General features: G+C 71.4%; 84 protein-coding genes and 3 pseudogenes (1 of these 87 running past the window's edge). 57 read left to right on the top strand and 30 right to left on the bottom strand.

Features of this window, described 5'->3' with window-relative positions; genetic code table 11:
- From QC282_RS13400 to QC282_RS13385, 4 genes are all read left to right on the top strand, one after another.
- A protein-coding gene (locus tag QC282_RS13400; RefSeq protein WP_279549532.1) for a sensor histidine kinase KdpD crosses the window boundary here: on the top strand, positions 1-2,261 show its 3' portion. The gene continues 292 nt to the left of window position 1, outside the view; the window shows 2,261 of its 2,553 coding nt (coding positions 293-2,553); its start codon lies beyond the left edge, outside the window; the stop codon is at positions 2,259-2,261.
- A complete protein-coding gene (locus QC282_RS13395; protein ID WP_279549531.1) occupies positions 2,258-2,938 on the top strand; it encodes a response regulator in 681 nt (226 codons plus the stop codon). Before QC282_RS13400 ends, QC282_RS13395 begins: the two co-directional genes overlap by 4 nt.
- Positions 2,939-3,011: 73 nt before the next feature.
- Positions 3,012-3,410: an OB-fold nucleic acid binding domain-containing protein gene (locus QC282_RS13390; protein WP_279549530.1), complete on the top strand. Its 399-nt coding sequence runs from the start codon at positions 3,012-3,014 to the stop codon at positions 3,408-3,410.
- A gap of 3 nt (positions 3,411-3,413) precedes the next feature.
- A complete protein-coding gene (locus tag QC282_RS13385; RefSeq protein WP_279549529.1) occupies positions 3,414-4,169 on the top strand; it encodes a DUF3159 domain-containing protein in 756 nt (251 codons plus the stop codon).
- A 68-nt stretch (positions 4,170-4,237) separates the two neighbouring features.
- Here the strand turns inward: QC282_RS13385 and QC282_RS13380 are convergent, their stop codons facing one another.
- Together QC282_RS13380 and QC282_RS13375 are read right to left on the bottom strand one after the other, a co-directional pair.
- Positions 4,238-4,915: a TrkA family potassium uptake protein gene (locus QC282_RS13380; protein ID WP_279549528.1), complete on the bottom strand. Its 678-nt coding sequence runs from the start codon at positions 4,913-4,915 to the stop codon at positions 4,238-4,240.
- Positions 4,915-5,586, bottom strand: coding sequence for a TrkA family potassium uptake protein (locus tag QC282_RS13375; RefSeq protein ID WP_279549527.1), 672 nt, complete (start codon positions 5,584-5,586; stop codon positions 4,915-4,917). Before QC282_RS13375 ends, QC282_RS13380 begins: the two co-directional genes overlap by 1 nt.
- 400 nt (positions 5,587-5,986) lie before the next feature.
- Here QC282_RS13375 and QC282_RS13370 point away from each other — a divergent pair, with 400 nt between their 5' ends.
- The 3 genes from QC282_RS13370 (at position 5,987) to QC282_RS13360 (ending at position 9,853) form a co-directional block, all read left to right on the top strand.
- A complete protein-coding gene (locus QC282_RS13370) occupies positions 5,987-8,035 on the top strand; it encodes an APC family permease (protein WP_279549526.1) in 2,049 nt (682 codons plus the stop codon).
- Positions 8,036-8,123: 88 nt separating this feature from the next.
- Complete coding sequence (locus QC282_RS13365; RefSeq protein ID WP_279549525.1) at positions 8,124-9,452, top strand: class I SAM-dependent RNA methyltransferase; 1,329 nt, start codon at positions 8,124-8,126, stop codon at positions 9,450-9,452.
- 68 nt (positions 9,453-9,520) lie between these two features.
- Entirely contained in the window at positions 9,521-9,853 is a 333-nt protein-coding gene (locus QC282_RS13360) for a type II toxin-antitoxin system death-on-curing family toxin (RefSeq protein WP_279549524.1), read from the top strand.
- 321 nt (positions 9,854-10,174) lie between these two features.
- Here the strand turns inward: QC282_RS13360 and QC282_RS13355 are convergent, their stop codons facing one another.
- On the bottom strand, positions 10,175-13,792 hold the full coding sequence (locus tag QC282_RS13355) for a LamG-like jellyroll fold domain-containing protein (protein WP_279549523.1): 3,618 nt from the start codon (positions 13,790-13,792) through the stop codon (positions 10,175-10,177).
- 492 nt (positions 13,793-14,284) lie between these two features.
- On the opposite strand from QC282_RS13355, the gene QC282_RS13350 reads away from it, so the two are divergent.
- The 7 genes from QC282_RS13350 to QC282_RS13320 all read left to right on the top strand — a co-directional run bounded on the left by QC282_RS13350 (position 14,285) and on the right by QC282_RS13320 (position 23,497).
- Positions 14,285-15,328 carry a LacI family DNA-binding transcriptional regulator gene (locus QC282_RS13350; RefSeq protein WP_279549522.1) on the top strand — a complete coding sequence of 348 codons (1,044 nt, stop codon included), beginning with the start codon at positions 14,285-14,287 and terminating at the stop codon, positions 15,326-15,328.
- Positions 15,329-15,493: 165 nt separating this feature from the next.
- A complete protein-coding gene (locus tag QC282_RS13345; RefSeq protein ID WP_279549521.1) occupies positions 15,494-16,735 on the top strand; it encodes an extracellular solute-binding protein in 1,242 nt (413 codons plus the stop codon).
- A 28-nt stretch (positions 16,736-16,763) separates the two neighbouring features.
- Positions 16,764-17,726, top strand: coding sequence for a sugar ABC transporter permease (locus QC282_RS13340; protein ID WP_279549520.1), 963 nt, complete (start codon positions 16,764-16,766; stop codon positions 17,724-17,726).
- A gap of 101 nt (positions 17,727-17,827) precedes the next feature.
- A complete protein-coding gene (locus QC282_RS13335) occupies positions 17,828-18,589 on the top strand; it encodes a carbohydrate ABC transporter permease (RefSeq protein ID WP_279549576.1) in 762 nt (253 codons plus the stop codon).
- Positions 18,590-18,666: 77 nt separating this feature from the next.
- Complete coding sequence (locus tag QC282_RS13330; protein ID WP_279549519.1) at positions 18,667-20,439, top strand: amylo-alpha-1,6-glucosidase; 1,773 nt, start codon at positions 18,667-18,669, stop codon at positions 20,437-20,439.
- Between the two features lie 468 nt (positions 20,440-20,907).
- Positions 20,908-22,089 (top strand): PQQ-binding-like beta-propeller repeat protein, encoded by a 1,182-nt coding sequence (locus tag QC282_RS13325; protein ID WP_279549575.1) that lies wholly within the window; start codon positions 20,908-20,910, stop codon positions 22,087-22,089.
- A gap of 379 nt (positions 22,090-22,468) precedes the next feature.
- Entirely contained in the window at positions 22,469-23,497 is a 1,029-nt protein-coding gene (locus tag QC282_RS13320) for a glycoside hydrolase family 43 protein (protein WP_279549574.1), read from the top strand.
- Positions 23,498-23,506: 9 nt separating this feature from the next.
- On the opposite strand, the gene QC282_RS13315 is transcribed toward QC282_RS13320, so the two are convergent.
- Both QC282_RS13315 and QC282_RS13310 read right to left on the bottom strand, forming a co-directional pair.
- Positions 23,507-23,698 carry a DUF397 domain-containing protein gene (locus QC282_RS13315; protein WP_279549518.1) on the bottom strand — a complete coding sequence of 64 codons (192 nt, stop codon included), beginning with the start codon at positions 23,696-23,698 and terminating at the stop codon, positions 23,507-23,509.
- Positions 23,695-24,557, bottom strand: a pseudogene (locus QC282_RS13310) (Scr1 family TA system antitoxin-like transcriptional regulator). Before QC282_RS13310 ends, QC282_RS13315 begins: the two are co-directional and overlap by 4 nt.
- Before the next feature lie 136 nt (positions 24,558-24,693).
- Here QC282_RS13310 and QC282_RS13305 point away from each other — a divergent pair.
- The 9 genes from QC282_RS13305 to QC282_RS13265 all read left to right on the top strand — a co-directional run bounded on the left by QC282_RS13305 (position 24,694) and on the right by QC282_RS13265 (position 32,499).
- Entirely contained in the window at positions 24,694-25,230 is a 537-nt protein-coding gene (locus tag QC282_RS13305) for an ATP-binding protein (RefSeq protein ID WP_279549517.1), read from the top strand.
- Between the two features lie 25 nt (positions 25,231-25,255).
- Positions 25,256-25,645 (top strand): nuclear transport factor 2 family protein, encoded by a 390-nt coding sequence (locus QC282_RS13300; protein ID WP_279549516.1) that lies wholly within the window; start codon positions 25,256-25,258, stop codon positions 25,643-25,645.
- A 273-nt stretch (positions 25,646-25,918) separates the two neighbouring features.
- Positions 25,919-27,256: a hemolysin family protein gene (locus tag QC282_RS13295; protein WP_279549515.1), complete on the top strand. Its 1,338-nt coding sequence runs from the start codon at positions 25,919-25,921 to the stop codon at positions 27,254-27,256.
- Positions 27,253-28,278 (top strand): hemolysin family protein, encoded by a 1,026-nt coding sequence (locus QC282_RS13290; protein WP_279549514.1) that lies wholly within the window; start codon positions 27,253-27,255, stop codon positions 28,276-28,278. Before QC282_RS13295 ends, QC282_RS13290 begins: the two co-directional genes overlap by 4 nt.
- Positions 28,279-28,419: 141 nt before the next feature.
- Positions 28,420-28,809 (top strand): cell division protein SepF, encoded by a 390-nt coding sequence (locus QC282_RS13285; protein WP_279549513.1) that lies wholly within the window; start codon positions 28,420-28,422, stop codon positions 28,807-28,809.
- Positions 28,810-28,888: 79 nt separating this feature from the next.
- The gene (locus QC282_RS13280) at positions 28,889-30,253 is read left to right on the top strand and encodes an ATP-binding protein (RefSeq protein ID WP_279549512.1); all 1,365 of its coding nucleotides are present in this window, start codon (positions 28,889-28,891) and stop codon (positions 30,251-30,253) included.
- The gene (locus QC282_RS13275; protein WP_279549511.1) at positions 30,250-30,585 is read left to right on the top strand and encodes a nucleotide pyrophosphohydrolase; all 336 of its coding nucleotides are present in this window, start codon (positions 30,250-30,252) and stop codon (positions 30,583-30,585) included. Before QC282_RS13280 ends, QC282_RS13275 begins: the two co-directional genes overlap by 4 nt.
- Positions 30,586-30,947: 362 nt before the next feature.
- The gene (locus tag QC282_RS13270) at positions 30,948-31,472 is read left to right on the top strand and encodes a DUF6099 family protein (RefSeq protein ID WP_279549510.1); all 525 of its coding nucleotides are present in this window, start codon (positions 30,948-30,950) and stop codon (positions 31,470-31,472) included.
- Positions 31,473-31,578: 106 nt separating this feature from the next.
- Complete coding sequence (locus QC282_RS13265) at positions 31,579-32,499, top strand: LLM class F420-dependent oxidoreductase (RefSeq protein ID WP_279549509.1); 921 nt, start codon at positions 31,579-31,581, stop codon at positions 32,497-32,499.
- A 132-nt stretch (positions 32,500-32,631) separates the two neighbouring features.
- Here QC282_RS13265 and QC282_RS13260 read toward each other — a convergent pair whose 3' ends face one another.
- On the bottom strand, positions 32,632-34,011 hold the full coding sequence (locus QC282_RS13260; protein ID WP_279549508.1) for an endo-1,4-beta-xylanase: 1,380 nt from the start codon (positions 34,009-34,011) through the stop codon (positions 32,632-32,634).
- Between the two features lie 340 nt (positions 34,012-34,351).
- Positions 34,352-35,374 carry a LacI family DNA-binding transcriptional regulator gene (locus tag QC282_RS13255; protein WP_279549507.1) on the bottom strand — a complete coding sequence of 341 codons (1,023 nt, stop codon included), beginning with the start codon at positions 35,372-35,374 and terminating at the stop codon, positions 34,352-34,354.
- 138 nt (positions 35,375-35,512) lie between these two features.
- Between QC282_RS13255 and QC282_RS13250 the strand changes: the two genes are divergently transcribed.
- The 6 genes and pseudogenes from QC282_RS13250 to QC282_RS13225 all read left to right on the top strand — a co-directional run bounded on the left by QC282_RS13250 (position 35,513) and on the right by QC282_RS13225 (position 43,832).
- Complete coding sequence (locus QC282_RS13250) at positions 35,513-36,814, top strand: ABC transporter substrate-binding protein (protein WP_279549506.1); 1,302 nt, start codon at positions 35,513-35,515, stop codon at positions 36,812-36,814.
- A gap of 7 nt (positions 36,815-36,821) precedes the next feature.
- Complete coding sequence (locus QC282_RS13245; protein WP_279549505.1) at positions 36,822-37,778, top strand: sugar ABC transporter permease; 957 nt, start codon at positions 36,822-36,824, stop codon at positions 37,776-37,778.
- Positions 37,775-38,593, top strand: a complete 819-nt coding sequence (locus QC282_RS13240; protein ID WP_279549504.1) for a carbohydrate ABC transporter permease — start codon at positions 37,775-37,777, stop codon at positions 38,591-38,593. Before QC282_RS13245 ends, QC282_RS13240 begins: the two co-directional genes overlap by 4 nt.
- Before the next feature lie 95 nt (positions 38,594-38,688).
- A pseudogene (locus QC282_RS13235) lies at positions 38,689-39,663 on the top strand (glycoside hydrolase family 3 protein); the annotation flags it as partial.
- Between the two features lie 30 nt (positions 39,664-39,693).
- Positions 39,694-41,277 carry a 3' terminal RNA ribose 2'-O-methyltransferase Hen1 gene (locus tag QC282_RS13230; RefSeq protein WP_279549573.1) on the top strand — a complete coding sequence of 528 codons (1,584 nt, stop codon included), beginning with the start codon at positions 39,694-39,696 and terminating at the stop codon, positions 41,275-41,277.
- Positions 41,274-43,832, top strand: a complete 2,559-nt coding sequence (locus QC282_RS13225; RefSeq protein ID WP_279549503.1) for a polynucleotide kinase-phosphatase — start codon at positions 41,274-41,276, stop codon at positions 43,830-43,832. Before QC282_RS13230 ends, QC282_RS13225 begins: the two co-directional genes overlap by 4 nt.
- A gap of 361 nt (positions 43,833-44,193) precedes the next feature.
- Here QC282_RS13225 and QC282_RS13220 read toward each other — a convergent pair whose 3' ends face one another.
- Together QC282_RS13220 and QC282_RS13215 are read right to left on the bottom strand one after the other, a co-directional pair.
- A complete protein-coding gene (locus tag QC282_RS13220) occupies positions 44,194-45,090 on the bottom strand; it encodes a hypothetical protein (RefSeq protein ID WP_279549502.1) in 897 nt (298 codons plus the stop codon).
- Complete coding sequence (locus QC282_RS13215) at positions 45,087-46,157, bottom strand: SPFH domain-containing protein (protein ID WP_279549501.1); 1,071 nt, start codon at positions 46,155-46,157, stop codon at positions 45,087-45,089. Before QC282_RS13215 ends, QC282_RS13220 begins: the two co-directional genes overlap by 4 nt.
- A gap of 155 nt (positions 46,158-46,312) precedes the next feature.
- Between QC282_RS13215 and QC282_RS13210 the strand changes: the two genes are divergently transcribed.
- The 3 genes from QC282_RS13210 (at position 46,313) to QC282_RS13200 (ending at position 50,238) form a co-directional block, all read left to right on the top strand.
- Positions 46,313-47,554, top strand: coding sequence for an arginine deiminase (locus QC282_RS13210; RefSeq protein ID WP_279549500.1), 1,242 nt, complete (start codon positions 46,313-46,315; stop codon positions 47,552-47,554).
- Between the two features lie 103 nt (positions 47,555-47,657).
- Positions 47,658-48,665 (top strand): ornithine carbamoyltransferase, encoded by a 1,008-nt coding sequence (gene argF / locus QC282_RS13205; RefSeq protein ID WP_279549499.1) that lies wholly within the window; start codon positions 47,658-47,660, stop codon positions 48,663-48,665.
- Positions 48,666-48,885: 220 nt separating this feature from the next.
- Complete coding sequence (locus QC282_RS13200; protein WP_279549498.1) at positions 48,886-50,238, top strand: amino acid permease; 1,353 nt, start codon at positions 48,886-48,888, stop codon at positions 50,236-50,238.
- Here the strand turns inward: QC282_RS13200 and QC282_RS13195 are convergent.
- Positions 50,195-50,647, bottom strand: a complete 453-nt coding sequence (locus QC282_RS13195) for an ATP-binding protein (RefSeq protein ID WP_279549497.1) — start codon at positions 50,645-50,647, stop codon at positions 50,195-50,197. The genes QC282_RS13200 and QC282_RS13195 overlap by 44 nt on opposite strands.
- Positions 50,648-50,956: 309 nt before the next feature.
- Here QC282_RS13195 and QC282_RS13190 point away from each other — a divergent pair, with 309 nt between their 5' ends.
- Positions 50,957-51,784, top strand: a complete 828-nt coding sequence (locus QC282_RS13190) for an enoyl-CoA hydratase family protein (protein WP_279549496.1) — start codon at positions 50,957-50,959, stop codon at positions 51,782-51,784.
- Positions 51,785-51,786: 2 nt separating this feature from the next.
- Positions 51,787-54,225, top strand: a complete 2,439-nt coding sequence (locus QC282_RS13185; RefSeq protein ID WP_279549495.1) for a bifunctional salicylyl-CoA 5-hydroxylase/oxidoreductase — start codon at positions 51,787-51,789, stop codon at positions 54,223-54,225.
- 40 nt (positions 54,226-54,265) lie between these two features.
- Here QC282_RS13185 and QC282_RS13180 read toward each other — a convergent pair whose 3' ends face one another.
- Together QC282_RS13180 and QC282_RS13175 are read right to left on the bottom strand one after the other, a co-directional pair.
- Positions 54,266-55,090 (bottom strand): PaaX family transcriptional regulator C-terminal domain-containing protein, encoded by an 825-nt coding sequence (locus QC282_RS13180; RefSeq protein ID WP_279549494.1) that lies wholly within the window; start codon positions 55,088-55,090, stop codon positions 54,266-54,268.
- Positions 55,091-55,105: 15 nt separating this feature from the next.
- Positions 55,106-56,740: an AMP-binding protein gene (locus QC282_RS13175; RefSeq protein WP_279549493.1), complete on the bottom strand. Its 1,635-nt coding sequence runs from the start codon at positions 56,738-56,740 to the stop codon at positions 55,106-55,108.
- A 136-nt stretch (positions 56,741-56,876) separates the two neighbouring features.
- Here QC282_RS13175 and QC282_RS13170 point away from each other — a divergent pair, with 136 nt between their 5' ends.
- The 6 genes from QC282_RS13170 (at position 56,877) to QC282_RS13145 (ending at position 61,346) form a co-directional block, all read left to right on the top strand.
- Entirely contained in the window at positions 56,877-58,226 is a 1,350-nt protein-coding gene (locus QC282_RS13170; protein WP_279549492.1) for an acyl-CoA dehydrogenase family protein, read from the top strand.
- Complete coding sequence (locus QC282_RS13165) at positions 58,223-58,621, top strand: RidA family protein (RefSeq protein ID WP_279549491.1); 399 nt, start codon at positions 58,223-58,225, stop codon at positions 58,619-58,621. Before QC282_RS13170 ends, QC282_RS13165 begins: the two co-directional genes overlap by 4 nt.
- Before the next feature lie 82 nt (positions 58,622-58,703).
- The gene (locus QC282_RS13160) at positions 58,704-59,528 is read left to right on the top strand and encodes an alpha/beta hydrolase (RefSeq protein WP_279549490.1); all 825 of its coding nucleotides are present in this window, start codon (positions 58,704-58,706) and stop codon (positions 59,526-59,528) included.
- Between the two features lie 93 nt (positions 59,529-59,621).
- Complete coding sequence (locus tag QC282_RS13155; protein WP_279549489.1) at positions 59,622-60,065, top strand: DUF6299 family protein; 444 nt, start codon at positions 59,622-59,624, stop codon at positions 60,063-60,065.
- Between the two features lie 118 nt (positions 60,066-60,183).
- Positions 60,184-60,768 carry a sugar O-acetyltransferase gene (locus QC282_RS13150; protein ID WP_279549488.1) on the top strand — a complete coding sequence of 195 codons (585 nt, stop codon included), beginning with the start codon at positions 60,184-60,186 and terminating at the stop codon, positions 60,766-60,768.
- A gap of 11 nt (positions 60,769-60,779) precedes the next feature.
- Positions 60,780-61,346, top strand: a complete 567-nt coding sequence (locus tag QC282_RS13145) for a TetR/AcrR family transcriptional regulator (protein WP_279549487.1) — start codon at positions 60,780-60,782, stop codon at positions 61,344-61,346.
- A 106-nt stretch (positions 61,347-61,452) separates the two neighbouring features.
- On the opposite strand, the gene QC282_RS13140 is transcribed toward QC282_RS13145, so the two are convergent.
- The 5 genes from QC282_RS13140 to QC282_RS13120 form a co-directional block, all read right to left on the bottom strand.
- A complete protein-coding gene (locus QC282_RS13140; RefSeq protein ID WP_279549486.1) occupies positions 61,453-62,721 on the bottom strand; it encodes an extracellular solute-binding protein in 1,269 nt (422 codons plus the stop codon).
- Positions 62,718-63,740: a hypothetical protein gene (locus QC282_RS13135; protein ID WP_279549485.1), complete on the bottom strand. Its 1,023-nt coding sequence runs from the start codon at positions 63,738-63,740 to the stop codon at positions 62,718-62,720. The genes QC282_RS13140 and QC282_RS13135 overlap by 4 nt, the downstream gene beginning before the upstream one ends.
- On the bottom strand, positions 63,737-65,125 hold the full coding sequence (locus QC282_RS13130) for a hypothetical protein (protein WP_279549484.1): 1,389 nt from the start codon (positions 65,123-65,125) through the stop codon (positions 63,737-63,739). The genes QC282_RS13135 and QC282_RS13130 overlap by 4 nt, the downstream gene beginning before the upstream one ends.
- Before the next feature lie 90 nt (positions 65,126-65,215).
- Entirely contained in the window at positions 65,216-67,525 is a 2,310-nt protein-coding gene (locus QC282_RS13125) for a tetratricopeptide repeat protein (RefSeq protein WP_279549483.1), read from the bottom strand.
- 46 nt (positions 67,526-67,571) lie between these two features.
- Positions 67,572-68,894 carry a serine protease gene (locus tag QC282_RS13120; protein ID WP_279549482.1) on the bottom strand — a complete coding sequence of 441 codons (1,323 nt, stop codon included), beginning with the start codon at positions 68,892-68,894 and terminating at the stop codon, positions 67,572-67,574.
- A 100-nt stretch (positions 68,895-68,994) separates the two neighbouring features.
- On the opposite strand from QC282_RS13120, the gene QC282_RS13115 reads away from it, so the two are divergent.
- Positions 68,995-69,336, top strand: a complete 342-nt coding sequence (locus QC282_RS13115) for a trypco2 family protein (protein ID WP_279549481.1) — start codon at positions 68,995-68,997, stop codon at positions 69,334-69,336.
- A gap of 53 nt (positions 69,337-69,389) precedes the next feature.
- Here the strand turns inward: QC282_RS13115 and QC282_RS13110 are convergent, their stop codons facing one another.
- The 10 genes from QC282_RS13110 to QC282_RS13065 all read right to left on the bottom strand — a co-directional run bounded on the left by QC282_RS13110 (position 69,390) and on the right by QC282_RS13065 (position 85,337).
- On the bottom strand, positions 69,390-70,061 hold the full coding sequence (locus QC282_RS13110) for an MOSC domain-containing protein (RefSeq protein ID WP_279549480.1): 672 nt from the start codon (positions 70,059-70,061) through the stop codon (positions 69,390-69,392).
- Positions 70,062-70,078: 17 nt separating this feature from the next.
- Positions 70,079-70,783: a guanitoxin biosynthesis heme-dependent pre-guanitoxin N-hydroxylase GntA gene (gene gntA / locus QC282_RS13105; protein WP_279549479.1), complete on the bottom strand. Its 705-nt coding sequence runs from the start codon at positions 70,781-70,783 to the stop codon at positions 70,079-70,081.
- A gap of 125 nt (positions 70,784-70,908) precedes the next feature.
- A complete protein-coding gene (locus tag QC282_RS13100; RefSeq protein WP_279549478.1) occupies positions 70,909-72,783 on the bottom strand; it encodes a non-ribosomal peptide synthetase in 1,875 nt (624 codons plus the stop codon).
- On the bottom strand, positions 72,780-74,039 hold the full coding sequence (locus tag QC282_RS13095; protein WP_279549477.1) for an MFS transporter: 1,260 nt from the start codon (positions 74,037-74,039) through the stop codon (positions 72,780-72,782). Before QC282_RS13095 ends, QC282_RS13100 begins: the two co-directional genes overlap by 4 nt.
- Complete coding sequence (locus tag QC282_RS13090; RefSeq protein ID WP_279549476.1) at positions 74,036-74,911, bottom strand: alpha/beta hydrolase; 876 nt, start codon at positions 74,909-74,911, stop codon at positions 74,036-74,038. Before QC282_RS13090 ends, QC282_RS13095 begins: the two co-directional genes overlap by 4 nt.
- On the bottom strand, positions 74,908-75,216 hold the full coding sequence (locus QC282_RS13085; RefSeq protein WP_279549475.1) for a RidA family protein: 309 nt from the start codon (positions 75,214-75,216) through the stop codon (positions 74,908-74,910). The genes QC282_RS13090 and QC282_RS13085 overlap by 4 nt, the downstream gene beginning before the upstream one ends.
- 125 nt (positions 75,217-75,341) lie before the next feature.
- Positions 75,342-81,527 (bottom strand): non-ribosomal peptide synthetase, encoded by a 6,186-nt coding sequence (locus QC282_RS13080; protein WP_279549474.1) that lies wholly within the window; start codon positions 81,525-81,527, stop codon positions 75,342-75,344.
- Positions 81,528-81,820: 293 nt separating this feature from the next.
- Positions 81,821-83,125 carry an ATP-grasp domain-containing protein gene (locus QC282_RS13075; RefSeq protein ID WP_279549572.1) on the bottom strand — a complete coding sequence of 435 codons (1,305 nt, stop codon included), beginning with the start codon at positions 83,123-83,125 and terminating at the stop codon, positions 81,821-81,823.
- Positions 83,126-83,545: 420 nt separating this feature from the next.
- Positions 83,546-85,075, bottom strand: coding sequence for a UDP-N-acetylglucosamine 1-carboxyvinyltransferase (locus QC282_RS13070; protein WP_279549473.1), 1,530 nt, complete (start codon positions 85,073-85,075; stop codon positions 83,546-83,548).
- Positions 85,076-85,139: 64 nt separating this feature from the next.
- Positions 85,140-85,337 carry a DUF4236 domain-containing protein gene (locus QC282_RS13065; RefSeq protein WP_279549472.1) on the bottom strand — a complete coding sequence of 66 codons (198 nt, stop codon included), beginning with the start codon at positions 85,335-85,337 and terminating at the stop codon, positions 85,140-85,142.
- Positions 85,338-85,613: 276 nt separating this feature from the next.
- Here QC282_RS13065 and acnA point away from each other — a divergent pair, with 276 nt between their 5' ends.
- The gene (acnA, locus tag QC282_RS13060; RefSeq protein WP_279549471.1) at positions 85,614-88,343 is read left to right on the top strand and encodes an aconitate hydratase AcnA; all 2,730 of its coding nucleotides are present in this window, start codon (positions 85,614-85,616) and stop codon (positions 88,341-88,343) included.
- 211 nt (positions 88,344-88,554) lie between these two features.
- Here the strand turns inward: acnA and QC282_RS13055 are convergent, their stop codons facing one another.
- Positions 88,555-89,565: an acetylxylan esterase gene (locus QC282_RS13055; protein WP_279549470.1), complete on the bottom strand. Its 1,011-nt coding sequence runs from the start codon at positions 89,563-89,565 to the stop codon at positions 88,555-88,557.
- A gap of 264 nt (positions 89,566-89,829) precedes the next feature.
- Here QC282_RS13055 and QC282_RS13050 point away from each other — a divergent pair, with 264 nt between their 5' ends.
- Genes QC282_RS13050 through QC282_RS13030 form a run of 5 tightly spaced genes read left to right on the top strand, consistent with a single transcriptional unit; the run spans position 89,830 to position 95,663 of the window.
- Complete coding sequence (locus QC282_RS13050) at positions 89,830-90,831, top strand: sugar ABC transporter permease (protein WP_279549469.1); 1,002 nt, start codon at positions 89,830-89,832, stop codon at positions 90,829-90,831.
- Entirely contained in the window at positions 90,828-91,736 is a 909-nt protein-coding gene (locus QC282_RS13045; RefSeq protein ID WP_279549468.1) for a carbohydrate ABC transporter permease, read from the top strand. The genes QC282_RS13050 and QC282_RS13045 overlap by 4 nt, the downstream gene beginning before the upstream one ends.
- 59 nt (positions 91,737-91,795) lie before the next feature.
- Positions 91,796-93,451: an extracellular solute-binding protein gene (locus tag QC282_RS13040; protein ID WP_279549467.1), complete on the top strand. Its 1,656-nt coding sequence runs from the start codon at positions 91,796-91,798 to the stop codon at positions 93,449-93,451.
- The gene (locus QC282_RS13035; RefSeq protein WP_279549466.1) at positions 93,448-94,965 is read left to right on the top strand and encodes a xylan 1,4-beta-xylosidase; all 1,518 of its coding nucleotides are present in this window, start codon (positions 93,448-93,450) and stop codon (positions 94,963-94,965) included. Before QC282_RS13040 ends, QC282_RS13035 begins: the two co-directional genes overlap by 4 nt.
- Positions 94,962-95,663 (top strand): hypothetical protein, encoded by a 702-nt coding sequence (locus tag QC282_RS13030; protein ID WP_279549465.1) that lies wholly within the window; start codon positions 94,962-94,964, stop codon positions 95,661-95,663. The genes QC282_RS13035 and QC282_RS13030 overlap by 4 nt, the downstream gene beginning before the upstream one ends.
- Before the next feature lie 48 nt (positions 95,664-95,711).
- Here the strand turns inward: QC282_RS13030 and QC282_RS13025 are convergent, their stop codons facing one another.
- Entirely contained in the window at positions 95,712-97,706 is a 1,995-nt protein-coding gene (locus QC282_RS13025; protein WP_279549464.1) for an alpha-glucuronidase, read from the bottom strand.
- 137 nt (positions 97,707-97,843) lie between these two features.
- Positions 97,844-101,641 (bottom strand): GH92 family glycosyl hydrolase, encoded by a 3,798-nt coding sequence (locus tag QC282_RS13020; protein ID WP_279549463.1) that lies wholly within the window; start codon positions 101,639-101,641, stop codon positions 97,844-97,846.
- Positions 101,642-102,140: 499 nt separating this feature from the next.
- Here QC282_RS13020 and ngcE point away from each other — a divergent pair, with 499 nt between their 5' ends.
- The 10 genes and pseudogenes from ngcE to QC282_RS12970 all read left to right on the top strand — a co-directional run.
- Positions 102,141-103,610, top strand: coding sequence for an N-acetylglucosamine/diacetylchitobiose ABC transporter substrate-binding protein (gene ngcE / locus QC282_RS13015; RefSeq protein ID WP_279549462.1), 1,470 nt, complete (start codon positions 102,141-102,143; stop codon positions 103,608-103,610).
- A gap of 88 nt (positions 103,611-103,698) precedes the next feature.
- Entirely contained in the window at positions 103,699-104,625 is a 927-nt protein-coding gene (locus QC282_RS13010) for a sugar ABC transporter permease (RefSeq protein ID WP_279549461.1), read from the top strand.
- A 4-nt stretch (positions 104,626-104,629) separates the two neighbouring features.
- Positions 104,630-105,553: a carbohydrate ABC transporter permease gene (locus QC282_RS13005; protein WP_279549460.1), complete on the top strand. Its 924-nt coding sequence runs from the start codon at positions 104,630-104,632 to the stop codon at positions 105,551-105,553.
- Between the two features lie 226 nt (positions 105,554-105,779).
- Positions 105,780-106,979 (top strand): ROK family transcriptional regulator, encoded by a 1,200-nt coding sequence (locus QC282_RS13000; RefSeq protein ID WP_279549459.1) that lies wholly within the window; start codon positions 105,780-105,782, stop codon positions 106,977-106,979.
- A 134-nt stretch (positions 106,980-107,113) separates the two neighbouring features.
- The gene (locus QC282_RS12995) at positions 107,114-108,211 is read left to right on the top strand and encodes a sugar ABC transporter substrate-binding protein (RefSeq protein ID WP_279549571.1); all 1,098 of its coding nucleotides are present in this window, start codon (positions 107,114-107,116) and stop codon (positions 108,209-108,211) included.
- A 201-nt stretch (positions 108,212-108,412) separates the two neighbouring features.
- Positions 108,413-109,204, top strand: a complete 792-nt coding sequence (locus tag QC282_RS12990; RefSeq protein ID WP_279549458.1) for an ATP-binding cassette domain-containing protein — start codon at positions 108,413-108,415, stop codon at positions 109,202-109,204.
- On the top strand, positions 109,201-110,496 hold the full coding sequence (locus QC282_RS12985; protein ID WP_279549457.1) for a sugar ABC transporter permease: 1,296 nt from the start codon (positions 109,201-109,203) through the stop codon (positions 110,494-110,496). Before QC282_RS12990 ends, QC282_RS12985 begins: the two co-directional genes overlap by 4 nt.
- A 191-nt stretch (positions 110,497-110,687) precedes the next feature.
- Complete coding sequence (gene dxs, locus QC282_RS12980; RefSeq protein ID WP_279549456.1) at positions 110,688-112,607, top strand: 1-deoxy-D-xylulose-5-phosphate synthase; 1,920 nt, start codon at positions 110,688-110,690, stop codon at positions 112,605-112,607.
- A 146-nt stretch (positions 112,608-112,753) separates the two neighbouring features.
- A complete protein-coding gene (locus QC282_RS12975; protein WP_279549455.1) occupies positions 112,754-114,277 on the top strand; it encodes an amino acid permease in 1,524 nt (507 codons plus the stop codon).
- Between the two features lie 115 nt (positions 114,278-114,392).
- A pseudogene (locus tag QC282_RS12970) lies at positions 114,393-115,343 on the top strand (ArnT family glycosyltransferase); the annotation flags it as partial.

The following is a 115,343-nucleotide window of genomic DNA, read 5'->3' as shown; positions in this document are numbered from 1 at the left end:
CCGGCTCCCGCAACCCCAAGCGGTGGCAGGACGTCACGGAACTGCTCGCGGCCGGCATCGACGTGGTGTCCACGGTCAACATCCAGCACCTGGAGTCCCTCGGCGACGTCGTGGAGTCGATCACCGGCGTACGGCAGCACGAGACGGTGCCCGACGAGGTGGTGCGGCGCGCGGACCAGATCGAACTGGTCGACATGTCGCCCCAGGCGCTGCGCCGCCGCATGGCGCACGGCAACATCTACCGCCCGGACCGCATCGACGCGGCCCTGTCCAACTACTTCCGGCCCGGCAACCTCACCGCGCTGCGCGAGCTGGCGCTGCTGTGGGTCGCGGACCGCGTGGACGAGTACCTCCGGCAGTACCGCGGCGAACACAACATCCGCTCCACCTGGCCGGCCCGCGAACGCATCGTCGTCGGCCTGACCGGCGGTCCCGAGGGCCGCACCCTGATCCGGCGCGGGGCCCGGCTGGCCGAGAAGGGCGCCGGCGGCGAGGTCATGGCCGTCTACATCGCCCGCAGCGACGGGCTGACCTCCGCGTCACCGAAGGAACTCGCCGTCCAGCGCACCCTCGTGGAGGACCTGGGCGGCACCTTCCACCACGTCGTCGGCGACGACATACCGGCGGCGCTGCTCGACTTCGCCCGCGGGGTGAACGCCACCCAGATCGTGCTCGGCTCCTCGCGCCGCAAGACCTGGCAGTACGTCTTCGGGCCCGGCGTCGGCGCGACCGTCGCCCGCGAGTCCGGCCCCGACCTGGACGTGCACATCGTCACGCACGGCGAGATCGCCAAGGGCCGCGGACTGCCGGGAGCCCGCGGCGCGCGGCTCGGCCGGGCCCGCATCGTGTGGGGCTGGCTGGTCGGGCTGCTCGGCCCGGTCGTCCTCGCGGCGTGGCTCAGCAGCGTCCACCTCGGGCTCGCCAACGACATGCTGCTGTACCTGGCGCTGACCGTGGCGGCCGCGCTGCTCGGCGGTCTGCTGCCCGCGCTGGTGTCGGCGGCCTTCGGCTCCCTGCTGCTGAACTGGTTCTTCACCCCGCCGCTGCACCGCATCGTGATCGCCGACCCGGCGAACGTGGTCGCCATCGTGACCTTCGTGGGCGTCGGCGTGTCGGTGGCCTGGGTCGTGGACCTGGCGGCCCGGCGCACCCACCAGGCGGCCCGGCTGCGCGCCGAGTCGGAGATCCTGTCCTACCTCGCCGGGAACGTGCTGCGCGGCGAGACCGGCCTGGAGGAACTGCTGGAGCGGGTCCGCGAGACCTTCGGCATGGAGTCGGCGGCCCTGCTGGAACGCGCGAGCGACGTGGACCCGTGGACCTGCGCCGGCCGGGTCGGACTCGCGGACGCGGTGGAGCGGCCCGAGGACGCCGACGTGGACGTGCCCGTCGGCGACCACATGGCGCTGGCGCTGACCGGCCGGGTGCTGCCCGCCGAGGACCGCCGGGTGCTGGCCGCGTTCGCCGCGCAGGCGGCCGTCGTCCTGGACCGCCAGCGGCTCCAGAAGGAGGCCGACCAGGCCAAGGAACTGGCCGAGGGCAACCGCATCCGCACCGCGCTGCTCGCCGCCGTCAGCCACGACCTGCGCACCCCGCTGGCCGGCATCAAGGCGTCGGTGAGCTCGCTGCGGTCCGACGACGTCGACTGGTCGCGGGAGGACCGGGCGGAACTGCTCGCCGGCATCGAGGAGGGCGCCGACCGGCTCGACCACCTGGTCGGGAACCTGCTCGACATGTCCCGGCTGCAGACCGGCACGGTCACGCCGCTGATCCGGGAGATCGACCTGGACGAGGTGGTGCCGATGGCGCTGGGCGGGGTGCCCGAGGGCAGCATCGAACTCGACGTGCGGGAGACCCTGCCCATGGTCGCCGTGGACCCGGGGCTGCTGGAGCGGTCGGTGGCCAACCTGGTGGAGAACGCCGTCAAGTACAGTCCGCCCGGCAGCCCCGTGCTGGTCGCCGCCAGCGCCATCGCCGACCGTGTCGAGGTGCGCGTGGTGGACTGCGGGCCCGGCGTGCCCGACGAGGCGAAGGACCGCATCTTCGAGCCCTTCCAGCGCTACGGCGACGCCCCGCGCGGCGCCGGCGTGGGCCTCGGCCTCGCGGTGGCGCGCGGTTTCGCCGAGGCCATCGGCGGCACCCTCAACGCCGAGGACACCCCCGGTGGCGGCCTCACCATGGTCCTCACCCTCCGCGCGGCGGGCCCGCACCCCGAGCCGTCGCCCGCCGCCGGACCCGTACGAACCGAAAGGCGGGCTTCATGACCCGGGTGCTCGTGATCGACGACGAGCCGCAGATCGTGCGCGCCCTCGTGATCAACCTCAAGGCGCGCAAGTACGAGGTCGACGCGGCCCACGACGGCGCCGGCGCGCTCCAGCTCGCCGCCGCCCGCCACCCCGACGTGGTGATCCTCGACCTGGGCCTGCCCGACATGGACGGCGTCGAGGTGATCAGAGGGCTGCGCGGCTGGACCCGGGTGCCGATCCTGGTGCTGTCGGCCCGGCACTCCTCCGACGAGAAGGTGGAGGCGCTGGACGCGGGCGCCGACGACTACGTCACCAAGCCGTTCGGCATGGACGAACTGCTGGCCCGGCTGCGCGCCGCCGTACGCCGCGCCGAGCCCGTCGGCGGCGAGGACGGCGTGCTCGTCGAGACCGAGGGGTTCACCGTCGACCTGGCCGCGAAGAAGGTGCACCGGGACGGCAGGGACGTGCGGCTGACGCCCACGGAGTGGCACCTGCTGGAGGTGCTGGTGCGCAACACCGGCCGCCTGGTCGGCCAGAAGCAACTGCTCCAGGAGGTGTGGGGGCCGTCGTACGGGACGGAGACGAACTACCTGCGCGTCTACATGGCGCAGCTGCGCCGCAAGCTGGAGGCGGACCCGTCGCATCCGCGGCATTTCATCACCGAGCCGGGCATGGGCTACCGGTTCGAGAAGTGAACCGCGTCTCGCCGGCGTCAGGGCGTCCACAGGGGGGTGCGTCACCGCCGGCGCGCCCCGGTACGCTTCAGATATGAGCGCTGTTCCTCGTTCCGAAAAGCCGACGGGCCGGTTCCGGCGGCTGCTCGACCGGCTCTCCTCCTCGCAGGAGGACCTGGAGTCCGAGGAGCTGCGGGAGGACGCCGAGACGGCCGGCTGTACGCGCATCGGCGACTGCAAGGACCGCCAGATCGTCACGGTTACTGGTACCTTGCGCACGGTCACCCTGCGGCCGCGCGCCGGTGTCCCGGCCCTGGAGGCCGAGCTGTTCGACGGCTCCGCCGCGCTGGACGTGGTGTGGCTCGGCAGGCGCTCCATCGTGGGGATAGAACCGGGGCGCAAGCTGATCGCATCGGGCCGGATCTCGATGAGCCGGGGCCGCCGGGTGCTGTTCAATCCCAAGTACGAACTGAGACCCCTCGGACGGGAGTAGCCGGTGACGTCGCTCGACAAGCCGACCGAAGACACATCCGCGGAGGACACCCGGGCGGTGACGGAGGCCGCCCTGTTCGAGGCGTTCGGCGGAGTGCGGGGCATGGTCGAGACGGTGCTGCCCGGCCTGCTCTTCGTCACCATCTACACGGTCAACAAGGACCTGCACCTGTCGGCGATCGCGGCGCTCGCCCTGTCGCTGGTGCTGGTCGTGGTCCGGCTGGCCATGAAGGGCACCGTCAAGCACGCCTTCAGCGGCGTCTTCGGTGTCGCCTTCGGTGTCGTCTTCGCGATGATGACGGGCAACGCGAAGGACTTCTACCTGCCCGGCATGCTGTACACCCTGGGCCTCGGCCTGGCGTACATCGTCACGACGCTGTGCGGTGTCCCGCTGATCGGCCTGATCCTGGGGCCGGTCTTCAAGGAGAACCTCTCCTGGCGCACCCGGAACCCGGGCCGCAAGAAGGCGTACGCCAAGGCCAGTTACGCCTGGGGCGCGATCCTGCTCGCCAAGTGCGCGATCCTCTTCCCGCTGTACTGGTGGGCGGACACGACGCAGCTCGGCTGGGTGCTGGTCGCCCTGAAGATCCCGCCGTTCCTGCTGGCCGTGTGGCTGACGTGGGTGTTCCTGGCGAAGGCGCCCGCGCCCATCGACGTGTTCGCCGAGATGGAGGCGGAGGAGAAGGCCGCGGAAGCCGCCAAGGCCGCGGAGTCGGCGCAGGCCACGGAGGTGGCGGAGGCCCGGTCGGCCGAGAAGTGACCCGGAAGTGACGTGAAGGGGCGCCCCGGACTCCGGGGCGCCCCTTCACGTCGTCGTCCCCGCCGGGGTCAGCCGCCGGCGTCCTCGCGGCGGACCGACAGCAGGTCCTCCAGCTGTTCCTCGCGGGCCTGCGCGGCGACGAAGAGGAGTTCGTCGCCCGCCTCCAGGGAGTCCTCCCGGGTCGGCGTGACCACCCGCGTGCCGCGGATGATGGTGACCAGCGACGTGTCCTCGGGCCAGTCGACGTCCCCGACCCGCGTGCCGGCCAGCGCCGACTCCTCCGGCAGGGTCAGCTCGACGAGGTTGGCGTCGCCGTGGCTGAAGCGCAGCAGCCGGACCAGGTCGCCGACGCTCACCGCCTCCTCGACCAGGGCCGACATCAGCCGCGGCGTGGAGACGGCGACGTCCACGCCCCAGGCCTCGTTGAACAGCCACTCGTTCTTCGGGTTGTTCACCCGGGCGACGACGCGCGGGACACCGTACTCCGTCTTGGCGAGCAGGGAGACGACGAGGTTCACCTTGTCGTCGCCCGTCGCGGCGATCACCACGTTGCAGCGCTGGAGCGCCGCCTCGTCCAGGGACGTGATCTCGCAGGCGTCGGCGAGCAGCCACTCGGCGAGCGGGACGCGCTCCACCGAGATGGCGGTCGGCGCCTTGTCGATCAGCAGGACCTCGTGGCCGTTCTCCAGCAGCTCGCCCGCGATCGAGCGGCCGACCGCGCCGGCTCCGGCAATGGCGACCCTCATCAGTGACCGGCCTCCTCTTCGGGCCCCTTGGCGAACGCCGCCTCGACCTTGTCGACCTCGTCGGTGCGCATCATCACGTGCACCAGGTCCCCCTCCTGCAACACCGTCTGCGAGGAGGGCAGGATCGCCTCGCCGAGCCGGGTCAGGAACGCGACGCGCACGCCCGTCTCCTCCTGGAGCCGGCTGATCTTGTGACCCACCCAGGACGGGGAGGTGTGCACCTCGGCGAGCTGGACGCCGCCGGTGGGATCGCGCCACAGCGGCTCGGCGCCGGAGGGCAGCAGCCGGCGCAGCATCTGGTCGGCGGTCCAGCGGACGGTGGCGACGGTGGGGATGCCGAGGCGCTGGTAGACCTCGGCGCGGCGGGGGTCGTAGATGCGTGCCGCGACGTTCTCGACGCCGAACATCTCGCGGGCCACCCGGGCCGCGATGATGTTGGAGTTGTCACCGCTGGAGACGGCGGCGAAGGCGCCCGCCTCCTCGATGCCCGCCTCGCGCAGGGTGTCCTGGTCGAAGCCGACTCCGGTGACCCGGCGACCGCCGAACGAGGACCCCAGGCGTCGGAAGGCGGTGGGGTCCTGGTCCACCACGGCGACCGTGTGCCCCTGTTGCTCCAAGGTCTGGGCAAGAGCGGAACCCACTCTTCCGCAGCCCATGATGACGATGTGCACGACCGTCCTTCCGGTGTCAAGAAGTACTGCTCAGCCCCATCAGGGTCTCAGACAGTCGCCCAAGCTACACACGTGCGGTCGCCCGGGGGGACCCCCGTGCACCGTCGTCCGGGACGGGCGGCTCAGCGGCGGCCGATGCTGCGGACGCTGGCGAGGGTCAGGAATCCGAGGACGACGAGGGCGGCCGCGGCACCGATGAGCTCAGCGGTCGGGTACATGGAACCTCCGGGTGCGGCAACGGCCGGTCAAGGGACGGGGTTTTGTCATATAGGCATGCCGACGCCGGGACCTGCGGAATCCGCAGCCGCGGAGCACCCGGAATTCACCCGGAGAGCAGAGGGCCGTCCGATGGGGGTGGCGGGTGGGCAGGCCCCTGTTCGAAGGCTTACGATCCTCTGTTGTGTCCAAACTGACCGACGTGCCCAAACGGATTCTGATCGGGCGCGCACTGCGCAGTGATCGGCTCGGGGAAACGCTCCTGCCGAAGCGCATCGCCCTCCCGGTCTTCGCCTCCGACCCGCTGTCCTCCGTCGCGTACGCCCCCGGAGAGGTACTGCTGGTCCTGTCCATCGCGGGCGTGTCGGCCTACCACTTCAGTCCCTGGATCGCCCTCGCGGTCGTCGTGCTGATGTTCACCGTGGTCGCCTCCTACCGGCAGAACGTCCACGCCTACCCCAGCGGCGGCGGCGACTACGAGGTCGCCAACACCAACCTCGGGCCCAAGGCCGGCCTCACCGTCGCGAGCGCCCTGCTCGTCGACTACGTGCTCACCGTCGCCGTGTCAATCTCCTCCGGCATCGAGAACCTCGGCTCCGCCGTCCCGTTCGTCGTCGAGCACAAGGTCGCCTGCGCGATCGGCGTGATCGTGCTGCTGACCCTGATGAACCTGCGCGGCGTGCGCGAGTCCGGCATGATCTTCGCCATCCCCACGTACGTCTTCGTCGCCGGCGTCTTCACCATGATCGCGTGGGGCGCCTTCCGCGGACTGGTCCTCGGCGACGAGATGCGCGCACCGACGGCCTCCTACGAGATCAAGCCCGAGCACGGCGGACTGGCCGGATTCGCCCTGCTGTTCCTGCTGTTGCGCGCGTTCTCCTCCGGCTGCGCCGCGCTCACCGGCGTCGAGGCGATCTCCAACGGCGTGCCCGCCTTCCGCAAGCCGAAGTCCAAGAACGCGGGCACCACGCTCGCGCTGATGGGCCTGCTCGCCGTCACCATGTTCTGCGGCATCATCGCCCTCGCCATGGCGACCAACGTCCGCATGGCCGAGAAACCCGCCGTCGACCTGTTCCGCGACGGCGTCCCGGTCGGCCCGGACTACGTGCAGCACCCGGTGATCTCCCAGGTCGCCGAGGCCGTCTTCGGCGAGGGCAGCCTGCTGTTCATCATGCTCGCCGCGGCCACCGCGCTGGTGCTGTTCCTCGCCGCCAACACCGCCTACAACGGCTTCCCGCTGCTCGGCTCGATCCTCGCCCAGGACCGCTACCTCCCGCGCCAGCTGCACACCCGCGGCGACCGCCTCGCCTTCTCCAACGGCATCGTGCTCCTCGCCGGCGCCGCCGCACTCCTCGTATGGATCTACGGCGCCGACTCCACCCGCCTGATCCAGCTGTACATCGTCGGCGTGTTCATGTCGTTCACGCTCAGCCAGACCGGCATGGTCCGGCACTGGAACCGCCACCTGGCCACCGAGAAGGACCCGGCCAAGCGCCGCCGCATGATCCGATCCCGCGCGATCAACACCTTCGGCGCCTTCTTCACCGGCCTCGTCCTCATCGTCGTCCTCGTCACCAAGTTCACCCACGGCGCCTGGGTCGCCCTGCTCGGCATGGTGATCTTCTACGCGACGATGACGGCGATCCGTAAGCACTACGACCGCGTCGCCGAGGAGATCGCCGCGCCCGACGGCCCGAGCGACGACATCGTCCGGCCCTCCCGCGTCCACTCCGTCGTCCTGATCTCCAAGATCCACCGCCCGACGCTGCGCGCCCTCGCCTACGCCAAGCTGATGCGCTCCGACACCCTGGAGGCGCTCAGCGTCAACGTCGACCCCGCCGAGACCAAGGCGCTGCGCGAGGAATGGGAGCGGCGCGGCATCGACGTACCGCTGAAGGTGCTGGACTCGCCCTACCGCGAGATCACCCGGCCCGTCATCGAGTACGTCAAGAGCCTGCGCAACGAGTCGCCGCGCGACGCCGTGTCCGTGATCATCCCCGAGTACGTCGTCGGCCACTGGTACGAGCACCTGCTGCACAACCAGAGCGCGCTGCGGCTCAAGGGCCGGCTGCTGTTCACGCCGGGCGTCATGGTGACCTCGGTGCCGTACCAGCTCCAGTCGTCCGAGGTGGCCAAGAAGCGCGCCCGCAAGCGGCAGGACTGGAACGCGCCGGGCTCGGTGCGGCGCGGTCCCGCCCAGGAGCGGACGAAGGAGTCCTCCTCGTCCACGTAGACTGGTGGGCTGTTGTCCGGGCCGGCCCACACCGGCCGGCCGGGACCGCCGTCCGTACACCCCCTCGATGTTGTGGAGTCACCCCGCCATGCAGGCAGAAGAGAAGAAGTCGCTGGTGGGGGAGGAGTACGAGGTCGAGATCGGCCCCGTCGCCCACGGCGGCCACTGCATCGCCCGTACGTCCGAGGGCCAGGTGCTGTTCGTCCGGCACGCGCTGCCCGGCGAGCGGGTCGTCGCGCGAGTCACCGACGGGGAGGAGGGCGCCCGCTTCCTGCGCGCCGACGCGGTCGAGATCCTTGAGGCGTCCAAGGACCGCATCGAGGCGCCCTGCCCGTTCGCCGGCCCCGGCCGCTGCGGCGGCTGCGACTGGCAGCACGCCAAGCCGGGAGCGCAGCGCCGGCTCAAGGGCGAGGTGATCGCCGAACAGCTCCAGCGGCTCGCCGGGCTCACGCCCGAGGAGGCCGGCTGGGACGGCACGGTCGTGCCCGCCGAGGGCGACAAGCTCCCCGCCGGACAGGTCCCGTCGTGGCGCACGCGCGTGCAGTACGCGGTGACCGCCGACGGCCGCGCGGGCCTGCGCAAGCACCGCTCGCACGAGGTCCAGCCGATCGACCACTGCATGATCGCCGCCGAGGGCGTCAGCGAGCTGGGCATCGAGAAGCACGATTGGACGGGCATGGACTCCGTCGAGGCGATCGCGGCGAGCGGCTCCCAGGACCGCCAGGTGATCCTCACGCCGAAGCCGGGCGCCCGCCTGCCGCTGGTGGAGCTGGACCGCCCCGTCTCCGTCCTGCGCGTCGACGAGAAGGACGGCGGCGTGCACCGCGTCCACGGCCGCCCCTTCGTCCGCGAGCGCGCCGACGGCCGCACCTACCGGGTGGGCAACGGCGGCTTCTGGCAGATCCATCCGAAGGCCGCGGACACCCTGGTCACGGCGGTCATGCAGGGCCTGCTGCCGCGCAAGGGCGACATGGCGCTCGACCTGTACTGCGGCGTCGGCCTCTTCGCGGGCGCCCTCGCGGACCGCCTCGGCGAGCAGGGCGCGGTGCTCGGCATCGAGTCCGGCAAGCGCGCCGTGGAGGACGCCCGGCACAACCTCGCGGACTTCCCGCGCGTCCGCATCGAACAGGGCAAGGTCGAGTCCGTCCTGCCGCGCACCGGCATCACCGAGGTCGACCTGATCGTCCTCGACCCGCCACGCGCGGGCGCGGGCCGCAGGACGGTGGCGCACCTTTCGTCGCTGGGGGCGCGGAGGATCGCGTACGTCGCGTGCGATCCCGCTGCGCTGGCCCGGGACATCGCCTACTTCCGGGACGGCGGGTATCGGGTGCGGACGCTGCGGGCGTTCGATCTGTTTCCGATGACCTCGCACGTGGAGTGCGTGGCGATTTTGGAGCCTGCGGCAAAGGGCCTCTGACCGGCTGCTCTGTATTCCAGGTGGTCGGCCCGGCCGGGCCACGAAGGACGGCGCCGTGGTCCGAGGTCGTGAGTGGCTGGTATCACCTCGCATCGGGGCTTTTGGTGTCCGCGATCGAACGGCCCCGGACGAACGTGTTCGGGGCCGAGCTGTATCCCACGCTGCACGAGAAGGCGGCGGCACTGCTGCACTCCGTTGCCCGCAATCACGCGCTGATCGACGGCAACGAGCGCACCGCCCGGCTTGCCATGCGTGTCTTCCTGCGGTTCAACGGCGTCAGCGCCAGTACCGTTCCGCCATTCGTCTCCGTCGCCGGCCCGTTCGTCGAGGACGTCGCGCAGGACAACATCGATGTACCGGCCATTGCCAAGCGCCTGTCGGCCTGGTTCCCCGTTTCCTGACGTTCGACGTCGTGAGGCACGGGACGGAATGAGGTTCCGTGAGCGGTGCCGGCTCCTGACTCGGGTCCGGCAGGGGCCGGTGGCGTCCGGTGCGTCACGACGTCCGAGCCCCGTTCACGCCGGTGGCACTCGGGGTTTCGGTCATGCCGCACGAGGGCGGGCGGGCAGGCCGGCGCCCGGGACCGCCGAGTGTGTCGGTCCCGGGCGCCTGCTTGCGGTATCGATGGTCGTGCGGGTGCGCCCTGCCGGGCAGGGTGAGGGTCATGGCGTCCCTGTTACCCGGCTCCCGTGCGCGTCACCGTGGCGCGGGAGGTGAGGACCTCATCGCACCTCCCGCGCGTACGGCGCGACGGTGATCCGGTCGATCAGCGGTGCGTAGCGGGAGCGAAGCAGCACGCCGGGGAACGTGTCCGAGGCGTAGGTGGTGCCGTCGAAGTTCGGCAACTCCTCGGAGCTGAAGGAGACCGTGTTCTGTCCCTTCTTGAGGTGGACCGGGATGGTCAGCTCCCAGAAATTGTTGCGGTGGAAGCTGTGCGGAAAGCCGACGCGCCGTGTCTCGCCGCCGTTGACGGTGATGTCGGCGTGGCGGGCGAGCGGGTCCGGGTTGTAGTGGGTGGCTTCGGACTGCTCGGGGTTGGAGTAGCGGACGCGCAGCGCGTACAGGCCGGCCCGGTCGGCGCCGACGGTGAACGTCGCGGTGTTGCCGTTGCCGGGTTCGCCGCCGATTCCGGTGACGGCCGTGTTGCCGGTGGCCAGGGAGAGCGGGGCGAGCGTGGCCGAGCCCGCGAGTTCGGCGTCGCCCGCCTCGTACGTACGCGTCGGAAGCGCGCCCCGGGTGGGCGTGACCGTGAGCCGGTCCACGAGCGTGCTGGACGAACCTCCGGTCACCGTCACCTTGTTGACGCCTCCCGAAAGGGAGACCGCCACGCTGTTCCTGCCCTGGGACAGGCGCAGGACATCGTGCCCGTTGACGGCGAGCCGGGCGTTCGCGCTGCCGAGGGTGTCGACCTTGAGGGTGGCCTCGCGGTCGGCGGGTGAGTGGACCCAGAACGTGGCGGTCTGGCCCTTGTCGAGCTGGACCGCGCCCGAGCCGGTGGCGGGGGCTCCGGCCTGCTTCGGCAGCGTGTACCTGGGCTGTGCCCCGCCGCCCAGCCAGGCCAGCTCGCCCTCGTACACCTGGGTGGTGGCCGAAGCCCCGGGAAGGGAGAGGACGAGGCGGTCGACGATGGCGTCGCCCTGGGTGGCGCGCTTGCCGTCGGCGCTCTTCGCGGCGAGCGTCAGGGTGTGCCTGCCCTTGGTGAGCCTCACCTTGGTGTCGGCGTGGTCCCACACCACCCACTTGTAGCCGAGCGGCAGGTGCAGCTCCTGCTCGCTGTCCGCCTTGCCGTCGACGCGCAGGAAGACGTTGGTGGGGCCCTGTTCCTTCACCCTGTCGAAGGTGTTGAGGGAGTTGGCGAAGACACTCAGGTCGTACGTGCCGTCCTCGGGGACGTCCACGGTGAAGTCGAGCGCGAGGTCCGAGCCGGTGCGCAGGCCCCCCACGTCGTAGCCGCCGGAGGTGTAGAACTTCGACACGTCCCGGGGCGAACCCTCCGGGCCGTTCTTCGAGTAACCGGACCCGGTGTGGGCGGCGTCCTCCGCCTCGTACGACGACTTCCAGCGCGTGGACGGTGACTGCGTGCCCGCGGCCTTCCCGGCCGGGCTGAGGACGATCTCGTACGACGAGGACTCCTTCAGCTTCGGCAGTCCGCCGGCGCCGAAGTCGAAGACGACCGTGCCGTCGTCGCCGACCCGCACGTCCTGCTCCGCGAGCAGCTGCGGCCCGGGGGAGTCTCCCAGCTGGCCACTCCACTCGATCTCCCGCACCCAGGCGTGCACCCGGTCGCCGAAGATCTTCTCCGGTACGTTGTCGAAGGTGATGTGGCCCTTGCCGGTGGACCCGCCGAACAGCAGCCGGGACTGCTTCTTCTTCTCGTCGAGCGTGGCGACGCCCTGCATGGTGTAGTTCTCGCCCGGGAACGGCGGGGTCACCCTCACCGTGTGCCCGCTCATCGAGGCGTACGAGTTGAGCAGCCACCACTGGCCGTTGCCGCGGTTGGACTGCACCGCGGAGTCGGAGAGATTGCCGTCGATGTTCCAGTACGCGATGTCGGCGTCCACCTTGGACTCCTCGATCGCGGACACCCACTGGATCATCTGGCCGGGCACGGAGGTGTGGTAGTTGAACGCGTACTCATTGATGTTGACGGGGAGTCGGGTGCCCTCCTCGGCGGTGCCCCTGAAGAGGTCCTTCTCCCACGCCCGGTACTTGGCGACGCTCTCGCGCACCGCCTCCGGGTGACTCAGCTCGTGCCAGGTGATGACGTCCGGGAGAGTACCGGCGGCCTGGGCGTGCGTGAGGAAACCCTTCACCTGGTCGAAGAGGATGCTGGTGTTGGGACCCGCGATGCGGGCCTCGGGCATCTTGCCCTTGATGAGCTGGTGGAAGTCGTCCCAGGCGGCGAAGTAGTCGTCCGGGTCGTTGAGCCAGCTGACCTTGTTGTAGCTCCACTCGCCGGTGCCGAACATGTTGCCCTCGGGCTCGTTGAACGGCACGAAGACGATGTTGTCCTGGTACTCCTTCGGCAGCTGCAGGACCTGGTCGACCTGCTTGACGATCTTCTCCCGGTAGAGCTTGAGCTTCTGTTCGGGGGTGTCGCCCGGCCACTGGTACGGGAAGCCGCGGTGGATGTCGGTCATGTAGATGTACACGTCACCGTCGGTGGAGTCGGCCAGCGGCTTGACCACCTCCAGGGCGTCGGCGCCCGGGTGCTGCGGGCCGTCCTGCGCCTTCGTGGAGACCGTGCGCAGGCCCATGCCCTCCATGAGGTTGTTGGTGGGGACGTCCGGTCCGTACACGCCGTAGAGGGTGCCGGAGGCGCCGCCGTGGAACGCGCCGGTGTCCGAGCCGAGGTCGACGGTGAGCTGTCCCTCGCGGACCACGGTGACGGTCGCCCGCACCGTGCGCCCGGCTGCCGTTCCCGCCACGGTGAACGTTCCCGGCCGGGCGTACTTGTCGGCCGGTACGTCGTCCCAGGTGACCGGTGTGTCGCGGTCGTAGCCGTCGGAGAAGGAGGAGCGGACGGCGGCGGGCAGGGACGGAGCGGTCCCGGACGTCGTACGGACCTCGAAGGACGTCTTCGAGAGCTCCTTGAGGGTGGGCAGGATTGCGACCGTTCCGGCCACCTGCTCGGCGCTGAGCGCCGCGTGCCACACGGTGAAGTCGTCGATGGCGCCCTTGAACAGGGGGTCCGGATAGAAGGACCTGCCGATGTAGCCGGCTGCCGTGGCCGAGGTGTCGAGCAGTTCCCTGGCCTTGATGCCGGTCGCGGCGGAGGAGACCACCACACCGTCGAGGTAGGTGGTGACCCGGCCCGCGGTGGAGTCGAGGGTGACGGTGACCGTCCGCCACTCGTCCGCGGGCAGCATCGCGTACCCGCGTGTCTGCGCCTCCGCGCCTCCTCCGCCGGTGGTCACCGAGGTCTGCAGCACGCCGCTGTTGGTGGACGGGGTGGCGAAGAGGTACTTCGTGTTGTTGGTGCCCAGATCGAAGATCCGCTGCCAGGCCGACTTGTCGCCGCCCCACTTCACGCGGATGGACACAGTCAAGTCGCTTGCCGCGCCGACCACTTCGCGAGGCAGGCGGACGTAGGCGCCGTCGGAGGTGGGCGCCCCGCCCGGCAGGGCCAGCGCCTTGCCTCCGCCGGCGCCGGTGACGGACCGCGCGGTGGAACCGTTCAGCAGGCTCGCGGTCAGACCGTTGCCGGAACTGTCGCTGATCCTTCCGGAGGCGAGGTCGTCCTGGTCGAAGGTGTAGTGGGCGGCAGGCCGGGGTGCGTCGGCCGCCTGCGCGGGCGCGGCGGGTGTGGCCAGCAGGCCCGCGCCGAGAGTCAGGGCCACGGCGGCCGAGCTCCGGCGCCGGGCGGATCTGTCAGCGGATGGCATGGATGGCGTCCTCAATCCTTCAGTCAGGGGTTCCGGTCGGCCCTCCTCGGTCGGCGGCTCGTCCACGTGCCGTTCCCGTGCGGAGAGGCTGGGGAGGAGTACGCCGAACCCGTTCGGTCAGCTGCGCTCCAGGGAGCGGAAAGGCAGTCCCGGGCTCCGGATTCCGGGTTCCGGTACGGGCCTCCGGGTACGGGCTCCGGGCTCCGGGTTCCGGGGAGGGTGCGGATCGGGTCCAGGGGGTTCTTGCCCCGTCGGTTCGCCGGAGGGATCGCTTCATCGAACCGGTTCGGCGAAGCTAGCACCGGGCAAAGCGGCCAGCAATCCCCCCGACGCAAGGAACTTCCTCTTCCCTTGGTGGGGTTTGGCGAAGTGCGTCCCGAGTATTGACAGCCGCTCCGGCGGTTCCTACCTTCGCTCCATGCGAACCGGTTCGACAAAGGAGTCGCCGTGAACATCGGTGAGATCGCCCGCCGGGCCGGTGTCTCGCGGAGCACCGTGTCCTACGCGCTGAGCGGCAAGCGTCCCGTCTCGGAGGACACCCGAAGGAAGATCCAGCAGGTCGTGGACGAGCTGGGCTACCAACCCAGCGCCAGCGCCCGCGCCCTGGCCAACGGGCGGACCAGCACGCTCGGGCTGGTCTTCCCGCCGGCCGGGAACCACTACACGGGCATGCAACTGGACTTCATCGGCAGCGTGGTGGAGGCCGCTGCGGCCTGCGACTACGACGTACTGCTGTCCCCCAGCGGCGTGGACAGCGACCGCTCCTTCCAGCGGATGCTGGGGGAGCGGCGGGTCGACGGCGCGATCCTGATGGAAATCCGCCTTGAGGACGACCGGGTGAACCATCTGGCCGCCGTGGACTTCCCGTTCGTCGCCATCGGCCGTACCGCGCGTCCCGAGGGCGGCTGGTGGGCGGGCCTCGACCACACCGCGCTGGTGGAGGCGTGCGTGCACCATCTGGCGGACCTCGGCCACCGCCGGGTCGCCTTCGTCAACCGCCCCGAGCAACTGCTGCGGAGCGGGTACGAGTCCGCGCACCGCGGTCTGGACGGCTTCACGAAGGCCGCCGCCGAGCGCGGGCTGACGGTCCGGACGTACTGCTGCGGGGACGACCCCGCTTCGGGCCAGACGTGTCTGGAACAGATCCTGCGCGACGATCCGGCCACCACGGCCCTGGTCACCCTGAACGAGGCCGCGCTCGGCGGCCTCTACCGAGGGCTGGTCGAGGCCGGCCGCCATGTGCCGCGTGACTTCTCCGTCACCGGTGTCGTGGCCAGCCGCTGGGCCGAGACGGTGACCCCGCAGCTCACCGCGGCGGACGTACCGGCGGCGGAGTTGGGCCGTCTCGCCGTCGACCTCCTGGTCGAGCGGCTCGACAATCCCGGCGCACCGCCCCGGCACCACCTCCTTGTGCCACCGGTCTCCCTGCGGGCCAGCACCGGGCCGGTCGGCGCAACACCCCCGGCGGACACCGGGTCCCGTACGCCCTGACCACGCCCCACGCCCCACACTCCAGGTCCCAGGCCCCAGACCCCACGCCGCCGCGCGCCAGGCCACGGGACACCCGAACCGGTCACCCGCGCCGTTCGGCATGCCCGCGCTCTCCCTCTGCTCACCGCCCTCGGCACCCGCATGCTCAAGACAAAGGAACCCGCGATGAACAGCTCCGCCAGAAAGCGCCGTCTGACGACCGCGGCTGCGACCGCCCTGGTCGTCGCCCTCAGCGCCACTGCCTGCGGCTCGGGAAGCACCGGGGCGAAGGGCGCCGACGACGGCACGTACACCGTCTGGGACCCCTACCCGCAGTTCGCCAAGGGCTCGGCCTGGAGCAAGCTCCTCGATTCCTGCGGCGCCGAGGCGGACGTGCGGATCAAGCGGACCGGCTTCGACACCAGCGACCTGGCGAACAAGGCACTCCTTGCCGCGCAGCAGGACAACTCCCCGGACCTCCTCATCGTCGACAACCCGGTGGTGTCGACCCTCGCCGAGGCCGGCGTCCTCACGACCACCGAAGAGAACAAGCTCGACACCTCGGACGTGAACCCCAACCTGCTCGCGGCCGGCCAGTTGGAAGGCAAGACCTACGGCACTCCGATCGGCGCCAACACCCTTGCCCTGTACTACAACAAGGAAGTCCTGAAGGAGGCCGGGGTGGACATCGCCTCGGTCAAGGACTGGCCGACCATGACGGCGGCGCTGGCGAAGGTCAAGAAGGCGGGCAAGAAGGGCATCACCTTCTCCGCGATCGGCACGGAGGAGGGCAGCTTCCAGTTCCTGCCGTGGTTCTGGGGCTCGGGCGCGGAACTGACCGACATCGACTCCTCCGCGGCCGTCTCCGCGCTGTCCCTGTGGACGGACTGGCTGGACAAGGGCTACGCCCCCAACTCCGTGCTCAACAACACCCAGACCACCAGCTGGCAGGAGTTCGCGACCGGCGACTACGCATTCGCCGAGAACGGCACCTGGCAGCTCGCCAACGCCAAGAAGGCGGGATTCGACTACGGCGTCCTGCCCATACCGGGCGCCGACGGCGGCAGCGCCGCGGCCCCGACCGGCGGCGAGTTCGTCACCCTCCCGGTGCAGGGCGACACCGGCCGCTACGCCACCGCGCAGAAGCTCGCGGCCTGTCTGACCAGCACCCAGAACCTGTACGACACCGACACCACCCTCTCCTACGTCGCCCCCACCACCGAGGTGCAGGGCAAGCAGATGGCGGCCGACCCCGAGCTCAAGCCGTGGGTGGACGCGGTCAAGGCGGCCAAGGGCCGCACCAGCGACAATCTGGGCACCACGTACCCGAAGATCTCCGAGCAGTTGTGGAAGGCCGTCCAGTCCGCCCTCAGTGGCTCGAAGTCCCCGAAGGACGCGCTCGCCGCCGCCCAGTCCGCCGTCAAGTAGCCGGACGCCAGGGTCCGTGATGAGTCACATGACACAAGTGCCGCTCGCCGGGTCCGAGACCGGCCCCGGCGAGGCGGCCCCTGCCGCACCGTCCCGGAAACGGCGCCGCCCCGTCTCCCAGCAGTGGGCCGCCTGGGCCTTCCTCGCCCCGGTGACCCTTTACCTCGTTCTCTTCTACGCCTATCCCCTCTACCGCAACCTCGACCTGAGCCTGCGCGACTACACCGTCCGTTCCTTCGTCCAGGGCGATGCCCCGTTCACGGGCCTGGAGAACTACAGGACCGTCTTCGCCGACGCGACCTTCCTCCCCGCCCTGCTCCACACCGTCCTGTTCACCGTGGTGTGCCTGGCCTTCCAGTACGTCATCGGGCTGGCGCTCGCGGTCTTCTTCCACCAGCACTTCCGGCTCTCCGCCACGCTGCGGGCCCTGTTCCTGGTGCCCTGGCTGCTGCCCCTGATCGTGTCGGCCTCCACCTGGTCGTGGATGCTCAACAGCGACTCCGGCATCGTCAACGCCGCCCTGCACGGGATGGGCATCGCCCCGGTGAACTGGCTGACCTCGCCGAGCTGGTCGCTGACCTCGGTGATCATCGCGAACATCTGGATCGGCGTACCGTTCAACCTCGTCGTGCTCTACAGCGGCCTGCAGTCCATTCCGGCAGGGCTGTACGAGGCCGCGGCCCTGGACGGGGCGGGCGCCTGGCGGCGGTTCTGGAGCATCACCTTCCCGCTGCTGCGCCCGGTGTCCGCGATCACCCTGCTCCTGGGCCTGGTCTACACGCTCAAGGTCTTCGACATCATCTGGATCATGACCAAGGGCGGCCCTGCGGAGTCCTCCACCACCTTCGCCACCTGGTCCTACCAACTCGGATTCGGCAACCAGCTCCCCGCCTTCGGCCCGGGCGCGGCCGTCGGCAACCTGCTGGTGGTCGCCGCCCTGGTCTTCGGCCTGGTGTACATCCGGGTGCAGCGAAAGCAGGGATGGTCATGAACCGAAACACCACGCACACCCGGGGAAACACCACGCACACCCGGGGAAGGCGCACGCGCACCTGGGGAAAGACGGCCGTCGGTCTGTCGCTGACCGGGATCATGCTCTTCCCGGTCTACTGGATGCTGAACGTGTCCCTGACCCGTGACCAGAACATGCGCAAGAGCCCACCGGACCTGTTCCCCGTCGACGGCACCCTGGACGGCTACCGCACCGTCCTCGCCGAGCAGTTGCCCTACCTGGGCACCAGCCTCGTCATCGGCCTGGGCACCGTCGTCCTGACCGTGGCCCTGTCCGCACCGGCCGGCTACGCCCTGGCCAAGCTGCGCCCGCGCGGCGGCGGCCTCCTCGGCTTCGTCCTGCTGGTCGCCCAGATGATCCCCGGCATCATCATGGCGATGGGCTTCTACGCCATCTACCTCGGCCTCGGTCTGCTCCAGTCCGTCCCCGGCCTGATCGTCGCCGACTCCACCCTGGCCGTTCCCTTCGCGGTGCTCATCTTCACCGCGTTCATGTCCGGCATCCCCGGCGAGCTGATGCAGGCGGCGAAGACGGACGGCGCCGGGCCCCTGCGTACCTTCTGGTCGATCGTCATGCCGATGAGCCGCAACGCCGTCGTCACGGTGTCCCTGTTCGCGTTCCTGTGGTCCTGGTCTGACTTCGTCTTCGCCGGAACCCTGGTCAACGGCGGCCCCCACGAGCCGATCACCCTCGGCATCTACCACTACATCGGCAACAACAACCAGGAGTGGAACGCCATCATGGCCACCGCGGTCGTGGCCTCGCTGCCGGCCGCGGTCATCCTCGTCCTTGCCCAGCGCTACGTCGCCGCCGGTGTGACCGCCGGTGCCGTCAAGGACTGACCCCTTTCCCCGCTCCTTCCCCCTCGCCACGGCCGTGCCGCCCGCCGGCCCCCTGCCCGAGAAACGAGTGACATCTCATGACCGCCGCCCGATCCGGCCCGGCCTTCTCCGTCCAGGACATCCCGTTCAGCACGTACGGCTCCTGGTTCGACATCTCCCCGGTGCTGGCGGAGAAGACCTGGGCCGAGGACCTCCACCTCGTCTCCCACCAGAACGGCATGCACGCCGTGGTGAGCCTCGTGCCGCTGGACGCCGCGACGGGGGAGCGGGCCGGGACCCGCGTGGCGGCGACTCCGGGCCTGCTGAGCTGGACCGCCGCCGCCGGCCGTGTGGACCTCGCCTACGAGTCGCCGGACACGGTGCGGCTGCGCGGTGCGGGGCTGCCGCTGCGCGTCTCCGCGGCGGCCCGGACGCTGACCCCGTTCAGCGGCACCTACTTCTTCCACGACGCGTCGGTGGACGCGTACGTGTTCACCTCGTACGAGACCGGTCGCCGCTACCGCGTCACCGTGCTCTCCGGCACGGTCACCGACACGTTCGGCAGCCAGGCCCTGGGCAGCGGCGACCGCGGCCTGACCGTCGCCGCCGACGCGGACGGCCCCTGGGAGATCGCGATCGAGGAACTCGACACCGCCCGCCCCGCGTACGCCCGGACGGCAGCCTTCGACAAGATCGTCGAAGCCGCGCAGAGCTCCTTCGCGGACTTCGTCGACACGGTGGCCCCCTGGCGGTCGTCCGCCACCCCGGCCGCCGAACTCGCCGCCTACGTCGTGTGGTCCGCGACCGTCCACCCGACGGGGTTGGTCACCCGGCCCGGCGTCCTCATGTCCAAGCACTGGATGGACAAGGTCTGGAGCTGGGACCACTGCTTCAACGCCCTGGCCCTGGCACCCGGACAGCCCGAACTGGCGTGGGACCAGTATCACCTGCCCTTCGACCACCAGGACGGGACCGGGGCACTGCCCGATTCGGTCACCCACTCCGAGGTTCTCCGCAACTTCGTCAAACCGCCCGTCCATGGCTGGGCGTTGGGCCACCTGCGGCGCCGGCTGACCGTGCCACCCGGCCCGGCGGAGCTGGCCGAGACGTACGACAGGCTGGCACGCTGGACGGACTTCTGGCTCACCAGTCGACGTGCGCCCGGGGCCGCACTGCCCCACTACCAGCACGGCAACGACAGCGGCTGGGACAACGCCACCACCTTCGACCCCGAACGCGTGGTCGTCACCGCGGACCTGGCCGCCTTCCTCGTCCTCCAGCTCCGCGAACTCGCCGAACTGGCAACGCACTTGAACAAACCGGAGGACGTCCATCGGTGGACGCGGGCCGCCGAGGCGACGCAGGCGGCGATGCTCGACCAGCTCTGGAACGGCGACCGGTTCGTCGCCCGAGGAGTCGGGAGCGGCAACACCTGGCACAGTTCCAGCCTCCTCGACCTGATGCCCATCGTGCTGGGCGAGCATCTGCCGGATGACGTCAGCGGCGTGCTGGCCGCCCGCATCGAGGCCCACCTGACCCCGTACGGACTGGCCACCGAACTGCCGGCCTCCCCGCACTACCTCTCCGACGGCTACTGGCGCGGCCCGATCTGGGCCCCCGCCACGGTCCTCGTCGAGGACGGGCTGCGCCGCGCCGGGCAGCACCGGCTGGCGGACGAGATCAGCGCCCGCTTCCGCGCCCTGTGCGAGAACCATGGCTTCGCCGAGAACTTCGATGCCCTGACCGGAACGGGCCTGCGGGACCGCGCCTACACCTGGACCGCCAGTAGCTACCTTCTGCTCGCCGAAGCACACGTGAGCCGCAGCGGCGACTCGTCGGTGCCCGTGTCGCGCACGTCGTCGCCCGGGTGAGGCCCTGCGAGAACCTCCGCGACTGCCGCCGGCGCGGCGACGGCCTCGACCAGGCGGTCGAAGCCTTGGCCGGCCCGTATCGGCTCCCTCGCGCGGCAGCGCCGGACTGGCGAACTGCCCGAGCACACCGGTGAGACGGACGCCTCTCCCGGCCGCGCTCGACGACCAGCCGTGCGGTCTTGCGGCTCGTCGGCGCCCGCAGGGAGGCCGATTGCGCGGCTCGCCCGTCGGTCCGGTGTCCCGATTGGTTCACGAAGCTGTCCCGGATCGAGCCCGGGGAGCCCTGCGGGGTGTGGCGGCGGTTAGCGTTCCTGGCCGTGGGGTCGTGTGTCGCTGCGGCGTCGGCCCGCGAACATTCCTGGTCCGGCGATTTCACGGGGGTACGGAGACATGGTCGTGCGACGAGGCGGTGTGCCCAGTCACGGATTCAACCGGCGGCGCGCGCTGCGGCTGGCCGGTGGCGGGCTCATGGCGGCCGTGTTGACCGCGGGCGCCGTCGGCTGCCGCGAGAGCGGCTCCGATGCCGTGGGCTCCGGCGGTGCGGAGTCCGGTGGCGACGAGCCGGGCGGCGGTGAGAAGCCCGGCGCGGACGGTGTCGGGAAGGACGGGCGGGCCCCCGAGCCGGTGTGGACCAGGACGACCTCCGCGCAGACCTACGGTGACAACGACGAACTCGTGGCCGCGGGCGGCGTGGTGATCGCCAGCGGCGACCCGCTGGCCGCGCTGGACGCCGCGTCGGGCAAGGAACAGTGGTCGCTGAAGGACGGCGCGGTCCCCGGAGCGCCGATGCTGCTCGACAACGGCACGCTGTACCTGGCCAGCGCCAAGTACGACGGCAGCGTCGCCGGTTACGACCCGGCCTCGGGCAAGGAGACCTGGCGCAGCCACCTGGGCAAGGACTACCGGCAGCCGGCACCGATCGCCGTGGACGACGAGCAGGTGTACGTCATCGCCGAGATCCTCGAGGACGACGGCTCGTCCAGGACCAACCTGATCGCCGCGCTGAACAGCCGTACGGGCAGGCTTGCGTGGAAGGAACAGCGGGACTTCGGCACCGAGCAGAACGGCGTCCACGCCCATGTCGAGGGCCGCCACCTCGTCTACACCGACTTCAAGAAGAACCTCACGGTGCGCGACACCGCCACCGGCAAGCAGGTGTGGACGCACAGGACCACCAAGACCAACTACGGCTTCTTCGCGGTGCACAAGGATCTGGTGATCGTTCCGCAGGGACCGACGCTGCAGGCCTTCAGCCTGGCCGACGGCTCGGTGAAGTGGTCGGTGGAGACGGCCGAGAGCTACATCGCCTTCAAGGAGCCGGCCGTCCTGGACGACGTGCTCTACATCGCCGACAGCGACCGCACGATGCGGGCTCTCGACCCCCGTACCGGCCAGAAGATCTGGGAGTCGGAGGCGCTCGCCGAAGCGCATCTCACGGTGCCCCGGCAGTACGTGAAGGTGGGCGGTGTCCTGTACGCGGCCACGGACCTCGACAAGCAGGGTGGAGTGATCGCCATCGACGCGAAGACCGGTGCCGTGCGCTGGAGGTTCAACGACAAGTCCGGTGACTACCACGCGTGGTTGGTGGCCACCGACGGGACGCACGTGTTCGCCCTGCACGGCAGGAAGCTGCACGCGTTGCCCGTCTGAGCAGTGCCGACCGGGGTCCGGCGGCGTGCGTCGAAGTGACGGGGGACGCGGCGTGTGTTCACCGTCTTCGCGGTGCGGCCGGCGATGACGAAGGGGCGTTCTCGCGTCCGGGCAGCGCATCGGCAGCGGCGGCGCGAGGATGCGTGGGCCGGACGCCCGGCCCACGCCGGTGCGGCTGGCCCCGGCGGTGCTGAAGGTGCTGGAACAGCGGCTCACCACCCCGCCATCCATTGACATGTTCGCTGCAAGTGGCGATGCTGCGAGAGCGCTCTCAGTACCGCTCTGTCATGAACCGTCAATGTGGCCCGCCGTGGAAGTGCAGGTGCTTGCCGTGAAACCGAGACTTACCCGCTGCCTTTCCGGCGTGGCGGCCTTCCTGATGGCCGGTGTCCTCGCCGCCGGGATGTCGCTGACGTCCGCCGAGCCCGCGCGGGCGGGGCAGACCACGATGCGGGCCGCCGACCCGAGCGTCCTGCGGGTCGGCGGCACCTACATCTCCGTGCAGTCGACCGGCGCCGGCATCGTGGTGCGCCAGGCCTCGTCCACCGACGGACTCGCCGCCGCCCCCGCCCGGCAGGTCTGGTCGGACACCCGCAATCTCGGCGAGGTCTGGGCCCCCGAGATCGTGCGGGACGGCGGTCGCTACTACATCTACTTCGCGGCGGGCCGCGGCGCCGCCCACCGGATGTACGTCATCCACTCCGCCGCACCCGACTCCGGATACACCTCCGAGTCGAAGCTCGCCCTGCCCGACGACAAGTGGGCCATCGACGGAACGCTGTTCACCTTCAACGGGCAGCGCTGGTTCGTCTGGTCCGGCTGGGCCGGCGACACCAACGTCGAGCAGAACCTCTACATCGCCCGCATGAGCAGCCCCACCACGCCCACCGGCGCCCGCTACGTCATCTCGCAGCCCCGCGAGAGCTGGGAGCGGGTCGTCGGCAACCCGTTCATCAACGAGGCCCCCGAGGCGATCAAGGACCCGAACGGCCAGCTGCACATCGTCTACTCGGCCAACGGCAGCTGGAGCGACCAGTACTGCCTGGCCGATCTGAGGCTGCGTGCGGGCGGCGACCCGACGTACGTGTGGGACTGGTACAAGTCCAACGGCTGCCTGTTCGGCTCCAACCCCGCGACGATGATGCGCGGCTGGGACCCGACGCTGTACGTCAACGGCCCCGGCCACCACACCTTCGTCCTGCTCGACGGCGACATCAACACGAGCCCGCCGGCCGGACCGCGCTTCCCCTCGATGTTCCACGCGGTCCCGAAGGGCACGCCGTACTCCTGGGAGAACCGCTACTGGTACACGGGCTCGTTCTGCTGGTGGGGCAACACCACCTACAGCCGGGCCAACGTACCGGGCGAGAACACCAACACGGGGTGGAGCCTGAAGTTCTTCGAGTAGCGGCGACGGCTACGCGCGCGAGCCGGCCGCGAGGGTCGTGAACGCCGACCAGGCGTCACGGGAGACGGCCAGCGCCGGCCGCCGCGTGTCCTTCGAGTCGCGGACCAGGACGGTTTCGGGGCGGAGGGCGATCTCTATGCAGTTGTCGCCCTCGCTTCCGCTGTAGCTGCTCTTGAACCAGCTCAGTTCGTGGGTGCTCATAGTGCTCCTCGCATCCGTTCCAGCAAGCTCACCGAGGCCCTGCAGTCATGGGCCTGCGAGCGCAGCTTGCCATAGCGTTGGAGCAGAACGCTCACGTCTTTGGGGGCGGTGATCAGGCTGCTCGACCGCTGGCCCTCGGTATAGCCGAGCCAACGGTGGTCGTGGGTCTCGGCCAGATACATGGGTCCGTCGACTCCGCAGTGATCCTCTTGGCGGAGCGGCATGACCTGGATCTCGACGTTGCGCAGGCGGCCCATCGCGATCAGGTGGTCGATGACGGACTTCGTCACTTCGGGGCCGCCCAAGTGCCGTTCGAGCACCGCTTGTTCGATGACGAAGCTGAACGCGGTGTTGGGCCGCTGCGCGATGATGCGCTGGCGGTCGAGTCGGGCCGCCACTTCGCGGTCGAGCTGTTCCTCCGTGACGGGCGGGAGCCTGCGGTCGAAGACGGCCCGGACGTACGGCTCCGGCTGCAACAACCAACAGCCCGGCATTCATACGTGTAGAGGGAGATCGCCTCCTCCTCGACCCCCGCCCACTGCCGGAACCACGACGCCAGTCCCGCGCGCCGGGTGAGGCTTCGGGCCGCCGCGGCCAGCACCCGGCCCGCGACCGGGCCCAGGACCGACTCCGAGCGTTCCAGCAGGTCCCTCGGCGGGAACCGCTTGCCCTGCTCGATCTTGGCGACGTAGGCGACCGAGTACCGCACCTGGGGCGCGAACTGTTCCTGCGTCAGATGCGCCTCCTCGCGTAATGCCTTGAGGACCGCGCCGAACGTCCTGAGACTGTCGGAGAGTTCGGGCTCGCCGCCCCCGGCGCACGCGCCTGCGCCCGCCCCGCCGCCGTTGTCCGTCGCCATCGCCGCCACCTTTCCTGTGCCCGCGCCATGGTCACGCACAGCGACCGACCCGGTCCAGCGAGTGAACCAGTACAACGCGATCTGTATCGGCGGCGGGCCTGCCGACCGGGGCCCGACCCCCGTCGGGGTGGGCCCCATGCCAGCTCCACGCACCCGAATCCCGTCCCCCGTACGTACGTTCGCGCAGCGTTTCTCCGCCACGCGGCGCGGAGCGCGGCTCGCCAGGCTGCTGGCCGCGCAGCAACTCGCCGAGTGGGGGCACCCCCGTGGCACCGAGGCGCACGACACCGTCGTCCTGGTCGTCGCCGAGCTCGCCGCGAACGCCGTCCTGCACGGCCGCGTCCCCGGGCGGGACTTCGCCCTGTTCCTGTCGTACGACGAGGAGCGAGGCGTCGTCCGGGTGGAGGTGGCCGACACGCACCCCGTACGACCGGCCCGGGGGACCCCCGGGTCCGTGCCCGCCGCCGACGCCGACCACGGCCGGGGCCTCCTCCTTGTCGACGCGCTCGCGGCCCGCTGGGGAGTGACGGACCGGGTCGGTCCCGGGAAGACGGTCTGGGCCGAGTGCACGACGCCTCCGCCGGTGCGGCGCGGCGTGCGCCGGGGAGGCGGCGGCAACCAGCATGATCTTTTGACAGACACGCGCCGGGTCCCGGAGTCCTCGGCGGAGTGACACGACCGCGGGAGACGGAGCCGACATGAACGCCTCACCCGACCTGAAGACACGCAAGGAGGTCATCGACGCCTACCGGGCGCAGCTTCAGGCGATGACCGACGGCGACACGGACGCTCTGGACGCCCTGCTCGACGACGGGTTCACCCTCACCCATGTCACGGGGGACGAGCAGCCGAAGGACGAGTGGCTGGCCCAGGTGCGGGCCGGGGAGTTCGCCTGTCGCTGGGTGGAGGAGAAGACCGTGACCGTCGACGCGGACGCCGACGGCGGCACGGCGCGCCTCGTCGGGCGCATCATCACGGACGCGACCCTCTACGGCTCGCGCGCGGACTGGCGGCTGCAGCTGACCATGGACTACGCGCGCGTGGGCGACGACTGGATCGCCCTGCGCTCGGCCGCCCGCAGGTGGTGACGCCGCCCCGCGCGGCACAGGGGCTCAGCCCCGAGGGGTGAGCCGGGCCGGCACCCGGCCGGGAGCGAATCCGGACTGCCGATCTTCTTTGCGACTCCTTTACAGTAGGTGGGGAGACAGGCGGTCCCGCGAACAGCGCGGATCCCTGTCGCGTGAGTTCGTGAGCGTTTCGAGAAGGAGCGACGGTCCCCCGATGGGTGAGCCTCCCAGTCCCAGCCGTGCCAACCCCCGCAGTCCACGACCAGTGGCCGGACCGGGAGCGGGGGTGGCACGGTGACCCCAGTCGTGCTGCTTCTGCTCGCCCTGCTGCTGACGCTCGCCTGCGCGGTGTTCGTGGCGGCCGAGTTCTCCCTGACCACTGTCGAGCGCGGCGACCTGGAGCGGGCCGCCGAGGCCGGTGAGCGCGGCGCCGACGGCGCCCTGAAGGCCGTACGGCGCCTCACCTTCCAGCTGTCCGGCGCCCAGCTCGGCATCACCGTCACCTCGCTCGTGATCGGCATGCTCGCCGAGCCGTCCCTCGCCGTGCTCCTCGCCGGTCCGCTGGCGGCGGCCGGGCTGGGCGGCGCCGCCTCCTCGGTGGCGACCGTGCTGGGCGTGCTCCTGTCGACCGTCGTGCTGATGGTCGTCGGCGAGCTCGTGCCGAAGAACTGGGCGATCTCCCGGCCGCTGGCCGTCGCCAAGGTCGTGGCCGGGCCGCAGCGCGGCTTCACCGCCGCCTTCGGGCCCTTCATCCGGCACCTGAACAACACCGCCAACCGCTGCGTACGCCGCTTCGGCCTCGAACCCGCCGAGGAGCTCGCCTCCGCGCGCAGCCCCGAGGAACTGGTCGCGCTCGCCCGGCACTCCGCCGCCGAGGGCGCCCTGGAGGCCGACTCCGCCGAACTCTTCGTCCGCACCCTGCACCTCGGCGAGCTGACCGCCGAGAACGTCATGACGCCCCGCGTGGACGTCAAGGCCCTGGAGGCGCACGCCACCGCCGCCGACGCCGCCAACCTGTCGCACGCCACCGGCCTGTCCCGCTTCCCGGTCTACCGCGACACCCTGGACGAGGTGATCGGCTCCGTCCACATCCGCGACGTCCTCGCCCTCGAACCCGCCCGGCGGGCTGTGACCCCCGTCACCGAGCTGGCCACCGAGCCGCTGCTGGTGCCCGACACCCTGACCGCCGACCGGCTGCTGGAACGCCTGCGGGCCGCCCGCACCATGGCCGTCGTCATCGACGAGTACGGCGGCACCGCCGGCGTCGCCACCGTCGAGGACATCGTCGAGGAGGTCGTCGGCGAGGTGCGCGACGAGCACGACCCCGTCGAGGCCCCCGGCCTGTCGGCCGGCCCCGCCACCGGGGACGGCCGCACCGCGTGGGAGGCCGACGGCAGCGTACGGCTCGACGAGCTCGCCGCCATCGGACTCCCCGCGCCCGACGGCCCCTACGAGACCCTGGCCGGGCTGATCGCCACCCGCCTGGCCCGCATACCGGCCAAGGGCGACGTCGTCGCGCTCGACGGCTGGGAGCTGGAGGTCCTGGCGGTCGAGCACCACCGCGCCGACCGGGTCCGCATCGCCCAACCGCGGTCCGCCGCGCGGCCATTCGCGCAGGAGGGCGCCCGATGACCGCCGTCCAGCTCGCCATCGGCGCGCTCACGCTGCTCACCAACGCCTTCTTCGTCGGCGCCGAGTTCGCCCTCGTCTCGGTGCGGCGCAGCCAGATCGAACCCCGCGCCCAGGACGGCGACAAACGGGCCCGGGCCACCCTGTGGGCGCTGGAGCACCTCTCCGCGATGATGGCCACCGCCCAGCTCGGCATCACCGTGTCCTCGCTGGTGCTCGGCGCCGTCGCCGAACCCGCCATCGCCCACCTGCTGGAGCCCGCCTTCGAGGCCGCGCACCTGCCGCACGCGCTGGTGCACCCGGTGGCGTTCGTGATCGCGCTGACCGTGGCGACGTATCTGCACATGCTGGTCGGCGAGATGGTGCCGAAGAACATCGCGCTCGCCGCGCCCGTCCCCAGCGCGCTGGCGCTCGCCCCGGCCCTGGTGGCGCTCACCCGCGCGTTCCGGCCCGTGATCTTCGGCATCAACGCCTTCGCCAACGCCCTGCTGAAACTGCTCAGGGTCGAGCCGAAGGACGAGGTCGGGGCCGTGTTCACCGACGACCAGCTGGCCCGCATGGTCGTGGACTCCAGCGAGGCCGGGCTGCTCACCCCCGCCGACGGCGAACGGCTCCGGGACGCCCTCGAACTGGGCACCCGGCCGGTCGGCGAGATCCTCGTGCCGGTCCAGCGGATGCACACCGTCGGCGACACCGTCACCCCGGCCGACCTGGAGCGCACGGCGGCCCGCGCCGGCTTCTCCCGCTTCCCCGTCACCGGCGCCGACGGCACCCTCCTCGGCTACCTGCACATCAAGGACACCCTCGGCGTCACCGACCGGGACCGCCCGTTCCCGCGCACCGCGCTGCACCCGGTCACCCGGGTCCGGATCGACACCCCGCTCGACGACACGCTGACCGCCCTGCGCTCCGACGGCGGGCACCTGGCCGCCGTGCTCGGCGAGGGCGGCAAGGTCATCGGCTTCGTGACCATGGAGGACGTCCTGACGGAACTCGTGGGCCCGGCCTCGGCCGACCGGTCCTAGCCAGGGCCCCGGTGCCGGTGCGCGGCGTGAAAGTGACGGATGTGCCGGTCGCGCACCGTGTCGCTGTTGGGCCGAACGAGTGACTTGGCGTAAGAATTGGCTGGTGCAGGCAATGAAGGCGAGTCGGAACGGGGGGAGCCGGTGAACAGCCACGACGTCACCGATGAACAGTGGGAAGGGCTCGCCCAGGTCGTTCCGTTGCGGGGCCGGGACGCCTGGCCGTCCGCAGTGAACCACCGCGCGCTGCCCGACGCGGAGACGGAGACGCGCCGCCGGTTCGTCGTCCTGCGGGTCAACGTCTTCGCGGACGCCCGCGAGGTCGCCGAGACCCTGATGGCCGGTATCCCCGTGCTGCTCGACCTGACCGGCGCCGAGACGGACGTCGCCAAGCGGGTCCTGGACTTCAGCACGGGCGTCGTCTTCGGCCTCGCCAGCGGGATGCACCGCGTCGACCGGAACGTGTTCCTGCTGGCGCCGGCCGGGACCGAGGTGACGGGACTGATGGAGGGTGCGGCGGTGCCGGGGGTCTGAGCGCCGGGGCGTCCCCCGATCGTAGGAAGGTCGCGCGGGCAAAACGGTTCGCCTGACGGGGCGGTCCTACGGTCCGACCATGGCCGTGCCCTCCGCGTGCTCCGAGCCCGCACCGTCCGCCGACTCCTTTCCCGCCGGGGGCCGCTCCCCGGGCGGGGACGGGGATGCCGGCGCCCCGTCCACCGCGGCGACGCGCTCGGGGGCGTCGCCGTCCGCCGCCGGATCGCCCACGCGCGGGGGTCGTGTGCCCGTGCCCGCGCCCGTGTCGGTTGCGGCTCGCGGCCCGGCCGCGGCCCGGGACCCGGCTGCGCCTTGTGACGAGGTGGCACGGCCCGAGCGGCCCTGTGTCACCGAGCTGCGGCTGTCGGCCTACGCCGGTCACCGTCGCGTCGTGCTGCCGCTCGGTGCGCTGACCCTGCTCGCCGGTCCCAGCGGGTCGGGCAAGACCACCGCTCTGCGGGCGTACGAGGCGCTGGCCCGGCTCGGTGGCGGCGCCGGGCTCGGCGAGGCGTTCCCCGACCCGGCCGCCTGCGTGCCGGAGCGGGCCCGGCCCGACACCCAGCGGCGCCGCGGCTTCCGCATCGGCTGCACGGCCGACGGCCCCGCCGGTCCCGTCCGCCTCGACGTGGCCGTACAGGCCGAGCCGGAACTGCGCGTCGTGGGGGAGCGGCTGACCGCCGGCGGACTCGTCCTGCTGGAGACCGCGCTGCGCGACCCCGCCCGGCGCTCCGTGCAGGCGGCCTGGCACACGGCCGGTTCGACGCCCGTGACGCGTGCCCCGCTGCCCGACGACTGCCTCGGCACGGCCCTGCTGCCGCTTCGGGTGGCCGGCAAGACGCCCGGACAGCAGCGGGTGCTGGCCGCCGCCGAGCAGATGGTCGTCGCCCTGCGGTCCGCCTTCGCGTGCGACCCCCGGCCCGACCGGATGCGCGAACCCGTGCCGACCGGTTCCGGCCGGCTGCTCGGCGGCTGCGACAACCTCGCCGACGTCCTGTGGCGCACCCGCGCCGAGTGCGGCCGGCGGCACGCGCAGCTCGTCGCGGCGGCCCGCGCCGGATGCGCCGGTCCCGTCCTGGACGTACGCGCCGAGTCGCGGTGCGGCGGGACCGTACGCGCGGTGCTCGACCGGGGCGACGGCCTGCGCACCGGCCTGGACCGGCTGGGGCACGGCGAGTTGAGGTACCTCGCGCTGGCGCTGGTGCTGCTCACCGGGCCCGGCGTGCTGGACGTCGACCCGGTCGGCGAGGTGCCCGCGGCCCTGCAGACGCTCACCGTCCTCGCCGACGGCTTCGAGCGGGGACTGGACCCCCGCCAGCGTCACGAACTGCTGCGGCTGGCGGCACGGATGTGCGACCGCGGCCATCTCCGGCTCGTCGGCGCGGTGAGCGACGCGTCGTGGGCCGCGGGGATGGACGGCGTGACGGTGGTACACCTGGAGCCGTGACCGATCATCAACTGGCCCGGCTCCAGGAGCGGCTCGCCCGGTTCGCGGCCGACCGGAACTGGCAGCCGTACCACACGCCCAAGAACCTCGTCGCCGCGCTCAGCGTGGAGGCCTCGGAACTCGTCGAGATCTTCCAGTGGTTGACGCCCGAGGAGTCGGCGCGCGTGATGGCCGACCCGGACACCGCGCACCGCGTCAGGGACGAGGTCGCCGACGTGCTCGCGTATCTGCTCCAGCTGTGCGAGGTGCTCGGCATCGACCCGCTGGCGGCTCTCGACGCGAAGATCGACCGGAACGAACGCCGCTTTCCCGTCCCCGGGGAGGAGTCCTAGTACGAGCCCGCGACGTGGCGCCTGCCGCGCGGCGCCCGGCACGGCCGCCCTCGGGGCGCCACGCCACGTCGCGGACCCGCCTGGGCCGGGTCGCCGACCCGCCGCGTTGCCCGACGGCGGCGCCGTACCGTCCGCCGCGCGGCGCGGAGCCCGTCGGGTTCCGGTCCGGTGGGACCGCCCCGTTGTGGAGTGACTGACTCCGTTATAACGCTCCGGAGTCGAAAACCGTTCCGCGAGCGGCTTGTTGTCCAGAGATTTCCGTCTTCCTCTAGCTTTTCATCCCAAGCTCACTCACTCTGGGTAGTGGACGAGAGAGTTCGGGCGGACGCGCGCGAGCGCGTCGGGACAGACGGGGACAGCGCATGGACGCGACGCGGCTCATCGTGACGAGCAGGCGTGCCCTGGCCGCGAGCGGGGACGTGCCACAGGTTCTGGCGGAGGTGTGGCAGGCGCAGGCCCTGGCACAGGCGATAGGCAGCCGGCTGGCGGTCGCCGGCCCGCCCGAACTGCGCGGCGAGGCACTGGGACTGACGGAACTGGCGGGCCGGGGCTGCGGGGTGCTCACCCGGCCCGAGCTGGGCCCGGATGAGCTGCTGGCGGCCCAGCTCACCGAACTGGGCGACGCCAGACTGGCGTTGACGCGGCTCGGCGGACTGCTGGGGGAGATAGGCATCGCCCTCGTCGGGATCGCCTGCTCCGCGGACGACGAGGGCACGTACTGGCAGTGCATGGAGGCCATCGACGCGGCGGACGAGTCGCGGGACCGGGTGCGGGAGATGCTGCGCAGACTGGCGGACCGGGAGGAGGAGTTACCGGCCGGGCCGCAGGACGGTCTCTTACCGGAGGTCTACCGGGAACCCATGCTGCCGCAGCGCGAGGCCGGCTGACCCGGCCGCCGGAGGCGACCGCCGGACGGAATTCCACCCGACCGTGGGCCCAGCGCGGCCGGGGACCGCCGAACCGGCCGGGGGTGGCAGCGGGCAGGATGGAAGCATGGATCTTCGCATCTTCACCGAGCCCCAGCAGGGGGCCACCTATGGCACCTTGCTCACCGTCGCCAAGGCCACCGAGGATCTCGGCTTCGACGCCTTCTTCCGCTCCGACCACTATCTGCGCATGGGGTCGACGGACGGTCTGCCCGGTCCCACCGACGCCTGGATCACCCTCGCCGGACTCGCCCGTGAGACCAGCCGCATCCGCCTCGGCACGCTCATGACCGCCGGCACCTTCCGACTGCCCGGCGTGCTCGCCATCCAGGTCGCGCAGGTCGACCAGATGTCGGGCGGCCGGGTCGAACTGGGCCTGGGCGCGGGCTGGTTCGAGGAGGAGCACAAGGCGTACGGCATTCCCTTCCCGAAGGAGAAGTTCGGCCGGCTGGAGGAGCAGCTGGAGATCGTCACCGGCCTGTGGCAGACGGAGGTCGGCAAGACCTTCGACTTCCACGGCACCTACTACGACCTCACCGGATCACCCGCGCTGCCCAAGCCGACGCAGGAGAAGATCCCGGTGCTCATCGGCGGGCACGGCGCCACCCGCACCCCGCGGCTCGCCGCGCGCTACGCCGACGAGTTCAACATCCCGTTCGCCTCCGTCGAGGACAGCGGGCGCCAGTTCGGCCGGGTCCGCGCCGCGGCCGAGGCGATCGGCCGCACCGACGAGCTGATCTACTCCAACGCCCTCGTGGTCTGCGTCGGCCGGGACGACCAGGAGGTCGCCCGCCGCGCCGCCGCCATCGGCCGCGAGGTGGACGAGCTGAAGCTGAACGGCCTCGCGGGTTCCCCGGCCGAGGTCGTCGACAAGATCGGGCGGTACGCGGAGATCGGCAGCCGCCGCGTCTACCTCCAGGTCCTCGACCTCGACGACCTGGACCACCTGGAGCTGATCTCGTCCGAGGTCCAGTCGCAGTTGTCGTGACCACACGTGCGCCGCTCCCGCGGCAACGGGTGCGGCCCGCCGGTCTCCTCGCGGAGGCCGGGGGGCCGTTTCGCGGCTGCCCGGGGCGGGGCGTTGCCCCGGGCAGCCGGCGCCGGGGGGCCGCGGTGGCGGTCAGGAGGCGGTGCAGGTCCCGACGACGGGATCGGCGTTGCTGCCGTTCTTGTTCACCGTGAACCCGAAGCTGGTCGAGGCCCCGGCCGCGACCGAGCTGTTCCAGCCGACCGGGCGGACGGTGACGACCTGGCCGCTCGTGGTGGCGGTGCCGTTCCAGGTGGAGGCCACCTGCTGGCCCGAGGGAAGCGTCAGCGTGACGGTCCAGCCGCTGAGGGCGGCGCTGCCAGCCTTGACGGTCACCTGGCCGTTGTAGCCGGACTGCCAGTCGGCGGTACGGGTGTACGTGGCGGTGCAGGCCTTGGTGCCCGGCTCACCGGGGTCCGGATCGCCGGGGCCGCCCGGGTCGGGGGTGGCACCGAAGGCGCTGATGACCGCGTCGTACGCCGGCTTCTTGTTGTAGTTGGAGTCGAACAGCAGGGGTGTCCCGCTGGCCCGCCACGAGTACTTGTCGGTGATGCCCCACACGGTGATGCCGGAGCACTTGGTGACGGCGAGGCAGGCCTTGACGACGTTGGCGTAGCTGGTGGCCTGCGCGGTGCCCGAGCCCTCGATGTCCAGCTCGGTGATCTGCACCTCGACACCGAGGTCGGCGAAGCGCTGGAGGTTGGCCTGCAGGTCGCCCGGGACGGGGGACTGCGCGTTGAAGTGGCCCTGGAAGCCCACGCAGTCGATGGGGACGCCGCGGGACTTGAAGTCCTTGACCATGTTGTAGACGGCGGTGCTCTTCGCGTTGACGCCGTCGGTGTTGTAGTCGTTGTAGCAGAGCTTGGCCGCCGGGTCCGCCGCGCGGGCGATCCTGAAGGCTTCCTCGATGTAGCCGTTGCCGAGCTTGTCCTGGAAGGGCGAGCTGCGGCGGGCGCCGCTGGAGCCGTCCTGGAACGCCTCGTTCACGACGTCCCAGGAGTGGATCTCGCCCTTGTAGTGGCCCATGACCGTGTTGATGTGGTGGGTCATGGCCGCCCGCAGATCCGTGGCGTTCAGGCCACCCACCCAGCTGGGCAGCTGGGAGTGCCAGACCAGCGTGTGGCCGCGGACCTTCATGTCGCGGCTCTGCGCGTGGTCGACGATCCGGTCGGCGTTGGTGAAGTTGAACGAGTTGCGGGTGGGTTCCAGGGCGTCCCACTTCATCTCGTTCTCGGGCGTGACCTGGTTGAACTCGGTGTTGAGCGTGGACGCGTACGCGGCCTCGCCCAAGTGGTTGTTGGCGACCGCGGTGCCGAAGTAGCGGCCCTTGGCGGACGCCGCGGAGGCCAGCGTCGTCGCGGCGTCGGCGGTCCCGGCCAGGGCGGTGACGCCGGCCAGGGCGAGCAGGCTCGCCAGGCCGGCGCCCACGGCTCTGCGGGCCCGGGACGTGTACGTACTGCGTGCGGTGCTCATGGGCATGTCATCCCCTTTGAGGGCCTTCGCGTATTCGAAAGTTTCGTCCGAATTTCCGAATTGCTGCGCAGAAGGTACGGCCGCAGCGGCACACGGTCAACCGGTCGCGCAGGAATCGCCGAGGGACTCCCGCGTCACCAACGCGCTCTGGGGCCACAGTTGACGGCATCTAGCCCGGTCAAGGCGCTGCCGCAGCGCGGGTTCCGCGCACCCGAAACATTCGACGAACTTCTGCGCCGCTTTCTCGTAAGGAGAGCGTGTCTGAGGTGGCCGGCCCCGTCGCCCTGCGCGGCCGAGGCGGGCGCCGCTCAAGCCCTCCGCGACCGGGGCCGGTTCCCGCTCAAGCCCTCTTCGGCGCAGCCGTGCTCTGCCGGATCACCAAGTGGGTGGCCAGTTCTATGCGCTGGGCCGCCTTGCCCGGGTCGTCCGGGCGCAGCAGCATGCGGGCCGCCTCCTCGGCCATGTGGCGCAGCGGCTGGTGGACCGTGGTGAGCGGCGGGCTCGACCACTGGGCGAGCGGGACGTCGTCGTAGCCCACGACCGACAGGTCCTCCGGCACGCTCAGGCCCTTGAGGCGGGCCGCCTCCAGGACGCCGAGGGCCTGCAGGTCGCTGCCGGCGAAGATCGCGGTCGGCCGGTCCGGGCGGTCCAGCAGGTCCATGGCGTGCTCGAAGCCGCCCTGCACGTGGAAGTCGCCGAACCGCACCAGCTCCGGGTCGATCTCCAGGCCCGCCATCGCCATCGCCGAGCGGTAGCCGTCGAGCCGCGCCAGCGAGCACAGCATGTCCTCGGGTCCGGTGATGATCGCGACGCGCTCGTGGTCGTGGTCGGTGAGATGCCGCGTCGCCGCGAGGCCCCCGGCCCAGTTCGCGGAGCCGACGGACGGCACGTCGGGGTCGGGATCGCCGGCCGGGTCGATGATGACGAACGGGATCGCCCGGGACCGCAGCTGCCGCTTGACGTCCTCCGGGAGCGTGGAGAAGACCAGTACGACCCCCAGCGGCCGGCGCCGCAGCACTCCCTCGATCCAGTCGGGCGAGGGGGCGTGCCGGGTGCCGCTCTCGGTGAGGACCACGGTCGCCCGGTTCTCCTTGGCGACGTTCTCCACGCCCCGGATCAGCTCCATCGCCCAGATGCTGTCCAGCTCGTGGAAGACGAGTTCGACGAGCGGCGACCGGGGCGCTCCCTGGGCCCGGCGACGGTAGCCGTGGGCGTCGAGAATGCCCTCGATCCGGGCCCGGGTGGCGTCCGAGACATCCGAACGACCGTTGAGGACCTTCGAAACTGTCGCCAGCGAAACTCCGGCCTCTTTGGCCACCGCGGCCAGTGTGACCCTGCCGCCCACCTCGTCGTCATCTTGCATGCCCGCAGGATAGGCCACGCGTGCCGGTAACGGTTTGGGCGACTCAGTGCAGGACCGTTGACCGAAACTCGGGTCTCCACCTACTGTCCCGGAGCATGGACTTTCGGCGAGGATGCCGAAACTTTCGAAAGGCGAACGATGAAGACACGTGCGCTGCCCAGACTGGTCGCCGCCGCAGCGACGCTCGCCCTCGCGCTGAGCCTGTCCGCCTGCGGTGACGGCGACGGCGGGGGCTCGTCGGACGACGGGAAGATCCATGTCCTGGTCTACGGGGACGCGAGCAACAAGGTCGAGAAGAAGATCGTCGACACGTTCAACAAGACGTCCGACGTGAAGGTGGTCCTCGACACCATCCCCGGCGCCGACTACCAGCAGAAGCTGCAGACGATCATCAACACGCCGCAGGCCCCGGACGTCTTCTTCAACTGGGGCGGCGGCAGCATCCAGCCCTTCGTCAAGGCCGACCTGCTGATGCCGCTGGACGACTTCATCAAGGACAACCCGGACCTGGAGAACAAGTTCCTGCCGTCCGTGTTCAACAGCGCGGTCGTGGACGGCAAGCCCTACGGTGTCCCGATGCGCGGCACCCAGCCGGTCCTGCTGTTCCACAACAAGAACGTCCTCGACAAGGCGGGCGTCCAGCCGCCCAGGACCTGGGACGAGCTGATCGACGCCGTCAAGAAGCTCAAGGCCGAGGGCGTCACCCCGATCGCGCTCGGCGGCGGCGACCGCTGGCCGACCCAGATGTGGTTCCAGTACCTCTACGACCGCGTCGCCGGCCCCGGCCTGTTCCAGAAGGCCCTGGAGGGCGACAAGGAGGCCTGGAACAGCGCCGACAGCAAGAAGGCCCTGGGCATGCTCAGGGAACTGGTCGACGCCGGTGCCTTCGGCAAGAACTACGACTCCGTGAAGTACACCAACGGCGCCTCGCCCGCGCTGCTCGCCTCCGGCAAGGCCGGCTTCGAGCTGATGGGCTCCTGGTACTACGCCCAGCAGCAGGAGGACGCCGCGGACTTCGCCAAGGAGGGCCTCGGCTACACCGCCTTCCCGACCGTCGAGGGCGGCAAGGGCGACCCGGGCAACGTCGCGGGCAACACCAACAACTTCTACTCGGTGCTGAAGAAGACCAAGCACCCCGAGGCCGTCGCCGAGTTCCTGAAGCTCATGTACTCCGACGAGTTCGTCAAGGCGCAGATGGCGATCGGCAACCTGCCGACCACCACCAACACCAAGAAGTTCCTGGACACCGCGGCCAGCCCCGAGTACTCCCGCTTCCAGTACGAGCTGGTCGCGAAGGCCCCGTCGTTCCAGCTGTCGTGGGACCAGGCGTACCCGCCGTCCGCCATCACCTCGATCCACCAGGCCATCCAGCAGTTCACCAACGGCCAGATCGACGAGGACGGCTTCATCAAGGCCATGCAGGCCCTCCCGACCGAATGAACGGCTCATGACCACTCAGATCACGAGCCCTCCCACCGCCGCCGAGCCCCGCAAGCGGGCCCGGCGGCGGCCGGACGGCTCCTACGTCGCCAACGTGGCGCGCCCCGGCTTCGCCTGGGCCCTGCCCGCCACAGTGTTCTTCGCCCTGTTCGCGATCGTCCCGCTGATCATGGTCGCGGTGCTGTCGTTCATGAGCTGGAACGGCCTGGGATCGCCCGAGTTCGTCGGCCTCGACAACTGGTCGCGCATCGTGGACGACCCGGTGATGCTCAAGAGCATCTGGCTGACCCTGCTGCTCACCGTGCTCGGCGTCGTCATCCAGACGCCGCTGAGCATCGTGCTCGGCGTCTGGGCGGCCGGTCACCAGCGCAACCGCGCGGTGCTGTCCGTCATCTACTTCGTACCGCTGCTGCTGTCCGCGACCGCCGTGTCGGTGCTGTGGCGGGCGCTGCTCGACCCGAACTTCGGCATCCCGGCCCGCGCCACCTGGCTGTTCGGCGACGGCAACCTCTTCGGTGAACAGGCCACGGCCATCGGGGTCCTGGCGTTCGTGAGCACCTGGCAGTTCACCCCGTTCCACACCCTGATCTACCAGGGCGCCGCCCGCGCCATCCCCCAGGTCCTCTACCAGGCCGCGGAGATCGACGGAGCCGGCCGCTACCGCCAGTTCTTCCACATCACGCTGCCGCAGCTGAGGAACTCGGTCGTCACCTCGATGATCCTGATGATCGTCGGCGGACTCACCACGTTCGAGACGGTCCTCATCCTCACCCAGGGCGGTCCGGGCACCGACACCACCATCAGCGCCTACTACATGTACCAAAAGGCTTTCAAGGGCTTCGACTTCGGCGCCGGCTCCGCCATCGCCCTCGCCCTGGTCCTCGCGGCCACCGTCATCTCGCTGATCGTCGTCCGCCTCTCCGGCTACGACAAGATGCGCAGCTCCATGGAGGGTGTGTCATGAGGCGCCGCCCCAACTACCTCGCCGGCGCCGGCTCGCTGCTGTGGCTGTTCCTGATCGGCCTGCCGCTGTACGTGATGCTCGCCGCCACGGTCCGCACCCGCGCGGACTACGCCGAGCACGGACCGGTGTCCGTCCCGGACACGTTCACCCTCGACAACTACACGGGCGCCTTCGACAGCGGCTTCGGCAGGTACTTCCTCAACACCCTCCTCGTCACCGCGTGCGTGATCGCGGTGGTGCTGCTGCTGGTCCCGCCGCTCGCCTACGCGATCGTCCGCAGCCGCAGCCGCGTCACCTCGCACGTCTTCCGGCTGTTCCTGCTGGGCCTCGCGATCCCGGCACAGGCCGTCATCGTGCCGATGTTCTACCTGATCAGCGAGGCCGGTCTGTACGACAACCTCCTCGGTGTCATCCTGCCCACCGCGGCGTTCTGCCTGCCGATGTCGGCGCTCATCCTCAGCGGCGCCATGCGCGACATCTCCTCGGAGCTGTTCGAGGCGATGGCCATGGACGGCGCCACACCGCGCCGGATGTTCTTCCAGCTCGTGCTCCCGCTCTCCCGGGGCGGCCTGTCCACGATCGTGGTGTTCTCCGCGCTGCAGGCCTGGAACGGCTTCCTGTTCCCGCTCGTCCTGACCCAGTCCGACTCCACCAAGGTGGTCACCCTGGGTCTCTACAACTTCCAGACCGAACACGGCATCGACATCCCCGGTCTGCTGGGAGCCGTGGTGCTGTCCATGGTGCCCGTCCTGCTCGTCTACCTGTTCGCCCGTCGCGCCCTGGTCCAGGGCCTGATGGGCGTCGGAGGAAAGTGACCGCCAACGTGGCCGTTGAGACCACCCCCGAAGCCCCCATCTGGAACGACCCCGCCCACGACATCGACACCAGGGTGACCGCCCTGATCGACGCCATGACCCTTGAGGAGAAGATCGCCCAGCTCTACGGGGTCTGGGTCGGCGCCTCCGACGAGGGCGGCGAAGTGGCGCCCCACCAGCACGACATGGAGGAGGCCGTCGACCTGGAGGCGCTGCTGCCGGCCGGCCTCGGCCAGCTGACCCGCCCGTTCGGCACCGCCCCCGTCGACCCGGCGCTCGGCGCGCTGTCCCTGCTGCGCACCCAGACCCGGATCGCCGCCGCCAACCGCTTCGGCATCCCCGCCGTCGCCCACGAGGAGTGCCTGGCCGGCTTCGCCACCTGGGGCGCCACCGCCTACCCGGTGCCACTGTCCTGGGGCGCCACCTTCGACCCGGAACTGATCCGCCGCATGGCCGCCGCCATCGGCCGGGACATGCGCGCCGTCGGCGTCCACCAGGGCCTCGCGCCCGTCCTCGACGTGGTGCGCGACGCCCGCTGGGGCCGCGTGGAGGAGACCATCGGCGAGGACCCGTACCTCGTCGGCACCATCGGCACCGCCTACGTCCAGGGCCTGGAGTCCGCCGGACTCGTCGCCACGCTCAAGCACTTCGTCGGCTACTCCGCCTCCCGCGCCGGACGCAACCTCGCGCCCGCGCCCATGGGCGCCCGGGAACGCGCCGACGTGCTGCTGCCGCCGTTCGAGATGGCTCTGCGCGAGGGCGGCGCCCGCTCCGTCATGCACGCCTACACCGACACCGACGGCCTGCCCGCCGCGGCCGACGAGGACCTGCTGACCGGGCTGCTGCGCGACACCTGGGGCTTCGACGGCACCGTCGTCGCCGACTACTTCGGCATCGCGTTCCTCAAGACCCTGCACGGCATCGCCGGGGACTGGGCCGACGCCGCGGGCGCCGCGCTCCGGGCGGGCGTCGACATCGAACTGCCCACCGTGAAGACGTTCGGCGCGCCCCTGGCCGAGGCCGTCACCGCGGGCCGCGTCCCGGAGAAGCTCATCGACCGCGCGCTGCGCCGGGTCCTCACCCAGAAGGCCGCGCTCGGGCTGCTCGACCCGGACTGGAACCCGGTGCCGCCCGCGCTGGAGGGAGCCGACCTCGGTTTCCTGCTGCACAAGCACCCCGACAGGGCGCAGGCGTTCTCCACCTCCCACGGCACGGCCCACGTCCTCTACCCCGAGGCGGACGCCGAACGCTGCACGGCGGCGCTGCTGCTGGAGGTGGACGCGGTGGCACTGGTCCGGCGCGGCCGGGGCAAGGGCCGCGGCGGCGCCCCGGACGCGGCCCTCGCGAACTACGTCAACGACCGGCCGTACGCCGCGTCCTCCCTGCTCGCCGTGGCGCTGAGCAGCGTCTTCTCCAGCGCGATGCGCGGGGTGTGCCACGCCCGCCCCGAACTGCCGGACCAGCCAAGCCCGTTGCGCGTGGAGGTGCCCGCCCTGCCCGCCCGCGGCGGCGCCGACCTCGTACGACGTCTCTTCGAGCCGCCGGGCTGGACGGTCACCGTGGAGCCCGTGCCGCTGGACACCGAGTTCCCCGAGTGGGGCGACTCGCGGTACGTGCGGCTCGTCCTGGAGTCGGACACGCTGACCGTCGCCGAGGCCCTGCGTCACCTGTACGTCCTGCTGCCGGTCCTGGACGACGCCAAGCACTACTGGGTGTCCCCGGACGAGGTCGACAAGCTGCTGCGGGCCGGTGACGGCTGGCTGGCCGCCCACCCCGAGCAGAAGCTCATCGCCGGCCGCTACCTGTCGCGCCGCTGGTCGCTGACCCGCCAGGCCATGGAACGGCTTGAGCTGGTCCGGCTGGCCGAGGCCGACGACAGCGAGGTCGAGGCGATCGACAACGCGGTCGCGGCGGAGACGGAGACCGAGGAGCGGCCGGCCCCGCTCGCCGAGCAGCGCCGGGACGCCATCGTGGCCGCGCTCCAGGCGTCCGGCGCCGCCCGCGTCCTCGACCTCGGCTGCGGCCAGGGCCAGTTGGTGCAGACGCTGCTGAAGGATCCGCGGTACACGGAGATCGTCGGCGTCGACGTGTCGATGCGGGCCCTCACCATCGCCGGGCGGCGGCTCAAGCTGGACCGGATGGGGGAGCGGCGGGCCGCACGCGTGAAGCTGCTCCAGGGCTCCCTCGCCTACACCGACAACCGCCTCAAGGGCTACGACGCCGCCGTGCTCAGCGAGGTGATCGAGCACGTCGACCTGCCGCGGCTGCCCGCCCTGGAGTACGCGGTGTTCGGCGCGGCCCGCCCCCGCACCGTCCTCGTGACCACGCCGAACGTCGAGTACAACGTCCGCTGGGAGAGCCTCCCGGCCGGGCACGTCCGGCACGGCGACCACCGCTTCGAGTGGACCCGCGCCGAGTTCCGCACCTGGGCCCGGTCGGTGGCCGAACGGCACGGCTACGACGTGGAGTTCGCGCCGATCGGCCCCGACGACCCGGAGGTGGGCCCGCCCACGCAGATGGCGGTGTTCACGCTGAGCGCCGACGCGGACGGGAAGCACACCAGGAACCGCACCACCACGACCCGGAACAACGACAGCGACCGGAACGACCGGAACGACAAGAGCGACCAGAGCGACAAGAGCGACAAGAGCGAGAAGAGCGAGAAGGAGGCGAAGGCGGCATGACCGAGAACGGGACCGTGACCAAGGCCCCGAAGGGGCGTGCCCTCCCCGTCACCGACCTCTCCCTCGTCGTGCTCGTCGGCGCCTCCGGCTCCGGCAAGTCCACCTTCGCCCGCCGGCACTTCAAGCCGACCGAGGTGCTCTCGTCCGACTTCTGCCGCGGCCTGGTCTCCGACGACGAGAACGACCAGGGCGCGACCCGCGACGCCTTCGACGTGCTGCACTACATCGCCGGCAAGCGCCTGGCCGCCGGCCGCCGCACGGTCGTCGACGCCACCAGCGTGCAGCCCGAGGCCCGGCGCCAACTGGTCGAACTGGCCCGCAGGCACGACGTACTGCCGATCGCCGTCGTGCTCGACATACCGGAGGAGGTGTGCGCCGAGCGCAACGCGGCCCGCACCGACCGCGCCGACATGCCGCGCCGGGTCATCCAGCGCCACATCCGCGAACTCCGCCGCTCCCTGCGGCACCTGGAGCGCGAGGGCTTCCGCAAGGTGCACGTGCTGCGCGGCGTCGAGGAGGTCGAACGGGCCACCGTCGTCACCGAGAAGCGGTTCAACGACCTGACCCACCTGACCGGCCCGTTCGACATCATCGGCGACATCCACGGCTGCTCCGCCGAACTGGAGGCGCTGCTCGGCAAGCTGGGCTACGTCGACGGCGTGCACCCCGAGGGCCGCACGGCGGTCTTCGTCGGCGACCTCGTCGACCGCGGCCCGGACAGCCCGGGCGTGCTGCGCCGGGTGATGGCGATGGTGAAGTCGGGCGACGCGCTGTGCGTGCCGGGCAACCACGAGAACAAGTTCGGCCGCCACCTCAAGGGCCGCAAGGTCCAGCACACCCACGGCCTGGCCGAGACGATCGCCCAGATGGACGGCGAGAGCGAGGAGTTCAGGCAGGAGGTACGGGCGTTCATCGACGGGCTCGTCAGCCACTACGTCCTGGACGGCGGAAAGCTGGTCGTCTGCCACGCCGGTCTGCCCGAGAAGTACCACGGCCGCACCTCCGGCCGGGTCCGCAGCCACGCCCTGTACGGCGACACGACCGGCGAGACCGACGAGTTCGGGCTGCCGGTGCGCTACCCGTGGGCGGAGGACTACCGGGGCCGCGCGGCCGTGGTGTACGGCCACACCCCGGTCCCGGAGGCCACCTGGCTCAACAACACCATCTGCGTGGACACCGGTGCCGTGTTCGGCGGCAAGCTGACCGCGCTGCGCTGGCCGGAGCGCGAACTGGTCGACGTACCGGCGGAGCGCGTGTGGTACGAGCCGGCGAAGCCGCTGCGGTCCGAGGCGCCCGGCGGGCAGGACGGCCGGCCGCTCGACCTGGCCGACGTGCGCGGCCGGCGTGCCGTGGAGACACGGCACGCGGGCCGGGTCGCCGTCCGGGAGGAGAACGGGGCCGCCGCGCTGGAGGTCATGAGCCGCTTCGCGGTGGACCCGAGGCTGTTGCCGTACCTGCCGCCGACGATGGCGCCGACGGCGACGTCGCGGATCGAGGGGTACCTGGAGCACCCGGCGGAGGCCTTCGCGCAGTACGCCGGGGACGGGGTGGCGCGCGTCGTGTGCGAGGAGAAGCACATGGGGTCGCGGGCCGTGGCGCTGGTGTGCCGCGACGCCGGGACGGCGGCGAAGCGCTTCGGCGTGTCCGGCCCGACCGGTGCCCTGTACACCCGCACCGGGCGCCCCTTCTTCGACAACGCGTCCGTCACCGAGGAGGTCCTCGCCCGGCTCCGCGCGGCGGTGGACGAGGCCGGCCTGTGGACGGAGCTCGGCACCGACTGGCTGCTGCTGGACGCCGAGTTGATGCCGTGGTCGCTGAAGGCGTCCGGGCTGCTGCGCTCGCAGTACGCCGCGGTGGGCGCCGCGTCGGGGGCGGTGTTCCCGGGTGCGCTGGCCGCGCTGGAGGGCGCGGCGGCGCGCGGCGTCGACGTGTCGGACCTGCTGACGCGGCAGCGCGAGCGGGCGTCGGACGCGGCGGCGTTCACGGCGGCGTACCGGCGCTACTGCTGGACCACCGACGGCCTGGACGGTGTGCGTCTCGCACCGTTCCAGATCCTCGCCGTCCAGGGCCGCAGCCTCGCCGGGCTCGGGCACGACGAGCAGCTCGCGCTGATCGACCGGCTCGTGGAGCACGATGGGAGCGGCCTGCTGGCGACCACCCGGCGGCTGTACGTCGACACCGGCGACCCCGAGTCGGTGCGCGCCGGCGTCGACTGGTGGCTGGAGATGACCGGCCGGGGCGGCGAGGGCATGGTGGTCAAGCCGCTCGGCGCGCTGGTGCGCGACCCGAAGGGCCGGCTGGTGCAGCCGGGCATCAAGTGCCGGGGCCGCGAGTACCTGCGGATCATCTACGGTCCCGAGTACACGCGCCCGGAGAACCTGGCCCGCCTGCGCAACCGCTTCCTCAACCACAAGCGGTCGCTGGCGGTCCGCGAGTACGCCCTCGGCCTGGAGGCCCTGGACCGCCTCGCGGACGGCGAGCCGCTGTGGCGGATCCACGAGGCGGTGTTCGGCGTGCTGGCACTGGAGTCGGAGCCGGTGGACCCCCGGCTGTGACGGGCGGCCACGCCCACCGGGGCGTGGCCGCGAGGCCGACCGCGGAGCCGGCCTCGCGGCCAGGGTGGCCCCGGGCGGCCACCCGCGCCCACCCTGGCCCACCATTCCCCACCCGCGCCCGCCCGTGCCGCTCCGGCGGCACGAGGGGGCGCGGGTCGTGGGGTGTCGCTGTTCGGGTGACCGTCGCCGCGCGGGTCGCAGCGTGCCGCTGCTCGGCCGACTGCCGCCCAGCGGGTCGCGGCGCGCTGCCGACTGCCGTCCCGCGGGTCGCGGCGCGCCGCCGCCCCGCCGACCGGCGTCCCGCCGCCCCGCCGTCCCGCCGACCGGCGCCCCGGCGTCCCGCCGACCGCCGCCCCGCCCCTCAGACCACCAGCCGCAGCCGTGCCGCGCACACCCCGATCCGCACGGACTGACCCCAGGTCAGTTCCAGCGCGTCGGTCTCCATGCCGTCCCCGAAGGCGACCAGCCGTTCGGACTCGACGGTGAGGTGCAGCGCGGCGGGGGCCGTCAGTTCGCCCGCGACCAGTGACGTGCCGGTGGCGGGCGAGGGCCAGGCCTCGCGGACGAACCACAGCAGGCGGGTCTCGGCCGGACCCGGCAGCGGCAGTCCTCCGCCCCGCTCCTGCCACACCGACCGGATCCAGCCGGTCGCCCCCGTCCCCGTACCGACCAGCACCCCCGAGGAGGCCTGGGCCTCGGCGACACCCCCGTCGCCGTCGAGGCCCAGGCGGTACCTGGCCGTCGCGTGTCCCGCGGCGCCCAGGTAGATCTCGTTGAGCGCGACCAACCGCTGCGTGTCGTCGGCGACCGCCTCGACCATCGTCAGGTCGTCCGTCACCGCCCCCGTGAGCACCGACCGCAGCAGCGCGCCCGCGTCGTCCACCGCTTGCCGCACCAGCACCCCCGGATTGCGCCCCGGGTCCGTGTCGACGCCGATCACCGGCTGGTCCGCGAGGTACTTGGCGACGTTCGCGACCAGCCCGTCCTGCCCGACCACGACCACCACGTCCTCCGGCGCGAAGAGGAACCGGTCCAGATCGCGCCGCTCGACGCGTGCCTGACGCCACGTCAGCGGGACGGCCGAGGCGACCTCGGCCAGCGCCCGCCTCGTCCGGTGGTGGCGCGCGGCGATCTCCTCGATGTCCCGGCCGCGGGACGCGAGGAAGAACGCGGCCTGCCCGTGCGTGCCGTGCCGGGCCACCAACTCCTCGTACTCCGTGGTGCGGTGGACGAGCACGACGCGCGGCGCGAGGCTCACGCCCGCCCCCCGTCGCCCAGCCGGGCCAGCAGTCCGGTCAGCACGTCCGGCGACACGGTCACGCTGTCGATCCGCGGCAGGTTCTCCGCGAGCCGTGCCCCGGTGAGGGCGTGCAGGGTCGCCACGTCGACGTCGCCGTGGACGCGCAGCCACGCGGCCTGCGCCTGCGCACGTGCCTCGCCGACCTCGCGCGCACCTTCCGCCTCGGCCTTGGCCAGCCGTACGGAACGGGTCGCCTCCGCCTCGGCCAGCCGTACCGTCCGGGCGGCCTCCGCCTCCGCGAGCCGTACCGTGCGGGCCCCCTCCGCCTCGGCGCGCACCGCGTCGGCGGCGGCCCGCTCCTCGGCCTCGCGGCGGGCGTTGGTGCCCTGCTGCTCGACCAACCGCTCCTCGCGACGGGCCAGTTCGATCTTGCTGGCGAGCTCGTTCTCGGCGATGGCCCGCTCCCGCTCGACGGCCACCGCCCGCCGCTCGTACGTGGCGCGGTCGGCGTCCTGCTGGATCAGCTCGCGGGCCGGTGTGCGCAGCGCCCGTTCGACCTCCGGCTCCGGCCTGAGCGCCACGACCCGCACGGCGACCACCTCGATGCCGGTGGCGGGCAGCCGGGGCTCGGCCGCGAGGCCCGTCGCGGCCCGCTCGCGCACCGCCGCGACACCGTCCACGAGCGCGGTCGCGAGCGGCGTGCGGGCCAGGACGTCGAGGGCGTGCTGCTGGGCCGTCTCCGTCAGCAGCGTGCCCAGTTGCTCCAGCGGCGCGCCGCGCCAGGCGCCGGTGTCCGGGTCGATGGAGAAGTCCAGCCGTTCGGCGGCGAGCGCGGGATCGCCGATGCGGTAGGTGACGGTCGCCTGCACCGTCACGTCCTGGAAGTCGGAGGTGCGGGCGTGGAAGGTCATCGCCAGTTCCCGGTCGTCGACCGGGACCTCGGACAGCGCGGCGGTCAGCGCCCGGTACCAGAAGCTCAGGCCCGGGCCGTCGTGCACGAGCCTGCCGGACCGGTGGTGCCTCACGTGCGCCGTCGGAGCGCCGCGCAGATGGCGCCAGCCGAGGCGCCGGGTGATGTCGGCCATGGGACCCCCTCGCTCATTTCGTCAGTCGGACGATAAGCCGATGAGCCGCTTATCGTCAAGGGGACGAAAAAGGGAGGGGGTGGAATGGGCAACAGGAGGGGGCGGAATCGGCGGAGCGGTGGGTGAAGACGGTCCGCGGTGGTCAGGATGGAGACATGGGATTCCACGTCGACTCCGAGGCCGGGCGGCTGCGCCGCGTCATCCTGCACCGGCCGGATCTCGAGCTCAAAAGGCTCACCCCCAGCAACAAGGACGCCCTTCTCTTCGACGACGTGCTGTGGGTGCGCCGGGCGCGCGCCGAGCACGACGGGTTCGCGGACGTGCTGCGCGACCGCGGGGTCACCGTCCACCTCTTCGGCGACCTGCTCACCGAGACCCTTGAGGTCCCCGAGGCCAGGACCCTGGTACTGGACCGCGTCTTCGACGAGAAGGAGTACGGCCCGCTCGCCACCGACCACCTGCGCGCCGTCTTCGAGTCGCTGCCCCCCGCCGCTCTGGCCGAGGTCCTGGTCGGCGGCATGACCAAACGGGAGTTCCTGGACGCGCACCCCGAACCGACCTCCGTGCGCTTCCACGCCATGGACCTGGACGACTTCCTGCTCGGACCGCTGCCCAACCACCTCTTCACCAGGGACACCTCCGCCTGGATATACGACGGCGTCGCCATCAACGCCATGCGCTGGCCGGCCCGGCAGCGCGAGACCGTGCACTTCGAGGCGATCTACCGGCACCACCCCCTGTTCCGCGACGAGGGCTACGGCAAGGGCTTCAACGTCTGGTCCGAGGGCCAGGCCGACTACCCGTCGACCATCGAGGGCGGTGACGTCCTCGTCATCGGCAACGGCGCCGTCCTCATCGGCATGAGCGAACGCACCACGCCCCAGGCCGTCGAGATGCTCGCGCACAAGCTGTTCGCCGCCGGTTCCGCCACGACGATCGTCGCCCTCGACATGCCGAAGCGGCGGGCGTTCATGCACCTCGACACCGTGATGACCATGGTCGACGGCGACACCTTCACGCAGTACGCCGGGCTCGGCATGCTCCGCTCCTACACCATCGAACCGGGCGCCGGCGAGAAGGAGCTCAAGGTCACCGACCATCCGCCCGAGCACATGCACCGCGCGATCGCCGCCGCCCTCGGCCTCAGCGAGATCCGCGTCCTGACCGCCACCCAGGACGTCCACGCGGCCGAGCGCGAGCAGTGGGACGACGGCTGCAACGTCCTCGCCGTCGAACCGGGCGTCGTCGTCGCCTACGAGCGCAACGCCACCACCAACACCCATCTGCGCAAGCAGGGCATCGAGGTCATCGAGATCCCGGGCAGCGAGCTCGGCCGCGGCCGGGGCGGTCCGCGCTGCATGAGCTGCCCCGTGGAACGGGAGGCCGTCCACGCGTGACGCCGCGAGGACAGGAGGGTGACTGTATAGAAATGCCTAACGTCGTATAGACTTCCAAGGGTCCCTGTCCCTTCCTGTCCACGCACCCCTGGAGCGCCCCCCCATGGCGACAGTCCCGACCGCCCTCGCCGGGCGCCACTTCCTCAAGGAGCTCGACTTCACCGCGCAGGAGTTCCTGAGCGTGATCGAGCTGGCCGCCGAGCTGAAGGCCGCCAAGAAGGCCGGGACCGAGACACGGTACCTGCGCGGCAGGAACATCGCGCTGATCTTCGAGAAGACCTCGACGCGCACCCGCTGCGCGTTCGAGGTCGCCGCCGCCGACCAGGGCGCGTCCACGACGTGCCTCGACCCGTCCGGCTCGCAGATCGGCCACAAGGAGTCCGTGAAGGACACCGCCCGCGTACTGGGCCGGATGTACGACGCGATCCAGTACCGCGGGGACAGCCAGGCCAAGGTCGAGGAACTCGCCGCGTACGCCGGCGTGCCCGTCTACAACGGCCTCACCGACGACTGGCACCCCACGCAGATGCTCGCCGACGTCCTCACCATGACCGAGCACAGCGGCAGGCCCGTGACCGAGATCGCCTACGCCTACCTCGGCGACGCCCGCTTCAACACGGGCAACTCCTACCTGATCACCGGCGCCCTGCTCGGCATGGACGTGCGCATCGTCGCCCCGAAGTCCTACTGGCCCGCCCAGGAGATCGTCGACCGGGCCCGCGAACTCGCCGAGACCTCCGGCGCCCGCATCACGCTCACCGAGTCGGTCGCCGAGGGTGTGCGCGGCGCCGGCTTCGTCGTCACCGACGTGTGGGTGTCCATGGGCGAGCCGAAGGAGGTCTGGGACGAGCGGATCGCGAGCCTCGCCCCGTACGCCGTGACCATGGACGTGCTGCGCGCCACCGGCGACCCGGACGTGAAGTTCCTGCACTGCCTGCCCGCCTTCCACGACCTCGGCACCAGCATCGCCCGCGACATCCACGAGCGGCACGGCCTTCAGTCGCTGGAGGTCACGGACGAGGTGTTCGAGTCGGCCCACTCGGTCGTCTTCGACGAGGCGGAGAACCGGCTGCACACCATCAAGGCCCTCCTGGTCGCCACACTGGCCTGATCAGGCCTTATTCTGTCCGGCGGCCCGGAGCCACCCATTCCGCGGCCGTCGCCCGCGGCGGAACCCCGCCGCACCCCGCACCACCAGAAACGAGCACCACCCGCATGCCCGCCACCAGCACCACCCGCGCGCCCGGCACGCGCGCCCCCGCCTCAAGTCCCCCGCCCTCCTCGTCGCCGAATCCGGCGCCGACCGCGAGGGCCACGGCCTGAAGCGGACGATGGGCCTCTTCCAGCTCGTCTGCTTCGGCGTCGGCGCGATCGTCGGCACCGGCATCTTCGTCGGCCTGTCCGACTCGGTCGCCCAGGCCGGCCCGGCCGTCGTGGTGTCCTTCCTGCTCGCCGCGCTCACCTGCGTCCTGACCGCCTTCGCCTTCGCGGAACTGGGCGGCGCCATCCCGGTCGCCGGCTCCTCGTACTCCTTCGCCTACGCCGGACTCGGCGAGACCACCGCCTTCCTCGTCGGCTGGTGCCTGCTCCTGGAGTACGGCGTGTCCGTCTCCGCGGTCGCCGTCGGCTGGAGCCAGTACGTCAACGAGCTCCTGAACAGCGTCCTCGGCATCCAGCTGCCGGCCGCGCTGTCCGCAGGACCCGGCGAGGGCGGCGCGGTCAACCTGCCCGCCGTCCTCGTCATCGCCATGGCCTGCGTGCTGCTGGTGCGCGGGGTGCGCGAGAGCGCCCGGGCGACCGCCGCGATGGCCGTGCTCAAGCCCGCCGTGCTCGTCGCGTTCTGCGCGATCGGCCTCACCGCATTCCGGGACGGCAACCTCAGCCCGTTCTCCCCGGCCGGACTCGGCGGCATCGGCGCGGGCACCACCGCCGCGTTCTTCTCGTACATCGGCTTCGACGCGATCACCACCGCCGGTGAGGAGGCGAAGAACCCGCGCCGGGACATCCCCGTCGCGATCCTCGTCTGCATCGGCCTGGTCACCCTGCTGTACTGCGCGGTCGCCCTCGCCGCCATGGGCGCCGTCGGCGGCGACGCCGTCGCCGACCGGCCCGCCGCGCTGTCCTACGTCGTCAACGAGGTCACCGGCTCCACGATCGGCGGCGGGATCGTCGCCTTCGGCGCGGTCGTCGCCATCGCCTCGGTCGTGCTCGCCGTGATGTACGGCCAGACCCGCATCCTGATGTCGATGTCCCGCGACGGGCTCATCCCGGGCGTCTTCGCGAAGGTCTCGCCGCGCACCGCCACCCCGGTCGCCGGCACCCTGATCGTCGGTGTCGTCTTCGCCGTCCCGGCGGCCTTCGCCCCGCTGGACGCGGTGGTCGACCTGTGCACCGTCGGCACCCTCGCCACCATGGCCGTCGTCAACGTCGCCGTGCTCGTGCTGCGCCGCCGCGAACCGGGCCTCGCCTGCACCTTCCGCGTGCCGTTCTTCCCGGTCACGCCGCTGCTGGGCGTCGGCTTCTGCCTGTACCTGATGTACGAGACCGGCGTCGGCACCTGGATCCGGTTCGCCGTGTTCCTCGCGGCCGGACTCGCGCTGTACGCCGCCTACGGGCGCCGCAACTCCCGGCTCGCCCGGCTCACTCCGAGCGACGCCGCTGAGCGGGAACCACAGGCAGTCTGAACCACACCGCCTTGCCGGACTCGGTGGGGCGGTGCCCGCAGGACGAGCTCAGGGTGCGGATCAGCAGCAGACCGCGCCCGTGCTCCTGCCACGGGTCGGGCGCCTCCAGCACCGGACGGGTCAGGTCGAGCGGCGGCGCCGGGTCGGGGTCGTGCACCTCGACCTGGCAGCCGGTCGGCAGCAGCTCCACGACCAGCTCTATCGGGGCCTCCCCGGTGGTGTGCTCGACCGCGTTCGCGACCAGCTCCGCCGTGAGCAGCTCGGCGGTGTCGCAGTCCGCGGACTGCTCCACCTCCGCCAGCGCCGTGCGGACCAGAGCACGCGCGACCGGCACCGCGGAGGCGGCGTGGGGCAGGGCGATGCGCCAGGAGGCGGGAGCGGGGGAGTTGTGCACAACGGGTCCGTTCATGAGCAGGCTGTCCTGCTTTCAACCGTATGAATGGTACGGGGCCGCCCGGCAGAGGCGTCCGGCGGGCACCGTACGGGACCTTCGGCCCCGTCGCCGTGCGGCTTACCCGCGGCAACGCCGCGCCGCTCCCGCGTGCTCCCGCCGTTACGGGCCTGTCGAGCAGCCGTGACGGACGTGACGGACGTGACGATCACCGGCCGGGGCGCGCGAGCCGTGTATCGCGCACTCGTGACGACAGTCACGGATCGGTGATAGCTTCGATGGGCAGAGCTCAGTGAGGCAGTGTCCCGCCCGAGGAGGCCGCACGTCATGAGTCCCTTCACCGGCTCCGCCGCCCCCACCGCCGACTGGCGGCACCTGCGCGTCGACCTCACCGACGGCGTCGCCACCGTCACCCTCGCCCGCCCCGACAAGCTCAACGCCCTGACCTTCGGCGCCTACGCCGACCTGCGCGACCTGCTCGCCGAGCTGTCCCGCACCCGCGCCTGCCGCGCCCTGGTGCTGGCCGGCGAGGGACGCGGCTTCTGCTCCGGCGGCGACGTCGACGAGATCATCGGCGCCACCCTCGCCATGGACGCCGCCGAGCTCCTCGACTTCAACCGGATGACCGGCCAGGTCGTGCGGGCGGTACGCGAATGCCCGTTCCCCGTGGTCGCCGCCGTCCACGGCGTCGCCGCGGGCGCCGGCGCGGTCCTCGCCCTGGCCGCCGACTTCCGGGTCGCCGACCCCACCGCCCGCTTCGCCTTCCTCTTCACGAGGGTCGGCCTGTCCGGCGGCGACATGGGCGCCGCCTACCTGCTGCCCAGGGTCGTCGGCCTGGGCCACGCCACCCGCCTGCTGATGCTCGGCGAACCGGTCCGCGCCCCCGAGGCCGAGCGGATCGGCCTCATCAGCGAACTGACCGACGAGGGCCACTCCGACAACGCCGCCCGCAACCTGGCCCGCCGCCTGGCCGACGGGCCCGCACTCGCCCACGCCCAGACGAAGGCCCTGCTCACGGCGGAACTGGACATGCCGATGTCGGCAGCCGTCGAACTGGACGCCTCCACCCAGGCCTTCCTGATGACGGGCGAGGACTACCGGGAGTTCCACTCGGCGTTCACCGAGAAGAGGCCTCCCAAGTGGAGGGGGCGCTGACCATGGCAGCCGACACCGGGGCACCGGCCTCAGGGGCACGGGACCGTACCAACACGCGGCCCCGCCGCGAGGCGCCACGGGCCACGACCAAGCCGCACCCGCGCGACGGGGCGAGCGGGCCCCGGCGCATCGCCGTCATCGGCGGCGGCCCAGGCGGCCTCTACACCGCCGCCCTGCTCAAACGCCTCGACCCCACCCGAGAGGTCACCGTCTGGGAACGCAACACCCCGGACGACACCTTCGGCTTCGGCGTGGTCCTCTCCGACGAGACCCTCGGCGGCATCGAACACGCCGACCCCGAGGTCTACGCGGCCCTCCAGCGGCACTTCGTCCGCTGGGACGACATCGACATCGTCCACCGCGGCACCCGCCAGACCTCCGGCGGCCACGGCTTCGCCGCCCTCGGCAGGCACCGCCTGCTGAAGATCCTGCACGACCGCTGCCGCGCCCTCGGAGTGGACCTGCGCTTCAGCACACCGGCCCCGCACCCCGGCCGGCTGGCCGAGACGTACGACCTCGTCGTCGCGGCCGACGGCGTGCACAGCGCGACCCGCGACGCGTACGCGGACGTGTTCCGCCCCGGCGTCACGAGCCACCGCTGCCGCTACATCTGGCTCGCCGCCGACTTCGCCTTCGACGCCTTCCGCTTCGAGATCGCCGAGACCGAGCACGGCGTGATGCAGCTGCACGGCTACCCCTACGCCCGCCCGTCGCCCGGCCACCACCCCTCAACGAAGCCCTCCGGGCCGCAGGAACAAGGCGCCTCCACCGTCATCGTCGAGATGCGCGAGGAGGTGTGGCGCGCGGCCGGATTCGACGAGCTCGACGAGCGGGAGTCGGTCGAGCGCTGCGCCAAGATCTTCGCCGAGGCGCTCGGCGGACGCCCCCTGCGGTCCAACAACTCGGCCTGGACCACGTTCCGCACGGTCGTCACCGAGCGCTGGTCGCACGGCAACGTCGTCCTGCTCGGCGACGCCGCCCACACCGCCCACTTCTCCATCGGCTCCGGCACCAAGCTCGCCGTCGAGGACGCCCTCGCCCTCGCCGCCTGCCTGACCGAACAGCCCTCGCTCCAGCGGGCGTTGGCGGCCTACGAGGAGGAACGCAAGCCGGTCGTCGCCTCCACCCAGCGCGCCGCCCGCGCCAGCCTGGAGTGGTTCGAGAACCTCGCCCGGTACCTCGACCAGCCGCCCCGCCGGTTCGCCTTCAACCTGCTCACCCGCAGCCGCCGCGTCACCCACGACAACCTGCGGCTGCGCGACGCCCGCTTCACGGAGGCCGTGGAGCGCGAGTTCGGCTGCCCGCCCGGCACACCGCCGATGTTCACGCCGTTCCGGCTGCGCGGGCTGACCCTGCGCAACCGCGTCGTCGTGTCCCCGATGGACATGTACTCGGCCGTGGACGGCGTCCCCGGCGACTTCCACCTCGTCCACCTGGGCGCGCGGGCCCTCGGCGGCGCCGGGCTGGTGATGACCGAGATGGTGTGCGTCAGCGCCGAGGGCCGCATCACCCCGGGCTGCGCCGGCCTCTACACCGGCCGGCAGGCCGAGGCGTGGCGGCGGATCGTTTCCTTCGTGCACGAGCGGGCGCCGGGCACCGCGATCGGCGTGCAGCTCGGGCACAGCGGACGCAAGGGCTCGACCAGGCTGATGTGGGAGGGCATGGACGAGCCGCTGGACGACGGCAACTGGCCGCTGGTCGCCGCGTCCCCGCTGCCGTACACCCCGCGCAGCCAGACCCCGCGGGCGCTCGGCCGCGCCCAGCTCACCGACATACGGGAGCAGTTCACGAGCGCCGCCGTGCGCGCGGCCCGCGCCGGGTTCGACCTGCTGGAACTGCACTGCGCGCACGGCTACCTGCTGTCCGGCTTCCTGTCCCCGCTGACCAACCTGCGCACCGACGCCTACGGCGGTCCGCTGGAGGGCCGGCTGCGCTTCCCGCTGGAGGTGTTCGACGCCGTACGGGCGGTCTGGCCGGAGGAACGCCCCATGACCGTCCGGATCTCCGCCACCGACTGGGCCGACGGCGGCACCACCGCCGAGGACGCCGTCGAGATCGCCCGGGCCTTCGCCGCGCACGGCGCCGACGCGATCGACGTGTCCACCGGGCAGGTCGTCGCCGACGAACGCCCGGAGTTCGGGCGGTCGTACCAGACGCCGTTCGCGGACCGCATCCGGCACGAGGCGGGCGTCCCGGTGATCGCGGTCGGCGCGATCTCCTCCTGGGACGACGTCAACTCCCTGATCCTGGCCGGTCGCACGGACCTGTGCGCGCTCGCCCGCCCGCACCTCTACGACCCGCACTGGACGCTGCACGCGGCGGCCGAACAGGGCTACACCGGCCCCGGCGCCGCCTGGCCTGCCCCCTACCGGGCCGGCAGCAGGCCCCCGCGCACCGGACGCACGGACGCCCCCAAACCCCGGCTCAGCCTGTCAGGGTGAGACCGGGTGAGACCGGGGGCCGCCGGCGGGGCGGGCGGGATCACTCGGCCGGGCCGAGGCCGGCGTACGCCGCTCCCGCGTCCCGCAGCCGCTCGTGCAGCTCACGGAACACGGCGGCCGACCGGACGCCCGGCCAGTCGGCGGGCAGCAGCGGGGCGGGCAGCCCGGGATCGGTGTAGGGCAGGTGGCGCCAGGAGTCCAGGGCGAGGAGGTAGTCGCGGTAGGCCTCCTCCGGCGGGGTGTCCGCGCGCCGCCGCCAGGCGTCCAGCACGCGCGCGTGACGGTCCAGGAACGCCTCGTGCTCCTTGGCGATCGCCGCCAGGTCCCACCAGCGGGCGACCGCCTCCACGGTCGGCGCGAACCCGAGGTGCTCGCCGCGGAAGAAGTCGACGTACCCCTCGAGACGCAGCCGCTGAAGGGTGTGCCGGGTCTCCTCGTACAGCCGGGCCGGGGCGATCCACACGCCGGGCGCGGCGGTACCGAAGCCCAGACCGGCCAGCCGGGAGCGCAGCACGTGCCGCTTCTGCCGCTCGGACTCGGGCACGGAGAACACCGCCAGCACCCAGCCCTCGTCGTCCGGCGCCGCGCCGGCGTAGATGCGCCGGTCGCCGTCGTCCAGCAACTGGCGGGCGTCCGGCGACAGTCCGTACCCGGCCGCGCCCGCCGCCGTTCTCTCCGGGACGAGCAGTCCGCGCCGCTTGAGCCGCGACACCGAGGAGCGCACGGAGGGCGCGTCCACGCCGACCGCGGCCAGGAGCCGGATCAGCTCGGCGACGGGCACCGGGCCCGGGGCGAAGCGGCCGTACGCGCCGTAGAGCGTGACGATGAGAGACCGTGGTGCATGCTGGTCGGACACGTTGATCATCTTAGGTCTTCGGCATCACTGCTGGTCACCCTCGGCGTCGGCGGACGCCCGCAGCCTGAAGCGCTGGAGTTTGCCGGTCGCCGTGCGCGGCAGCGCGTCCAGGAAGACGATCTCGCGCGGGCACTTGTACGGCGCCAGCTCGGACTTCACGAAGGCCCGCAGCGCCTCGGCGTCCCGCCCGGCGCCCTCCTTGAGCACCGCGTACGCCACCACGACCTGGCCGCGCGCCTCGTCGGGCCGCCCCACGACCGCCGCCTCCACCACGTCCGGGTGACGCAGCAACGCGTCCTCGACCTCCGGTCCGGCGATGTTGTACCCGGCCGAGATGATCATGTCGTCGGCGCGGGCGACGTACCGGAAGTAGCCGTCGGGCTCGCGGACGTAGGTGTCGCCGGTGATGTTCCAGCCGTCGCGCACGTACTCGCGTTGACGCGGGTCGGCCAGGTAGCGGCAGCCGACCGGGCCGCGCACCGCGAGCAGGCCGGGCTCGCCGTCGGGCACGGGCTCGCCGTTCTCGTCCTGCACACGCGCGTGCCACCCCGGCACCGGAACCCCGGTCGTGCCGGGCCGGATGTCCTCGTCGGCGGCCGAGACGAAGATGTGCAGCAGTTCGGTGGCGCCGATGCCGTTGATGATGCGCAGCCCGGTCCGCTCGTGCCAGGCGTGCCAGGTCGCCGCGGGCAGGTTCTCGCCTGCCGACACGCAGCGCCGCAGCGAGGTGACGTCGTGCGCGTCGAGGGCGTCGAGCATCGCGCGGTAGGCGGTCGGCGCGGTGAACAGCACCGACACCCGGTGTTCGGCGATCGCGGGCAGCAGCTGGCGGGGCGTCGCCTGTTCGAGCAGGAGGGCGCTCGCCCCGGCCCGCATCGGGAAGACGACCAGTCCGCCCAGGCCGAAGGTGAAGCCGAGCGGCGGGCTGCCCGCGAACACGTCGTCCGCGCGCGGCCGCAGGACGTGCCGGGAGAAGGTGTCGGCGATCGCCAGCACGTCCCGGTGGAAGTGCATGCAGCCCTTGGGACGTCCGGTGGTGCCCGAGGTGAAGGCGATCAGCGCCACGTCGTCGGCGGCGGTCCGCACCGCGCGGTACGGCCCCTCGGGCGCCGGACGGTTGAGGAGGTCGTCGGGGGCGTCGCCGCCGTACGTCGTGATCCGCAGGTCCGGTATCTCCGCCTTGGCGAGGTCGTCGACGGCGCGGACGTCGCACAGCGCGTGCCGCACCCGCGCGATCGCGCACATCGTGGCCAGCTCGTGCGGACGCTGCTGGGCCAGCACGGTCACGGCGACCGCGCCCGCCTTCAGCACCGCGAGCCAGCAGGCCGCCAGCCACGGGGTGGTGGGGCCGCGCAGCAGCACCCGGTTGCCGGGGACGACACCGAGGTCGCCGGTCAGCAGGTGGGCGATGCGGTCGACGCGGGCGCGCAGCTCCCCGTACGTCCAGACGGGGCCGGCGGCCGTGCGGAACACCGGCCGGTCGGCGGGCGGGCCCGACAGCAGCTCGGCGGCGCAGTTCAGGCGGTCCGGATAGCGCAGTTCCGGCAGCTCGAAGCCCAGCTCGGGCCACTGGTCGGGCGGCGGGAGACGGTCCCGCGCGAAGGTGTCGACGTGAGCGGTGGCCCCGGGCCGGGCGCGGGAGGTGTCCCCGTGATTCATGACGATCGCCCCCTTTGTGGTGGTGGGCTCGCACGAGGAGCGTATCGCGTTGGTGACGACAGTCAACGGTTCGCGATAGCCTCGGGAGTGCCCCGGCGACGAGGCAGCGGGGGACAAGCGACCGGGAGGTCCGGGAATGACTGCATTCTCGCTCGAACCGGAACAGACCGCCTGGTGTGCGGAGCTGCGCACCCTGGCAGCGGAACGGCTGCGCCCGCTCGCCGAGAAGGGGGAACCGGGTGCCGTCAACCGGCCCCTCGTCGCCGAACTGGGCGCCCTCGGCCTGCTCTCCCGCCTGTTCACCTCCGGCGCGCTCGACCTGTGCCTGATGCGGGAGTCCCTCGCGTACGCCTGCACGGAGGCGGAGACCGCCCTCGCCCTCCAGGGCCTGGGTGCCCACCCGGTCCACGCCCACGGCACCGACGCGCAGCGCGCCCGCTGGCTCCCCCGGGTGAGTGACGGCACCGCGGTGGCGGCGTTCGCGCTCAGTGAGCCGGGGGCGGGCTCGGACGCGGCGGCGCTGGCACTGCGGGCGGCCCCACGGACGGAGCAGGCCCCACGGGCCGAGCAGGCCCCGCCCACCCCGCAGGCCCCTCCGACCGAGCATGCCCCGCCTGCTCCGCAGGCCCCACGGGCCGAGCAGGCCCCACGGACCCAGCAGCCCCCACGGCCGCAGGCCCTGCCCACTCCGCAGACCCCACCGGACCGGCAATTCCCGCCTGCCCCGTCGTCGTCCCTCGCCGCCGAGCCCGACAGTGGCTCCCGCTGGCGGCTCACCGGCGAGAAGTGCTGGATCTCCAACGCCCCCGAGGCCGACTTCTACACCGTCTTCGCGCGCACCACGCCCGGCGCCGGTGCCCGCGGCGTCACCGCCTTCCTCGTGCCGGCCGACCGCCCCGGACTCACCGGCACCGCCCTGAACATGCTCTCGCCGCACCCCATCGGGACGCTGGCCTTCGACGCCGTGCCGGTCGGCGCCGACGACGTGCTCGGCGAGGTCGACCGCGGCTTCCGCGTCGCCATGGGCACCCTCAACCTGTTCCGCCCCAGCGTCGGCGCCTTCGCCGTCGGCATGGCACAGGCCGCCCTCGACGCCACCCTCGCCCACACCGCCCGACGGGACGCGTTCGGCGGGAAGCTGAGCGACCTGCAGACCGTCGCCCACCAGGTCGCCGAGATGGCGCTGCGCACCGACGCGGCCCGCCTCATGGTGTACGCGGCGGCCACGGCGTACGACGCCGGCGCGGCGGACGTCCCGAAACGGGCCGCCATGGCGAAGCTGCTGGCCACCGAGACCGCGCAGTACGTCGTCGACACGGCCGTCCAGTTGCACGGCGCCCGCGCCCTGCGCCGCGGCCACCTCCTCGAACACCTCTACCGCGAGGTCCGCGCCCCACGCGTCTACGAGGGCGCCAGCGAGGTCCAACGCGGCATCATCGCCAAGGAGTTGTACACAGCCGCTACGCAAGGGGAGGACGTCCCGTGACCGCCGAGCGCGTCAACCCGCCCGACCTGTCCCCGCCCACCGGCTTCTCCCACGCCGTCGTCGCCACCGGCAGCCGGGTCGTCTTCCTCGCCGGCCAGACCGCGCTCGACGCCGACGGCAAGGTGGTCGGCGCGACGCTCCCCGAACAGTTCACCCGCGCCCTCACCAACCTCCTGACCGCGCTGCGCGCCGCGGGCGGCACCCCGGCCGACCTCGCCCGCGTCACCGTCTACACCACCGACGTCGCCGCCTACCGCGCCCACGCCCGCGAACTCGGCCGGACCTGGCGGGAGTTGTTGGGCCGCGACTACCCGGCGATGGCGGTGGTCGAGGTCGTACGCCTGTGGGACGAACAGGCGATGATCGAACTGGACGGCTTCGCCCTGCTGCCCTAGGTCCTGTCCTCGCATTCCCGTCGTCGCCCGAAGGGCGTCGCGCGGCAGGCGCCGGTTCCCGGACGCGGCCTAGCATCGCGGCATGCCCCACATCGAGCTCAGCGCGGGGACCGTCGAGTACGAGGACACGGGCGGCGACGGGCCCGTGCTCGTCCTGCTGCACGGCCTCGTCCATGACGCCACCGTCTGGCGCAAGGTCGTCGCGCAGCTCCGGGCCGACCACCGGCTGATCGCGCCGACCCTCCCGTACGGCGCCCACCGCAGGCCGATGACCCGGCCGCCCACGCCGGACCTCGTCAACGAACTCGTCGTGGAGTTCCTCGACCGCCTCGACCTGCGGGACGTCACCCTGGTCGAGAGCGACTGCGGCCGGGCCCAGACGGTCGCCGCCCGGCACCCCGAACGGCTCGCCCGTCTCGTCCTGATCTCCTGCGAGGCCTTCGACAACTACCCGCCCGGCCTCCCCGGCAAGATGCTCGCCCTGGCGTGCGGGCTGCCCGGCGGCATCGCCCTGCTGGTCCGCGTCCTCGGCCTGAAACCGCTGCGCCGCCTGCCCGTCGGCATCGGCGCGCTCACCAGGCATCCCGTGCCGGACGAGATCGTGGACGGCTGGCTGCGCCCGCTGCGCACCGACCCCGCGATCCGCCGGGACTTCCGGCACTACGGCACGCACGTCCGCCGCACCGAGCTGCTGGAGGCCGTCGAGGGACTGTGCCGCTTCGACAAGCCCGCGCTCGTCGTGTGGGCGACCGAGGACGTGATGATGCCCCGCGAGCACGGCACCCGCCTGGCCGGTCTGCTCCCGCGGGGGCGGCTCCTGGAGATCGCGGACTCCCGGACCCTGATCGCCGAGGACCAGCCGGAACGCCTCGCCGCCGCGCTGCGGGACTTCGTCGCGGGACTGTGAACGCGGACTCGCCACCGAAGGGGTGACGATCACGCCCCCGGGGGCGGACGCCGGGTACCTGTGGAGGCCCCTACACCCCCAGGAGGTACCCCCGTGTTCCTGCGTCCTGTTCTCGGCGCCGCCGCCGGCGCCGCGCTGCTGCTGGCCGCCCCCGCGGCCCCGGCGGCCGTCGCCGCGCCCGAGCCCGTCGCCGCCCACGAGACCGTGACCGTCGACCCGACGGGCCGCATCGCGGCGGACGGCACCGTCACCCTCTCCGGCACCTACCGCTGCTCCGGCAACACCGGGCCGGTCTTCGTCAGCTCCTCCGTCGGCCAGAGCAGCTCCACCGTCCGGCACGGCATCGGCGGCACCCGCGCGGTGTGCGACGGCCTGGAACACCGCTGGGTGAACACCGGCAAGCCCTACTCCAGCACCCTGACGGCCGGGTCGGCCCACGTCGAGGCGACCCTGATGGAGCTCCGGCCCGTGAACGGCCTGCCCGTGCCCGCCTTCCACGCCGTGCAGAGCCAGGACGTCACGCTGGTCCAGGCCTGACAGAGGGCTGAGAACCGATTCCGCGCGTCACGAGAACGGGCGGCCGGACACCCCGGCCGCCCGTTCTCGCGACACGGGGAGTGTACGTCCGTACGTCCCGGAGTGTACGATCGTACGCATGTCGACGACGGACCACTTCGCCGGGGATTCCCGCACCCAGCTGGAGCGCATGCTCGCCGGGGACCTCTACATCGCCGACGACCCGGAGATCGCCGGCCGTCAGCAGCGCGCCGTGCGGCTGGCCGCGCGCTACCAGGCCGCGTACATCGAGGACCCCGACGCGGCCCGCCCCCTGCTGGCCGAACTTCTCGGCTGTCTCGGCGCGGAGGCACACGTGCGGCCCCCGCTGTACGTCGACTACGGCAGCTCGCTGTCGATCGGCGCGCGCACCTTCGTCAACTTCAACCTCACCGCCCTGGACGTCGCCGCCATCACCATCGGCGAGGACTGCCAGATCGGCCCCAACGTCCAGCTGCTGACCCCCACCCACCCCGTGGAGCCGCAGCCCCGGCGCGACAAGCTGGAGGCGGCCCGGCCCATCACCATCGGGGACAACGTGTGGCTCGGCGGCGGCGCCATCGTGCTCGCCGGGGTCACCATCGGGGACAACAGCGTGATCGGCGCCGGCGCGGTCGTCACCAGGGACGTGCCCGCGAACGTGGTGGCCGTCGGCAACCCGGCGCGGGTCGTCCGCGCGCTCTGACGGGACGGCACATGGCAACCGGACACACCGACCCCCAGCGCCGCGAGCGCATCATCGCCGCCACCCTCGACCTGATCGCCGACGAGGGCCTCGCCGGCGTCTCGCACCGCAAGGTCGCCGCCCGCGCGGGCGTGCCGCTGGGATCGATGACGTACCACTTCCGCGGCCGGGAGGACCTGCTGCGCGAGGCGTTCACGCGCTTCGCCGACGGCGTCGTCGCCACCTTCGACGTCCACCTCGGCGGGGCCGCCGACGCCGACGAGGCCCGCGCGGCGGTCGTCGACCTGATCCACCGGCTCTCCGACGGGCCGCAGCGCGACCTGGTCCTGACGCACGAGCTGTACACGCTCGCCGCGCGGGAGCCCGCCTACCGGGAGCTGACCCGGGAGTGGATGCGCCGCAGCCGGGTATGCCTGGAGCGCCACTTCGACCCCGCGACCGCCCGTCAACTGGACGCGCTGATCGAGGGCCTGGCGCTGCACCGGGCGCTGGACACCGACCCGCACGACCGCGCGCTGACCGCCGAGGCCGTCGCGCGCGTCACCGGCGGCCCGGCCCGGCCCGGGTCCGCCGCATGAGCCGCCCGTGCGGCACGGACCTGACACCGTGCCGCACGGGCTCGACCGCCTCCCACGCCGCTGACGTGCGGGCACCGCGCGAGACGCGGCGGCGCCGCCCCGGCGCTCACCGCGTACTGCACACCGTCTTCGGCGCCGCTCTCTTCTCGACGCCCTGGACGGACTGCGCGTCCTGCACCCGCTGCACGTCCTGCAGGAGGCCCGGAACGTCGACGTCCGCACCGGCGGCGGCCCGTGCGACGGTCAGCAGAACCGCCTCGTAGAAGGCGTCCCGCACCGCGGGCGCCATGACGTCCGAGGCGTCGAGGCAGCGGGGCCCCGCACCGAGGCGTCGCGCGATCTCGCGCTCCAGCGGACCGCCCCGCGGCTTCACCTGACGGTTCGCCGAGAAGACCTCCGCCAGATCGGCCCACTTCTGCTGGCCCTCCTTCGAGGCCAGCCGCTGGATCAGCGCGCGGGCGGCCGGGCGGTCGCTGAACAGCGCCGCGAAATCACCGGTCACCTCGCGCGCCCGGACCCGGCCCCCGCCGCCGGGCAGCAGCGGGGCGGAGTCCATCAGGCCCGCCCGCTCCGCGTCACCCCTGTAGAAGGAGGGCGCGAAGGAACCCTGGTGCTCCAGGGTGCACCCGCCCCAGCCGTCGAACAGCAGCCCGCTGCCGTCCGGGGCGCCGCGGTGGTCGGTGAGCAGAGCGTGCTTGGCGGCCTGCCTGTTCTGCCGGAGCAGACCGGCCCAGGCCTCCCAGGCGGCGCGCACCGGCTCGCTCCGCCACCACTGGGCCGTGCCCGCGCCCAGCGCCCACTTCTCGTAGACGGCCGGGCCCTCGCGTTGCAGCACGAGGTCCTCGATCCAGTCGGTGCCGGGCCAGCCCGAGGCGCCGTCGTCACCCATGCCCATGCACCAGCTGTCCACCGGAGCGGGGGAGTCGACCGGCCTGTCGCCCTCGCGGTACCAGACGATGCTCTTCAGGTCGGCCTTGACCGGGACCCAGTAGACGTGTTCGGAGGGCGAGCCCGTCGACTTCCAGGGCGCGCCGTACTCCTGCGGGATGTAGAGCTCGTTCAGCGGCTTCAGGAGGTCCTGGTCGGCGTACTCGGCGAGTTCGCCGATGCCCGGCATGATCACGATGTCCGGGGGCTCCCCCGACTGCACCTTGGAGAGCAGCACCTCCCGCTGGGCCGCGGTGCCCTGGTAGCGGAACGGGATGCCGAAGCCGCGCAGCAGGCTCTCGAACCGCTCCTCCTGCGTGGCCGTCCACGTACCGAGGATGGTCACCGGCTCCTCGTCGTCCTGCTGCACCCACGCCACCACCATCCCGCCGGCGGCCACCAGCAGCATGACCACGACGAACACCAGCATCTTGAACCGCCGGGTCACCGCCGCCTCCAGTAGTCGTTGTCGAGGCGGAGGCCGAGCCCCAGCGCGGGCAGGACGATGGCCAGCAGACTGCCGACGAACGCGCCCCGGTACACCCCGTCCGTCCAGGCGGCGTCGGCCATCCGCTGGCGGAGGCTCTCCGACTCCTCCGTCACACGCTGCTGCGCGTCGGCCAGCCCCGGGCCGCCGCGCTGGGACACTTCGGTGATCTGCCGCAGATCCCTGATCGCCCCGGCGAGGTCGTTCTCCGTGGAGGCCGCCGTCATCACCGGCACCACCGCGAGCAGCACGGTGAGGACGAACGCCGCGAGCAGATACGGATTCCAGTCCCGGCCGCAGCGGTCCCGCAGCACGAACAGCGCCGACAGCAGCGTCAACAGCACCGCCATCAGGGCGAGTTCGGCGAGCCACCAGCCGCCGCGCTGCCAGCGCCCCATGGTGGCCGTGGCCTCCGCGTGCCCCAGCTGCGCCCGCTGCAGCGCCTCCAGACGGGGGGCGAGCCCCACCGTCTCGCGGGTCAGCAGCGAGTCCGCCTCCTCCAGCTTCTGCTCCCGCATCAGCGGCTGGTCACGGTAGAGGGACGCGCCGAGGCTGAGCGAGTTGCTGTACGTGGCGAGCAGGCCCTTGACCGTGCCGAGGTCCTGGTCCGTGCGGTCGGCGATACGGGACAGGCCCTGGTCGGCGGCCGAGAGCTGGGACCGGTAGGTCTCGCCCGAGCCCGCGACGCCGATGAGCTTCATCCGCACCAGGGCGTGCGCCTCCTGGTGGGCACGCAGGGCCGCGAGCCGGGTCGCCGCAAGGCCTTGCACGGCCGGCGCCTCACGGGACGCGAGGGATTCGGCACTGTGCTGGATCTGACGGCACGAGAGGAACAGGGCCGACGACGCCACGGCCGCGAGCACGAACAGGACCAGCAGATGCACCTCCAGCAGCCGACGGGTCCGCCAGGGGCTCAGGCGCCTGCGCCAGTACGCGGCGGGGGAGTACCGGCGCAAGGACGCCCCGGGTCCGGCCGTCATCGCAGCCTCTCCCCGCACGCGATGCAGAAACGGGCCTCACGGCCGGCCGGGTGGCCGCAGTCGCCGCAGCGCGGGCCCGGCCGGGCGCCGACGACGCCGGCCGGGGGCCAGCCGGTACGGGAACCGGCGCGCAGGATCATCGGGCGGAGGCTGCCGGCGTCGACGTGGTGCAGCCGGACCCGCGTCTCGGGAAAGTCCCCGATCTCGCCGACCGTGCGGATCACGTCCAGCACCCAGTCCGTGCCGAGCCGCACGGCGAGCCGGGCGGCCTGCCCCAGGCACTCCTCGGCGACCTCCCGTTGGTTCTTCTCGGCGGCGACGAGTCCCCGGCGCAGCGCGTTGCCCATCCTGGCGGTGTCGTTGAGGTCCCGTACGCTGCCGGCGCCCGCACCGGCGTCGGGCGGTAACCGACCGGGAAGCCGCCAGCGGGCGGTGACCGGCGCGTGGACGTCGCCGATGGAGACCATGGCGAACTGCAGCTCGGTGTCCAGCGGGTCGCCGTCCGCGTCGGCGACCAGCGTGAGCAGGTAGTCCCGTCTGCCCTGCTCCCACTGGTGGGTCGGGAAGCTCCAGCGGTCCGGCCGGCCGCGCAGACGCAGCCCGCCGAGGCGGTGCGGCCGGGGCGACCTCTCGCTGAGCGAGACCTGGCGCACGGCGGGTCGCACGGTCACGTCGATCGGCAACTGGGGCGTGTGCACCCGGCGCAGCCGGTGGATCGCGGCCGTGATCGCGCGGCCGAGCCCGTCGTCCACGAACTCGGCCGTGCCGTGCAGCCGTTCGGCGAGGGTCAGCAGGGGGTCGGGGTCCCAGTCCGCGCCGACGGCGAACACATGGCAGGTGAACTGCCCCGCACAGGCGTCCAGTTCCGCCTCCAGACGGGTCTCACCGGCCGCGCTGCTGCCGTCGGTGATCAGCACCAGATGGCGTACGGAGACCGGCCGGCCGACGAGCAGGGCGCGTGACGCGGCCACCCAGGCGGCGTACCCGGCGGGACGCGGACCCTCCCGGTGCAGGGGGAGCGACCCCGCGACGAAGACGGCACGGCGTCTTTCGTCCCGGTCGGCGACGGCCCACTCGGCGTCGCCCCGCGGATAGCACCGGACCGGCGCGGGGCCGCTGCCGAGCACCGCGAAGGAGATGCGGTCGGGCAGGGCGCGCAGCACCGCCGGCAGGGCGTGCCGGACGGCCGCCCGGTTGGATTCGGCGACGTCCACCGCGATGACCACGGCGAGCTGGGCCGCGGGCAGGTCGCCGGGAGCGCCGTCGGCGGCCACGTCCACCTGGAGATGCGCCTCGATCTTCGCGCTGCGGCGCGGGTGCGGGTCGCCGTCGAGGTCGACACGCAGTCGGATGCCCGGCTGCGGCGGCCGGGTGGGGCTGCTCATGTCGTACGTCACCGTTCCTTCGCCTCCGTCGCCGCGGCACACCGGGAGCCGGGTGCCGGTCCGTCTGTCGTGCCGTGCGGTCAGAACGATTCAGAACACCGTCTGAGGCCGTATCGCGTGCATGAGGTCCACGAGAAGCTCGTGGGCGGCGGCCGTTTCCTGGTGGCGGGCCGCCAGCCGCCGGTAGTGCGCCTCCAACCGCTCGCGCAGCTCCCGCTCCGGACCGCTCAGACGCCTCAGGCCGCGGGCGTCGAGCCGTCCGGCACGCCGTCCCGCAGGACCGGGCCGGTCGCCGAGGTGGTGCACCGCGTCCAGTTTCCATTCGTGCAGCTCGGTGCTCAGCCGCAGCGCCTCGTCCCCGGACAGGCTCGGCTCCCCGGCACCCGGGCTGCGGCCCACGAGGCCGGGCAGTTCGGCCAGCGCCGCGTCGACCTCGTCGGGCGCGGGCAGCGGATCACCGTCTCCCGGCAGCCGGGCGGCGCGGATGCGCAGGGAGGCGATCCGGGCGACGGTGTGGTCCAAGGTGCCCGGCCGGACCCGGCCGAGGACGTCGATGGCCGACCGGCGGTCGTGCGCGCGCAGCGCGAGCCTGGCGAGGCCGAGGGCGGCGCCGCCGTGCGCGGGGTTGCGGGCGAACACCGTCTCGTACAGTTCCCTGGCCGTGGGCTCGGCCGTGTCGTCGCCGAGCCACTCCGTGCAGTAGGCGAGGGCCAGCTTGGGCGCGTACTCGCCGGGCAGTTCCAGGTTGACCCGAGTGAAGTGGGCCCTGGCCTCGGCGACCTGCGCCCGGTCGCCGTCGAGGCCGGCGTTGCGCAGCGCGAGCAGGGCGCGGTGCCACTCCAGCCGCCACCGGCGCACGGCGGGCGGCCCGGGGACGGAGTCGGCCGTGTCGAGCTCCTCCTGGGCCAGGTCCAGGTCCCGCCGGGTGTTCCGGCTCAGCAGGACACGCACGTTGTGCAGGCAGATCTCCACCGAGCGGGGCTTGTCGCCCTCCTGCGCCAGCAGCCGGCGCGGGTCGTAGCCGCTGCTCACCTCGAACCGCGCGGCCTGCGGATCGCCCCGGTACGGCCTCGGCACCGGCAGGCAGGCGGCGATCTCGGTGGGCGTGGGCGCACCCGGGTCGAGGGCCGGCGCCACGGGAGGCTCGTACCGGTCGCGGCGGGGGCGGCGCAGCCAGTGCTCGATGCCGGGCACCGTGCCCAGCCGGGCGCCGAGCAACTGCGTGGACGGCCGGAAGTAGTCGGAGGGCTCGGGCGGGTCGCTCTTGCCGCGCAGCGCCCGGATCTCCCGCAGGGCGCCGCGCAGTTGGCCCACCATTTCGCGGGCGTCGGTGAAACGCCGGTCGGGGGCGGGCCGGACGGCGCGCTCGACGACCCCCTGGAAGGAGGCGATGCCCAGGCCGGGTACCTCGGCGACGGCCCAGCGGGCCAGTTCCCGCAGGGTGACGCCGACCGTGTGCAGGTCGTGGGCGACGGTGGGCATGCCCGACACCCCGGTCTCGGGCGCCATGTAGTCGGCCGTGACATGGGCGGGCGGCTGGCTCTGGCCCTGTTCGCGCATGCCGCCGAGATCGATGACCTTCACGCCGTCCCTGTGGTGCACGACGTTGGACGGCTTCATGTCCCCGTAGACGAAGACCCGTTCGCCGTCGGCGTGCAGATGGGCGAAGGCCTCCAGGATCTGGCAGCCGTACGCCGCGACGTGCTCGATGTCGAGGACGAACTCACCGCGCCTGACCTCCTCGATCACCTTCACCAGCGTGCCGTCGCCGACGTCGTCCATGACGATGTGGCCGCCGGTGACCCGACCGGTGGCGTCGCGCCGGGCGACGAAGTCGCGGATCTGGACGATGCGGGGATGGCGGATGGCGACGAGGTTGCGGCGTTCGACGTCGGCGAGCCGGGCGCCGTCGTGCTCGTAGCGGTTGAGCAGGCCCTTGACGGCGACGACGTCACCGAGATGGGTGTCCTCGGCGAGATGGACCCAGCCCTGGCCGCCGTGCGCGATGGGCCCCATGATCCGGTACTGGTCGCGCAGCATGTCGCCCTTGGCGAGTTCGGGCCGGTACGAGTAGCGCGTCCCGCAGGCCGGGCAGTACCCCTCGATCGGCACCGTGCCCTCGGTGTAGGGCGGGGCGAAGGTGATGCCGCAGTCGTCGGACGAGCAGCCCATGCGGATGCGCGGCGGCGCGTCGGGACTGAGGAGGCGTTCCTCGGCGGGGCGCGGCTCGCGCTCGGGCAGCGCCAGCAGCTCGCGGGGGCCGAGTTCCCGCGGGTCCTCGGGCAGTTCGGGCAGCCCGGGGTCGTTCCGCGCGCGGCCGCACACCGCGCAGTAGCCGGTGGGCAGCACGGTGCCGCCGCAGCGGGCTCCGGTGAAGTGCCGGTGCGGACAGACCGTCATGCCGTCCTGGCCCTCCTGTCTCGCCCCGGCCGGGCGCGGCGGCGCGTCACCGTCGGCCATGGCGGCTCAGGTCGGCGCGCAGGGCCCTGATCAGCGTGCGCAGCCGGGTGAGTTGCTGCTGGGGGTCCCTCACGTCGTCGATCAGCCGGCGTACGGCCAGGTGCCGGTCGGCGGTCTCGGTGACGGAGCCGAGGGAGGCGCTGTCGACGATGTCGCGGCGGATCGCCTGGCTGAACTCCACGCACCGCAGCCGCTCCAGCAGCATGTCCGCGTGGCTCAGGAGCGCGGGCTGCAGAAGCCGGTCGCGGGACGCGGTCCAGCCGGGGCCGCCCTCCTGGCGGAAGATGAGCAGCAGCCGGAAGCCGAGCACCCGCAGCCGGGCCAGGACGTCGATCAGGTCGCCGGGCCGGGGCTCCTCGTCGAGACCGTCGACAAGGACCGTGACCGGCCGGCCGGGCGCGCAGTCGGTCGCCCGCGCGGGCCGCGGCTTGGCACCGCGCAGCCAGTCCCAGTACGCGAGGTACTCAGTGGCCGGGAAGGCGACCCGGCCCAGGGCGTGGTCGATGAGGTCCGGCCTGCTGGCACCGCCGCGGTGGACGACGTGGGCGCGGTGCGTCAGATGGCGCAGCGAGCGGTCCTTGCCGCTGCCCGGCGGCACCACGGTGATCTTCACCGGGTCCTCGTCCGGGTCGTCGAACCACCGCGTCAACCGCTCCTCGAAGCCCACGTCCCAGGCGTGCGGGCTGCTCAACTCCTTGATCACGGGGGAGAGTTCGGCGATGCGCTCGACCGGGATCAGATACGAGAAGGACAGCCGGTTGTCCTCGGGCAGCAGCGCGCCCAGGTCGCCGCGCCAGCTGACGACGAGGCCAACCACACGGGGCGGACTGCCCTCCCGGGGCCGGGTGCACACGGCGGCGCCGCTGAAGCCCGCGCGCACCACCTCCGCCCTGGTGACGGCGTCGAGCTGCACCCGCTCGCCGCTGGCGCCGCCGATACGTCCCCACAGGCTCATGCCGTCGTCGAAGCCCTCCGCGTAACCGGTGGCGTACACCTCCATGCCGCCCCACAACCCGGGCTCCAGCGGGGCGCGGCGGGCCTGCGGACGAGGGCTGTCCAGACGCAGTACGGCGACGTCCTCGCCGCTCGCGCCGTCCGGCAGCCAGCCGCCGGGCATGACGCGCGCGGCGACCGGTTCGAGCGCGCTGTTCTCGGCGAACTCCAGCCACATCACGGCGTCCGGACGGCGCACCACGTGCGCACAGGTCAGCGCCGTGTACTGGTCGACGAGCACGCCGGCGCCGCAGACCGGGCCGTGCGCGTCCTCGCGCCGCAGCCTGAGCCTCCAGTCCGCACGCAGTTCCCCCATGGCGTCTCACACTACGTGCAAAGCCTGGTGCGTCCCTAGACTTGTGGGCGGCGTGGACCGGCCAATCGACCTGAGACGGCGGTGCTTTGATATGAGGGACATGGAGCCGATCGGCCTCGCGGAGGCCATCGGCGCGGTCCGCGCGGAACTGGCCCAGGCCCAGGCCGAAGGCGCGGACAGCGACTGGCGGTTCAGCGTGGAGCAGGTCAGCCTGGAGTTCTCGGTGCAGTTCCACCGCTCGGGCGAGGGCGGGGCGGGACTGCGCCTGGGCGTGGTCGAGGCCCGCCTGGGCGGCACGGTGAGCCACGACGCCACCCACCGCATCGAGGTCGCCCTCAAGCCCCTTCCCCGGCCGGACGGGCGGCATCACGAGGTGAGCCGGGAGAGCGGTGCCGGGGGGCTCTTGCGGGGGGTGGAGGGGGGATCGCTTTCGCGGGGGTGATGATCCGGGCCGGGAGCGGGGGCGGGGGCCCCGTCCGGGGATGGGCAAGCGGGCTAACGGTCGGTGCCTGCGTACTTGGCGGTGTACTGCTGGGCGATCTGCAGTTGTTCGCGCTCCATCCAGGGAGCGGCCACGAGGACGTCGGGCAGCTTCGCCCGCTCGGTGGTCACCGCGCGGAACAGGCGGGACACGGTCACGTCGTGGTCCGGGCGGTGCACGACGGTGATGTGATCGCCCGCGCTGACGTCGCCCGCCTCGATGACGCGGAGCATCGCTCCGGGGGAGGCGGCGCGGGTGAAGCGGCGTACCCAGCCCTTCTCGCCGAGCCGGCCGGCGAAGGTGCGGCAAGGGATACGCCCGCCGGTCACCTCCAGGACGGTGCCGGGGCCGACCCGCCATCGCTCTCCGATCAGCGCGTGGCGGAGGTCCATGCCTAGGACGGTCAGGTTTTCGCCGAAGGAGCCGTTGCCCAGCACCCGGTTCAGCTCCCGCTGCCAGTCGTCCAGGTCTTCCCGGGCGAAGGCGTACACGGCGCGGTCGGCCCCACCGTGGAAGCGCAGGTCGCACACCGTGTCACCGCCGACGCCGCTGCCCGCGAGGCCGGGTGGCCCCGCCGGGGCCACCCGGACCGGCCCGTCCACCGGCTGCTTGTCGATTCCCGTCACGCCGCCCGGGGCGTCCGTGTAGGGCACCGCGCGGGCCCGGCCGGTGTTGACGCTGAGCACGGAAGCATGCGAGCCGTTCACGCGTCGGGCCGGGGCGTGGCCGGCTCGGGGTCCGCGGCTGATCCGTCCCGAGCGACGAAAGGGCAGTGCCACTGCGCGTCCGTCTGCATCCCCGAGTACTGACGCGCCTCGGACGACTCGCCGAATTCGGCGAGGTTCGGGTTGATGGAACCCTGCAGGCGCATCTCGCGCTCGCGGATGCGGCGCTGGAGACCCCCGTAGACGCCGTTCTCCACCAGCCGGCGGAACTGGTGGTGCGAGTTGAACGCTATCGCGGGGAACGGCAGGCGCCGGGTGATCCTCGACGCGTTCTCGTGCAGGCCCACGACGAAGAACGGGTGCCCGGCCACGCTGAAACCGAACTTCGGGGAGTGCGGATCGCGGTCCGCGCCCTCCGCCCAGGCGAAACCGCGGTCGGCGTCGAAGGCGTGCAGGTCGGTCAGCTGCCGCCACAGCAGTGTGTGGAAGTCGGGCTCCGGGAGCCCCGACGGCCCCTCGAAGACGGCGACGATGGTGGCGAAGTTCTGCTCGTCGTTGAGGTCGCGCGAGACGAACTCGGTGAGGGCGCCGTGGAGCGCGGCCGTCGCACTCCCGGTGCCCATGACCCCCACGTGGACCTGGCGCAGGCTCCCGCGGCGCAGGGCCGACTTGGCCCCCAGGCAGGAGAACTCCTCGCTCTCGATCCAGGCCGTCAACTGGTCACGGACGGGTACGGCTGTCATGAAACCTCTCCCTCGAAGTATCGGCCAGCGTGCTGTGCAGTGCAGTGCAGTGCAGTGCAGTGCAGTGCTGTTCTGCTTATGTGCTCTTGGGTCGGCCGCTCGTCACTTCGGCACCGCGCTCTTCTTCAGCACGGCACGATGCGGGTCGCCACGGACCGTGCGTCGCCCGCCGCCAGGAGGTCCGACGGCCGCAGACGCCAACCGCGTTCGCGCATCGCGCCGCTCACCCGGAGGGCGACGAGCGAGTCCCCGCCGTGGGCCAGGAAGTCGTCGTCGGGGCCGAAGTCCGGGGCGCGGAGCAGGGTGCGTACCAGTTCGAGGAGCAGGGTGAGTCCCGCGGCCTCGCCGGTCGTGCCCGCGTCGGCCGCGGGCGCCACGGCGGGCGTGGGCGCGTCGTCCTCGGGCGCAGGGACCTCCTCAACGGCGGCCTCCGGCGCGGTGCTCGCGTACTCCTGCGCGAGCACCGCGGCCACGGCACGGCGGTCGATCTTGCCGGAGGTGGTCAGCGGAAGCACGTCGCGCACGCGTATCAGGCCGGGGACCAGGTGGGAGGGCAGGCGTCCGCGCAGGTCCTCGCGGATCTGCTCGGCCGTCGGGCCGCCCGCGGTCACCGAGAGCGCGGCGGCCAGGACGCGTCCGCCGGTCCCGGTGCCGTCGTCGAGGGCCACCGCGGCGGCCGCGGTGACGCCACGCGTGTCGGTCAAGTGCCGGTCGACTTCGTCGAGTTCGATCCGGTAACCGCGGACCTTGACCTGGTTGTCGAGACGGCCGAGGAACTCCAACGCGCCGTCCTGATGGCGTGTGACCAGATCGCCGGTGCGGTACATCCGCGCGTCGGCCACCGTGGCGAACGGGTCGGGGCGGAAGCGCTCGGCCGTACGCACCGGGTCGTCGAGGTACCCGTGGGCGAGCGGACTCCCGCCGACCCAGAGCTCGCCGGGGCTCTCGGCCTCGGCCGGACGCCGATCGGCATCGAGGACGTAGAGCCGGCGGTCGCCCACCGGGCCGCCGATGGGCAGGCCGGTCGTGACCGGGACGGGCTCGTCCGCCCGCAGGACGAAGGCCGCGCAGGTCACCACCGTCTCGGTCGGCCCGTAGCCGTTGACCAGCGTGCAGTGGCCCAGCGGTCCGTTCCGGTGCACGTGGACGTCCTTCGCGCCCGCTCCCTCGCCGCCGATCACGACGGTGCGTACGCCGTCGAAGGAGAGGCCGGCGCCGTCCGTCCCCTGCATCTGGGCGCACACCAGGCGCCAGTAGGCGGTGGGGAGTTGGAGCACCGACACACCCAGGGCACGTACCCGGTGGGCGAGCTCCGCCGGGCTCAGGGCGCGGTCAGCGGAGTCCAGGAAGGCCACCGTGCCGCCGACGGCGAGCGTCGGCCAGATCTCTTCCTGGGCGACGTCGAATCCGAGCCCCGCGAACTGGAGCACGGTGTCGGTGTCGCGCAGTTCGAGGAGGTCGGCGATTCCGGTGGTGTGGTCGGCTAAGGCGTCCTGGCCGACGAGCACTCCCTTGGGGGTGCCGGTCGACCCCGAGGTGTAGATGACGTAGGCCGCCCGGTCCTCGGGGCGGCCGGCCGCCGGACGCGTGGCGGGAGCCGGGTCCGCGAGGGCCCGGGGGCCGTCCGCGTCTACGACGGCCCGGGCTCCCGAACGGCTCAGCAGCCGGTCGCGGTACGCGTCGGGGGCCGCGGCGTCCATGGGCAGGAAGGCGGCGCCGACGTGCCAGCACGCCAGCATGGCGACGACCGGGCCGGGGCCGGAGGGCAGCCGCAGACCGACGACGTCACCGACGCCGACCCCGAGGGCCGACAGCTCGACGGCGGCCTTCTGTACGCGTTCCCACAACTCGGCGTAGGTGAGGGCCGCGTCGGCGGTCCGCAGGGCGACGCGCTCGCGGACCGCCGGGTCCGGGTGTCCGGCCGTCGCGGCGATCCGGTCGGCCACCCAAAGGGTGGAGGCGGTGGTGGCGGGAGGACGGGTGGTGCTGATGGATGTCATCGGATACCTGACTCGGTGGGGAGGTTCGGACGGTCATCAGCGGCTGGGGCGTTCGAGGGTTCGGCCTCCGCCGGCCGCAGCCGCCGGCCGCCGGCCAGGGCGACCAGGAAGCCGACGCCGCCGCAGAGGGCCGCGAAGGCGTAGGCGGCCTGCGCGCCTCGGGAATCCGCGAGGTGGCCGCTCACCGAGGAGCCGATGGACACCCCGAGCCAGAGGGCCGTGGACTGCCAGGCCAGCGCCTCCGTGCGGTGGGAGGGAGGCACACCGTCCACGACCAGCATCATGGCGACGATCATGGCCGGACAGGAGCTCGACCCGGCCAGCAGGAGCACGAGGCCGGCCCCGACGAAGTTGTCGACCACGAGCATCGGCAGGATCCCGACCGCCATGATCAGGGTCGAGACCCACAGGATCCGCGGCAGCGGAGCCGACCACTCCCGCGCCCCGTAGGCCAGCCCCGCCACAGAGCTGCCGATCGCGTAGATCCCCAGCAGCACCCCCGCCATGAAGGGCTGCTGCCGCTCGCCGGAGAACGCCACGGTGGCTATGTCGACCGAGCCCCACATGCCGCCGAAACACAGGTTCAGTGCCGCCACGAGGGCAACCGGCCCCAGGAACAGGGCGCTCTTGCCGGACTTGGGTCCGGGCTTGTACCGAGGCTCCGTGCGCCGGCTGAGCGAGAGCAGGACGCTGCCGCCGCACACCAGGATCAGCGCGGTGACGAGGCCCGCGGCCGGGCTGACCCCGACGGCGAGTGAGGTGGCGATGACCGGGCCGACGATGAAGACGAGCTCGTCGACCAGGGATTCCAGTGCGAAGGCCGTCCCCTTCAAGGACGAGCCGTCCAGCAGACCGCTCCAGCGCGCCCGCACCATCGAGCCGAACGCGGGCGTCGCCGCGCCCGTCAGCGCCGCCGTGACGAACAGAACCCACAGCGGCGTCCCGTCGCGCAGCGTGCTCACGACGAACGCGCCACCGCTGATCGCGCACAGCACCGCGCAGGAGAGCAGGACCTTGTGCTGCCCCACCCGGTCGGCGACGCGGGCCAGTTGGGGTGCGGCCACCGCGTACCCGACCGCGGAGACGGCCGACAGCGCACCCGCGGTGCCGTAGTCGCCCCGCGTCGCGGAGACGAAGAGCATGATGCTGATGCCGGTCATGCCCAGCGGGAACCTGGCGAGCATGCCGGGAAGGAAGAACCCCCACGCTCCCGGGGTCGACAGGACCGTGCGGTAGCGCGCGACTCCAGCCGTCATCGCTTCGGCTCGGCCACGAAGCCCGCGACCAGACGCGCGAGCGCCTCCGTCTCTTCGAAGTGGACGGCGTGACCGGCGTCGAGGTCGTGCGTCTCCAGGTCGGGGTGGCTCTGGAGGAAGGTGCGCACGCGGTCGTTGTCGACCAGCTTGTCCCGGCTGCCGAACACAGCCCGCACCGGCAGCGGCCCGATGCGCCCGTAGTCCGTCTCCGACTTCACGGCGATGGCCTCCCAGGAATCGATCGTGCCGACCGTCACGTGGGAGAGCTTCAGCTTGTCGTCCTCGATGGCCGCGAGCCACTCCGCGCGGTTGGTGAAGTCGGCCGGGCGCAGGGGGACCCTGATGAAGGGGCGCGTCGTCTCGACGGTGATGCCGAGCTCCTCGACTACCTCCAGGGCGGCGTCGACCGAGCGGTCCAGCACGTCGGAGTAGCGGTCGTTGAAGAAGAAGCCGGGGCACACCATGAGGAGGCTCGCGAGTACCTCACGGTCGGCGAGCCCGGCCGCGACGACCGTCGCCACCTGGGCGCCGAAGCACCAGCCGGCCAGGTGGATGCGGGTACCGGGGCGGGCTTCCTTGAGGCTGCCCAGCAGCAGCGCGATGTCCCGCACGGCCAGGTCACCGTCCGGGATGTGCCCGCGCACGGCGTTGAGTCCCGAGCCGCGCAGGTCGACGGCGAGGAAGGCGACGTCGTCACCGAGTTCGGCGAGCCGGGCGCCGAGCGGTGCCTGCCAGCCCGCGTGACTCATGCCCCCGTGCAGCATCACCACGAGGTGCGCGGCGGTCTCGGCGCCCCACAGCCGGTAGTGCGTGACGTAGCCGTCCGGCTGCTCGAAGGTGTGGACGCCTTCCAGGGTGGTCTGGACTATCACTGCTGCTCGCTCCTCTGTGTCGCCGGGTTGTCCTCGGTGCACGCGAGCGCCTCGACCTCGACGCGCAGCGCGGGCGTGGCCAGTGCGGCCACCGTCATGACGGTCATGCAGGGGCGCAGGTCGCCCAGCCACTCGCCCAGCCGCCGGCGCCGACGCTGGAGATCGACCTCGCCGGCGAAGTAGAACGTCAGCCTGACCAGGTCCTCGTGCCGCATCCCGGCGGCTTCGAGGTTGGCCGTGATGTTGTCCAGCGCGATGCCGAGCTGCTCGACCGGGTCCTCGGGGAGCTCGCCGGTGGGGGCCATGCTGACCGGAGACCACGAGCCACCGGACCGGGCCGGTGATCTCGGCCTGGTGCGAGTACGCGGCGAGCGGCGGCGCGATCCCCGGGGGGTTTCGGAAGGTGTTCACGGAGGTTCTCTGTTCCCTTTCAGGCGGACGGGTTCCGGCGCGCGGCGAGGCCGTCCACGCACGTCTCGATCCGGTCGGTGGTGTCGTGGACGGGGCTGTCGGGGGTCTCGGCGATCTGTGCCAGGACGGCCTCGTACAGGCGCGCCAGGTCGTCCATCACGCCCTGCGGGAGGAGCCTGCCGTCGGCGTTGAGGGTGATCTCCAGCGCGGAACGGTCCGGGTCGCGGCCCACGGTCGCGAGGAACGGCGCATCCGTGTGCTCGAACCACCGGACACCGGTGAGGTGCCCGCCCCCGTGGGCGGCGTCCGTGTACGCGGGGAAATCCGTGTAGTTGAACAGCGCGGAGTACCGGGGCCAGTCGTCCGGGCCGTCGCCCGTCGCGGCGCAGCGGCGGTGTGCGAGCGCGCGCATCTCGAACGTGAACACCTGGTCGATGAGCTGCGGCCACGTCTGGTCCTCGACCCGGACGCGGTGCGGCTGGAAGTTGAGGAACATCCCGACCAGTTCCTGCGCGTCGTCGGTCTCGGGGCGGCCGTGGGTGAACACCCCGGTCAGGACATCGGGCTCGCCCGTGACCAGGGCCAGCACCCTCAAGTGCGCCGCGAGCAGGACGTACTTGAGCGGGTGCCCGGTGCGGCGCGCGACCTCGCGCAGCCGGGCTTCCCGGTCGGGCGGGAGGACGACGGTCGCCTCGGCCCAGCGGGAACCGCCGTCGGACGGGTAGCGGGGCAGCCACGCCCCGGGGTGGCCCGCGAGGACGTCGTGCCAGAACTCCCGCGACTCGGCGGAGGAACGGGCGGCCGTCTCGGCCATGGCGTAGTCCCGGAAGGAGCCGGCCCCGTCGCCGGTCCGGACGGGCCCGGCACCGGCGCCCGTTCCGGCACCGGCGGCGGACGCGCCGACCTCCGAGGCGTACGAGAGGAGGAGGTCCCGGACGAGGAGGGAGAGGCTCCAGCCGTCGACGACCGCGTGGTGGAAGCTCAGCGAGAGCACGAAGCGGTCCGTCGCGATGCGGTGTGCCGCGAACCGTATGAGCCCGGGCTGCTCCCAGCGGAATCCCGAACCGCGTTCCCTCTCGAACCAGTCGTCGGCCGCCGAGGGGTTGTCCAGCGCGTCGACCACGGTGAGATCGGGCTCGACCGAGGCGTACACGAGCTGCCGGGGAACGGGTGACGCCGCGAGGTCGACGGCGGCGCGCAGCGTCTCGCAGGACGCGGTCATCCGCCGCAGTGCGGCGCGCAGCAGGCGAGCGTCCAGTGGCAGCGCGACGGAGTAGGCGAAGACGTCATGGTAGGCGGACTGTGCGGGGTCCCGCAGCGTCGCCCTGATCATCCGGAGCTGGGTGGCGGTGAGGGGGTAGGCGTCGACGACTCCCGGAGGGAGCCCTTCGAGTGACGCGCCCGAGGATTGCCCGACGCTGCCCGTCGCCTCCGCGGTCCCGGGCCCGGGGGCCCGCGCCGCGAGCCTGCGGACCAGGGCCCGTACCGTGCGCGCCTCCATCACGTCGCGCAGCGCCGCACCGGGGAACTGCCTGCGCAGTTTGGCGAGGATGCGGATGGAGCTGATCGAGTCCACGCCGGCGTCGAGGTAGTTCTCCTCGGCGCCGACCGTCTCGCTGCCGAGCACCTCCGCGATGACCGCGGCGACGGCACGCTCCGTGGCGTCCGGACGGCCGTCGGCCGGTTCCTGTCCCGCGTAGCGTTCGAGGGCGGCGAGGAACTCGCCCAGGAACTGTTCCGCCGTGGAGGTCTTGAGCCGCCCGCGGTCGTGGGACACGGCGAGCTGCGTCGCACCGGTGAAGCGGTCCCGGTGCACGTGGAGGGTCATCGGGAAGCTGGTGAGCTCGAAGTACCGGGCGTTCTCGATCGACACGGTGTCTCGCGTGGCGGCGGCCGTGTCACCGGCCGTCGCGTAGGAGTGGAAGTCGGTGTAGTTGAAGACCACGTCGAAGATCGCTCCGCCCTGCTGCCGCTCGATGTCGGCGAGGGGGAACCGCTGGAGCGGGACGAGTTCCCGCTCGCGCTCGAAGACCGAGGCCGGCAGCTCCGCGTCGTCCGCCTCACGCACCTCGACGGGCAGCGGAAGCGTGTTCAGGAACAGGCCGACCATCTCGCTGCCGCCGGGCACTTCCGGGCGGCCGTTGCCGACCAGCCCGGTGACCACGCGTGACCTGCCGGTCAGGTCCGCCAGGGCCAAGCAGTGCGCGGCCAGATAGAGCGACTTGAGCGGGAGCCCGAGGGCCGCGGCGCGCAGGCGCAGCCGCTCCTCCAGCCCTGCCGGAACGGCCCGCTCCAGTACCGCGGTCTCGATCGTCCCCGGCGCCGCGGATCCGAGGTGGCCGGCCAGCAGCGTCGCGGAGAAGCCGTCGAGCAGCCTGCGCCAGGCGTCCTGGTCCGCCGGGCGCCGTGCGCTCTCGCGCTCCAGCGCCACGTAGGTGCCGTAGCTGGGGTCCGGGGCGGCTTCGGCCGTCCGGCCGGCCGGGAGCCCGGCGCAGCGGCGCCGGATCTCCTCGATGACGAGGGCGACGCTCCACCCGTCCAGGATCAGGTGGTGGAACGAGATCGCCAGGTTGACACGGCCGTTGCCCCGTACGTGGGCGCGGAAGCGCAGGGGCGGCCTGGCGAGGTCCAGCGGGCGGCGCTTCTCGGCGTCGATCCACTCCTCGACCGCCCGGTCCTGCGCGTCGGCGGGCAGCCCGGTGAGGTCCACGACCTTCAGGGCCGGCGCGGCGCCGACCGCGTCAGGGCGGAGCAGGACCTGGAGCGGCTCGTCGTAGTGCTCCAGGTCGAAGAAGGACCGCAGTTGAGCGTGGCGTGCCACGGTTTCCCGCACGGCACGGGCCAGTTCGGCCGGATCGGTCACCCCGGTGAACTCGTAGTCGAAGATGTCGTGGTAGACGGGGGAGCCCTCGTCGAGCAGCGAGTGGTAGATCATGCCCGACTGGAGCTTCGTCAGCGGCCAGGCGTCTTCCGCTGCCGTGGGGAGCGCCGCCTTGTCGTCGTCCGTCAGCAGACCGAACGCCTCGGTGGCGGCCGGTCCGGACGACGCGGCGTCCTGGCGGGTCAGCGAGGCGGCGAACTCCGCGATCGTCGTGTGGGCGAACACGTCGCGCAGGTTGACCGCGTATCCGGCCGCGCGCAGCCGGGAGCTGACCCGCAGTGCCATGATCGAGTCCCCGCCGAGGGCGAAGAAGTTGCTGTCGGCGCCGACCGGTGCCCGGAGTCCGAGGACATCCCGCCAGGCTCGGGCCACGTCCTGCTCGGCGGTCGTGGCGGGCGGGCGGCCGGCCCGGTCGGCCGGTGCCGCGTGGGCCGTCGGCGAGGGCAGGGCACGCCGGTCCAGCTTGCCGTTGGGAGTGGTGGGCAGCCGCGGCACCTCGATGAGGTACTGCGGGACGAGGAACTCGGGCAGCAGCTTCCGCAGCCGGGCTCGCAGGTCGTCGGGGTCGAAGGCGGCGCTCACGACGTAGGCGGCCAGTGCCTGCGCGGGACCCGACGCGTCCACGACGACGGCCGCGTCCTGGACGCCGGGCAGGTCGCGCATGACCGCGGCGATCTCGTCGGGCTCGACCCGCAGACCGCGCAACTTGACCTGGTTGTCGATGCGGCCCAGATATTGGATCCGACCGTCCGGGAGGAAGCGGGCCAGGTCGCCGGTGCGGTAGAGGCGGGCTCCCGGGGCCGTTCCGTAGGGGTCGGGGACGAACATCCTGGCGTTGAGGTCGTCGCGCCGGTGGTAGCCGGTCGCCACGGCGACGCCGCCGATGCACAGCTCCCCGGGAACGCCGACCGGCTGCAGTCGCAGGTCCCGGTCCAGGACGTACAGCCGCACGTTGTCGATGGGCTTGCCGATGGGGACGAGATCTCCCGGGTAGTCGGCCCGGCAGGGCCAGTGCGAGACGTCGATCGCGGCCTCGGTCGGGCCGTAGAGGTTGTGCAGTTCGCAGGAGGGGAGCGTGGCGGCGAAGACCTCGATGGTCTTGCGGGGGAGCGCCTCGCCGCTGCAGATGACCCGCTTGAGCGGGCCGCAGTGCTGGGCGAGTTCCTCCCCCTCGAGGAACACGTTCAGCATCGAGGGGACGAAGTGCACGGTCGTGACGGCCCGGGACCGGATGAGTTCCTTGAGGTAGTCGGGGTCACGGTGTCCGCCGGGCCGGGCCACGACGATGGCGGCCCCGGTCATCAGTGGCCAGAAGAACTCCCACACCGAGACGTCGAAGCTGTACGGGGTCTTCTGGAGCACCCGGTCCGCCCCGGCACCGTCGGACAACGGGAAGGCGGACTGCATCCAGTGGAGCCGGTTGGCCAGTGCGTCATGGCGGTTGATCACACCCTTGGGCTGCCCCGTGGATCCGGAGGTGTAGATCATGTACACCGGCGAGTCGGGGCCCAGCTCGCGGACGGGATCGGTGTCGTCCTCGTGGTCCAGCGACTCGTCCGGGAGGACGAGGAGCTGGGCGGCGGCGCCGCCGAGTGCCGGGCGGTGGTGCTCCTGGGTGAGGATCAGCGGTACACCCGCGTCCTGGAGCATGAACTCGATCCGGGCGGCCGGGTACTCGGGGTCGATGGGCACATAAGCGCAGCCCGCCTTGACGATTGCGAGCAGCGCGATCACCATCTCCGCGGAGCGCTCCATGAACACCCCGACGAAGGGACCGGTCCCGGTCGTCCCGAGGACGGTGCGGATGCGGCTCGCCACCTGGTTGGCCCGCCGGTTCAGCTCGTCGTACGTGTATGTCGTGCCTTCGAACTCGACGGCAAGGTTGTCGGGGCTCCGCCGGACCTGCTCCTCGATGACGTCGGCGATGGTGCCGTCCGGGTGGGCGACCTGCGTGTCGTTCCAGTCGCCGAGGATCAGGTCCCGTTCCTCGTCGCGGGTCATCGACGGCGTGCCCACCGGTGCGTCGACGCCGGCGTCGGCCAGCGAGGCCAGCAGTCGCGCGTAGTTGCGCAGGATCCGCTCCGCGGTGTCCCGGGTGAACAGATCCGTGTTGAACTCGAGCTCGAACTCGTACGCGCCGTCGGCCCGGTTGACGTACAGCATCAGGTCGAACTTGGCGGCGGTCCGACGGACGGGGTGGTACTGGGAGACCAGTCCCGGTCCGAGGTCGATCGAGGGACGGCCGTCGAGCATCGTGAGCATCGTCTGGAAGACCGGGTTGTGGTTCCGCGCCCGCTCGGCCCCGAGCGCCTCGACCACCTTCGGCCAGGGCGTGTCACCGTCGTCCAGCAGACGCTCGGCGGCTTCCCGGGCGCCGGACAGCACGGTGCGGAACGTGCCGTCCGGGTCCACCGGCACGTACAGGGGCAGGGTGTTGACGTAGCAGCCGACCTGCTCCAGGTCCTCGACGCCCGGCCGGTTCAGCACCGTGGTGCCGATGGCGAAACCTTCCTGACGTGTGTAGCGGTGCAGCAGCAGCGCATAGGCGGCGAGGAACACCGGGAACGCGGTACTGCGGCAGGTGCGGGCGCATTCCTTGAGCAGCGGTTCGACGTCCGCGCCGGGCACGGTGATGGTCGTGCTGTCGCCGCGGAAGGTCTGAACCGCGGGACGCGGGCGGTCCAGTGGCATGCCGAGCAGTTCCGGGGCGTCGGCCAGCGACCGGCGCCAGCGCTCGACGGCGGCTGCCTGTTTCCCGTCCGCGGCCGCCGAGCGGCTCTCCGCGACGAAGGCGCGGAACGCGGCGCCGGAGACGGGCCGCTGCGGCAGGCGTCCGGTGGCCACCAGGGTGCGGTAGTTCTCCGCGATCTCGTCGAGGACCAGGCGGATGCTCCAGTCGTCGATGACGATGTGGTGGGCCGTCAGGCCGAGCATCCAGATGTCGTCCGGCAGCGCCACCACGACCGCCCGCAGCAGGGGAACCGCGCTCAGGTCGAACGGTCGCCGGTGGTGTTCGGCGAGCACCTCCTCCGCCCGGCGGCGGGCCTCGGCAGCGGCCAGGGCGCGCAGGTCGACCACGGTCGTACTGTCCGGAAGGGAGTCACCGCCGGCGTGGTGCACCTGGGCCCGCGGCCCGCCGGGGGTCTCGTGGAACGTCGTGCGGAGTGTGTCGTGTCGCAGGACGGTGGCCCGGACGGCGCGGCTCAACGCGCCCGGATCGAGGTCACCGGCCGTCTCGAAGGCCACCGATTCGTTGTACGCGGGCTCGTCGGAGTCGGCGAGCTCGTGGAAGAGCCAGAGGCTTTCCTGGGTGTACGAGAGCATGCTTGTGCCTGTGTCCGGTTCCCCGGCCATACCGCACTCCAAACTCGGAACGAAACTCGGCTCGTTGACATGACGAGCGATGTGGATGCAAGGGATCGGCGCCCTGCCGCACGAGGTCCGGGGCGCCCGGGTGTTCCGGAGGCGCGCTCCGTGTCGTGCTGTCTCCGGTATGGCGGGCGGGGCGCCGCTGTCCGCTCCCCGGCACGCCGACGAGCCCGGGCTTTCCCGGACCTCGCGACGACGGGGACTGATCCTGCGGGATCCGGCCGGGAAGGCCGGATCCCGGATCGCGGCTAAGACGCGGTCAGGGCCTCGTGGAACGGGTCGAACACCTCGTCGTACGGGCGCAGGATCGAGCTCAGCGTGTCCGGTGCCACCGCGTGCGGACCCGGACAGTCGTCCGTGACGGGCTCGGTGTTGATCGAGATGTGTCCGGCGACCGTGCGGGCCAGACGGACGGCCGTGTCGGCGTCGTCGGCACGGACGATGACGTGCCCGCAGCGATCGTCCGACCAGCGGAGCTCGGGCACCACCGAACCCGCCTCCACACTGACCGACACCTCTACCACCCCGTCGACGGCCCGCGCCGCGTCCAAGCCGGTGACGGAGGTGACGACCCCCGGGGCCGCGGTCAGGAAACGGATGGCGGCCGCGCCGCGGGCGGGGTGCAGATGACCGTCGAGCGGAGCACCGTGGCCGACGAGGCGATAGGTGGCCTCCTCCATGTCGACCCCGTACACCATTCTGACGAGATCGTTGATCCGGTCGCCCCCGCGACGGGTGTGCGATTCGATGACCCGCGGTCCCTCGGCGGTGAGGATGATTTCTGTGTGCGACGGGCCGTCCTCAAGACCGACCGCGTCGAGCAGCCGCACCGTCAACTCGCGGATCTCGTCGAGCTGTTCCTCCGCCAGGGGCGCCGGAATGACGTGTCCGAGCTCCACGGTACCGCCCTCGGTGTCCTTGGCGGTGACCGCGATGATCGTGTGCCGACCCGATTCGGAAAAGGATTCCACGCTCAGTTCGGGACCGACCAGAAGTTTCTCGACCTGGAATTCACCGAGCTCGAAGGACTGGCACCAGGCCCATATCTCGTCGACGTCCTCGACCGATTCGATCCGGCGGACTCCGAGGCTGCCCGAGCCCTTGGTCGGTTTGACGATGGATGCCCCGTGCGAGGCGACGAATTCGCGGAGCTGCGCCTGCGTGGGATTGACCGCATAGGGAACGGCCCCGATGCCCTGCTCGTTCAGTAGTGCCCGCATCGCGGACTTGTCGTGCAGCAGCCGGGCGCATCGTTCCGATGTGCCGGGAATCCCCAGGACGTCGGTCAAGTGACCGGCCACCAGTTGTGCTGCCTCGGTCTGTGTGACGATCCGCGTGATCGGTGCGATGCGGTGCAGCGCGGCGGCCATCGCGGCGGCGCTGGGCACGTGCTGATAATCCACCAGGGCAAGCTGCTGGCAGTGCGGAATCAGTGCGGGATCGAATTGTGACGGCTTTTGTATATAGGCGACTTCCACACCGGCCGACTTCGCCTTCGAAACTAATCGGATGCTGTCCCCAATAACGAGCACGCGCCCCCGTGACACGATCATCCCCCGTTTCTGATCGCTCTCCTGTGAGCCGTTGGTGAGGCTAGCACAGCCACAGCCGTCCACCCCAGGGATTCTACGAAGATCGGCGGGCGGCCGGGTCCGCGCAGGGCCTCGGCCTGCAAGGGCGGGGATTCCGCATCAGGCGTTGTTCGTCTTATCGACGATGTCCCGTAACCGTTCCTCGGCGGCGTTCTGATTCCGCTTCCGCTTCCGCTTCCGTTTCCACTTTTGCCCCCGCCGGACGACGTAGTGGCGGATTGGCCGCGCTCCGATGCCTTTCAGCCATAATTCGTTGATCGGGGGGACGCAACTCGACGTCGTTTCGTCGCCGGTCGGTCCCAGAGGTGCCTACGCGCTCCCTCCTGCCTCGCATGTGTGCAGGTCAGGAGGGAACGCGCGCTGGTTCTTACGAACGAACGGTCAGATGTCCCGGAAGATCTCGATCTGCGCCCCAATGGAGTTCAGCCGCTCCGCCAGATCCTCATACCCCCGGTTGATGACGTACACGTTGCGCAGCACGGACGTGCCCTCCGCCGCCATCATCGCCAGCAGGACCACCACCGCGGGGCGCAGGGCCGGTGGGCACATCATCTCGGCGGCGCGCCAGCGGGTCGGGCCCTCGACCAGGACGCGGTGCGGGTCCAGCAACTGCAGGCGTCCGCCGAGGCGGTTGAGGTCGGTGAGGTAGATCGCGCGGTTGTCGTAGACCCAGTCGTGGATCAGGGTCTTGCCCTGCGCGGTCGCCGCGATGGCCGCGAAGAACGGGACGTTGTCGATGTTCAGGCCGGGGAACGGCATCGGGTGGATCTTGTCGATCGGCGCCTCCAGCTTGGAGGGCCGGACGGTGAGGTCCACCAGCCGGGTACGGCCGTTGTCGGCGAAGTACTCCGCGGTGCGGTCGTGGTCGAGGCCCATCTCCTCCAGGACCGCCAGTTCGATCTCCAGGAACTCGATGGGGACGCGACGCACCGTCAGTTCCGACTCCGTCACCACCGCCGCGGCCAGCAGGCTCATCGCCTCGACCGGGTCCTCGGAGGGGGAGTAGTCCACGTCGACGTCGATGACCGGCACGCCGTGCACGGTGAGCGTGGTCGTGCCGATGCCCTCCACCCGGACGCCCAGGGCCTCCAGGAAGAAGCACAGGTCCTGGACCATGTAGTTGGAGGAGGCGTTGCGGACGACGGTGACGCCGTCGTGGCGCGCGGCGGCGAGCAGCGCGTTCTCGGTGACCGTGTCGCCGCGCTCGGTCAGCACGATCGGGCGGTCGGGGCGGACCGAGCGGTCGACGACCGCGTGGTACTGGCCCTCCGTGGCGGCCACGTCCAGGCCGAACCGGCGCAGCGCGATCATGTGCGGCTCGATGGTCCGCGTGCCGAGGTCGCAGCCGCCGGCGTAGGGCAGCATGAAGCGGTCCATACGGTGCAGCAGGGGGCCGAGGAACATGATGATGGAGCGGGTGCGCACCGCCGCCTCGGCGTCGATGGCCGCCATGTCGAGCTCGGCCGGCGGCACGATCTCCAGGTCGACGCCGTCGTTGATCCAGCGGGTGCGCACGCCGATGGAGTGCAGGACCTCCAGGAGGCGGTAGACCTCCTCGATGCGGGCGACCCGGCGCAGCACCGTGCGCCCCTTGTTGAGCAGCGAGGCGCACAGCAGGGCCACGCAGGCGTTCTTGCTCGTCTTGACGTCGATGGCTCCGGACAGGCGCCGGCCGCCGACCACCCGCAGGTGCATCGGACCCGCGTAGCCCAGCGAGACGATTTCGCTGTCCAGTGCTTCGCCGATACGGGCGATCATCTCAAGGCTGATGTTCTGGTTGCCGCGCTCGATGCGGTTGACGGCGCTCTGGCTGGTGCCGAGCGCCTCGGCCAGCTGCGACTGCGTCCAGCCCCGGTGTTGCCGGGCGTCACGGATGAGCTTGCCGATGCGTACGAGGTAGTCGTCTGCCATGGGATTGAGGTTATCTCAGATATGAGATGGCGCCTGTCCGGAGGGCCGTTCAGGTGACGGGGAGTCAGTCCCGCCTGGCCGAACGGGTCCGGCGCCATCCGAAAGGTCCGGGCAAATCCATCGATGTCGTACGGCGTCCGGTGCTGCTGCGTGTGTGGCGCGGGCCGTGGGTGCCGCCGGTGGTGATGGACCAGGAGCGCTTGTTGATGTTGAGCCGTACTCCCGGCAGGATCCGGAAACTCTTGCGGAACGTCAGGGGCATGCGCACCTCCTCGGGGTGTCGCTCGGGCGGGTCCGTCCCTGACGGTTACCCCCGCTTCGCCCGCCGATGGCAGGTGCCGCCCCGGTTTCGTGGCGGCGGACACACCAAGCCGGGGCATGACCAGTCCGGCCTCATGTACTAGAGTTATCTCGACATCGAGATATCTGCCGAGGCGCACCGCAGCCGCCACCTCGGTAAGGGCACCCTAACTTAGCCTTACCTTAGCGGATCGGCCAGGACGGCGTGGCGGCAGGATGCGGTGGAACGCGCACATCAATGAAGGAGACTGTCGTGTCGGCGAACAGCTTCGACGCCCGCAGCACGCTGCAGGTGGGCGACGAGTCGTACGAGATCTTCCGGTTGGACAAGGTCGAGGGCTCCGCGCGCCTTCCCTACAGCCTGAAGGTGCTGCTGGAGAACCTGCTCCGCACCGAGGACGGCGCCAACATCACCGCCGACCACATCCGCGCCCTCGGCGGCTGGGACTCCCAGGCCCAGCCGTCGCAGGAGATCCAGTTCACGCCGGCCCGCGTGATCATGCAGGACTTCACCGGCGTGCCCTGTGTCGTGGACCTCGCCACCATGCGTGAGGCCGTCAAGGAGCTGGGCGGCGACCCGGCGAAGATCAACCCGCTGGCGCCGGCCGAGCTGGTCATCGACCACTCCGTCATCGCCGACAAGTTCGGCACGAACGAGGCCTTCGCGCAGAACGTCGAGCTGGAGTACGGCCGCAACAAGGAGCGCTACCAGTTCCTGCGCTGGGGCCAGACCGCCTTCGACGAGTTCAAGGTCGTCCCGCCCGGCACCGGCATCGTCCACCAGGTCAACATCGAGCACCTGGCCCGCACCGTCATGGTCCGCGGTGGCCAGGCCTACCCCGACACCCTGGTCGGCACCGACTCGCACACCACCATGGTCAACGGCCTCGGCGTCCTCGGCTGGGGCGTCGGCGGCATCGAGGCCGAGGCCGCCATGCTCGGCCAGCCGGTCTCCATGCTGATCCCGCGCGTCGTCGGCTTCAAGCTCACCGGCGAGCTCCCGCCCGGCACCACCGCCACCGACCTGGTGCTCACCATCACCGAGATGCTGCGCAAGCACGGCGTCGTCGGCAAGTTCGTCGAGTTCTACGGCGAGGGCGTGGCCGCCACGTCGCTGGCCAACCGCGCCACCATCGGCAACATGTCGCCGGAGTTCGGCTCCACCGCCGCGATCTTCCCGATCGACGACGAGACCCTGAACTACCTGCGTCTGACCGGCCGCTCCGGCCAGCAGGTCGCGCTCGTCGAGGCCTACGCCAAGGAGCAGGGCCTCTGGCTTGACCCGAAGGCCGAGCCGGACTTCTCCGAGAAGCTGGAGCTCGACCTCTCCACGGTCGTGCCCTCCATCGCCGGCCCGAAGCGCCCGCAGGACCGCATCGTCCTCGCGAACGCCGCCGAGCAGTTCAAGCAGGACGTCCGCAACTACGTCGACAGCGTCGACGAGGCGGGCCAGGAGTCCTTCCCGGCCTCCGACGCCCCGGCCGTCAGCAACGGCGTGCCGAGCAACCCGGTTCCGGTCACCGCCCCCGACGGCACGACCTACGAGCTGGACCACGGTGCGGTGACGGTCGCGGCCATCACCTCCTGCACCAACACCTCCAACCCGTACGTCATGGTCGCCGCCGCCCTGGTGGCCAAGAAGGCGGTCGAGAAGGGCCTGACCCGCAAGCCGTGGGTCAAGACCACCCTCGCCCCGGGCTCCAAGGTCGTCACCGACTACTTCGAGAAGGCGGGCCTGACCCCGTACCTCGACAAGGTCGGCTTCAACCTCGTCGGCTACGGCTGCACCACCTGCATCGGCAACTCCGGCCCGCTGCCGGAGGAGGTCTCCAAGGCCGTCAACGAGCACGACCTCGCGGTCACCTCGGTCCTCTCCGGCAACCGGAACTTCGAGGGCCGCATCAACCCCGACGTCAAGATGAACTACCTGGCGTCCCCGCCGCTGGTCGTCGCCTACGCCCTCGCCGGGTCCATGAAGGTGGACATCACCAAGGAGGCCCTGGGCGCCGACCAGGACGGCAACCCGGTCTACCTGAAGGACATCTGGCCGACCGAGGCCGAGGTCAACGAGGTCGTCGCCAGCGCGATCGGCGAGGACATGTTCACCAAGTCCTACAGCGACGTCTTCGCGGGCGACGCCCAGTGGCAGGCGCTGTCGATCCCGACCGGCAACACCTTTGAGTGGGACCCGGAGTCCACCTACGTCCGCAAGCCCCCGTACTTCGAGGGCATGACGATGGAGACCACGCCGGTCTCGGACATCACCGGCGCCCGCGTGCTCGCCAAGCTGGGCGACTCGGTCACCACCGACCACATCTCCCCGGCCGGCGCCATCAAGGCCGACACCCCGGCCGGCAAGTACCTCACGGAGCACGGCGTCGAGCGCCGCGACTTCAACAGCTACGGCTCGCGCCGCGGCAACCACGAGGTCATGATCCGCGGCACGTTCGCCAACATCCGCCTGCGCAACCAGATCGCGCCGGGCACCGAGGGCGGCTACACGCGTGACTTCACGCAGGACGGCGCCCCCGTCGCCTTCATCTACGACGCCTCGCAGAACTACCAGGCCGCCGGCATCCCGCTGGTCGTCCTGGCCGGCAAGGAGTACGGCTCCGGCTCGTCCCGCGACTGGGCGGCCAAGGGCACCGCGCTCCTCGGCGTCAAGGCCGTCATCGCCGAGTCCTACGAGCGCATCCACCGCTCGAACCTCATCGGCATGGGCGTCCTGCCGCTGCAGTTCCCGGAGGGCCAGTCCGCGCAGAGCCTCGGCCTGACCGGCGAGGAGACCTTCTCCATCACCGGCGTCACCGAGCTCAACGACGGCACCACCCCGCGCACGGTGAAGGTCACCACCGACACCGGCGTCGAGTTCGACGCGGTCGTCCGCATCGACACCCCCGGCGAGGCGGACTACTACCGCAACGGCGGCATTATGCAGTACGTGCTGCGCAGCCTGATCCGCAAGTAACGACAGAGCGGTACGGCACGGCAGTCGAGGGCCGCATCCCCGCAGGCGGGGGTGCGGCCCTCGGGCGTTCACGCGGTCGGGACGTGCGGTGGGAGGGCGCCCGGGCAGGTTCCGGTCCGCCCACTGGGAACGCTCCCACCGCACGGGTGGAACGTATCGCCGACCGGTTGCCCTTGTAAACGGCTGCCGCGACTTCAGGAGGGGAGCCGCCTCACGCTCCGGCGTCGCCGCCCGTCTCGCCCAACACCTCTCGCAGCCACAGTAGTTGACGGCGCACCTGGACCGCGTCGCCGCCCTCGTGGCCGTTGAACGGGTAGGCGTGGATCTCCCGGCGCGGGTGCGCGCCGGTCAGCTCCGCGTAGCGGTTGTACGCGGCGTACGCCCCGCTCGGCGGGCACACCGTGTCGCGCAGGCCCACCCCGAAGTGCGCCGGGGCGTGCGCGCGGCGGGCGAACGAGACGCCCTCCAGGTAGGACAGCGTGCGGTACGCGGCCCGTTCGGCGCCCCGGTGCACGGCGAGGTACGCGGCGATCTCGCCGTAGGGTCCCGCGTCCGTCAGGTCCAGCGCGCGCCGGATGCCGCACAGCAGCGGCGCGGTCACCAGGACGGCCGCCAGGTCGGGGACGAGCCCGGCGACGGCCAGCGCGAGCCCGCCGCCCTGGCTGTTGCCGACGGCCACGGTCCGGGCGGCGGCCACGCCCGGCAGGGCGCGTGCGGCGGCGACCGCGCGCACCGCGTCGGTGATCAGCCGCCGGTAGTGGTGGTCCCGGGGGTCCAGCAGGCCGCGCACCGCCGGGCCGGGGCCGCCCGGCGCGCCGGCGTGCGGGTCGGGTGTGGCCCCGCCCGAGCCGTACTGGTCGCCCTGCCCCCGGTTGTCCATCAGCAGATGCGCGTACCCGGCGTTGACCCAGGTGAGCCGCTCGTGCGGCAGGCCGCGCCCGCGCCCGTAGCCCGCGTACTCGACGACGGACGGGAGGGGTTCGCGGGCTCCGGCGGGCCGGCTGAACCAGGCGCGCACCGGGTCGCCGGCGAAGCCCCGGAACGTCACGTCCCAGGTCTCGGTCAGCCGCAGGCCGGTCTCCACCGGCCGCACCGACTCCAACACCTCAGCCCCGGCCGCCTCCTTGAGGGTGCGCTGCCAGAACTCGTCGAAGTCGTCCGGCTCGTCGGGGTAGGGGCGGTGGCATTCCAGTTCGGACAGGGACAGGTCGAACGCGGGCACGGCGGCACCTCGCACAGGACTTGGGGACAGGGCGACCGATTGTTGCGGACGTACGACAGAAATTTCCGCCGACCCTAGCAGCCGGAACAGATCCTTCGCCGCCCCCGGAAAGGGAATTGAGCACCCCGGAAACCCCGCAAGGCCCCAGTCTGTGCCACCCATTGACAGCGGTTACCGGTGCCCTTAAGTTGCCGCGAAGTTACCGGTAAGAGCTCGAAAGTTTCGGTCCCAATTCCGCGTTCCATGCCCCGGGGAGGCCCGAGCATGAGCACCTCCACCACGCCGGCACCGTCGTCCGGCACCGAGGACCCACCGCCGCCGAGGACGACGGCCGGGCGCGCCCGCCGCACCCGGCCTGCGTCCCCGGGCGGTTGGCGGCGGGCGCTGCGGCGCGACTGGCAGCTGTACTCGCTGGCCGTCCTGCCGCTGCTGTTCTTCCTGGTCTTCCGCTACCTGCCGATGATCGGCAACGTGATCGCCTTCCGCCGGTTCGAGCCGGGCGGTTCGATCCTGGGGCAGGAGTGGGTCGGGCTGCGCTATGTGCGGATGTTCCTGTCCGACCCCACGTTCTGGCAGGTGTTCCGCAACACCCTCTGGATCGGCGGGCTCACGCTCCTGTTCTGCTTCCCGATCCCGATCGTGCTCGCGCTGCTCCTCAACGAGGTGCGCCGCCGCTCCCTGAAGCGGTTCGTGCAGTCGGTGTCGTACCTGCCGCACTTCCTGTCGATCGTGATCGTCGCGGGCATCACCCTGCAGATGCTCGCCACCGACGGCCCGGTCAACCACGTGCTCGGCTGGTTCGGGCACGAACCCGTCCGGTTCATCCAGGAACCCGAGTGGTTCCGCACCATCTACGTCGGCTCGGAGATCTGGCAGACGGCGGGCTGGGGCACGATCCTCTACCTCGCCGCGCTCACCACCATCGACGAGGACCTCTACGAGGCCGCCCGCATCGACGGGGCGAGCCGCTGGCGGCAGATCTGGCACGTCACGCTGCCCGGCATCCGGCCCACGATGATCACGCTGCTGATCCTCAACATCGGCACGTTCCTCGCGGTCGGCTTCGAGAAGGTCCTGCTGCTCTACAACCCGCTGACCTACCCGACCGCCGACGTGATCTCCACGTACCTGTACCGCACCGGCGTCGAGTCCAACAGCTTCAGCTACGCCGCCGCGATCGGCCTGTTCGAGGCGGTCATCGGCCTGATCCTGATCACTTCCGCGAACCAGATGTCGCGCCGCACCGTGGGGACGAGCCTGTGGTGAGCCTGCTGTCCACGCGCAAACCGCGCACCTCGGTCAACCAGCCGACCCCCGGCTACCGCGTCTTCCAGGGCGTCAACGGGGTCATCCTCACCCTGGTCGTGCTGGTCACCCTCTACCCGTTCGTCAACATCATCGCCCGCTCGTTCTCCGGCGAACGGCACATCCGGGCGGGCGAGGTGACGCTGTGGCCCAAGGGCTTCAACCTCACCACGTACGAAGTCGTCTTCCACGACGGGATGTTCTGGCGGAACTACGGCAACACCGTCTTCTACACGGTCGTCTCCACCGCCGTCGCCATGGTCCTGACGACCTGTTACGCGTACGTCCTGTCGAAGAAGAACCTCAAGGGCCGCGGGATGCTCGTCGGCATCGCCGTGTTCACCATGTTCTTCACCGGCGGTCTGATCCCCAACTACGTGCTGATCACCAGCCTCGGTTTGAAGAACAGCGTGTGGGCGCTGGCCCTGCCGAACGCCATCAGCGTGTTCAACCTGCTGGTGATGAAGGCCTTCTTCGAGAGCCTGCCGGACGAACTGGAGGAGGCCGCCCAGATCGACGGCCTCAGCACCTACGGCACCCTGCTCAGAATCGTGCTGCCGCTGTCGAAGGCGGTCGTCGCGACGATGGTGCTGTTCTACTCGGTGTCCTTCTGGAACTCCTGGTTCAGCGCCTTCCTCTACATGGACAAGGCCGACCTCATGCCGGTCACCGTCTACCTGCGCAACCTCATCGCGGGCGCCACCCAGGGCGGCAACGCCGGTGCCACCACCGACCAGCTGACGCAGACCGCGGCCAACATCCAGGCCGTGACGATCGTCCTGACCTCGCTGCCGATCCTCTGCGTGTACCCGTTCGTGCAGCGCTACTTCGTGTCGGGCGTGATGCTCGGCGCCGTCAAGGGCTGACCCGCCGGCCCTCGCCCCCTCCGCCTGCTCTCCCTCTCCTTCGCACCCCAGGAGCACCCGTGAACAACCCCGGCCTGTCACGCCGTCAGATACTCGCCGCCGCCGGATTCGCCGGCCTGGCCGCCCTCACCGGCTGCGGCAGCGGCGAGGAGTCCTCCGGCAGCAAGGACCTCACCAAGAAGCGGGAGGGCGCCATGAAGAAGTACGGCGCCGGCGACCGGTTCAAGGCGACGAAGCCGCTGTCGTTCGAGGTGCTGCACAACAACAACCCCGTCTACCCCATGAAGGACGACTGGCTGTTCTGGAAGGAGGTCACCAGGCGCACCGGCGTCACCCTGAAGCCGATCGCCGTCCCGCTCAGCGACTACGAGAAGAAGCGCAGCCTGCTCATCGGCGCCGGCGACGCGCCCTTCCTCATCCCCAAGACCTACCCGGGCGGCGAGACCGCGTTCGTGTCGTCCGGCGCGATCCTGCCCGTCAGCGAGTACGTCGACCTGATGCCCAACTTCCGGGACAAGGTCAGGAGATGGAACCTCCAGCCGGAGGTCGACTCGCTGCGCCAGTCCGACGGCAACTACTACCTGCTGCCCGGCCTGCACGAGAAGGCCAAGGCCAACTACTCGCTCTCGCTGCGCACCGACGTCCTCGAACGACTCGGCCTGAAGACGCCCGGCACGTGGGACGAGGTCCACGAGACGCTGAAGGCGCTCAAGGAGGAGTACCCGGACCGCTACCCGTGGACCGACCGCTGGTCCACCAACACGCCGTTCCCGGCCGGCGCCCTGTTCGGCTACCTCGGCCAGGCCCACGGCGTCCGGGCCGGCTGGTCCTACCTCAACATCAGCTGGGACGCGGCCCAGCAGAAGTTCGTCTTCACCGGCGCCACCGACGCCTTCCGGGGCATGGTCGAGTACGTCCGGGGTCTCGTCGCCGAGAAGCTGCTCGACCCCGAGAGCTTCACGCAGACCGACGACGAGGCCGTGCAGAAGCTGCTCTCCGAGAAGTCCTTCGTGATCAGCGCCAACCCGCAGGAACTCGTCCAGAACTACCGCTACAACCTGCAGAAGCAGGTCAAGGGCGCCAGGATCGAGATGATCCCGGTGCCGATCGGCCCGGCCGGACCCGTGGTGCTCGGCGGCAGCCGCCTGGAGAACGGCATGATGATCTCCAGCGAGGCCCTCAAGAGCGAGAACTTCGTCGCCCTCATGCAGTTCGTGGACTGGCTGTGGTACTCCGACGAGGGCCAGCTGCTGTCCAAGTGGGGCGTCGAGGGCGTCACCCACACCAGCTCCGGCCCCGGCCAGTACCGGCCGAAGGACGGCATCAGCCTGCTCGGCTCCGACCCGGACGCCCCGAAGGACATGCAGAAGGACTTCGGCTTCTACAACGGCGTCTTCTCCTACGGCGGCAGTTGGCAGCTGGTCTCCTCCGCCTTCAGCCCCGACGAGAAGAAGTTCCAGGCCGCGATGGCGCGGCGCAAGGAGTTGCCGGTCGACCCGCCGCACCCGCTGGAGTCCGCCGAGCAGGAGCAGGCCTCCCTGTGGGACACGCCGCTGAAGGACCACGTCACGCAGAACCTCCTGCAGTTCGTCCTCGGCAAGCGCCCCCTGTCCGAGTGGAACGCCTACGTCGCCGAGCTGAAGGCGAAGAACATGCAGCAGCTCGTCGACCTGCACAACAAGGCCCACGACCGGTACCGGAAGGAGAACGGGTGATCCGCGTCCCCGCCGAGTCCGACGGTCCGCTGTCCGACGCCTGGCGGACCTGCGTCGGCACCGGCCGCCTCGAACTCGCCCTGCGCCGCGACTACCAGGACTCCCTCGCCCTCCTCCAGCGCGACATCGGCTTCCGGCACATCCGGGGCCACGGCCTGCTCAGCGACGGCATGGGCGTGCACCGCCCCTACGACTGGCAGGGCACCCGCCGCGTCCACCACTCCTTCACCTACGTCGACCAGGTGATCGACGCCTACCTGGGCCTCGGCATCCGGCCGTTCCTCGAACTCGGCTTCATGCCCGAAGGGCTGGCGTCGGGGGAGCGGACGGTGTTCTGGTGGCGCGGCAACGTCACCCCGCCGCGCGACTGGCGGGAGTGGGCCGGCCTGGTCCGCGCCACGCTCGCCCACCTCGTCGACCGCTACGGCGCCGACGAGGTCCGCACCTGGCCCGTCGAGGTGTGGAACGAGCCCAACCTGCCGGACTTCTGGCAGAACGCGGACGAAGCGGCCTACCACCGCATGTACGAGGTGACCGCCCACGCCGTGAAGGAGGTCGACCCGGCGATCCAGGTCGGCGGGCCCGCGATCTCGCCGGGCGCCGACGCGTGGCTGGAGCGGTTCGCCGAATTCACCGACCGGCGCGACGTCCCCGTCGACTTCGTCTCCCGGCACGCCTACACCTCCGGACCCGCCCAGCACGTCCCGTTCGCCGTCCACCAGACGCTCATGCCGGCGACCGGCCTGCTCGACCAGTTCGCCGCGCCGCGCCGCGCCCTCAAGGGCACGCACCTGGGCGAACTCCCAGTCCACATCACGGAGTTCAACTCCTCCTACCGGCCCGACAACGCCGTCCACGACACCGCGTTCCACGCCGCCTACCTGGCTCCCGTCGTCACGGCGGGCGGCGACCACGCCGACTCCTTCTCCTACTGGACGTTCAGCGACGTGTTCGAGGAGACCGGCGTGCCCACCGCCCTGTTCCACGGCGGCTTCGGCCTGCTCACCCACCGGCAGGTGCGCAAACCGACGTACCACCTGTACGCCTTCATGGCCCGGATGGGCGGGCAGCGGCTCGCGCGCGGCGCGGACCACCTCGTGTCCCGGCACACCGACGGCCGGGTCACCGTCCTCGCCTGGGCGCCCGTCGACCCGACCGGCCAGACCCCCGGCCCCGACCGGCACACCCTGCGCCTGTCCGTCCCCGTCGGCGACCGGCCGCGCGGTGAGGCGTTCGTCCGGCGCTCCACCGTGGACGAGGAACACGGCAACGCGTACACGGCCTGGCGGCACCTGGGCAGCCCGCGCTCGCCGACGCCCTCGCAGCTCGACATGCTGCACGAGGCCGCCGAACCCGCCCGCGGCCACCGGCGGCTCCCGGTCGAGGACGGCCGGGTGGACCTGACCCTCACCCTCGCCCGCCACGAGGTCACCCTGGTCGAGCTCAGCCCGGTCGCCGACGAGGCGCCGCCCTGGTGGGACGAACGGCGGCTGCTGGGCAGGGACGTGCCGTGAACGGTCCGGCGGGGCGGGCGCCGGGGAACGGGGCCGGCTTCGGCGACGGCCCGCTCTCCCGCGCCGCCGCCCTGATTTACACCCTTCTCACCGTCGAGGTGCTGCTGCTCCTCGCCGCCTCCCCGGGACTGGCCGCGCTGCTGCTGCTCGGTCCCGGCGCGGCCGGCCCGCCCCTCGCGGCCGTCTGCCTGCTGCCGCTCGGCCCGGCGCTGTCCGCCGCGCTGTACGCCCTGCACCACCGCCGTCACGACCTGACCGACCTGCACCCCGCCCGCACCTACCGGCGCGGCTGGCGCCTGAACGCCGTGCCCGCCCTGAAGCTGTGGACGCCGCTGCTCGCCTGGCTCACCGTCATCGCGTTCACCCTCACCCACTTCGCCGCGACCGGCCTGCCCCGCTGGTGGGCGGTGCTGCTCGCGGTGATCGGCGCGGGCTCCCTGCTGTGGGGCGCGCACGCCCTCGTCCTCACGTCGCTGTTCGCGTTCCGCGCCCGCGACACCGCCCGGCTCGCCGCGTACTTCACGGTCCGGCACTGGCGCGCCACCCTCGGCGCCGCCTCCCTGCTCGTCCTGACCGGCGCCCTGACCGCCCTCATGACCGAGGCCCTGCCCGCCCTGCTGGCCGCCCCGCTGCTGCTGTCCCTGCTGCACAGCAGCCGCCCGGTGATCGCCGAGACCCAGGAGGACTTCACCGCGTGACCGCGCCCCGCACTCCGGGACGCGGACGCGAGCGCGGCCTCAGCGGCCTCAGTGGATGCGCCGCCCCCGCTCGTCGGGCACCCCGGACTTGCGGAGGAAGTAGCTGTTGACCTGGTCGCGCCACTCACGGGCGCTGCGCACCTGTTCCTCGTACCGCTCCGCCACGCGCGCGTGACGCGCCGGTGCCACCAGGTCCGCGAGGCCCGCCCACACCCGGCGGGCCTCCTCCACCTCCGCCACGCCCTCGAAGTGCGTGTCGTAGATGTGCTGGATCACGGTCCTGCCGCTGTGCAGGACGTGCCCGTACGGCACGTGGTGGAAGAACAGCAGCAGTTCGTCGGGGCAGGTCCCGGGCGACTCGTACACCTCGGCCCACGGCTTGGCGTACTGCCCCGCGTACCCGGTGCCGGTCGCCGCGCTGCGGTCCACACCGACGCCGTCCCGGTCGGCGAAGTGGTAGGTGCCCCAGGGGCTGTACTCGTAGCCGTCCACGCTCGGCCCGTAGTGGTGCCCCGGCTGCACCATGAAGCCCACCCCGAGCGGCGCGGTGTACTTCTCGTACGTCCGCCACGAACCGTCCAGCACCGCGTGCAGCCCGGCCACCAGTTCCGGGGGAGCGTCCGGATGGGTCAGCGCGATCCACTCGCCGAGGATCCGGTCCGGGTCGGCGTCCGGCTCCCAGGCCAGCCGGCCGAAGGTGTACAGGTTCGCCTGGGCGAGCGGATGACCGGTCCAGAACGGGTCGTCCCCGGCGTTCGAGACCGCCACCAGACCACCGCGCGCCAACTCGCCCACGGTGGGACCGGCGTCCTTCTCCGGCCGGAACCGCAGCACCTCGCTCCACATCGGCCCGAGCCAGCACACGTGCCGCTGCTGACCGGTGTACTCCTGGGTGGCCTGCACCTCGACCGCGAGCCGGGTGCCGGGCATCGCGCCGATCAGCGGCGACACCGGCTCGCGCGTCTGGAAGTCCATCGGCCCGTGCTTGACCTGGAGCACCGCGTTCGCCGCGAACCGACCGTCCAGCGGCGTGAAGTGGTCGTGGGCGGCCCGCGCGCGGTCCGTCGTGCGGTCCCGCCAGTCCTGCCGGTGGTCGTAGACGAAGGCCCGCCAGTGCACGGTCCCGCCGTACGGTTCCAGCGCGGCGGCCAGCATGTTCGCGCCGTCGGCGTGGCTGCGGCCGTAGGCGAACGGGCCGGGCTGGCCCTCCGAGTCGGCCTTCACGACGTATCCGCCGAAGTCGGGGACCGCCCCGTACACGCGCCGGGTCGCGCCCGCCCACCAGTCGCGCACCGCCGTGTCCAGCGGATCGGCGGTGGGCAGCCCGCCCAGCACCATCGGCGCGGCGAAGGTGACCGACAGATGGGTCCTGATGCCGTACGGCCGCAACGCGTCGGCGATCGCGGCCACTTCACCGATCCGGTCGGTGAGCAGACGCGCCTCGGTCTCGTGCACGTTGACGTTGTTGACGGCGACCGCGTTGATCCCGCAGGCCGCGAGCAGCCTGCCGTAGGCGCGCACCCGCTCCAGGTCGCCGCGGGCCCGCCCGTCCGCCCAGAACAGCGAGCCGCCCGCGTAGCCGCGCTCCACCTGGCCCATGACCGGGTGCACGGCCACGTTGTCCCAGTGGTCCAGCATGCGCGACGCGGTCGCCGGGCGGTGCGTCTCGCGGGGGTGGTCACCGCCGAAGGCGGCGGGGCCGAGCCGTACGACGTGGAACAGGCCGTACAGCAGGCCGTGTCCACCGGCGGCCGTGACGGTCGTCGTGCCGCGCTCCCGCCCGACGGCGAAGCCCTCGTCGCCCAGCTCGGGGCCGGCGGCGTCGCTCAGCTCCAGCACCAGGTCGTGGGGGCCGTCGCCCGTGTCCCGGTCGACCTGTCCGCCGAACCGCCCGCAGGCGGCGGCCACTTCACCGTGCACGGTGTCCACGAGCGGTCCGGAGCCCTTGACGAGCGTGCGTGCGCCGCCGACCGCCCGGAAGGCGGTGACCGGCAGCCACGCGGGATCGACCTCGTCACGCGGAACGGGCGGGGAAAACGTCATGGAACCCTCGGGAACTCGGCGGCTGCCTCGGCCCGGTCATTGTGGTGCATCCGCGCCGCAGGGGGTACCCCGTGCGGCAGGAGGGGATGGCGGGTCCGGACCGGCGCCGCCCGGCCCGGACCCGCCATGACCTCCCGTCAGGACAGCAGCTCCACCTCCGCCAGCGCGGCCTCGCCGTCCAGGACCAGCCGGTAGTGCCGGTACGCGCCCGGCTCCGGCACCGAGAACGCCCGGGTCTGCCGGTCCCAGCGGAACGACTCACCGGAACGCTTGTCCAGGTCCCGCCAGGTGCTGCCGTCGGCCGAGCCCTGGAGCACCCAGCCCTCGGGCGCCCTGGCGCGGTCCGCCGACGTCAGCGTGTACTGCACGGCCTTCGTCTGCTCGCCGACCGGCAGTCCGACCGTCGACACCGTGGCGTTCGTCGCCGACGTGTCGTCGAACAGGGCACCCTCGCCCTCCAGGACGTCCGCGCGCGGCGCCGGCACCTTGTCGTCCCGCGTGACCGAGACGGGCGCCGCGTCCTCACCGGTGCCCCACGACGACGGACGCGGACCCATGTCGAACTCCAGCACCCCGCCCTTCGCGAGCAGCGAGTGCGGCAGCGAGGTCTTCGTCCAGGTACGGCCGTTGACCTTCAGGCCCTGCACGTACACGTTCTTCGCGCTGTTGTCCGGCGCCTTCACGACCAGTTCGCGGCCGTTCTCCAGGTGCACGGTCGCCTTCTTGAACAGCGGGGACCCGACGGCGTACTCGCCGCTGCCCATCACCAGCGGGTAGAAGCCCAGCGCGGAGAACAGGAACCAGGCCGACTGCTCGCCGTTGTCCTCGTCGCCGTGGTAGCCCTGCCCGATCTCGCTGCCGGTGTAGAGCCGGGACAGCACCTCACGGACGTTCTTCTGCGCCTTCCAGGGTTCCCCGGCCGCGTCGTACATGTAGATGGCGTGGTGGGCGACCTGGTTGGAGTGCCCGTACATGCCCATCCGGACGTCACGGGCCTCCGTCATCTCGTGGATGACACCGCCGTAGGAGCCGACGAACTCCGGCGAGGCCGTCTCCGGGGTGGAGAAGTACTCGTCGAGTTTGTCCCCGAGGCCCTTGCGCCCGCCGTACAGGTTGGCCAGGCCGCGGCTGTCCTGCGGGGCGGTGAAGGCGTAGCCCCAGCCGTTGGTCTCGGTGTAGTCGTGGCCCCACACGCGCGGGTCGTACTTCTCGGACGCCACGCGCCAGTCGCCCTTGGCGTTCTTCCCCTGGAAGAAGCCGGCCTTCGGGTCGAAGAGGTTGACGTAGTCCCGGGCGCGGTTCAGGAAGTACTCCGACTCCTCCCGGTAGCGCTTCTCGCCGGTCTCCTCGTAGAGCTTGTGGCCCATGCGCGCGATGCCGTAGTCGTTGAGGTAGCCCTCCAGCGCCCACGACAGGCCCTCGTGCGTCTCGCTGCTCGTGTAGCCGAGGAACGGCGAGGTCGCCATGCCCTTGCGGCCCACGCCGGACGCCGGCGGCACGACGGTCGCGTTCTTCACGGCCGCGTCGTACGCCGCCTTCTCGTCGAAGTCGACGCCCTTGACGTACGCGTCCGCGAACGCGACGTCCGAGGACGTGCCGGTCATCAGGTCGGCGTAACCGGGCGAGGACCAGCGCGAGGTCCAGCCGCCGTCCTTGTACTGCTGCACGAACCCGTCGACCAGCTCACCGGCCCGGCTCGGCGTCAGGAAGGAGTACGCCGGCCAGGTCGTCCGGTAGGTGTCCCAGAAGCCGTTGTTCACGTACACCTTGCCGTCCACGATTTTCGCGCCGGTGTGCGTCGGCGTGTCCGGGTTCGGCATCGGCGAGAACGGCGACGCGTACTTGAACTTGCCGTCGACCTTCTCGAAGCCCGAGTTCGGGTACAGGTACAGCCGGTACAGGCTGGAGTACAGCGTGGTCAGCTGGTCCGGCGTCGCGCCCTCCACCTCGACCTTGCCCAGCAGCTTGTCCCACTGCTTCTGGGCGCGGTTCTTGACCGCGGAGAAGTCCGTGCCGTCGGGGATCTCCTGGCGCAGGTTGTCCTTCGCCTGGTCGACGCTGATCAGCGAGGTGGCCAGGCGCAGCGTCACCGTGCGGTCCTCGCCCGCGTCGAAGCGCAGATGGCCCTTGACGCCGCCGGCGGAGCCCTCGGTGACCGGCTTGTCGAACACGCCGTACACGAAGAGGCGGGTGGCGCCCGCGGACAGCCCGGACTTCACGTCCGAGTAGCCGGTGACGATCCCGTTCTCCTTGTCGAGGCTGAGGCCCGCCTGGTCGGTGACGTTGTCGAACAGGACGCTCGCGTCGTCGCCGGGGTAGGTGAAGCGGAGCATCGCCGCGTGGTCCGTCGGCGTCATCTCCGCCTTCAGGCCGTTCTCGAACCGCACCCCGTAGTAGTACGGCCGCGCGGTCTCGTTCTCGTGCCGGAAGGCCAGCTCACGCGCCTCACGGCCGTGGTCCGGGGTGCCGGGGGCGGCCGACGGCATCACCTGGAAGGTCTGCCGGTCGCCCATCCACGGGCTCGGCTCGTGGCTCGCGCTGAACGCCTGGATCGTCGGCAGGTTGTCCGCGTTGTTGCCGCGCGCGTAGTCGTACAGCCAGCTCAGCGAGCCGGCGTTCGTCACCGGCGTCCAGAAGTTGAAGCCGTGCGGCACGGCCGTCGCCGGGAAGTTGTTGCCGCGCGAGAAGCCGCCGCTGGAGTTGGTGCCGCGCGTCGTCAGCGCGTAGTCCGACGGGTGGGCCTTCGGCGCCTCCGGCGGCACGGGCCGGATCGTCACGTCGTCCACCCAGCCCCGGAACTTCGCCGGGCCCTTCGGGGAGTCGTACGCGACCAGGATCCGGTCGACCGTCTTGCCCGCCGCGACCGAGCCGATCCGCGAGGTGACGTTGTTCCACTGGTTGACGTACAGCACCTTGGCCGCGCCCTGCCCGCGCGGCGTCAGCGCGAAGCCGTGGCTGTCGGTGGCGCCCAGGTCGCTGAGGTAGGTGCCGTCGGTGAAGGCGAGGTCCACGGAGACGTTCGTGGCGTCGTAGTCGAGGTCGCCGTCCGCCATCGACGGGAAGACGCGGTAGCCGAGCCGGGTGTTGCGGTCCACGGCCACGTCGACGTCGAAGACCTTGTTGTACGAGTAGGCCCGGCCGTCGGAGGTGTGCCGTCCGGCGTACCTGAGGGCCCGCTTGCCGGTGAAGCCCGCGCCGGCCTTGGCGGTGGGGGAGCCGCTCGGGCCGCGGTCGACCAGCGAGAGCATGTCCTGCGGGACCGGACCGTCGCCGCCGCCCGTGGAGAACTGCACGTCGGCGAGCTGAAGGATGTCCCCGCCGTTGTTCTTGGTGATGTCGAGCCGGAAGTGCCGGTACTCGGCGGGCTCCGCGACGTCGTACGTCTTCGTCTGGAACCGCTCGGAGAAGGACGCGCCGGAACGGGTGTCGAGCGTCTTCCAGTCCTCGCCGTCCGCCGAGCCCTTCAGCGTCCAGTCCACGGGGTCGCGCTCGGCGTGGTCGTTGGCCGAGGTGAGCGCGTAACGGGCCATCCTGACGGGCTTGTCGAGGTCGAACTCCACCCAGCCGGTCCGCTCGAAGGCCAGCCACTTGGTGCTCGGCTCGCCGTCGACGAGGTTCTCCTTCACCTCGCCGCCACCGGTGTTCTCGGCGCTCGCCCGGACGTCCGTGACATGGTCGGTCACATTGCCCGGTATGCCGCTGCTGTACCCGCCGTCCACCCCGGAGGCCCGCTTGCCGCCGTCCGGTGCCGCCTCGACGGTGTTCAGCCAGTCCGGGGCCGGATCGTCCGCCTCGAACGACGAGGCGAACTCCCGCCCCGCGGCGTCGGGAGCCTCCGGCAGGGCGACCGCCGCGCCCTGCGAGCCCACGGCCATGACAAAGGCGGCCGTGCACACGACCGCCGGACCCCATCTGTGCCGAGCTCTGTGTTGCATGTCCGGGCCATCCTCCCTGCGTGCGGACAACGTTGTCAGCTTTGCTGCGCAAGGAACAGTAGTGGGTCAAGTACTCGGCGGTGTCAAGGGTGTTGAGTGTGCCGTTCGGGGGCAATACCGGGGATTTTTCCGCCGGGGAACGCACAGGTCGCTCATATTTCCGCGAGGTCTCACTTCGGAAAAGACCCACGGTGAACCTTGCATTCGATCTTGCTCCCCTGGCGGGAAGTGGACTATACCTGTCGGCGTCCGCACCCTTCGGGTGTCGCCGGTCGGGAGCGGGCCCGGGGGGAGTCGGAAGGGGTGGTTCGATGCACGGAACACGCCAGCCGCAGAGCAATTCCCCGCGATCCCGGAACAACATGCATTGAGTAGTCCCCACACCCGAGTACGCGTTTCGCACGACCCGCACTTCCTGCACGACCCAGCTTGACCCGACCGCGGTGCCGGGGAGGATCCGGTTCACCGCCTGAGTCCTGGAGAAGGCGAGGACTTGAGCATGGGATCCACCCACACCGAGAACAACGGCTCCGAGCACAGCGGTACGGCGGGCGTAGGCCGCCGCGATCTGATCAAGCGGTCCGCCGCACTCGGTCTGATCACCGTCCCCACCATGAGCTTCCTGTCCGCGTGCGCGAGCGGCGGCGGGGGCGACGAGCAGGACAAGGCCAAGGCCGGCAAGAAGACCGCCAAGAACCCCCTCGGCGTCAACGACAGCGCGCAGATGGAGTTCGTGCTGTTCGACGGCGGCTTCGGCAAGGAGTACGCCGAGGACGCCGTCAAGATCTACGAGACGAACTTCCCCAAGGCTAAGGTCAAGTTCTCCGCCACCCAGAAGATCCAGTCCACGCTCCAGCCCCGCTTCAACCAGGGCACCCCGCCGGACCTCATCGACAACTCCGGCGCCGAGCAGATGGACATGGGCGTCCTGGTCGGCAAGAAGCAGCTCGCCGACCTCACCGCGCTGCTCGACGCGCCGTCCTACGACGACCCGAACAAGAAGGTCCGCGACACGCTGCGCCCCGGCATCGTGGAGATGGGCCAGTTCGACGGCGACCAGGTGTGGATCCTGTACTACGCGTACACGGTGTACGGCGTCTGGTACTCGCAGAAGGCGCTGGACTCGCTCGACGAGCAGTACCCGGAGACCTGGGACCAGATGCTCGCCGTGTGCGAGAAGGCCAAGAAGAAGGGCATGGCGGGCTGGACGTACGCGGGCAAGTACCCGTACTACGTCCCGTTCTCGCTCTACCCGATGATCGGCAAGGTCGGCGGCCGCGAGGTCCTGGACGCCATCGACAACCTGGAGCCCAACGCCTGGAAGCACCCGGCCGTCAAGGCGTGCTTCGAGGCCTACTACGAGCTGGTCAAGAAGGGCTACGTCCTCAAGGGCACCCCGGGCCTGGACCACATCCAGTCGCAGACCGCGTGGGCCAAGGGCAAGGCGCTGTTCATCCCGAACGGCTCCTGGGTGGAGAACGAGTCGGCGAACGTCATCCCGGCCGACTTCGACCTGGCCGTCTCCGCGCCGACCGGCCTGGACAGCTCCGACAAGCTGCCCTTCGGCACCATCTGGGCCTCCGGCGGCGAGCCCTTCATCGTGCCCGCCAAGGCGAAGAACGGCGCGGGTGGCATGGAGCAGCTGCGCATCATGCTCAGCGAGGCGTCCTCCAAGAACTTCACCAGCAAGGTCAAGTCGCTCACCGCGTACAACGGCGGCACCGACGGCATCAGCCTCACCCCGGGCCTGAAGGCCGGTGTCGCGGCGCTGGAGAAGGCCGGCGAGAACGTGGTGAACCCGCGTATCCAGGACTGGTACGTGCAGCTGCAGAAGGAGAAGATCGGTGTCGCCGGTCTCGGCGAGATGATGGCCGGCCGCATCACCCCGGCCGAGGCCATCAAGAAGATCCAGGCGTTCGCCGACGAGGCCGCCAAGGACACGTCGATCAAGCACTACAAGCACCAGTGACGCCCCGTCACCAGGGCCTGCCCGGCGCGTCAGGCGCGCCGGGCAGGCCCTGGCGGCGGTACCCGCGCGCAGATCGGGGTCGGTAGCAATGCAGCACGGCAAGTACCGGTTCATCGTGGGGTTCCTTGCGGTGCCCCTGGGGCTGTACGCGCTTTTCGTCATCTGGCCGTTCATCCAGTCCATCTACTACTCGTTCACGGACTGGACCGGCCTGAGCCCCGACTTCACCATGGTCGGCTTCGACAACTACGAAAGGATGCTCGACGACGACATCTTCTGGAAGTCGCTCCAGCACAGCCTGCTGTTCGCGCTGCTGCTGCCGGTGGTGACGATCGGCCTGGCGCTGTTCTTCGCCTTCATGATCAACGTGGGCGGGCGGCGCCGCAGGGGCGGACCGGTCATCTCCGGTGTGCGCGGCTCGGGCTTCTACAAGATCGTCTACTTCTTCCCGCAGGTGCTGTCCATCGCCATCGTGGCGCTGCTGTTCGCGTTCGCGTACAACCCGGACAGCGGCGCCATCAACTCGCTGCTGCGCGGCATCGGCTTCGGCGACGTCCAGCCGCTCTGGCTCGGCGACCCGGACCTGGCGCTGTGGTGCGTGATGGCGGTGCTGGTGTGGTCCACGGTCGGCTTCTTCGTGGTCCTGTTCTCCGCGGGCATGGCGTCCATCCCCGCGGACCTGTACGAGGCGGCGCTGCTGGACGGCGCCAACCGCGTCACCACCTTCTTCCGGATCACCCTGCCGCTGCTGTGGGACACCGTGCAGTCGGGCTGGGTGTACATGGGCATCCTCGCCCTCGGCGCCGAGTCGTTCGCGGTCGTGCAGATCATGACGACCGGTCCGGGCGGCCCGGACTACTCGACCACCGTCATGGTCCTGTACGTGTACCAGAAGGCGTTCCGTGACGGTCAGGCCGCCTACGCCACCACCATCGGCGTCGCCCTGCTCATCGTGACGCTGGCCTTCGCGGCCGTCGTGATGCGGCTGGGCCGGCGCGAGCGGCTGGAGTACTGATCACATGAAGACGACCGAGACCTCCGCCCCCGTACCGGCCGAGTCCGGTACGACCGTCACGAAGACGGACGCGCCGCCGGGGCCGCCCGCGAAGGAGAAGAAAGAGGGCACGGTCCTCAACGTCTTCTCGCACGGCATCCTCGTCCTGTGGGCCTTCATGGTGGTCCTGCCGCTGCTGTGGGCGGTGATGACGTCCTTCAAGGACGACGCCTCCATCTTCGGCTCGCCCTGGTCGCTGCCGGACAAGCTGCACTTCGACAACTGGTCGCGGGCCTGGACCGAGGCCAACATGAGCGACTACTTCCTCAACACCGTGCTGGTGGTGGGGGGCTCGCTCATCGGCACCCTGGTGCTGGGCTCGATGGCGGCGTACGTGCTGGCCCGCTTCGACTTCCCGGGCAACCGCTTCATCTACTACCTGTTCATCGGCGGCATGAGCTTCCCGATCATGCTCGCGCTGGTGCCGTTGTTCTACGTCGTGAACAACATGGGGCTGCTGAACACGATCCACGGCCTGATCCTGGTCTACATCGCGTATTCGCTGCCGTTCACCGTGTTCTTCCTGACGGCGTTCTTCCGGACGCTGCCGTCGTCGGTGGCGGAGGCGGCGTTCGTGGACGGCGCCTCGCACAGCAGGACGTTCTTCCAGATCATGCTGCCGATGGCCAAGCCGGGCCTGATCAGCGTCGGCATCTTCAACTTCCTGGGCCAGTGGAACCAGTACATGCTGCCGACGGTGCTCAACACCGACCCGGACAAGCGCGTCCTCACCCAGGGACTGGTCCAGCTCGCGGTCAGCCAGGGCTACAAGGGTGACTGGTCGGGACTCTTCGCGGGCCTGGTCATGGCGATGCTGCCGGTGCTGGCGGCGTACATCATCTTCCAGCGGCAGGTGGTGCAGGGGCTGACGGCGGGCGCGCTGAAGTAGTCCGCGCGCCCTCGGCGACAAGGATCTTCGGCCCGCCCGGTAGCCCTGCGCCACCGCTCGTGCGCACGCCGTTCCCGGCCCCGGGGACGGCGTGCCGCGTTGTGAGCAGGATTCCGGATGCGGTTCAACCTCTTGACGGTAGGCAACCCGAACGGGTCAGCTTAGAGTTCACTAGTTGGACATAGACGGGGCCTCATCGCTGCGGTCCCGCGCGCAGGAGGTCGTCGTGGAGACTCCGGGGTCGCAGTCGTCGCTGCACCGAGCAAACCTGGAGAGGGTCGTCCGGGCCGTACGGCTGGCGGGATCGCTCACCCAGGCGGAGATCGCGAGGACGACGGGCCTGTCGGCCGCGACGGTCTCCAACATCGTGCGGGAACTGAAGGACGGCGGAACCGTCGAGGTCACCCCCACCTCGGCCGGCGGCCGCCGGGCCCGCGCCGTCTCGCTCAGCGGCGACGCCGGCATCGTCATCGGCGTCGATTTCGGCCATACGCACTTGCGTGTCGCGGTCGGGAACCTCGCCCACCAGGTGCTGGCGGAGGAGGCCGAGCCGCTGGACGTGGACGCCTCCTCGACACAGGGTTTCGACCGGGCGGAGGAGCTGGTCAGCCGTCTGATCGCGGCGACCGGCGTCGACCGTTCCAAGATCGCCGGGGTGGGCCTCGGCGTGCCCGGTCCGATCGACGTCGAGTCGGGCACCCTCGGCTCGACCGCCATCCTGCCCGGCTGGGGCGGCACCAAGCCCGCCGAGGAGCTGCGGGGGCGGCTCGGCGTGCCGGTGCACGTGGACAACGACGCGAACCTCGGAGCCCTCGGCGAGATGGTCTGGGGCAGCGGGCGCGGGGTGCGGGACCTGGCGTACATCAAGGTCGCCAGCGGCGTCGGCGCCGGTCTGGTGATCAACGGCAAGATCTACCGCGGCCCGGGTGGCACAGCGGGAGAAATCGGTCATATTACTCTTGATGAGTCCGGCCCCGTCTGCCGCTGCGGAAACCGGGGCTGCCTGGAGACTTTCACGGCCGCGCGCTACGTCCTGCCGCTGCTCCAGTCCAGCCACGGCACCGACCTCACGCTGGAAGGAGTCGTCCGGCTGGCGCGGGACGGCGACCCGGGCTGCCGTCGGGTGATCGCCGACGTCGGCCGTCACATCGGCAGCGGAGTCGCCAATCTGTGCAACCTGCTGAACCCGAGCCGGGTGGTCCTCGGCGGTGATCTCGCCGAGGCCGGTGAGCTGGTGCTCGGGCCCATCCGGGAGTCCGTCGGCCGCTACGCGATCCCCAGCGCGGCACGTCAACTGTCCGTTCTCCCCGGGGCACTTGGGGGCCGTGCGGAGGTGCTCGGAGCGCTCGCTCTCGCGCTCAGCGAGATGGGTGATTCCACCCTTTTGGACGGTTCGCTGCCTGCCGCGGCACCCGCCTTCACTTAGAGAACGGATGGCACCGTTGCCAACCCGTTAAGGATTTACTTCTTGACGTCGCACGTGTGGCCGAGTTGACTTCCAGCCACCTCGGCCGCAACGACGCGGCCTCGTCAGGGAGGTTTTTCGAAGTGAACACGCGTATGCGTCGTGCCGCCGTTGCCGTCGCCGCCGGTGCGATGGCCGTCTCGCTGGCCGCCTGTGGGAGTGCCAAGGAGTCCGGCGACAAGTCCGAGTCCTCCGGCTCCGCCGCGAAGGGCGACAACATCAAGGTCGGTCTGCTCCTGCCGGAGAACAAGACCGCCCGCTACGAGAAGTTCGACCGCCCCTTGATCGAGAAGAAGATCAAGGAGCTGACGGACAACAAGGCCACGATCCAGTACAACAACGCCCGTCAGGACGCGAACCTGCAGGCCCAGCAGGTCGACACCATGATCACCAACAAGGTGGACGTCCTGATCCTGGACGCGGTCGACGCCAAGGCCATCAAGAACTCGGTCCAGAAGGCCGTCGACGCCGGCATCAAGGTCGTCGCCTACGACCGCCTCGCCGAGGGCCCGATCAGCGCCTACACCTCGTTCGACAACGTCGAGGTCGGCCGCACCCAGGGCAAGGCCCTGCTGGAGGCCCTGGGCGACAAGGCCAAGGACAGCCAGATCGTCATGATGAACGGCTCCGTCACCGACCCGAACGCCGCCCAGTTCAAGCAGGGCGCCCACGAGGTCCTCGACGGCAAGGTCAAGGTCGGCAAGGAGTTCGACACCAAGGAGTGGTCGCCGGACAACGCCAACGCCAACATGGAGGCGGCGATCTCGGCGCTCGGCAAGAACAAGATCGCCGGTGTCTACTCCGCCAACGACGGCATGGCGGGCGGCATCATCACCGCCCTGAAGGCCGCCGGCATCGACGTGCCGGTCACCGGCCAGGACGCCGAACTCGCGGGTGTGCAGCGCATCGTCTCCGGTGAGCAGTACATGAGCGTCTACAAGCCGTACGCCCCGGAGGCCGCCGCCGCCGCCGAGATGGCCGTCGCGCTCGCCAAGGGCGAGAGCCTCGACTCCATCGCCAAGGACAAGGTCTCCAGCGGCAGCGCCAAGGACGTCCCGTCCGTGCTCGTCCCGGTCACCTCGCTGACCAAGGACAACATCAACGACACCGTCATCAAGGACGGCGTCTACACCGCCGCCGAGATCTGCACCGGCAAGTACAAGGCCGCCTGCGACAAGCTCGGCATCAAGTAAGCAGCCCGAAGTCCCCTGCCGCGTACGGGAATCCGGCCCGGATTCCCGTACCGCGACCGCATGAGGGGACGGCTGCCCCAAGGCTCCTCCGGCGCCCCGCGCATCAACAGCCCCGCAAGCTCGTGGCGGGGCGCCGGACGGATCACCTCTCCACCCCCCAATCTTCTGCACTACCTTCCGCCGGGTCAGGCGGCGAAGGAGATGGTTCACGTGTCCGCTACGCCCGTGCTGGCGTTGCGCGGGGTCTCCAAGCGTTTCGGTGCCGTCCAGGCGCTCACCGACGTAGAGCTTGAGGTCCACGCCGGTGAGGTTGTCGCCCTGGTGGGCGACAACGGCGCCGGAAAGTCCACGCTGGTGAAGACGATCGCCGGCGTGCATCCCATCGATGAAGGCGCCATCGAGTGGGACGGCAAGACCGTTCAGATCAGCAAGCCGCACGACGCCCAGGCGCTGGGCATCGCGACCGTCTACCAGGACCTCGCGCTGTGCGACAACATCGACGTCGTCGGGAACCTGTTCCTCGGCCGTGAGATCAAGCGCCGCGGAATCCTCGACGAGGTGGAGATGGAGCGGCGCGCCCGCGACCTCCTCCAGACCCTGTCGATCCGCATCCCCAGCGTGCGCATCCCGATCGCCTCGCTGTCCGGCGGTCAGCGCCAGGTCGTGGCCATCGCCCGCTCCATGCTCGGCGAGCCCAAGCTGGTCATCCTCGACGAGCCCACCGCCGCCCTCGGCGTCGAGCAGACCGCGCAGGTCCTCGACCTCGTCGAGCGGCTGCGCGAGCGCGGACACGCCGTCATCCTCATCAGCCACAACATGGCCGACGTCAAGGCGGTCGCGGACAAGGTCGCGGTGCTGCGCCTGGGCCGCAACAACGGTGTCTTCGAGGTCAAGACGACCTCCCAGGAGGACATCATCGCCGCCATCACCGGCGCCACCGACAACGCCGTCACCCGCCGTGCGGCCCGCTCGAACGGGGAGGCCTCCAAGTGAGCACCGAGAAGACCTCCGGCACCCAGCGGGACGAGCACGAGGTGGTGAACCCGGAGGCCGCCGCCGCGGCCGTCACCGCCGTCGACCCGCGCCTGCTGGTCCGCGAGCAGGGCCTCGCCGGCTACTGGGGCGAGTTCAAGCGCAAGATGAAGGCGGGCGAACTGGGGTCCATCCCCGTCGTCGTCGGCCTCATCCTCATCTGCGTCATCTTCCAGAGCCTCAACTCCGCGTTCCTGTCCGCGCAGAACATCAGCGACATCACCGTCACGATGGTCGGCACCGGCATGATCTCGGTCGGCATCGTGTTCGTGCTGCTGCTCGGCGAGATCGACCTGTCGGTCGGCTCGGTCAGCGGCGCCTCCAGCGCCCTCGCGGCCGTCCTCGCCGTGAACCAGGGCATGCCCGAGTGGCTGGCGGTGCTGCTCGCCGTCGCCGCCGGCGCGGTCATCGGCGCGGCGCACGGCTTCTTCTTCGCGGTGCTGGGCGCCCCCGCCTTCGCCGTGACCCTGGCCGGCCTGCTGTTCTGGCTCGGCTTCATGCTCAAGATCCTGGGCGAGAACGGCACCATCAACCTCGACAGCGACGGTCTGATCGGGCAGCTGACGACGTACTTCTTCGCGGACGTCGCCGCCGCCTACGGCCTGGCCCTGCTCGTCGTGGCGGTGTTCTTCGTCACCTCCTTCCTGGGCAACCGCCGCCGGGAGGCCGCGGGCATCCCGTCCCGGCCGCTCAGCGACATCGTGCTGCGGACCGTGCTGCTGGCGGTCGTCTCCTTCGCCGCGGCCTTCATGTACAACCAGTACAAGGGCCTGCCGCTGGCCACGGTGATCTTCCTGGCCTTCCTCATCGGCACGGACTTCCTGCTCCGCCGCACCGCCTACGGCCGCAAGGTGTTCGCGCTCGGCGGCAGCGTCGAGGCGTCCCGCCGAGCCGGTATCAACGTCACGGCGATCCGGATCTCCGTGTTCGCCATCGCGGGCGGCTTCGCCGCGATCGGCGGCCTGTTCCTGGCCTCCAAGATCGCGTCCGCCAACCAGAGCGCCGGCACCGGTGACCTGCTGATGAACGCCATCGCCGCGGCCGTCATCGGCGGCACCAGCCTCTTCGGCGGCCGGGGCCGCACCTGGAACGCCCTGCTCGGTGTCCTGGTGATCGTCTCCATCCAGTACGGCCTCCAGCTGGAGTCCATCGCCGAGCCGGTGAAGTACATGATCACCGCGGCGGTGCTGCTCACCACGGTCGTGATCGACTCGGTCACCCGCAAGACGCAGAAGACGGCGGGTCGCGCCTAGCCACGCCCCCCCGGCCCTGTGCCCGGCACCCACGGCGGTGCCGGGCACAGTCGTGTCACGGGGCGGGCGGCGCGCGGCCGGGCCGATCGCGTGACGCACGACGCACCGCCCGGGCGCCGCCCGCCGGGGCGGAACATTAGACTCGACGAGCCCGGCAACAGCTCGAACAGCTCTACTGCAAGGAGGCACGGGTGCCGCTGCTGACCCGCATCAGGGGACCGCGCGATCTGGACACGCTCAGCCCACAGGAGCTGGACCAGCTGGCCGGGGAGATCCGGACCTTCCTCGTCGAGGCGGTCTCCAAGACCGGCGGCCACCTCGGCCCCAACCTCGGCGTGGTCGAGCTCACCATCGCCCTGCACCGGGTCTTCGAGTCGCCCCGGGACAAGGTGCTGTGGGACACCGGCCACCAGTCCTACGTGCACAAGCTGCTCACCGGACGCCAGGACTTCTCCCGGCTGAAGATGAAGGGCGGCCTGTCCGGCTACCCCTCGCAGGCCGAGTCCGAGCACGACGTCATCGAGAACAGCCACGCCTCCACCGTCCTCGGCTGGGCCGACGGCATCGCCAAGGCCAACCAGCTCCACAAGCGCGACAGCCACGTCGTCGCGGTCATCGGCGACGGCGCCCTCACCGGCGGCATGGCCTGGGAGGCGCTGAACAACATCGCCGACGCCAAGGACCGCCCGCTGGTCATCGTCGTCAACGACAACGAGCGCTCCTACGCCCCCACGATCGGCGGACTCGCCAACCACCTGGCGACCCTGCGCACCACCGACGGCTACGAGCGCTTCCTGGCCCGCACCAAGGACCTCCTGGAGCGCACCCCGGTCGTCGGCAAGCCGCTCTACGGCACGCTGCACGGCGCGAAGAAGGGCCTGAAGGACTTCATCGCCCCGCAGGGCCTGTTCGAGGACCTGGGCCTGAAGTACGTCGGCCCGATCGACGGCCACGACATCGAGGCCCTGGAGTCCGCCCTCGCCCGCGCCAAGCGCTTCAACGGCCCCGTCATCGTGCACTGCCTCACCGAGAAGGGCCGCGGCTACCAGCCCGCCCTCGCGGACGAGGCCGACCGCTTCCACGCCGTCGGCAAGATCCACCCCGACACGGGCCTGCCGATCGCCACCTCCGGCGCCGACTGGACGAGCGTCTTCGGCGACGAGATGGTCAAGCTGGGCGAGGAGCGCGAGGACGTCGTCGCGATCACCGCGGCCATGCTCCAGCCCGTCGGCCTGGACAAGTTCGCCAAGCGCTTCCCGGACCGGGTCTACGACGTCGGCATCGCCGAGCAGCACGGCGCCGTCTCCGCGGCCGGCCTCGCGCACGGCGGCGTCCACCCCGTCTTCGCCGTCTACGCCACCTTCCTCAACCGCGCCTTCGACCAGGTCCTGATGGACGTCGCCCTGCACAAGTGCGGCGTCACGTTCGTCCTGGACCGGGCCGGCGTCACCGGCACCGACGGCGCCTCCCACAACGGCATGTGGGACATGTCGATCCTCCAGGTCGTGCCCGGCCTCAGGCTCGCCGCCCCGCGCGACGCCGAGCAGGTCCGCGCCCAGCTCCGCGAGGCCGTCGCCGTGGACGACGCCCCGACCGTGGTCCGCTTCTCCAAGGGCGCCGTCGGCCCCGCCGTACCGGCCGTCGGCCGCGTCGGCGGCATGGACGTGCTGCGCGAGGCCGGCACCGACGCCCCGGACGTGCTGCTGGTCTCCGTGGGCGCCCTCGCCCCGATGTGCCTGGAGGTGGCCGCCCTCCTCGACAAGCAGGGCATCTCCACCACCGTCGTCGACCCGCGCTGGGTCAAGCCCGTGGACGAGGCCATGGCCCCGCTCGCCGAGCGGCACCGCGTCGTCGTCACCGTCGAGGACAACTCGCGCGTCGGCGGCGTCGGCTCGGCCGTCGCCCAGGCCCTCAGGGACGCGGGCGTGGACGTGCCGCTGCGCGACTTCGGCATCCCGCCGCGCTTCCTCGACCACGCCTCCCGCGCGGAGGTGCTCGCCGAGATCGGCCTGACCGCGCCCGACATCGCGCGCCAGGTGACCGGCCTGGTCGCCAGGATCGACGGCCGGTTCGAGCGCTCCGCCGCCGGGGTGGAGGCCGCCCGCGACTGACGCGGTCCCGACTGGTCCCGATGGGCCGGTTGCACCACTGTGAAGAGTGGTGCGACCGGCCCATTCGCGTGACGAGGCCCGTGCCGGGGCATACGCACTGCGCCCCCTCTCGATCATGTCGGGGACGACAAGCGTGGGAGGTACCCGTGAGCAGCAATCTCTTCCGGACGAAAAAGGTCGAGCAGTCCATCCTCGACACCGAGGAACCAGAGCACGCGCTCAAGAAATCCTTGTCCGCGCTGGATCTGACCGTCTTCGGCGTCGGTGTCATCATCGGCACCGGCATCTTCGTCCTCACCGGTACGGTCGCCAAGAACAACGCCGGGCCCGCCGTGGCGATCGCCTTCGCCACGGCCGGTGTCGTCTGCGCGCTGGCCGCTCTGTGCTACGCCGAGTTCGCGTCCACGGTCCCGGTCGCCGGGTCCGCCTACACCTTCTCGTACGCCTCGCTCGGTGAGCTGCCCGCCTGGATCATCGGCTGGGACCTGGTGCTGGAGTTCGCGCTCGGGACGGCGGTGGTGGCCGTCGGCTGGTCCGGCTACATCCGCTCGCTGATGGGCAACGCGGGCTGGACGATGCCCGCCGAGCTCGGCGGCCGGGACGGCGCCGACGGCTTCGGCTTCGACATCCTCGCGGCCGTCCTGGTCCTGGTGCTCACGGCGATCCTCGTCCTCGGCATGAAGCTGTCCGCGCGGATCACGTCCGTCGTCGTCGCCATCAAGGTGACCGTCGTCCTCGTCGTGATCATCGCCGGCGCCTTCTTCATCAAGGGCGACAACTACGACCCGTTCATCCCCAAGTCGCAGCCGGTCCCGGCGGGCGAGAGTCTCGACTCGCCCCTCATCCAGGTGCTGTTCGGCTGGGCTCCCGCCAACTTCGGCGTGATGGGCATCTTCACCGCCGCGTCGGTCGTCTTCTTCGCCTTCATCGGCTTCGACATCGTCGCCACGGCCGCCGAGGAGACCAGGAACCCGCAGCGCGACATGCCCCGCGGCATCCTCGGCTCCCTGTTCATCTGCACCGCGCTGTACGTCGCCGTGTCCATCGTCGTCACCGGAATGCAGCACTACAGCAGGCTGTCCGTGGACGCCCCGCTCGCCGACGCCTTCAAGGCCACCGGCCACCCCTGGTACGCGGGCTTCATCAGCTTCGGCGCCGCCGTCGGCCTCACCACCGTCTGCATGATCCTGCTGCTCGGCCAGACCCGCGTCTTCTTCGCGATGAGCCGCGACGGGCTGCTGCCGCGCTTCTTCTCGCGCGTCCACCCGAAGTTCAAGACCCCGCACCGGCCGACCATCCTGCTGGGCGTGCTGATCGCGGTCGTCGCGGGCTTCACCCCGCTGAGCGAACTCGCCGCGCTGGTCAACATCGGCACCCTGTTCGCCTTCGTCATCGTCGCGATCAGCGTGATCATCCTGCGCCGCACCCGCCCCGACCTGCACCGCTCCTTCCGCACCCCGTGGGTGCCGGCCCTGCCGATCCTGTCGGTGGGCGCCTCCCTGTGGCTGATGCTGAACCTGCCCACCGAGACCTGGATCCGGTTCGGCATCTGGATGGCCATCGGCTGCGTCGTGTACTTCCTCTACGGCCGCACCCACAGCCGCCTCGCCCGCGGCCGTGAGACGCCCGTCGGCGAGGTGTTCAAACCGCAGCGCGGTGACACCGAGTAGCCGCACCGGCAGGGCGACCGGACGAGGGCTCGGCCCGCGTGGCCGCCAGGTCCGACACACCGGCCCCGTATGTCCCGTCACCGCGGGACATACGGGGCCGGATAGCGTGCCCCCCATGCGCGCCGAGCCCCTCGCAGCATCACGCTCCGCACTCGAACGGCACACGGACCTCCGCTACTGGCACCGCCTGCTGCCCCTGCTGGCGGTGCTGGCCTGCGTCACCCGCGTCCCGTCCTTCGCCCGGCCGCTGTGGAACCCCGACGAGGGCCTCCTCGCCGTCCAGGCCCGCATACTGGCGCACGGCGGCGAGCTGTACGAGACGGTCGTCGACCGCAAACCGCCCCTGGTGCCGTGGCTCTACGAGGCCGCCTTCACGGTGGCCGGCTCCGACTCGCTCACGTCGGTGCGCGTCCTCGCCGTCCTCGCGCAACTGCTCACCGCCGTGCTGCTCGCCTCGCTGGCCCGGCGCCGCTGGGGCGACCGCGCGGGCCGCACGGCCGGCGTGCTGTACCTGCTGGTCTCGGTCGGGCTGAACCCCGAGGACGCGCAGGCCGCCGGCTTCGAACTGTTCATACTGCCGTGCACGGCGGCGGCGATGTGGTGCGCCGACCGCCGCCGCTGAGGCGCGGCCGGGGCCGCCGTCGGCTGCGCGTTCCTTGCCAAGCAGACCGGCGGGGCGGTGCTGCTGCCGGTGCTGTGGCTGTGCCGGGGCTCGCACGGCGGGCTGCTCAGGGTGGTGGCGGGCGCCGTGCTGCCGGTGCTGGGCGCGGCTCTGGTCACCGACCCGGCGGGGTTCCTGTTCTGGACCGTCACCGGCTCGGGCACGTACGCCTCGTTCACCGGATCCGAACTCCACGTCCTGGGCCGTGCCCTGGCCAACACCGCGATCGTGGCGGTGGCCTGCGCGGGACTGATCCCGCCCGTGGTGCGGGCGCTGCGCATCGCCCGCACCGGGGCGCCGGCCCTGTGGCTGTGGTTCGGCGCGTCGGCCGGCGCGGTCGCCACCGGATTCCACTTCTTCGGCCACTACTACCTGCAACTCCTGCCGCCGCTCGCCCAGCTGGCG

The sequence above is a fragment of the Streptomyces sp. DH24 genome (assembly GCF_029813775.1).
Lineage (GTDB): Bacteria > Actinomycetota > Actinomycetes > Streptomycetales > Streptomycetaceae > Streptomyces.
The sequence above is the reverse complement of the archived record's forward strand: the minus strand, read 5'-3'. Positions and strand labels throughout refer to the sequence as shown.

Excerpts from the sequence above, each read along its gene's own strand:
- QC282_RS13005 (WP_279549460.1), top strand. The coding sequence starts at position 104,630 with ATGAAGACGACCGAGACCTCCGCCCCCGTACCGGCCGAGTCCGGTACG.
- QC282_RS13095 (WP_279549477.1), bottom strand. The coding sequence starts at position 74,039 with ATGACGGCTGGAGTCGCGCGCTACCGCACGGTCCTGTCGACCCCGGGA.
- QC282_RS13250 (WP_279549506.1), top strand. The coding sequence starts at position 35,513 with ATGAAGACACGTGCGCTGCCCAGACTGGTCGCCGCCGCAGCGACGCTC.
- QC282_RS13130 (WP_279549484.1), bottom strand. The coding sequence starts at position 65,125 with ATGAGCAGCCCCACCCGGCCGCCGCAGCCGGGCATCCGACTGCGTGTC.
- QC282_RS13255 (WP_279549507.1), bottom strand. The coding sequence starts at position 35,374 with ATGCAAGATGACGACGAGGTGGGCGGCAGGGTCACACTGGCCGCGGTG.
- QC282_RS13010 (WP_279549461.1), top strand. The coding sequence starts at position 103,699 with ATGCAGCACGGCAAGTACCGGTTCATCGTGGGGTTCCTTGCGGTGCCC.
- QC282_RS13125 (WP_279549483.1), bottom strand. The coding sequence starts at position 67,525 with ATGACGGTCTGTCCGCACCGGCACTTCACCGGAGCCCGCTGCGGCGGC.
- QC282_RS13195 (WP_279549497.1), bottom strand. The coding sequence starts at position 50,647 with ATGAACGGACCCGTTGTGCACAACTCCCCCGCTCCCGCCTCCTGGCGC.
- QC282_RS13115 (WP_279549481.1), top strand. The coding sequence starts at position 68,995 with ATGGAGCCGATCGGCCTCGCGGAGGCCATCGGCGCGGTCCGCGCGGAA.
- QC282_RS12995 (WP_279549571.1), top strand. The coding sequence starts at position 107,114 with ATGCGTCGTGCCGCCGTTGCCGTCGCCGCCGGTGCGATGGCCGTCTCG.
- QC282_RS13070 (WP_279549473.1), bottom strand. The coding sequence starts at position 85,075 with ATGGCAGACGACTACCTCGTACGCATCGGCAAGCTCATCCGTGACGCC.
- QC282_RS13100 (WP_279549478.1), bottom strand. The coding sequence starts at position 72,783 with ATGACATCCATCAGCACCACCCGTCCTCCCGCCACCACCGCCTCCACC.
- QC282_RS13390 (WP_279549530.1), top strand. The coding sequence starts at position 3,012 with ATGAGCGCTGTTCCTCGTTCCGAAAAGCCGACGGGCCGGTTCCGGCGG.
- QC282_RS13160 (WP_279549490.1), top strand. The coding sequence starts at position 58,704 with ATGCCCCACATCGAGCTCAGCGCGGGGACCGTCGAGTACGAGGACACG.
- QC282_RS13245 (WP_279549505.1), top strand. The coding sequence starts at position 36,822 with ATGACCACTCAGATCACGAGCCCTCCCACCGCCGCCGAGCCCCGCAAG.
- QC282_RS13190 (WP_279549496.1), top strand. The coding sequence starts at position 50,957 with ATGAGTCCCTTCACCGGCTCCGCCGCCCCCACCGCCGACTGGCGGCAC.
- QC282_RS13335 (WP_279549576.1), top strand. The coding sequence starts at position 17,828 with ATGCTCTTCCCGGTCTACTGGATGCTGAACGTGTCCCTGACCCGTGAC.
- QC282_RS13085 (WP_279549475.1), bottom strand. The coding sequence starts at position 75,216 with ATGGCCCCCACCGGCGAGCTCCCCGAGGACCCGGTCGAGCAGCTCGGC.
- QC282_RS13150 (WP_279549488.1), top strand. The coding sequence starts at position 60,184 with ATGTCGACGACGGACCACTTCGCCGGGGATTCCCGCACCCAGCTGGAG.
- QC282_RS13025 (WP_279549464.1), bottom strand. The coding sequence starts at position 97,706 with ATGACGTTTTCCCCGCCCGTTCCGCGTGACGAGGTCGATCCCGCGTGG.
- QC282_RS13185 (WP_279549495.1), top strand. The coding sequence starts at position 51,787 with ATGGCAGCCGACACCGGGGCACCGGCCTCAGGGGCACGGGACCGTACC.
- QC282_RS13325 (WP_279549575.1), top strand. The coding sequence starts at position 20,908 with ATGGCGGCCGTGTTGACCGCGGGCGCCGTCGGCTGCCGCGAGAGCGGC.
- QC282_RS13270 (WP_279549510.1), top strand. The coding sequence starts at position 30,948 with ATGGACGCGACGCGGCTCATCGTGACGAGCAGGCGTGCCCTGGCCGCG.
- QC282_RS13365 (WP_279549525.1), top strand. The coding sequence starts at position 8,124 with ATGCAGGCAGAAGAGAAGAAGTCGCTGGTGGGGGAGGAGTACGAGGTC.
- acnA (WP_279549471.1), top strand. The coding sequence starts at position 85,614 with ATGAAGGAGACTGTCGTGTCGGCGAACAGCTTCGACGCCCGCAGCACG.
- QC282_RS13280 (WP_279549512.1), top strand. The coding sequence starts at position 28,889 with ATGGCCGTGCCCTCCGCGTGCTCCGAGCCCGCACCGTCCGCCGACTCC.
- QC282_RS13200 (WP_279549498.1), top strand. The coding sequence starts at position 48,886 with ATGGGCCTCTTCCAGCTCGTCTGCTTCGGCGTCGGCGCGATCGTCGGC.
- QC282_RS13075 (WP_279549572.1), bottom strand. The coding sequence starts at position 83,125 with ATGATCGTGTCACGGGGGCGCGTGCTCGTTATTGGGGACAGCATCCGA.
- QC282_RS13065 (WP_279549472.1), bottom strand. The coding sequence starts at position 85,337 with ATGCCCCTGACGTTCCGCAAGAGTTTCCGGATCCTGCCGGGAGTACGG.
- QC282_RS13320 (WP_279549574.1), top strand. The coding sequence starts at position 22,469 with ATGGCCGGTGTCCTCGCCGCCGGGATGTCGCTGACGTCCGCCGAGCCC.
- QC282_RS13145 (WP_279549487.1), top strand. The coding sequence starts at position 60,780 with ATGGCAACCGGACACACCGACCCCCAGCGCCGCGAGCGCATCATCGCC.
- QC282_RS13330 (WP_279549519.1), top strand. The coding sequence starts at position 18,667 with ATGACCGCCGCCCGATCCGGCCCGGCCTTCTCCGTCCAGGACATCCCG.
- ngcE (WP_279549462.1), top strand. The coding sequence starts at position 102,141 with ATGGGATCCACCCACACCGAGAACAACGGCTCCGAGCACAGCGGTACG.
- argF (WP_279549499.1), top strand. The coding sequence starts at position 47,658 with ATGGCGACAGTCCCGACCGCCCTCGCCGGGCGCCACTTCCTCAAGGAG.
- QC282_RS13225 (WP_279549503.1), top strand. The coding sequence starts at position 41,274 with ATGACCGAGAACGGGACCGTGACCAAGGCCCCGAAGGGGCGTGCCCTC.
- QC282_RS13345 (WP_279549521.1), top strand. The coding sequence starts at position 15,494 with ATGAACAGCTCCGCCAGAAAGCGCCGTCTGACGACCGCGGCTGCGACC.
- QC282_RS13210 (WP_279549500.1), top strand. The coding sequence starts at position 46,313 with ATGGGATTCCACGTCGACTCCGAGGCCGGGCGGCTGCGCCGCGTCATC.
- QC282_RS13315 (WP_279549518.1), bottom strand. The coding sequence starts at position 23,698 with ATGAGCACCCACGAACTGAGCTGGTTCAAGAGCAGCTACAGCGGAAGC.
- QC282_RS12990 (WP_279549458.1), top strand. The coding sequence starts at position 108,413 with ATGGTTCACGTGTCCGCTACGCCCGTGCTGGCGTTGCGCGGGGTCTCC.
- QC282_RS13120 (WP_279549482.1), bottom strand. The coding sequence starts at position 68,894 with ATGGGGGAACTGCGTGCGGACTGGAGGCTCAGGCTGCGGCGCGAGGAC.
- QC282_RS13020 (WP_279549463.1), bottom strand. The coding sequence starts at position 101,641 with ATGCAACACAGAGCTCGGCACAGATGGGGTCCGGCGGTCGTGTGCACG.
- QC282_RS13300 (WP_279549516.1), top strand. The coding sequence starts at position 25,256 with ATGAACGCCTCACCCGACCTGAAGACACGCAAGGAGGTCATCGACGCC.
- QC282_RS13175 (WP_279549493.1), bottom strand. The coding sequence starts at position 56,740 with ATGAATCACGGGGACACCTCCCGCGCCCGGCCCGGGGCCACCGCTCAC.
- QC282_RS13170 (WP_279549492.1), top strand. The coding sequence starts at position 56,877 with ATGACTGCATTCTCGCTCGAACCGGAACAGACCGCCTGGTGTGCGGAG.
- gntA (WP_279549479.1), bottom strand. The coding sequence starts at position 70,783 with ATGACAGCCGTACCCGTCCGTGACCAGTTGACGGCCTGGATCGAGAGC.
- QC282_RS13080 (WP_279549474.1), bottom strand. The coding sequence starts at position 81,527 with ATGCTCTCGTACACCCAGGAAAGCCTCTGGCTCTTCCACGAGCTCGCC.
- QC282_RS13340 (WP_279549520.1), top strand. The coding sequence starts at position 16,764 with ATGACACAAGTGCCGCTCGCCGGGTCCGAGACCGGCCCCGGCGAGGCG.
- QC282_RS13240 (WP_279549504.1), top strand. The coding sequence starts at position 37,775 with ATGAGGCGCCGCCCCAACTACCTCGCCGGCGCCGGCTCGCTGCTGTGG.
- QC282_RS13290 (WP_279549514.1), top strand. The coding sequence starts at position 27,253 with ATGACCGCCGTCCAGCTCGCCATCGGCGCGCTCACGCTGCTCACCAAC.
- QC282_RS13135 (WP_279549485.1), bottom strand. The coding sequence starts at position 63,740 with ATGACGGCCGGACCCGGGGCGTCCTTGCGCCGGTACTCCCCCGCCGCG.
- QC282_RS13380 (WP_279549528.1), bottom strand. The coding sequence starts at position 4,915 with ATGAGGGTCGCCATTGCCGGAGCCGGCGCGGTCGGCCGCTCGATCGCG.
- QC282_RS13215 (WP_279549501.1), bottom strand. The coding sequence starts at position 46,157 with ATGGCCGACATCACCCGGCGCCTCGGCTGGCGCCATCTGCGCGGCGCT.
- QC282_RS13260 (WP_279549508.1), bottom strand. The coding sequence starts at position 34,011 with ATGAGCACCGCACGCAGTACGTACACGTCCCGGGCCCGCAGAGCCGTG.
- QC282_RS13395 (WP_279549531.1), top strand. The coding sequence starts at position 2,258 with ATGACCCGGGTGCTCGTGATCGACGACGAGCCGCAGATCGTGCGCGCC.
- QC282_RS13050 (WP_279549469.1), top strand. The coding sequence starts at position 89,830 with ATGAGCACCTCCACCACGCCGGCACCGTCGTCCGGCACCGAGGACCCA.
- QC282_RS13265 (WP_279549509.1), top strand. The coding sequence starts at position 31,579 with ATGGATCTTCGCATCTTCACCGAGCCCCAGCAGGGGGCCACCTATGGC.
- QC282_RS13180 (WP_279549494.1), bottom strand. The coding sequence starts at position 55,090 with ATGATCAACGTGTCCGACCAGCATGCACCACGGTCTCTCATCGTCACG.
- QC282_RS13305 (WP_279549517.1), top strand. The coding sequence starts at position 24,694 with ATGCCAGCTCCACGCACCCGAATCCCGTCCCCCGTACGTACGTTCGCG.